The 114,085-nt window shown below is 75.6% G+C and carries 98 protein-coding genes, 1 pseudogene and 1 riboswitch (1 of these 100 cut by a window edge); of the genes and pseudogenes, 48 read left to right on the top strand and 51 right to left on the bottom strand.

What is annotated here, in order from left to right; translation table 11 throughout:
• On the bottom strand, positions 1–2,003 hold the 5' portion of the coding sequence (locus ACL02T_RS20200) for an APC family permease (RefSeq protein ID WP_412832279.1). It extends 103 nt beyond the left edge of the window; only the first 2,003 of its 2,106 coding nucleotides appear in the window; it begins with the start codon at positions 2,001–2,003; its stop codon lies off the left edge, out of view.
• A gap of 116 nt (positions 2,004–2,119) precedes the next feature.
• Between ACL02T_RS20200 and ACL02T_RS20195 the strand changes: the two genes are divergently transcribed.
• The gene (locus tag ACL02T_RS20195) at positions 2,120–2,782 is read left to right on the top strand and encodes a potassium channel family protein (RefSeq protein ID WP_412832278.1); all 663 of its coding nucleotides are present in this window, start codon (positions 2,120–2,122) and stop codon (positions 2,780–2,782) included.
• A 22-nt stretch (positions 2,783–2,804) separates the two neighbouring features.
• On the top strand, positions 2,805–3,464 hold the full coding sequence (locus tag ACL02T_RS20190; RefSeq protein ID WP_412832277.1) for a potassium channel family protein: 660 nt from the start codon (positions 2,805–2,807) through the stop codon (positions 3,462–3,464).
• 43 nt (positions 3,465–3,507) lie between these two features.
• Here ACL02T_RS20190 and ACL02T_RS20185 read toward each other — a convergent pair whose 3' ends face one another.
• From ACL02T_RS20185 to dut, 4 genes are all read right to left on the bottom strand, one after another.
• A complete protein-coding gene (locus tag ACL02T_RS20185) occupies positions 3,508–4,209 on the bottom strand; it encodes a DUF3159 domain-containing protein (protein WP_412832276.1) in 702 nt (233 codons plus the stop codon).
• 44 nt (positions 4,210–4,253) lie between these two features.
• Positions 4,254–4,634, bottom strand: a complete 381-nt coding sequence (locus ACL02T_RS20180; RefSeq protein ID WP_412832275.1) for an OB-fold nucleic acid binding domain-containing protein — start codon at positions 4,632–4,634, stop codon at positions 4,254–4,256.
• 412 nt (positions 4,635–5,046) lie between these two features.
• Positions 5,047–8,271 (bottom strand): DUF3710 domain-containing protein, encoded by a 3,225-nt coding sequence (locus tag ACL02T_RS20175; RefSeq protein ID WP_412832274.1) that lies wholly within the window; start codon positions 8,269–8,271, stop codon positions 5,047–5,049.
• A complete protein-coding gene (gene dut / locus ACL02T_RS20170) occupies positions 8,268–8,744 on the bottom strand; it encodes a dUTP diphosphatase (RefSeq protein ID WP_412832345.1) in 477 nt (158 codons plus the stop codon). Before dut ends, ACL02T_RS20175 begins: the two co-directional genes overlap by 4 nt.
• A 125-nt stretch (positions 8,745–8,869) precedes the next feature.
• On the opposite strand from dut, the gene ACL02T_RS20165 reads away from it, so the two are divergent.
• Positions 8,870–9,295, top strand: a complete 426-nt coding sequence (locus ACL02T_RS20165) for a DUF3093 domain-containing protein (RefSeq protein ID WP_412832273.1) — start codon at positions 8,870–8,872, stop codon at positions 9,293–9,295.
• Positions 9,296–9,415: 120 nt separating this feature from the next.
• On the opposite strand, the gene ACL02T_RS20160 is transcribed toward ACL02T_RS20165, so the two are convergent.
• Positions 9,416–9,718 (bottom strand): DUF4193 domain-containing protein, encoded by a 303-nt coding sequence (locus ACL02T_RS20160; protein ID WP_232872866.1) that lies wholly within the window; start codon positions 9,716–9,718, stop codon positions 9,416–9,418.
• A 331-nt stretch (positions 9,719–10,049) separates the two neighbouring features.
• Between ACL02T_RS20160 and cei the strand changes: the two genes are divergently transcribed.
• Complete coding sequence (gene cei, locus ACL02T_RS20155; RefSeq protein WP_412832272.1) at positions 10,050–10,691, top strand: envelope integrity protein Cei; 642 nt, start codon at positions 10,050–10,052, stop codon at positions 10,689–10,691.
• Positions 10,692–10,707: 16 nt separating this feature from the next.
• Here cei and ACL02T_RS20150 read toward each other — a convergent pair whose 3' ends face one another.
• Entirely contained in the window at positions 10,708–11,589 is an 882-nt protein-coding gene (locus ACL02T_RS20150; protein ID WP_412832271.1) for an inositol monophosphatase family protein, read from the bottom strand.
• A 323-nt stretch (positions 11,590–11,912) separates the two neighbouring features.
• Here ACL02T_RS20150 and ACL02T_RS20145 point away from each other — a divergent pair, with 323 nt between their 5' ends.
• The 5 genes from ACL02T_RS20145 to ACL02T_RS20125 all read left to right on the top strand — a co-directional run bounded on the left by ACL02T_RS20145 (position 11,913) and on the right by ACL02T_RS20125 (position 20,537).
• Entirely contained in the window at positions 11,913–13,310 is a 1,398-nt protein-coding gene (locus tag ACL02T_RS20145) for an RNA polymerase sigma factor (RefSeq protein WP_412832270.1), read from the top strand.
• A gap of 293 nt (positions 13,311–13,603) precedes the next feature.
• Positions 13,604–14,485, top strand: coding sequence for a class I SAM-dependent methyltransferase (locus ACL02T_RS20140; RefSeq protein WP_412832269.1), 882 nt, complete (start codon positions 13,604–13,606; stop codon positions 14,483–14,485).
• 252 nt (positions 14,486–14,737) lie between these two features.
• Positions 14,738–17,479: an AAA family ATPase gene (locus ACL02T_RS20135; protein ID WP_412832268.1), complete on the top strand. Its 2,742-nt coding sequence runs from the start codon at positions 14,738–14,740 to the stop codon at positions 17,477–17,479.
• A gap of 44 nt (positions 17,480–17,523) precedes the next feature.
• The gene (locus ACL02T_RS20130; RefSeq protein WP_412832267.1) at positions 17,524–19,134 is read left to right on the top strand and encodes an FAD-dependent monooxygenase; all 1,611 of its coding nucleotides are present in this window, start codon (positions 17,524–17,526) and stop codon (positions 19,132–19,134) included.
• Between the two features lie 50 nt (positions 19,135–19,184).
• Entirely contained in the window at positions 19,185–20,537 is a 1,353-nt protein-coding gene (locus tag ACL02T_RS20125) for an MFS transporter (protein WP_412832266.1), read from the top strand.
• Here the strand turns inward: ACL02T_RS20125 and ACL02T_RS20120 are convergent.
• The 5 genes and pseudogenes from ACL02T_RS20120 to ACL02T_RS20100 form a co-directional block, all read right to left on the bottom strand.
• Positions 20,476–20,628: pseudogene (locus tag ACL02T_RS20120) on the bottom strand (ferredoxin); the annotation flags it as partial. The gene ACL02T_RS20125 and the pseudogene ACL02T_RS20120 overlap by 62 nt on opposite strands.
• Positions 20,628–21,962 carry an NADH-ubiquinone oxidoreductase-F iron-sulfur binding region domain-containing protein gene (locus tag ACL02T_RS20115; RefSeq protein ID WP_412832265.1) on the bottom strand — a complete coding sequence of 445 codons (1,335 nt, stop codon included), beginning with the start codon at positions 21,960–21,962 and terminating at the stop codon, positions 20,628–20,630. The pseudogene ACL02T_RS20120 and the gene ACL02T_RS20115, both read right to left, overlap by 1 nt.
• Complete coding sequence (locus ACL02T_RS20110; protein ID WP_412832264.1) at positions 21,959–22,612, bottom strand: ferric reductase-like transmembrane domain-containing protein; 654 nt, start codon at positions 22,610–22,612, stop codon at positions 21,959–21,961. Before ACL02T_RS20110 ends, ACL02T_RS20115 begins: the two co-directional genes overlap by 4 nt.
• On the bottom strand, positions 22,612–23,547 hold the full coding sequence (locus ACL02T_RS20105; protein ID WP_412832263.1) for an FAD:protein FMN transferase: 936 nt from the start codon (positions 23,545–23,547) through the stop codon (positions 22,612–22,614). The genes ACL02T_RS20110 and ACL02T_RS20105 overlap by 1 nt, the downstream gene beginning before the upstream one ends.
• Positions 23,544–23,942: a hypothetical protein gene (locus ACL02T_RS20100; RefSeq protein WP_412832262.1), complete on the bottom strand. Its 399-nt coding sequence runs from the start codon at positions 23,940–23,942 to the stop codon at positions 23,544–23,546. The genes ACL02T_RS20105 and ACL02T_RS20100 overlap by 4 nt, the downstream gene beginning before the upstream one ends.
• A 103-nt stretch (positions 23,943–24,045) precedes the next feature.
• Here ACL02T_RS20100 and ACL02T_RS20095 point away from each other — a divergent pair, with 103 nt between their 5' ends.
• The 4 genes from ACL02T_RS20095 to ACL02T_RS20080 all read left to right on the top strand — a co-directional run bounded on the left by ACL02T_RS20095 (position 24,046) and on the right by ACL02T_RS20080 (position 27,827).
• Positions 24,046–24,756, top strand: a complete 711-nt coding sequence (locus tag ACL02T_RS20095; RefSeq protein WP_503129097.1) for a response regulator transcription factor — start codon at positions 24,046–24,048, stop codon at positions 24,754–24,756.
• Positions 24,744–26,081 carry a sensor histidine kinase gene (locus ACL02T_RS20090; RefSeq protein ID WP_412832261.1) on the top strand — a complete coding sequence of 446 codons (1,338 nt, stop codon included), beginning with the start codon at positions 24,744–24,746 and terminating at the stop codon, positions 26,079–26,081. The genes ACL02T_RS20095 and ACL02T_RS20090 overlap by 13 nt, the downstream gene beginning before the upstream one ends.
• A 54-nt stretch (positions 26,082–26,135) precedes the next feature.
• On the top strand, positions 26,136–26,702 hold the full coding sequence (locus tag ACL02T_RS20085; RefSeq protein ID WP_412832260.1) for a DUF2231 domain-containing protein: 567 nt from the start codon (positions 26,136–26,138) through the stop codon (positions 26,700–26,702).
• Positions 26,703–26,768: 66 nt separating this feature from the next.
• A complete protein-coding gene (locus ACL02T_RS20080) occupies positions 26,769–27,827 on the top strand; it encodes a tartrate dehydrogenase (protein ID WP_412832259.1) in 1,059 nt (352 codons plus the stop codon).
• Positions 27,828–27,948: 121 nt separating this feature from the next.
• On the opposite strand, the gene ACL02T_RS20075 is transcribed toward ACL02T_RS20080, so the two are convergent.
• The 6 genes from ACL02T_RS20075 to ACL02T_RS20050 all read right to left on the bottom strand — a co-directional run bounded on the left by ACL02T_RS20075 (position 27,949) and on the right by ACL02T_RS20050 (position 34,905).
• Positions 27,949–29,364, bottom strand: coding sequence for an FAD-binding oxidoreductase (locus ACL02T_RS20075; protein ID WP_412832258.1), 1,416 nt, complete (start codon positions 29,362–29,364; stop codon positions 27,949–27,951).
• 69 nt (positions 29,365–29,433) lie between these two features.
• On the bottom strand, positions 29,434–32,640 hold the full coding sequence (locus ACL02T_RS20070; protein ID WP_412832257.1) for an ATP-binding protein: 3,207 nt from the start codon (positions 32,638–32,640) through the stop codon (positions 29,434–29,436).
• A 136-nt stretch (positions 32,641–32,776) separates the two neighbouring features.
• Entirely contained in the window at positions 32,777–32,998 is a 222-nt protein-coding gene (locus tag ACL02T_RS20065; RefSeq protein ID WP_412832256.1) for a hypothetical protein, read from the bottom strand.
• On the bottom strand, positions 32,995–33,309 hold the full coding sequence (locus tag ACL02T_RS20060; protein WP_412832255.1) for an AzlD domain-containing protein: 315 nt from the start codon (positions 33,307–33,309) through the stop codon (positions 32,995–32,997). Before ACL02T_RS20060 ends, ACL02T_RS20065 begins: the two co-directional genes overlap by 4 nt.
• A complete protein-coding gene (locus tag ACL02T_RS20055; protein WP_412832254.1) occupies positions 33,302–34,075 on the bottom strand; it encodes an AzlC family ABC transporter permease in 774 nt (257 codons plus the stop codon). The genes ACL02T_RS20060 and ACL02T_RS20055 overlap by 8 nt, the downstream gene beginning before the upstream one ends.
• On the bottom strand, positions 34,072–34,905 hold the full coding sequence (locus tag ACL02T_RS20050) for a PIG-L deacetylase family protein (protein WP_412832253.1): 834 nt from the start codon (positions 34,903–34,905) through the stop codon (positions 34,072–34,074). The genes ACL02T_RS20055 and ACL02T_RS20050 overlap by 4 nt, the downstream gene beginning before the upstream one ends.
• Before the next feature lie 195 nt (positions 34,906–35,100).
• On the opposite strand from ACL02T_RS20050, the gene ACL02T_RS20045 reads away from it, so the two are divergent.
• Together ACL02T_RS20045 and ACL02T_RS20040 are read left to right on the top strand one after the other, a co-directional pair.
• Positions 35,101–36,474, top strand: a complete 1,374-nt coding sequence (locus ACL02T_RS20045) for an MFS transporter (RefSeq protein WP_412832252.1) — start codon at positions 35,101–35,103, stop codon at positions 36,472–36,474.
• 27 nt (positions 36,475–36,501) lie between these two features.
• Positions 36,502–38,139 (top strand): RecQ family ATP-dependent DNA helicase, encoded by a 1,638-nt coding sequence (locus ACL02T_RS20040; protein WP_412832251.1) that lies wholly within the window; start codon positions 36,502–36,504, stop codon positions 38,137–38,139.
• A 1-nt stretch (position 38,140) separates the two neighbouring features.
• On the opposite strand, the gene ACL02T_RS20035 is transcribed toward ACL02T_RS20040, so the two are convergent.
• From ACL02T_RS20035 to ACL02T_RS20020, 4 genes are read right to left on the bottom strand one after another with little or no spacing between them, the layout of a single operon-like run.
• Positions 38,141–39,166, bottom strand: coding sequence for an alpha/beta fold hydrolase (locus tag ACL02T_RS20035; protein WP_412832343.1), 1,026 nt, complete (start codon positions 39,164–39,166; stop codon positions 38,141–38,143).
• Positions 39,167–39,195: 29 nt separating this feature from the next.
• Complete coding sequence (gene fmdA, locus ACL02T_RS20030; protein WP_412832250.1) at positions 39,196–40,443, bottom strand: formamidase; 1,248 nt, start codon at positions 40,441–40,443, stop codon at positions 39,196–39,198.
• Between the two features lie 53 nt (positions 40,444–40,496).
• Positions 40,497–40,781, bottom strand: coding sequence for an FmdB family zinc ribbon protein (locus ACL02T_RS20025; protein WP_412832249.1), 285 nt, complete (start codon positions 40,779–40,781; stop codon positions 40,497–40,499).
• A gap of 50 nt (positions 40,782–40,831) precedes the next feature.
• A complete protein-coding gene (locus tag ACL02T_RS20020; RefSeq protein ID WP_412832248.1) occupies positions 40,832–41,905 on the bottom strand; it encodes a substrate-binding domain-containing protein in 1,074 nt (357 codons plus the stop codon).
• A gap of 152 nt (positions 41,906–42,057) precedes the next feature.
• Between ACL02T_RS20020 and ACL02T_RS20015 the strand changes: the two genes are divergently transcribed.
• Positions 42,058–42,483: a MarR family winged helix-turn-helix transcriptional regulator gene (locus tag ACL02T_RS20015; protein ID WP_412832247.1), complete on the top strand. Its 426-nt coding sequence runs from the start codon at positions 42,058–42,060 to the stop codon at positions 42,481–42,483.
• A gap of 402 nt (positions 42,484–42,885) precedes the next feature.
• Here the strand turns inward: ACL02T_RS20015 and cobN are convergent, their stop codons facing one another.
• Positions 42,886–46,659 carry a cobaltochelatase subunit CobN gene (gene cobN / locus ACL02T_RS20010; protein ID WP_412832246.1) on the bottom strand — a complete coding sequence of 1,258 codons (3,774 nt, stop codon included), beginning with the start codon at positions 46,657–46,659 and terminating at the stop codon, positions 42,886–42,888.
• Between the two features lie 41 nt (positions 46,660–46,700).
• Positions 46,701–46,892, bottom strand: a riboswitch (cobalamin riboswitch).
• A gap of 43 nt (positions 46,893–46,935) precedes the next feature.
• Between cobN and ACL02T_RS20005 the strand changes: the two genes are divergently transcribed.
• From ACL02T_RS20005 to ACL02T_RS19995, 3 genes are read left to right on the top strand one after another with little or no spacing between them, the layout of a single operon-like run.
• On the top strand, positions 46,936–48,207 hold the full coding sequence (locus ACL02T_RS20005) for a ferredoxin-like domain-containing protein (protein ID WP_412832245.1): 1,272 nt from the start codon (positions 46,936–46,938) through the stop codon (positions 48,205–48,207).
• Positions 48,204–48,833: a precorrin-8X methylmutase gene (locus ACL02T_RS20000; protein WP_412832244.1), complete on the top strand. Its 630-nt coding sequence runs from the start codon at positions 48,204–48,206 to the stop codon at positions 48,831–48,833. The genes ACL02T_RS20005 and ACL02T_RS20000 overlap by 4 nt, the downstream gene beginning before the upstream one ends.
• Complete coding sequence (locus ACL02T_RS19995; protein WP_412832243.1) at positions 48,834–50,402, top strand: precorrin-2 C(20)-methyltransferase; 1,569 nt, start codon at positions 48,834–48,836, stop codon at positions 50,400–50,402.
• A 15-nt stretch (positions 50,403–50,417) separates the two neighbouring features.
• Here ACL02T_RS19995 and ACL02T_RS19990 read toward each other — a convergent pair whose 3' ends face one another.
• The 3 genes from ACL02T_RS19990 to cbiE are packed head-to-tail and all read right to left on the bottom strand — an operon-like array spanning position 50,418 to position 53,130.
• On the bottom strand, positions 50,418–51,176 hold the full coding sequence (locus tag ACL02T_RS19990) for a cobalt-precorrin-6A reductase (protein WP_412832242.1): 759 nt from the start codon (positions 51,174–51,176) through the stop codon (positions 50,418–50,420).
• A complete protein-coding gene (gene cobM / locus ACL02T_RS19985; protein WP_412832241.1) occupies positions 51,158–51,907 on the bottom strand; it encodes a precorrin-4 C(11)-methyltransferase in 750 nt (249 codons plus the stop codon). The genes ACL02T_RS19990 and cobM overlap by 19 nt, the downstream gene beginning before the upstream one ends.
• The gene (gene cbiE / locus ACL02T_RS19980; RefSeq protein WP_412832240.1) at positions 51,904–53,130 is read right to left on the bottom strand and encodes a precorrin-6y C5,15-methyltransferase (decarboxylating) subunit CbiE; all 1,227 of its coding nucleotides are present in this window, start codon (positions 53,128–53,130) and stop codon (positions 51,904–51,906) included. The genes cobM and cbiE overlap by 4 nt, the downstream gene beginning before the upstream one ends.
• A gap of 104 nt (positions 53,131–53,234) precedes the next feature.
• Between cbiE and ACL02T_RS19975 the strand changes: the two genes are divergently transcribed.
• Both ACL02T_RS19975 and ACL02T_RS19970 read left to right on the top strand, forming a co-directional pair.
• The gene (locus ACL02T_RS19975; RefSeq protein WP_412832239.1) at positions 53,235–53,891 is read left to right on the top strand and encodes a haloacid dehalogenase type II; all 657 of its coding nucleotides are present in this window, start codon (positions 53,235–53,237) and stop codon (positions 53,889–53,891) included.
• A 380-nt stretch (positions 53,892–54,271) separates the two neighbouring features.
• Positions 54,272–55,192 carry an IniB N-terminal domain-containing protein gene (locus ACL02T_RS19970; RefSeq protein WP_412832238.1) on the top strand — a complete coding sequence of 307 codons (921 nt, stop codon included), beginning with the start codon at positions 54,272–54,274 and terminating at the stop codon, positions 55,190–55,192.
• 68 nt (positions 55,193–55,260) lie between these two features.
• Here ACL02T_RS19970 and ACL02T_RS19965 read toward each other — a convergent pair whose 3' ends face one another.
• The 4 genes from ACL02T_RS19965 to ACL02T_RS19950 all read right to left on the bottom strand — a co-directional run bounded on the left by ACL02T_RS19965 (position 55,261) and on the right by ACL02T_RS19950 (position 58,240).
• On the bottom strand, positions 55,261–55,512 hold the full coding sequence (locus tag ACL02T_RS19965; protein ID WP_412832237.1) for a hypothetical protein: 252 nt from the start codon (positions 55,510–55,512) through the stop codon (positions 55,261–55,263).
• A 60-nt stretch (positions 55,513–55,572) separates the two neighbouring features.
• Positions 55,573–56,325 (bottom strand): ABC transporter ATP-binding protein, encoded by a 753-nt coding sequence (locus ACL02T_RS19960; RefSeq protein WP_412832236.1) that lies wholly within the window; start codon positions 56,323–56,325, stop codon positions 55,573–55,575.
• Positions 56,322–57,062, bottom strand: coding sequence for an ABC transporter permease (locus ACL02T_RS19955; RefSeq protein ID WP_412832235.1), 741 nt, complete (start codon positions 57,060–57,062; stop codon positions 56,322–56,324). Before ACL02T_RS19955 ends, ACL02T_RS19960 begins: the two co-directional genes overlap by 4 nt.
• Before the next feature lie 116 nt (positions 57,063–57,178).
• On the bottom strand, positions 57,179–58,240 hold the full coding sequence (locus tag ACL02T_RS19950) for an ABC transporter substrate-binding protein (protein WP_412832234.1): 1,062 nt from the start codon (positions 58,238–58,240) through the stop codon (positions 57,179–57,181).
• 305 nt (positions 58,241–58,545) lie between these two features.
• Here ACL02T_RS19950 and ACL02T_RS19945 point away from each other — a divergent pair, with 305 nt between their 5' ends.
• Both ACL02T_RS19945 and ACL02T_RS19940 read left to right on the top strand, forming a co-directional pair.
• Positions 58,546–60,195, top strand: a complete 1,650-nt coding sequence (locus ACL02T_RS19945) for a LuxR C-terminal-related transcriptional regulator (RefSeq protein ID WP_412832233.1) — start codon at positions 58,546–58,548, stop codon at positions 60,193–60,195.
• Positions 60,196–60,314: 119 nt separating this feature from the next.
• Entirely contained in the window at positions 60,315–61,127 is an 813-nt protein-coding gene (locus ACL02T_RS19940; protein WP_412832232.1) for a class I SAM-dependent methyltransferase, read from the top strand.
• Between the two features lie 38 nt (positions 61,128–61,165).
• On the opposite strand, the gene ACL02T_RS19935 is transcribed toward ACL02T_RS19940, so the two are convergent.
• The 6 genes from ACL02T_RS19935 to ACL02T_RS19910 form a co-directional block, all read right to left on the bottom strand.
• The gene (locus tag ACL02T_RS19935; RefSeq protein WP_412832231.1) at positions 61,166–62,983 is read right to left on the bottom strand and encodes a GAF domain-containing protein; all 1,818 of its coding nucleotides are present in this window, start codon (positions 62,981–62,983) and stop codon (positions 61,166–61,168) included.
• 105 nt (positions 62,984–63,088) lie between these two features.
• Positions 63,089–64,120: an Ldh family oxidoreductase gene (locus ACL02T_RS19930; RefSeq protein WP_412832230.1), complete on the bottom strand. Its 1,032-nt coding sequence runs from the start codon at positions 64,118–64,120 to the stop codon at positions 63,089–63,091.
• Positions 64,121–64,130: 10 nt separating this feature from the next.
• A complete protein-coding gene (locus tag ACL02T_RS19925; protein ID WP_412832229.1) occupies positions 64,131–67,532 on the bottom strand; it encodes a sensor histidine kinase in 3,402 nt (1,133 codons plus the stop codon).
• Positions 67,529–68,854: a sensor histidine kinase gene (locus tag ACL02T_RS19920; protein ID WP_412832228.1), complete on the bottom strand. Its 1,326-nt coding sequence runs from the start codon at positions 68,852–68,854 to the stop codon at positions 67,529–67,531. The genes ACL02T_RS19925 and ACL02T_RS19920 overlap by 4 nt, the downstream gene beginning before the upstream one ends.
• Positions 68,855–68,863: 9 nt before the next feature.
• A complete protein-coding gene (locus ACL02T_RS19915) occupies positions 68,864–69,529 on the bottom strand; it encodes a LuxR C-terminal-related transcriptional regulator (RefSeq protein ID WP_412832227.1) in 666 nt (221 codons plus the stop codon).
• Complete coding sequence (locus ACL02T_RS19910) at positions 69,520–70,248, bottom strand: sensor histidine kinase (protein ID WP_412832226.1); 729 nt, start codon at positions 70,246–70,248, stop codon at positions 69,520–69,522. Before ACL02T_RS19910 ends, ACL02T_RS19915 begins: the two co-directional genes overlap by 10 nt.
• 195 nt (positions 70,249–70,443) lie before the next feature.
• Between ACL02T_RS19910 and ACL02T_RS19905 the strand changes: the two genes are divergently transcribed.
• On the top strand, positions 70,444–73,194 hold the full coding sequence (locus ACL02T_RS19905; RefSeq protein ID WP_412832225.1) for an Hsp70 family protein: 2,751 nt from the start codon (positions 70,444–70,446) through the stop codon (positions 73,192–73,194).
• A 585-nt stretch (positions 73,195–73,779) separates the two neighbouring features.
• The gene (locus ACL02T_RS19900) at positions 73,780–74,034 is read left to right on the top strand and encodes a hypothetical protein (protein WP_412832224.1); all 255 of its coding nucleotides are present in this window, start codon (positions 73,780–73,782) and stop codon (positions 74,032–74,034) included.
• A gap of 52 nt (positions 74,035–74,086) precedes the next feature.
• Here ACL02T_RS19900 and ACL02T_RS19895 read toward each other — a convergent pair whose 3' ends face one another.
• From ACL02T_RS19895 to ACL02T_RS19885, 3 genes are all read right to left on the bottom strand, one after another.
• Positions 74,087–74,818: a hypothetical protein gene (locus ACL02T_RS19895; RefSeq protein WP_412832223.1), complete on the bottom strand. Its 732-nt coding sequence runs from the start codon at positions 74,816–74,818 to the stop codon at positions 74,087–74,089.
• Between the two features lie 330 nt (positions 74,819–75,148).
• Positions 75,149–75,457 (bottom strand): hypothetical protein, encoded by a 309-nt coding sequence (locus tag ACL02T_RS19890; RefSeq protein WP_412832222.1) that lies wholly within the window; start codon positions 75,455–75,457, stop codon positions 75,149–75,151.
• A 358-nt stretch (positions 75,458–75,815) separates the two neighbouring features.
• Positions 75,816–76,721, bottom strand: coding sequence for an EamA family transporter (locus tag ACL02T_RS19885; RefSeq protein WP_412832221.1), 906 nt, complete (start codon positions 76,719–76,721; stop codon positions 75,816–75,818).
• Between the two features lie 289 nt (positions 76,722–77,010).
• Here ACL02T_RS19885 and ACL02T_RS19880 point away from each other — a divergent pair, with 289 nt between their 5' ends.
• The gene (locus tag ACL02T_RS19880) at positions 77,011–77,199 is read left to right on the top strand and encodes a DUF7455 domain-containing protein (protein WP_037050289.1); all 189 of its coding nucleotides are present in this window, start codon (positions 77,011–77,013) and stop codon (positions 77,197–77,199) included.
• 198 nt (positions 77,200–77,397) lie between these two features.
• Here ACL02T_RS19880 and ACL02T_RS19875 read toward each other — a convergent pair whose 3' ends face one another.
• On the bottom strand, positions 77,398–79,137 hold the full coding sequence (locus ACL02T_RS19875) for a DEAD/DEAH box helicase (protein ID WP_412832220.1): 1,740 nt from the start codon (positions 79,135–79,137) through the stop codon (positions 77,398–77,400).
• A 296-nt stretch (positions 79,138–79,433) separates the two neighbouring features.
• Here ACL02T_RS19875 and ACL02T_RS19870 point away from each other — a divergent pair, with 296 nt between their 5' ends.
• Positions 79,434–81,101: an alpha/beta fold hydrolase gene (locus ACL02T_RS19870; protein WP_412832219.1), complete on the top strand. Its 1,668-nt coding sequence runs from the start codon at positions 79,434–79,436 to the stop codon at positions 81,099–81,101.
• Positions 81,102–81,112: 11 nt separating this feature from the next.
• Here the strand turns inward: ACL02T_RS19870 and ACL02T_RS19865 are convergent, their stop codons facing one another.
• The 3 genes from ACL02T_RS19865 to ACL02T_RS19855 are packed head-to-tail and all read right to left on the bottom strand — an operon-like array spanning position 81,113 to position 83,447.
• The gene (locus tag ACL02T_RS19865) at positions 81,113–81,565 is read right to left on the bottom strand and encodes a universal stress protein (protein WP_412832218.1); all 453 of its coding nucleotides are present in this window, start codon (positions 81,563–81,565) and stop codon (positions 81,113–81,115) included.
• Entirely contained in the window at positions 81,562–82,848 is a 1,287-nt protein-coding gene (locus ACL02T_RS19860; protein WP_412832217.1) for an MFS transporter, read from the bottom strand. Before ACL02T_RS19860 ends, ACL02T_RS19865 begins: the two co-directional genes overlap by 4 nt.
• A complete protein-coding gene (locus tag ACL02T_RS19855) occupies positions 82,845–83,447 on the bottom strand; it encodes a MarR family winged helix-turn-helix transcriptional regulator (protein WP_412832216.1) in 603 nt (200 codons plus the stop codon). The genes ACL02T_RS19860 and ACL02T_RS19855 overlap by 4 nt, the downstream gene beginning before the upstream one ends.
• Before the next feature lie 117 nt (positions 83,448–83,564).
• Here ACL02T_RS19855 and ACL02T_RS19850 point away from each other — a divergent pair, with 117 nt between their 5' ends.
• From ACL02T_RS19850 to ACL02T_RS19800, 11 genes are all read left to right on the top strand, one after another.
• Positions 83,565–84,116: a DUF6319 family protein gene (locus ACL02T_RS19850; protein WP_412832215.1), complete on the top strand. Its 552-nt coding sequence runs from the start codon at positions 83,565–83,567 to the stop codon at positions 84,114–84,116.
• 74 nt (positions 84,117–84,190) lie between these two features.
• Positions 84,191–87,559, top strand: a complete 3,369-nt coding sequence (gene recC, locus ACL02T_RS19845; protein WP_412832214.1) for an exodeoxyribonuclease V subunit gamma — start codon at positions 84,191–84,193, stop codon at positions 87,557–87,559.
• A complete protein-coding gene (locus ACL02T_RS19840) occupies positions 87,556–91,635 on the top strand; it encodes a UvrD-helicase domain-containing protein (RefSeq protein ID WP_412832213.1) in 4,080 nt (1,359 codons plus the stop codon). Before recC ends, ACL02T_RS19840 begins: the two co-directional genes overlap by 4 nt.
• Positions 91,632–93,776 (top strand): exodeoxyribonuclease V subunit alpha, encoded by a 2,145-nt coding sequence (gene recD, locus ACL02T_RS19835; protein WP_412832212.1) that lies wholly within the window; start codon positions 91,632–91,634, stop codon positions 93,774–93,776. The genes ACL02T_RS19840 and recD overlap by 4 nt, the downstream gene beginning before the upstream one ends.
• Positions 93,777–93,910: 134 nt before the next feature.
• Positions 93,911–95,596, top strand: coding sequence for an NAD(P)/FAD-dependent oxidoreductase (locus ACL02T_RS19830; RefSeq protein WP_412832211.1), 1,686 nt, complete (start codon positions 93,911–93,913; stop codon positions 95,594–95,596).
• The gene (locus ACL02T_RS19825; protein ID WP_412832210.1) at positions 95,596–97,023 is read left to right on the top strand and encodes an ATP-binding protein; all 1,428 of its coding nucleotides are present in this window, start codon (positions 95,596–95,598) and stop codon (positions 97,021–97,023) included. The genes ACL02T_RS19830 and ACL02T_RS19825 overlap by 1 nt, the downstream gene beginning before the upstream one ends.
• 13 nt (positions 97,024–97,036) lie before the next feature.
• On the top strand, positions 97,037–97,375 hold the full coding sequence (locus ACL02T_RS19820; RefSeq protein WP_412832209.1) for a UBP-type zinc finger domain-containing protein: 339 nt from the start codon (positions 97,037–97,039) through the stop codon (positions 97,373–97,375).
• Between the two features lie 46 nt (positions 97,376–97,421).
• Positions 97,422–97,910 (top strand): NUDIX hydrolase, encoded by a 489-nt coding sequence (locus tag ACL02T_RS19815; RefSeq protein WP_412832342.1) that lies wholly within the window; start codon positions 97,422–97,424, stop codon positions 97,908–97,910.
• 370 nt (positions 97,911–98,280) lie between these two features.
• Entirely contained in the window at positions 98,281–100,224 is a 1,944-nt protein-coding gene (locus ACL02T_RS19810; protein ID WP_412832208.1) for an MFS transporter, read from the top strand.
• Between the two features lie 198 nt (positions 100,225–100,422).
• Complete coding sequence (locus tag ACL02T_RS19805; RefSeq protein ID WP_412832207.1) at positions 100,423–100,680, top strand: DUF7218 family protein; 258 nt, start codon at positions 100,423–100,425, stop codon at positions 100,678–100,680.
• Positions 100,681–100,821: 141 nt separating this feature from the next.
• Positions 100,822–101,535, top strand: coding sequence for a DUF4383 domain-containing protein (locus ACL02T_RS19800; RefSeq protein ID WP_412832206.1), 714 nt, complete (start codon positions 100,822–100,824; stop codon positions 101,533–101,535).
• A 98-nt stretch (positions 101,536–101,633) separates the two neighbouring features.
• On the opposite strand, the gene ACL02T_RS19795 is transcribed toward ACL02T_RS19800, so the two are convergent.
• Entirely contained in the window at positions 101,634–103,895 is a 2,262-nt protein-coding gene (locus ACL02T_RS19795) for a molybdopterin-dependent oxidoreductase (protein ID WP_412832205.1), read from the bottom strand.
• Positions 103,896–103,950: 55 nt separating this feature from the next.
• On the opposite strand from ACL02T_RS19795, the gene ACL02T_RS19790 reads away from it, so the two are divergent.
• The 3 genes from ACL02T_RS19790 (at position 103,951) to ACL02T_RS19780 (ending at position 105,599) form a co-directional block, all read left to right on the top strand.
• Entirely contained in the window at positions 103,951–104,736 is a 786-nt protein-coding gene (locus ACL02T_RS19790) for a 5-formyltetrahydrofolate cyclo-ligase (RefSeq protein WP_412832204.1), read from the top strand.
• Positions 104,733–105,236 carry an O-acetyl-ADP-ribose deacetylase gene (locus ACL02T_RS19785; protein ID WP_412832203.1) on the top strand — a complete coding sequence of 168 codons (504 nt, stop codon included), beginning with the start codon at positions 104,733–104,735 and terminating at the stop codon, positions 105,234–105,236. Before ACL02T_RS19790 ends, ACL02T_RS19785 begins: the two co-directional genes overlap by 4 nt.
• Before the next feature lie 207 nt (positions 105,237–105,443).
• Positions 105,444–105,599: a hypothetical protein gene (locus ACL02T_RS19780; RefSeq protein WP_412832202.1), complete on the top strand. Its 156-nt coding sequence runs from the start codon at positions 105,444–105,446 to the stop codon at positions 105,597–105,599.
• A gap of 137 nt (positions 105,600–105,736) precedes the next feature.
• Here the strand turns inward: ACL02T_RS19780 and ACL02T_RS19775 are convergent, their stop codons facing one another.
• Genes ACL02T_RS19775 through ACL02T_RS19760 form a run of 4 tightly spaced genes read right to left on the bottom strand, consistent with a single transcriptional unit; the run spans position 105,737 to position 108,480 of the window.
• The gene (locus ACL02T_RS19775) at positions 105,737–106,786 is read right to left on the bottom strand and encodes a phosphotransferase family protein (protein WP_412832201.1); all 1,050 of its coding nucleotides are present in this window, start codon (positions 106,784–106,786) and stop codon (positions 105,737–105,739) included.
• Positions 106,783–107,496, bottom strand: a complete 714-nt coding sequence (locus ACL02T_RS19770) for a TetR/AcrR family transcriptional regulator (RefSeq protein ID WP_412832200.1) — start codon at positions 107,494–107,496, stop codon at positions 106,783–106,785. Before ACL02T_RS19770 ends, ACL02T_RS19775 begins: the two co-directional genes overlap by 4 nt.
• Positions 107,493–108,236: an SDR family NAD(P)-dependent oxidoreductase gene (locus ACL02T_RS19765; RefSeq protein ID WP_412832199.1), complete on the bottom strand. Its 744-nt coding sequence runs from the start codon at positions 108,234–108,236 to the stop codon at positions 107,493–107,495. The genes ACL02T_RS19770 and ACL02T_RS19765 overlap by 4 nt, the downstream gene beginning before the upstream one ends.
• Before the next feature lie 49 nt (positions 108,237–108,285).
• On the bottom strand, positions 108,286–108,480 hold the full coding sequence (locus ACL02T_RS19760) for a hypothetical protein (RefSeq protein WP_412832198.1): 195 nt from the start codon (positions 108,478–108,480) through the stop codon (positions 108,286–108,288).
• Positions 108,481–108,561: 81 nt separating this feature from the next.
• Here ACL02T_RS19760 and ACL02T_RS19755 point away from each other — a divergent pair, with 81 nt between their 5' ends.
• Positions 108,562–108,939: an ArsR/SmtB family transcription factor gene (locus ACL02T_RS19755; protein ID WP_412832197.1), complete on the top strand. Its 378-nt coding sequence runs from the start codon at positions 108,562–108,564 to the stop codon at positions 108,937–108,939.
• The gene (locus tag ACL02T_RS19750) at positions 108,936–109,661 is read left to right on the top strand and encodes an SRPBCC family protein (protein WP_412832196.1); all 726 of its coding nucleotides are present in this window, start codon (positions 108,936–108,938) and stop codon (positions 109,659–109,661) included. The genes ACL02T_RS19755 and ACL02T_RS19750 overlap by 4 nt, the downstream gene beginning before the upstream one ends.
• A 15-nt stretch (positions 109,662–109,676) precedes the next feature.
• On the opposite strand, the gene ACL02T_RS19745 is transcribed toward ACL02T_RS19750, so the two are convergent.
• Positions 109,677–109,907, bottom strand: coding sequence for a hypothetical protein (locus tag ACL02T_RS19745; protein WP_412832195.1), 231 nt, complete (start codon positions 109,905–109,907; stop codon positions 109,677–109,679).
• A 177-nt stretch (positions 109,908–110,084) separates the two neighbouring features.
• On the bottom strand, positions 110,085–110,369 hold the full coding sequence (locus ACL02T_RS19740; RefSeq protein ID WP_412832194.1) for a MerR family transcriptional regulator: 285 nt from the start codon (positions 110,367–110,369) through the stop codon (positions 110,085–110,087).
• 173 nt (positions 110,370–110,542) lie between these two features.
• Here ACL02T_RS19740 and ACL02T_RS19735 point away from each other — a divergent pair, with 173 nt between their 5' ends.
• The 5 genes from ACL02T_RS19735 (at position 110,543) to ACL02T_RS19715 (ending at position 113,145) form a co-directional block, all read left to right on the top strand.
• Positions 110,543–110,746: a hypothetical protein gene (locus tag ACL02T_RS19735; protein ID WP_412832193.1), complete on the top strand. Its 204-nt coding sequence runs from the start codon at positions 110,543–110,545 to the stop codon at positions 110,744–110,746.
• Positions 110,747–110,887 (top strand): hypothetical protein, encoded by a 141-nt coding sequence (locus ACL02T_RS19730; RefSeq protein WP_412832192.1) that lies wholly within the window; start codon positions 110,747–110,749, stop codon positions 110,885–110,887.
• Positions 110,888–111,024: 137 nt separating this feature from the next.
• On the top strand, positions 111,025–111,549 hold the full coding sequence (locus ACL02T_RS19725) for a MarR family winged helix-turn-helix transcriptional regulator (RefSeq protein WP_412832191.1): 525 nt from the start codon (positions 111,025–111,027) through the stop codon (positions 111,547–111,549).
• Positions 111,546–112,358 (top strand): ABC transporter ATP-binding protein, encoded by an 813-nt coding sequence (locus tag ACL02T_RS19720; RefSeq protein ID WP_412832190.1) that lies wholly within the window; start codon positions 111,546–111,548, stop codon positions 112,356–112,358. The genes ACL02T_RS19725 and ACL02T_RS19720 overlap by 4 nt, the downstream gene beginning before the upstream one ends.
• Complete coding sequence (locus ACL02T_RS19715) at positions 112,318–113,145, top strand: ABC transporter permease (RefSeq protein WP_412832189.1); 828 nt, start codon at positions 112,318–112,320, stop codon at positions 113,143–113,145. Before ACL02T_RS19720 ends, ACL02T_RS19715 begins: the two co-directional genes overlap by 41 nt.
• A 30-nt stretch (positions 113,146–113,175) precedes the next feature.
• Here ACL02T_RS19715 and ACL02T_RS19710 read toward each other — a convergent pair whose 3' ends face one another.
• Positions 113,176–113,742 carry a TetR/AcrR family transcriptional regulator gene (locus ACL02T_RS19710; RefSeq protein WP_412832188.1) on the bottom strand — a complete coding sequence of 189 codons (567 nt, stop codon included), beginning with the start codon at positions 113,740–113,742 and terminating at the stop codon, positions 113,176–113,178.
• Positions 113,743–114,085 lie beyond the last annotated feature (343 nt).

Genomic DNA, 114,085 nt, shown 5'->3' with positions numbered 1-114,085 from the left:
TCGCCGGGCAGCTGCTCCATCGACGGGTAGCCGCGGCGCGAGGCGCCGGGCGCGAAGTGCGGCGAGAGCGGCTGGGCGGCGGCCGAGGACGCCAGCTGCCACGGCACGCTCGTGACCATCACCCCGGGCTGGAACAGCAGCCGGCTCTTGAGCCGCAGCGCGGACTGGTTGTGCAGGATCTGCTCCCACCAGTGACCGACGACGTACTCGGGGATGTACACCGTCACCACGTCCCGCGGGTTGTCCGAGCGGACGCGCTTGACGTAGTCCAGGACCGGGCGCGTGATCTCCCGGTACGGCGACTCGACGACCTTGAGCTTCACCGGGATCTTGCGCTTGCCCCAGTCCGCGACCAGCTTCTTCGTGTCGGCGTCGTCGACGTTGACCGTGACCGCCTCCAGGACGTCCGGCCGGGTGGCCCGGGCGTAGGCCAGCGCCCGCAGCGTGGGCTTGTGCAGCGTCGACACGAGGACGACGGCATGGTTGCGGCTGGGCAGCACGGCGTCGGACTCCCCCGCCTGCAGCTCCGCCGAGACCCGGTCGTAGTGCTTCTGGATCGCGACCATGAGCACGAAGAACCCGGCCATGGCCACGATCGTGATCCAGGCGCCCAGGGTGAACTTCGTGACCAGGACGGTGAGCAGCACCAGCCCGGTCATGATCGCGCCGAATCCGTTGATCGTCTGCGCGCGCCGCATCCGGGCCCGCTCGCGGGCCTCCGTCGTCGACGCGAGCTCGCGGTTCCAGTGCCGCACCATCCCGGCCTGGCTCAGCGTGAAGGACACGAACACCCCGACCGTGTACAGCGGGATGAGCCGGGTGACCTCCGCCTGGAACCCGATCACCAGCACGATCGCGAACGCCGCGAGGATCAGGATGCCGTTGGAGAAGGCCAGCCGGTCGCCGCGGGTGTGCAGCTGGCGGGGCAGGTAGCGGTCCTGGGAGAGGATCGAGCCCAGCACCGGGAAGCCGTTGAACGCGGTGTTGGCGGCCAGCACCAGGATCAGCGCCGTCATGATCACGACGAAGAAGAAGCCGGGGCGGAAGCCGTCGAACACGGCGTCGGCGAGCTGGGCCACCATCGTCTGCTGCTCGTAGCCCGGGGGCGCGTCGGGGAACTGCGTCGCCGGGTCCTCGGCGATCTTGACCCCGGTCAGCCGGCCGAGCGCGATCAGCCCCATGAACATGCTCACCGAGATGAGCCCCAGCAGCAGCAGGGTGTTCGCCGCGTTCCGGGACTTGGGCTTGCGGAAGGCGGGCACGCCGTTCGAGATCGCCTCCACCCCGGTCAGCGCCGCGGCGCCCTGGGTGAACGAGCGGAGGACGAGCAGCACCAGCGCCAGTCCCGTGAAGGTGTCGCCCTCCGCGACGAGGCGCAGGTCGGTGCTCGCGGTCTCGACGGCCTGGCCCAGGATCAGCACCCGGGTCAGACCCCAGATGATCATCGTCGCGATGCCCAGCATGAACAGGTAGACCGGGACCGCGAAGGCCACGCCGGCCTCCCGGACGCCGCGCAGGTTCACGGCCGTGAGCAGGGCGATGGCGACGACCGCGAAGGCCACCTTGTGCGTCCCGACGAACGGGATCAGCGCCCCGATGTTCGCCGCGGCCGCCGAGATCGACACCGCGACGGTGAGCGTGTAGTCGACGAGCAGCGCGCTCGCCACGGTGAGCCCGGCCTTGCGGCCGAGGTTGACCGTGGCCACCTCGTAGTCGCCGCCCCCCGACGGGTAGGCGCGCACGTTCTGCCGGTAGCTGGTGACGACGGTGAGCAGCACGACCACGACCGCGAGGCCGATCCACGGCGACAGGGCGTACGAGGTGACACCGGCGACGGACAAGGTCAGGAAGATCTCCTCGGGCGCGTAGGCGACCGAGGACATGGCGTCGGAGGCGAAGACCGGCAGCGCGAGCCGCTTGGGCAGCAACGTGCTGTGCAGGCGGTCACTGCGTTGCGGTCGGCCGACGAGGATGCGCTTGACGGCGACGCCGAGCTTGGACACGTCGGAAGCCTATGCTCTCCGCAACGGACCGACGCGATAGCGTGCGCCGTCGACGAGCCCCGACGAGCCCCGGCCCGTCGGAACGTGAGACCGAACGAGCCCGGGAGGGCCCTCCGATGTACGTCGTGATCATGGGGTGCGGCCGCGTCGGCGCGGCCCTCGCCGCCGGGCTCGAACGGCTCGGTCACGAGGTCTCCGTCATCGACCGGGACGTCCAGGCCTTCCGCCGGCTCGGCTCGGACTTCCGCGGCCGCCAGGTCGTCGGCTTCGGCTTCCACCGGGAGGTGCTCGTCGAGGCCGGGATCGAGAAGGCCGACGCGTTCGCCGCCGTCTCCTCCGGTGACAACTCCAACATCCTGTCCGCCCGGGTGGCCCGGGAGACCTTCGGCGTGGAGCGGGTCGTCGCGCGGATCTACGACGCCAAGCGCGCCGCCGTGTACGAGCGCCTCGGCATCCCGACCGTCGCCACCGTGCCGTGGACCACGGACCGGTTCATGCGGATGGTCCTGCCCGACGGCGTCGCGACGGCGTGGCGGGAGCCCGCCGGCACCGTCGCGATCCTGCCGCTGCCGCTGCACGAGGACTGGGTGGGCCGCCCGATCCGTGAACTCGAGGAGGTCACGGACTCCCGCGTCGCGTTCATCGTCCGGTTCGGCACCGGCGTGCTGCCCACCCGCGAGACCGCCGTGCAGGCCGACGACACCGTCTACGTGGCGGCGGTCTCGGGCACGGTGTCCGACGTCACGGCCGCGGCGGCCGCACCGCCCGCCGACTCCTGAGAACCCGAGAGGGCGTGAGGTCATGAGGGTCGCCATCGCGGGGGCCGGCGCCGTCGGCCGCTCCATCGCACGCGAACTGGTGGACAACCAGCACCAGGTCATGCTCATCGAGCGCGACCTCAGCCACATCGACCCCGCGGCCGTCGAGGAGGCGGAGTGGGTGCACGCCGACGCCTGCGAGCTCCAGACGCTCGAGGACGCCGGCATCGAGAGCTGCGACGTCGTGATCGCCGCGACCGGGGACGACAAGGTCAACCTGGTCGTCTCGCTGCTCGCGAAGACCGAGTTCGCGGTCCGGCGAGTGGTCGCGCGGGTCAACGACCCCCGCAACGAGTGGCTGTTCGGCGAGAACTGGGGCGTGGACGTCTCGGTGTCCACCCCGCGGCTGCTCGCGGCGCTGGTCGAGGAGGCCGTGGCCGTCGGGGACCTGGTCCGGCTGCTCACGCTGCGGCAGGGCCAGGCCAACCTGGTCGAGGTCACGCTGCCCACCCACGCCCCGCTCGCCGGGCGTCCGGTGCGCGACCTGGCGCTGCCCCCGGACTCCGCACTGGTCACGATCCTGCGCGGCGGTCGGGTGATCGTCCCGCAGGCGGACGACTCGCTCGAGCCGGGCGACGAGCTGCTGTTCGTGGCGACCGCGGCGGTCGAGGAGGAGATCCGGATGGCGGTCGTCGACGCCTGAGCGGCTCGCGCCCGGACCCGGGCCGGCTCGGCCCGGGCCCGCGTCAGCTCGTGGCGGGTGCGCGTTCGGCCCGCCGCACGGCGACGACCGTGCCGACGATCGCGAGGCCCACCAGCGGGTAGCCCATCGCCAGCCGGGCGATGCCGAGCCAGGTCTCCTCGTCGGCGTTGTACAACCAGCCCTGCACCACGAGGCGGGCGGCGAACACCAGCGCCCACAGCGCACTGGCCCAGCTGTAGGCCCGCAGCATGCGCGGGTTGCGGCGCCATTCGTGGCCGTGCCCGTTGACGGCGTGCCAGACGACACCGGCGAGCGGCCACCGGACGACGATCGACACCAGGAACGCGAGCCCGAGCACGGCGCTGTAGAGCAGCCCGGGCAGGTAGAAGCCGCGGGCCTCGCCGGTGCGGTAGGCGATGAAGGCGCACACGCCGACACCGAACAGGCCGGACACCGCCGGCTGCAGCGGCTGCCGGCGGGCGACGCGGAACACCGCCACCACCACGCCGGCCGCCACGGCGGCGATCACGGCGGGCTTCAGCTCGAACAGGACGTTGGCGACGACGAAGACGGCCACCGGGACCGTCGAGGCCACGATCCCGGGAATGCCGCCCATCTGCTCCATGAGCGTGGGCCGGCGCTCGCCCTCCGGAGCGGGCTCCAGGGACCCGGCCTCGCCCTCGTCGGCGGGGACGCGCGGGATCGGGCCCGTGTCCGAGTCGTGGTCCGCGGGTTCGCCGGCCACCCGTGGGATCCGGGTGGTCGGCCGGTCCCCCTCGGGACCCGACGTCACTGGGCCTGGCAGATCTCGTAGTACGGGTTGTACAGGACCTTCCGCCCGTCCCGTACCGAGATCCGTCCGCGGACGCGCATCGTCCGACCCGGCTCGATGCCCGGGATCCGGCGTCGACCCATCCAGACCAGCGTCACTCCCTCGGTGCCGTCGAACAGCTCCGCCTGGAGCTGCGCGCTGGTGTCGTCCTCGGCGCAGAACTCCACACTGCGGAGGCGACCCAGCATGGTCACCTCCTGACCGCATGCACACTCGCTCGCGCGCTGTGCCCCCGAACGCTCGGAATCCTCGGTCAGGTCGTCCGCGTCCAGGACGTCGACGTCGCTGGTGAGCTTCCGAAGCATGCGGCGGAACGCCCCACCGTCCGTGCTGCCCATGTCTCTCCTATGGCTGCTCGGGCGCGGGCCGTCTCCTGTGATCCGGCCGCTGCCCGTGCAAGGGTAACGCGGGAGAAACGCGCTGTGTGCCCAGAACGGGTAGATCCGTGCGGGCGGGACGGGGCCCTGATCACTCCCGTCGGCGAGCGGCGGGATCGTCGCGACGACACGCCTTCACCCGGGCGGAGGGGCCTCGCCGCGCTGTCCGATTCGCGGAGTTCCGGGCCGCCGACGGGAGCGGCCGGCCGCTCGTCGGCGCGCCCGGCGGCCGTGACGCATCTCGCAGCGGTCCGCACGCATCACGCAGCGGTCCGCGCGGCCGCCCCCGTGAGCGCAGCGCGGCACACCCGGTGGACCAGGTGTGCCGCGCTCCGCTGCCGTGTGTCGGCCGGCGCCGGGCTCGACCTGCGCCCTACTCGGGCCGGTGATGGCGACCACGGGCGTCGACGTCGCCGCCGCCGACGGGGTCGACGGGGTCGACGGGGTCGACGGGGTCGATGCGGTCGACGTCGAGGAAGGAGAGCGCGGGCTGGGTGCCCGGACCTCCGCCGTGGCGCCGGTTCCCGCCGGACGGGTCCTCCTCCGCGCCGTAGCCGCCTGCCCACGCGCGCCCGCCCTGGGGGCCGGGGGTCGACGGCCCGTACTCGCCGCCGGGGACGGCGCCGTGCTGCCCGTGGGGGTCGCCGTTCGACGAGCCGTGCCGGCCCGCAGCGCCGAGGCCGGGGGAACCGCCCGGCCCGCCCGGGGCCGCGTACCCGTCGGCAGGGGCCCACCCGCCCGCGACGGGGTGGCCGTTCGCCGCGCCGCGGCCCCCGTCGCCGGTCGACCCGTAGCCGGTCGACCCGTACGCGTTCAAGCCGTACCCGTTCGACCCGTACCCGTTCGACCCGTACCCGTTCGACCCGTACCCGTTCGACCCGTACCCGTTCGACCCGTACCCGTCGGGCCCGCCCGCGGCCGGGCCGTGGCCGTGGACGGAGCCGTCGGGACCGTGGGGGTGGTGGTGCCCGTCGACTCCCCGGCGGCCGTTCGGGCCGGAGTGGCCGTTCGGGCCGGAGTGGCCGTTCACGTACCCACCGGTCGCGCCACGGCCCGGTCCGTCGGACCCGGCGGCGCGGTCGGCGGACTCGGCCATGAGGGCGTCGAACAGACTGGTCGGGACGTCGGCGGGTGAGCCGGGACCCGTCCTGACCCCCGCGAACCCGGTCACCTCGCGGCCACCGCCGTTCGACGACCAGCCCGACGCGGCGTACCCGTACTGCGGCAGCCGGCCCGAGTCCCGGTCGACGGTCTCGTAGCCCGGCCCCGGCGGCTGGTGCACGGTCGGCGCCCAACCGTCGGGCCGGCCGTGGGCGGCGTGCCCGCCGTGCGACGGCGCGTCGTACGGGCCCGGTGTCCCGGCACGCCGCTCGATCGGGGGCTCCGGGGCGCGACGGCGACCGCCCTGCTCCGCGGCACGTTCCGGCCGCCCGGGGTTCCCGTCGCGGGAGCCGCCCGCCCACCCGGAGTGCTGCGGGCCCCCGGTGCGCTCCTCGGCCGCCCATTCCGGGTGCTGCGCACCCGTCGCGCGGCTCGCGTCCCGGGGCTCACCGGCCCAGGACGGTCGCGGCGCCTCGCCGGCACCGCCGGCCGCCGCCCCGAGGAGCCGGTCGTGACCCGGGCCTGCCGATCCACCGGACCAGCCGGAGCTCCGCGCCCCGCCGGCCCGGCCCGGCCGGGCCCCCGGCGAGGCCGCCGGATCGGCGTGCCGGCCGCCGGCCTCCCAGGCACCGCTCACCGGGTCGGCCGACGGGTCGCCGTGGCGCGGACCCGCGAGCGGATCCGCAGCACCGAGCTGCGGGCCGCGCTCGGCACGGTCCTCGGCGCCCGAGTCGGCCGGGTCCGCAGGCCGGGCGGCCCAGTCGGGGCGCCACTCCGTGGTCGCCCAGCCACCGCTGTGCGGGTCCGCGACCTGCGGAGCAGGGAACTCGTCGCGGTGTGGCCGAGACGCGTCGCGAGCCGCGCCCTGTCCCAGGACGGGCAGGGCGCGCGTCTCGCCCGCACCGCCCGAGCCGAGGGCCCCTGCGTCCGGCGCCGCCGTGCCCCGCGCCGCGACGTCCGGGGGCCACGGGGCGTCGGGGCCGCCCGGTGCGAATCCCTGCGGCGCAGATCCCGGGCTCGCGTGCGAGCCCGTGGAGTGCGCGGCGGGGGAACCGCCGAAGCGCGGCTCCGGACCGGTGCTCGCGCCGGGAGGCCCCACCGGGGGAACCGACTCGGATCCGCCTGCACGAGGAGCGGCCGCCGATGGGTACGGACCGTTGGCGGCGGTTGAACCGCCGGGGCCGGAACCGTACGGGGTGGAGCCGGAGGAGGCGGAACCGTACGGGCCGGCGCCCCCCGAGGCCTGCGGACGCTCGCCGCGACCGGCCGGACCTCCCCGGGGCGCCGGGGCCGGGCCGCCGAACCCGGGACCACCGGTCGCGGGACGCGCAGGCGGATACCCGCCGGTCGCCGCGCCGGCGGAACCGGGGGTGTCCGGCATGAGGGCGTCGCCGGTGGACCCACCGCCCGTCGGGCCACCCACGCCGGGGGCCGGACCGAAGCCCGGACCCCCCACAGGACCGCCGGACCGGGGACCACGGACCCCGTACTGCGGCGTCCCCGGCTGGGGCATCCCCGACTGGGGCATCCCCGGCTGCGGCATCCCCGGCTGCGGCATCCCCGGCTGCGGCATCCCCGACCGAGCGGGCCGGGACGCCCCGGCACCCGGCGCCCCCGCTGCGGCCGCCGGTGCCACCGGCCCGGCAGCGGGCGGCCCACCGGCGGGCGCCGTACCGCCCGGAGCACCGCCCTGCCCGGCACCCGCGGGAGACTCGGCCGCGGCACCACCGGCGGCCGTCCCCGACGACTCCCCCGCTTCCGCGGCCGGCGTGACCGACCGGGTCCGCAGGGTCAGCGTGGCCTTGGGCTGGGGCGCCTCGGCCGCGGGATCGGCGGCCTCGTCGACGGCGGACGGAAGCGTCAACGGCAGCACCGTGCGCGGCGGGTACGGGGACTTGCCGCGCACCACGATCGTGCCGCGCAGCATCCGCCGCATCTCCGCGTCGAGCCGCTCGGCCTGCTCCTCCGGGCCCGCGGCGACGCCGTAGACCATCCAGCGCTCACCGTCGATGCCGACGAACACCGACGAGGCCACCTGGGTGGTCGCCCGCAGCTCGCGGCCCCACTCGCCGGTGTAGGAGCGCACGGTCGCGCCGCCCTCGCGCAGCGACTCCGCGATCTCCCCGCAGAGGTCCTGCCACAGCCCGCCCGACCGCGGTGCGGCCAGCGCCGAGAGCGACAGCCGCCCGCCGCCCGGCATCGACACGTGCACCGCGGACAGCCGCGCGCCCTCCTCCGGCTCGACGACCGTGCCCTGCAGCGGAATCGGCACCTGGACGGCGCCGAAGTCCATGCGCGCGAGCGCGTCCGTCATCGCGGGGTCGAGCCTGGCGACGTCGAACGGGCCGAAGTCCGGACCGTCGTAGTCGCTGTCGTACTCCTCGTCGTACTCCTCGTACTCGTCGTCGTACTCGACGTCGTCGTACTCGCCGTGCCCGGGTCGTCCCCGGTCGGCGGACTCCAGGTCCTCGAGGTCCTCGCCGTAGCGGACGCTCACGGTCCGTCCCCTCCCGCCAGCCGGTGGTGGCCGCCCGTCGAGCCGTACCCGCCCGGCCCCCGGTCGGAGGCCGGGAGCTCGGGCACCTCGACGAAGCGCGCGTACTCCACCTTCTGAACGACCAACTGGGCGATCCGGTCACCCCTGCGCAGCACGATCTCCGTGCGGGGGTCGTGATTGATCAGACACACCTTGATCTCGCCGCGGTATCCGGCGTCGATCGTGCCCGGTGAGTTGACGATCGACAGGCCCGCCCGGGCGGCCAGCCCGGAGCGCGGGTGCACGAAGCCGGCGTAACCCGGGGGGAGGGCGATCGCCACCCCCGTGCCGACGACGGCGCGCTCACCTGGAGCGAGCACGACGTCCGACGTGGTCGCGAGATCGGCCCCGGCGTCGCCGGGCCGGGCGTACGCGGGCAGGGGCATGTCGGGGTCGAGGCGGGTCAGCAGCACGTCGACGAGCGGCGTGACCATCGGCTCGTGCGGGGGAGCATCGATCGGGCCGGGCACAACGGGCGACGTTACAGTGGGTCGTCGTGAGCGAGTACCCGTCCGGTGCCGGTCCTGCGACGTCCGGCCGTCCTGGGTTCGACGAGCGGTTGAGTACACCGCTCTGGTGGTTCCTGTTCGCCGGCGGCGTCGCCGTGCTGCTGGGCGCCGAGATCCACATGGGCTATCCCGGCGTACGGTCCTGGATCGGCTACGCCGTGCTGATCCCGCTGGCGCTGCTGGTCGTGTGGCGGCTGGGCAGCGTCCGTGTGCGGGTCACCGACACCGAGCTGGTCGCCGGCGACGAGCGGATCGCGCTCGAGCACGTCGGGCGCACCCAGATCGTGGCCAAGAAGGACAAGCAGCAGGCGCTGGGCCCGGAGCTGGACCCGGTGGCGCACGTGCTGCACCGCAGCTGGATCGGACCGGTGGTGCGGATCGAGACCCGGGACCCGGCGAACCCGGTCCCGTACTGGGTGGTCAGCAGCCGCCGGCCGGAGGAGCTGGTGGCCGCGCTGAGCGCCGCCCGGGCCTGACCGGCCCCGAGAACGCCGAAAGGGGCGTCCCGGCGGTCCGGGACGCCCTCGTCGGTGTCCGCGACGGATCCTCGGTCGGATCCGCGTCGTGTCGCTGCGGTCGGGCCGGCGGCGCCGTCCTCAGGCCGCGCAGTCGCGGCAGATGAACAGGTTGCCGCGGGTCTCGGCCAGCCGGCTGCGGTGGTGCACCAGGAAGCAGCTGCCACAGGTGAACTCGTCCGCCTGCTTCGGCAGGACCTTGACCGTGAGCTCCTCGCCCGAGAGGTCCGCCCCCGGGAGCTCGAAGCTCTCCGCCGTGTCCGACTCGTCGACGTCGACCACGGACGACTGGGCCTCGTTCCGACGGGCCTTGAGCTCGTCGAGCGAGTCCTCTGCCATGTCGTCGGCCTCGTTGCGCCGTGGTGCGTCGTAGTCGGTCGCCATCGTTCCCACCCTCAGTACTCTTCGTCGTCTGCCGTGCCGCTGCACAACGTCCCGGCCGCGGGCGTTTGTGCCCGGCATCGGAGTGACGCCGGTCTCACCCGTTCGCGGAAGAGCGCAGGCCTGCCGGGTCCGGGCGCGGATCCGCTGCTACGGCCCGCGACCGGACCCCGCGAACGTCGTGGCTCCCCCGTCGGCGCGCAGAGGGTAGCCGAGGCGTCAAGCTCCCGGCACCGGACCCACCCCCGTGTCGTCCGTCCACCCCGGCACCGGCGGGCGTTAGGGTTCCGGCCGTGCTGATCCGCGGGGTGTCCGGGCGTGGGGTGGGTGCGGCGTGAACGCGGGACTGCGCCCCTACCGGCGGCGGCGGACCCGCCCGGTCGCGATCACGGTCGCGGCGCTCGCCGTGGCCGCCCTGGTGACGTGGACGATCGTGTTCGTCAACGCCGCCGCCGAGTCCGGTCTCGCCTCGTGCAACACCCCGGTCGCGGGGTCCGCCGGCACGGTCCTCGACCCCGGCGCGGTGGAAGCGGCCACCCCGGTCCCGCCCGCGGACGTCCGCACGACCGTGCTCAACGCCGGGGGCCAGCGCGGGCAGGCCAACCTCGTCGCCGCCCAGCTCGGCGACCTGGGCTTCGGCGAGGCCCGCCAGCCCGACAACGACCCGCTCTACCCCCAGGGCGACCTGGAGTGCCACGGCCAGCTGCGGTTCGGGGAGAGCGGCGAGGGCGCCGCGGCCACCCTGCAGCTCGTGCTGCCCTGCCTCGAGCTGGTGCGCGACGAGCGGGGCGACGCCTCGGTCGACGTCGCCGTCGGGACCGGCTTCACCGACGTCGACCCCGTCCGCGCGGTACGGGACGCCCTGGAACAGCTCGGCGCCCCGGGGGCGGGCGAGACCGGCGAGGGCGAGCAGGTGGCCGCCCCGCAGCTCGACCCGCAGGTGCTGGCCGAGGCCCGGGACGCCGCCCGCTGCTGACGGTCGCGGGCGGGGCTCAGACCTCCGCGGCACCCGCCCCGCGCAGCAGGTCCTCGAAGGCGGCCGCGACCCCGGGGGCCGCGGCGAGCGTCACGTCCTCCCCCAGCTCCGTGCCGTCCGTACGGGCACGGCCGGGCGCGGGCCGCACGCGGACGACGGCACCTGCCTCCCGCGCGATCAGCGCCGCGGCGGCCCAGTCCCACCAGTTGATGCCGTGCTCGACGTAGGCGTCGAGCCACCCGGCCGCGAGCCCGCACAGGTCGAGCGCCGCCGAACCGGTCCGCCGCAGGTCACGGACCCGTGGCAGCACCGCCGCGACCATCGCGGCCTGCCGCTCGCGGCGCCGGGCGTCGTAGGAGAACCCGCAGGCGACCAGGGACTGCGCGAGGTCGGTCTCGGCGGTGACCCGCAACGGCACGCCGTCGCAGGTGGCACCCGCACCCGCCGCCGCGCTCCAGACGCGCCCCGAGGCGGGCTCGACGACCGCCCCCGCGAGGGACACCCCGTCCCGCACCGCTGCGACCGACACGGCGTACCAGGGCAGCCCGTAGAGGTAGTTCACGGTGCCGTCGATGGGGTCGACGACCCAGCGCGCGGCCCCCGCGTCGCCCGCGGCCTCCTCACCGAACACCGGCTCGCCGGGCCGCAGCTCGGCGAGCCGCTCGCGGACGAGGCGTTCGAGGGCCTGGTCCGAGTCCGTGACGACGTCCGTCGGCGTGCTCTTCGTGCCGACGGCGCCGGTCTCCCGGGGAGCGGGCAGGGTGCGCAGGTGGGCGGCCGCCTCCCCCGCCACCTGCTCCGCGACACGCCGGAGCCCGGCCAGCTCCGCGGCGTCCGGAAGGGTGGTCGGGTCCGTGCCGGGCACGCCGACACTGCGGGGGACGCTGCTCGGGACCATGCCACCCATCCGACCACAGCCCGCAGGTCGGGACGGGGTGCGGGCCGGCGCGCGGGCCACCGCCCGGCGCACGGGAGCGCCCGTCCGGCCCCTCCGGGCCCTCTCTGAACCGATGCGGGTGCTCTGAAGAGGGCGTGATCGGCGAGCACCGGGCCACGGCGCAGTTACAATGGCTGAGAACTTCACCCCCGGGACGCGCGCCGACCCCACGAGAACGGCGGCGACCGGCGAGGCGAAGTCACTCGAAGCCAGCCGGACCGGAGCGCCCGCCGCGTTCTCGGCAGCTCCGGCGGACCGCAAGCGCACGCAGCGAGAGGGCCTAGGTGGCAGCCGCAGACTCCGCAACCCGAACCGACTCGACTTCCCCTGACCTCGACGGGGCCGAGACGGCGGCCGCACCCGCCCGTCGTGGCCGCGGGGCGGGTACCGCGACGAAGTCCCGGCCGGCGCGCCCACGTGGGGGCGCGAAGACCGGCGCCACGCCGTCGGCGAAGACGTCGGCCAAGAAGAAGGCGACCTCGCCCGAGGGCGACGAGGAGGCCGTCGAGATCGACGAGGCCGACCTCGCCGAGGACGTCGAGCTCGAGGACGTCGAGATCGACGACGTCGAGGACGACAACGCCGAGACGGCCGACGCCGCCGACGAGGACGACGACGAGGACGACGAGGAGCCGGCCAACACCGGCGCCAACCGCCGTGCCCCGACCACCCGCTCCTCCCAGCAGAAGTCGACCGAGTTCGTCTGGGACGAGGAGGAGTCCGAGGCGCTGCGCCAGGCGCGCAAGGACGCCGAGCTCACCGCCTCGGCCGACTCGGTCCGGGCCTACCTCAAGCAGATCGGCAAGGTCGCGCTGCTCAACGCGGAGGAGGAGGTCGAGCTCGCCAAGCGGATCGAGGCCGGCCTCTACGCCGCCGAGCGGCTGCGCCGGGCGATCGAGGCCTCGGAGAAGCTCTCCCCGCAGCTGCGGCGCGACCTGCGCTGGATCGTGCGGGACGGCGAGCGGGCCAAGAACCACCTGCTCGAGGCGAACCTGCGCCTCGTCGTCTCGCTGGCCAAGCGCTACACCGGCCGCGGGATGGCGTTCCTGGACCTGATCCAGGAGGGCAACCTGGGCCTGATCCGTGCGGTCGAGAAGTTCGACTACACCAAGGGCTACAAGTTCTCGACGTACGCGACGTGGTGGATCCGGCAGGCCATCACCCGCGCGATGGCCGACCAGGCCCGCACCATCCGCATCCCGGTGCACATGGTCGAGGTCATCAACAAGCTCGGCCGCATCCAGCGCGAGCTGCTCCAGGACCTGGGCCGCGAGCCCACCCCGGAGGAGCTGGCCAAGGAGATGGACATCACCCCGGAGAAGGTGCTGGAGATCCAGCAGTACGCCCGGGAGCCCATCTCGCTGGACCAGACCATCGGCGACGAGGGCGACTCGCAGCTCGGCGACTTCATCGAGGACTCCGAGGCGGTCGTCGCGGTCGACGCGGTGAGCTTCACGCTGCTGCAGGACCAGCTGCAGTCGGTGCTGGCCACGTTGTCCGAGCGCGAGGCGGGCGTCGTCCGGCTGCGGTTCGGCCTCACGGACGGCCAGCCCCGCACGCTCGACGAGATCGGCCAGGTCTACGGCGTGACCCGTGAGCGGATCCGCCAGATCGAGTCGAAGACCATGTCGAAGCTGCGTCACCCGTCGCGGTCACAGGTCCTGCGCGACTACCTGGACTGAGTGCACCGAGCGGAGCGAGCATCCGCACCGAGTTCTCCTCCGACGCGCGGCCCCGGGCTCCGGCCCGGGGCCGTCGTCGTTTCGGACTGGGGCGCCCGCCCGGCGCCGAGGTAGGTACACACCTGCCGGCGCGGCAGCCGGTCCCCGGAGTCGACGACGGGCGTTAACGCGGCGGCTGATCCACACGTGCACGGTACGGAGGACCGACCACGCACAGGAGCAGCGCATGAGCCTCACGCGGCCTTCGAGACCGGCATGATGACCATCGAGCCGGTCGAGGTTCCGGGGCATCGGTGACCGGGCCCGGGGTGGACGGGCCCGGGGTGGACGGGCCCGGGGTGGACGGGCCCGGGGTGGACGGGTCGAACGCCGACCAGCACGCGCAGTGGGCCGGCGACCTCGGGCTGCTCTGGGCGGCCCGCGCCGCGCAGTTCGAGGCCGCCGCTGCCGGCTACGACGCGCCGCTGCTCGAGGCCGCCGCCCTCGCCCCGGGCCTGCACGTGCTCGACGTCGGCTGCGGCACCGGGTCGGTCACCCGCAAGGTGGCGGCCGCGGTCAGCCCGGGCGGCACCGCGACCGGCGTGGACATCTCCACCCCGATGCTGGCCGTCGCGCGCGACCGGAGCGCCGGGCTCCCCGGGGTCGGCTTCGTGGAGGCCGACGCGCAGGTGCACGACTTCGGCGGCGGCTACGACCGGGTGGTCAGCCGGACGGGGGTGATGTTCTTCGGCGACCCGCCCGCCGCCTTCACGAACCTGGCGCGGGCCCTGCGGCCCGGCGGGCGGCTGGCGTTCGTGGTGTGGCGCGCGCTCGCCGAGAACGCCTGGATGCACGGCCTGATGCGGGCGTTGACCGGGCACACGCCCGCGGAGCCGCCGCCCGGGCCGGGCGCCTTCGCCCTCGCCGACCCGGACCGGTCCCGGTCCCTGCTGGAGGGGGCCGGGCTCCTCGAGGTCGACGTCGCGCCGTGCGCGGCGCCGGTGGTGCTGGGCCGGGACGTCGAGGAGGCGTTCGGGCTGGTCCGCCGGATGCTGTCCGGCACGCTCGACGGGCTCGACACGGCCGAGCGGGAGCGGGCGATCGCGGCCCTGCGGGCGTTCCTGACGCAGGGGGCGGGTCCCGACGGCGTCGCGCTCGGCTCGGCGGCCTGGCTGCTGACCGCACGCTCGCCCTGAGCGGTCCCGACGCGAACACCGGACGTCGAGCCGCCGACGGTCCTCGGCCCTGATCACCGCACCGTCATCGTCGGCCCACCGTGATCGCCATGTGGGACCGTTCGCGGCCGGGAACGGCTCTCGGCGGTCCGGACCGGCGATCACAGCGGGGTTCACACGGTCCGCGCGCCGGACGGACCGGCGCGGCCGGGGCCGGGGCCGGGGCCGGGAAGCCGCTTCCCGCGCCAGGGCCGGGCGCGCTTCACTGGCCCGGTGCAGAGCGTCGCGCGCAGCCCCGTCCTCGTGGGACGGGCGGCCGAGCTGACCGAGGTGCGCCGGCTCGTCGCCGCGACGGCCGCGGGCGGCGGCGGCTCCGTGGCCGTGCTCGGCGAGGCCGGGATCGGCAAGACCCGGCTGCTCGACGAGCTCGTGACGGAGGCCACGGCCGCCGGGCTCACCGTCCTCACCGGGCGGGCGGTCCCCGGCGGCGGCGTGTTCCGGCCGCTCGCCGAGGCCGTGCTCCCCCGCCTCGACGATCCCGCCGCGACCGGCGACGCACTGCGCCCGTACCGCTCGGCTCTGGAGCGGCTGCGGTCGGGTGCGGGGCCCGGGCCCGGTCCCGGCGCCCCCGACCAGGCCGTGGTCCTGGGCGAGGGGCTGCGCCGGCTGCTGCGGGCCGTCGCCCCCGCCGGGTGTGTGGTGCGGCTGGAGGACCTGCACTGGGCGGACCGCGACACGCTCGCGACCGTCATCTCCCTGACCGCCACGAGCCCCGGGCTGCTCGTCGCGGTGTCCAGCCGACCCGGCCCGGCGGCCGCGCAGCTGGTCACGGCGCCGGACCTGCGCGTCCTGGAGCTGCGCCCGCTCGATCGGACGGGGATCGCGGCCCTCGTCGCGGCCTGCCGGGACGGTGCTCCCCCGGCCGACGACGAGGTCGCCGCCCTGCACGCCCGCTCCGGTGGACTGCCGTTCGTGGTCGAGGAGCTGCTGGTGGCGCCCGGACACGCCGTCCCACCGACCTTCGCCGCGCTCGTCGAGGGCCGGCTCGAGGCGCTCCGGCCGCCGGCCCGGCGTGCCGTGGAGGCGGCCGCGGTGCTGGGGCCAGCGCCGGACTGGCAGGTGCTCGGGCCCGTCGCCGGGCTCGGCGAGGACGAGATCGGCGAGGCCCTGCGCGGCGGGGTCCGCGAGGGCCTGCTCGTGCGGCGGACCGGGCCGGACCGGACGGAGCTGGGCTGGCCGCACGCCCTGACCCGGGAGGCGGTGCTCGCGACCCTGCTCCCGCCCGAGCGGGCCCGGCTCGCGGCCCGCGCGGCCGTGGCCCTCACCACGGCGGGCCGAACCGCCGGTGGTCCGGCGGCGGCCGCGCTGTTCGTCGACGCGGGCCGGCCCGACCGGGCGGCGGAGCTGTACCTGCGCGAGGCACGGGCCGAGGCCACCCGCGGGGCACTGCGCGCGGCCGCCGACCACCTCGCCGCGGCGGAGCGCGCCGGCTGCGGGCCGCCGCTCGCCGCCGAGGTGCTGCGGGAGCGGATCCGCGTGCTCACCCTCACCGGCCGCGCCCACGAGGCGCTGGAGCTCGGCGCGGCCCGGCTGCCCGGCCTCACCGGGGACCGGCACGCCGGGCTGTGCCTCGACCTGGCCCGCACCGCCGTCGTCGCCGGGCAGTGGGCAACGGCCGAGGGCTACGTCGAGCGCGCCGGGCGGCCGGCCGATCCCCGCTCGGCGGTCCTCCTCGCCGACGCCGCCTTCGGCGCGGGCCGGGTCGACGAGGCGGCGGACCTCGCCGCGCGGGCCGTGGCGCGAGCCGAGGCCGTCGGGGCGCCGGAGAGCCTGTGCGAGGCCCTCGGCGTGCTGGCCCGCACCCGCTGGCGCACCGACCTCGCCGGCGCCGCCGGCGCCTTCCGCCGCGCCGCGCAGGTCGCCGCCGAGCACGGCCTGGCGCCGTGGCGGGTGACCGCGCTGGCCGGCGCCGGGATGATGGAGGCCCTCGACGCCGACGAGCAACCCACCCTCGACCTGGCCCGCACGCTGGCCCGGGAGGCCGGGATGCTCGGGCAGCTGGCGTCGTCGGAGATCATCGCCGCCGACAGCGCGATGATGATCGACGGGCCCGCCGCCGGCGAGGCGTACGCGCGGCGGGCGCTCGACACCGCCGTCCGGTTGCGCCTGCCGGCGCTCGCGGACATCGCCCGGATCCAGACCGCGGTCGCCCTGTCCGGCGCCGGCGACCCGGTGCCCGCGGAGGCGCTCATCGCGACGGTCCGCGAACCGACCCCGGGGAACCGTGCCCTGATCGCGCTGGCCCGGGGCGTCGGCGCGCTGGTCGAGCACGACCTGCCCCGGGCGGCCCGCGAGTTCGACTCGGAGATCGACGTCGTGCTCGAGGACCGGGCGACGCCCCTGCTCGCCCCGGTCGGCGCCTGGCTGCTGCTCCACGTCGTGCTCGACGGCGGGGTGCGGCCCCGCGAGCGGCTCACCGCCCATCCCGCGGGGCTGTCCCGCTCGATCCGCGCCGCCCTCGCCTACGCCGACGCGGTGAGCGCCGGTCGCGCCGGCCACGCCCCCGAGGCCGCGCACGCCCGGCTCCGCGGCGACCGGTTGCTCGGGCGGCGGGCGTGGTGGCAGCGCCTGCTGCGCCCCATGGTGCTCGAGCGCGCGGTGCACGACGGCTGGGACGACCCCGTGCCCACCCTGCGCGCCGACCTCGCCGCGCACGAGGCCGCCGGTGCCGATCTGCAGGCCCGCACCTGCCGCGACCTGCTGCGTGCCGCCGGGGCCCCCACGCGGGGCCGGCACGGCACGACCGTGCCCGCCGCACTGCGGGCGAAAGGGGTGACCCGCCGCGAGTACGAGGTCCTCGTGCTGGTCGGGCGCGGTCTCACCAATCCCGAGATCGCGCAGCGGCTGGTGCTGTCCCGCCGCACCGTGGAGACCCACGTCGCCAACCTGCTGGCGAAGACGGGTGCGGCACGGCGCACGGAGCTGGCCGGGTGGGCCGGGGCCCAAACTCGGTAGTCCTCACGGATCCCGCGGGCGTCGCCGTGGCGGAGGGTTCGGGCATGCAGAACCCTCTCACCCTGACCGAGACCGACGTGCTGGTGGTCGGCGCGGGGCCCGCCGGGCTCGCCACGGCCCTGGCGGCCGTGACGCACGGGGCGCGTGCCCTCGTCGTCGAGCGGCGGCGCAGCACCTCCACCATCCCGCGCGCCACCGGCGTGAGCACCCGGACCATGGAGATCCTGCGCGAGTGGGGCCTCACCGACGCGGTCCTGGCCGGCGCGGTCGGCGACGTCCCGCCCCGGGTCGCGGCCGCCGAGACGCTCGCCGGGCCGGTGCGCGAGTACCGCGACGTGGGCTATCCCACGCGGCGTGAGGCCCTGCGGGCCAGCCCGGCGCACCCGCTGCTGTGCCCGCAGGACCACCTCGAGCCGCTGATGGTCGCGGAGCTGCGCCGACGGGGCGGCGAGGTGCGCTTCGACAGCGCCCTGATCGACCTGCGCCTGGCGGGCGGGACCGGAGTGGGAGGGACGGGCACGGGCGGGGTCGAGGCCCGGCTGGCCGACGGCGGCCGGGTCCGTGCCCGGTTCGTGGTCGGGGCGGACGGGCCGCGCAGCCGGGTGCGCGCCGCCCTCGGCATCGGTCTGCAGGACCTCGGCACCCTCGGCGACTACGCCCAGGTCCTGTTCCGGGCCGACGCCGCACCCGGCGCCGAGCCGCCCCTCGACGCGATCCTCGCCCGGGAGCCGAACGTCCTGTGGACGATCGAGCACCCCGAGGCCGCGGGTGTGCTGCTGCCGGTCGGCGGGGGCCGGTGGTGCTACGCCAGGCAGCTCGACGACGGCGGCGACCGCACCGGCGCCGAGCGGGGCGCGCGGTACACCCCGCAGCACTGGCGGTGGCTGCTGCGCCGGGCGACCGGGCTGCCGGACCTGGAGCCGCGGTTGCTGGGCACGCAGACCTTCACCATGGCGGCGGCGGTGGCGACCACGGTGCGCTCCGGCCCCGGCTTCCTCGTCGGCGACGCCGCACACCGGATGACCCCGGTGGGCGGCAACGGCATGAACACGGCGATCCACGACGGCCACGAGCTGGGTTGGCGGCTCGGCTGGGCCGTCCGCGGCTGGGCCGGCCCCGCGCTGTTCGACTCCTACGCCGAGGAACGCGAGCCGGTCGGCAGGGCGCGGGCCCTGCGCTCGCTCCGCCCCGGGGGACCCGACCCGATCGACGGCCTGACCGGCGACCTCGGGCTGGCCTACCGCTCGTGCACGGTCGCCACCGTTGCCGCCGACGGCGATCTCCACGTCGGGACGGGGACGGCGCAGCCGGGCGAGCGCGTCCCGCACGTCCGGGTCCGCGTGGCCGGCCGACGCCGGGCCCTCCTGGACCTGCTCGGACCCGGGTTCACGCTGTTCACCGGGGTGGCCGACGCCGACTGGCGCGCGGCGGCCGCACACCTGCCGGTGCCCGTCACGGTGCCCGCGGCCGACGACCGGGTCGCCCGTCGCTGCGGGCTCGGGCCGCGCTCGGCCCTGCTGGTGCGGCCCGACGGCGTGATCGCGTGGCGGCACGACGCCCGCCCGTGGGAGACCGCCGCGGACCACGCGCGGTACCTGGCCCGGGCCGTCGGATCGGCCGTCGGCCTGGAGCCCGCGGTGGCGTACGCCGCCTGACACCGTGGACGCCCGGCGGCTGCGGAAGCCGTTCCGTACTCTGCGCGGTGATGACGAGCGGCACGACCGGGGACGCCGGCGCGGCCGGACCCGGCCCGGGTCGGCCGGCTGCGGAGCCCGGGACACGCCCGCGGCCGCGGGAGCGGCGGGCACGGATCGCGGTCGCCGCGGTGTTCCTCACCAACGGCGCGGTGTTCGCGAACCTGCTGCCCCGCTACCCGGAGATCAAGGCCTCGCTCGAGCTGAGCAACGCGCAGCTGGGCGCGGCGGTCGCCGCCTTCCCGTTCGGCGCCCTGCTCGCCGGGCTCACGGCGTCGGCGCTGGTCCGGCGGTTCCGCTCGTCCCGCGTCGCGAGCTTCGGCATGGTCGTGGTGGCCGTCGGCATCCTGCTCGCCGGGCTCGTCCCGAACTGGGGGCTGCTGGCCGGGGCGCTGTTCGTGGCCGGGGCCGCCGACGCGGTGGTCGACGTCGGGCAGAACGCCCATGCCCTCAGGGTCCAGCGCCGTTACGGCCGCTCGATCCTCAACTCCTTCCACGCCACCTGGAGCGCCGGCTCGGTGCTCGGCGGCCTGACGGGGTCCGCGGCCGCCGGGCTCGCGCTTCCGCTCGGCCTGCACCTGGGCGTCTCCGCCGCGCTCTTCGTGGCGGTCGCGCTGGTCGCGTACCGGTTCCTGCTGCCCGGCCCGGAGGACTCCGAGCGCGAGCCCGCGGCATCTCCGGCGCGCGTGCGGTCCCGGGCCGGGGTCCGCGCGCTGCCGGTCCTGCTCCTCCTCGGCGTGATCGCCTCGGCCGGCGCGCTGGTCGAGGACTCGGGCGCCTCCTGGGCGGCGATCTACCTGTCCGGCAGCCTCGGCGCGGCCGCGGCGGTCGCGGGCCTCGGTTTCGTGGCGCTGCAGGCGCTGGAGTTCCTGGGCCGCGTGGTCGGTGACCGGCTGGTCGACCGGTTCGGGCAGTGGGCGGTCGCCCGCGCGGGCGCGGCGCTCGTGGTCGTCGCGATGGGCCTCGCACTGGCGTTCCCGACGGTCCCCGGCACGATCGTCGGGTTCGGGCTGGCCGGGCTCGGCGTCGCGACGCTGATCCCCGCCGCCCTGCACGCCGCCGACGAGCTGCCGGGCCTGCCCGCCGGGGCCGGCCTGACCGTCGTCAGCTGGCTGCTGCGGATCGGTTTCCTGGTGTCGCCGCCGGTCGTGGGCCTGGTGGCCGACGCGACCTCGCTGCGCGCCGGCCTGCTCGTCGTCCCCCTCGCCGGGCTGGTGATCATCGCGGCGGTGCCGTGTCGAGGCGGAGCGCGAGGGTGGGGCACGCGGCCACCGCGGCGCGGGCGAGCGGGAGCGTGCCCTCGTCGACGGGTCCGCTGGTCCGGCCGTGGTCGAGCAGGGGATAGCCCCACTCGTCGAGTCTGATGTGTTCGGGCAGCAGATCGGCGCACAGGCCGTGCCCGGCGCAGGCGATCGGGCGCACCCGTAGGCGTTGCGCCGGACGCTCCCGCCCCATCAGCGCACCGGCTGCCGGGGCAGGGCCCGGTCGGGCGGGTGGGGCAGGGGGAAGAGGGACGCCTCGGCGGCGGCGGGGCAGGGCCGGCCGGCCAGGTGATGGTGCAGGTCGCGGGCGAAGAGCCGCAGGGCGCTGCGGACGAGACGGACCGCGCCGTCCGGGTGGGCGCAGGCTCCGCGGCCGGCGACGAGGTCGAGCCGGCGGATCAGCCGCCCGTGAGCGGCGGACGCGTCCGGGTGGCTGCAGGCGAGCGCGGCGAGGTCGTCGGCCAGCGCGGGCAGGCCGAAGGTGCAGGGCCCGCACTGGCCGGCGGACTCGCCCGCGAGGTAGCGGAGCAGGTGCGCGGTCTGGGTCGGCCCGCAGGCACGCGTGGGCTGGGCGAGCAGGACGGGCACGCCCAGGGTCGCTCCCGCCGCCCGCAGGGGCTCGGGGGCCAGGGGGACGTCGAGGACGTCGAGGCCTGCCCACGTCCCGCCGTAGCCGCCGCAGAGCAGCGCCTGCACGGGTTCGGCCGGGCCACCGGCCAGGTCCAGCACCGTCCGCACCGTGGTCCCGGCCGGCACCTCGACGACGCCGCGTCGACACAGCGCGCCACCGGTGGTGACCAGGAGGGTGCCGGGCAGCTCCGGGCAGCCGACCGCCCGGAACCAGTCGGCGCCGTGGCGGGCGATCAGGGCGAGATGGGCCAGCGTCTCGACGTTGTCGACCAGGGTCGGTGCCCCGCCGACGCCCCGCTCGGCGATCCGCGGCGGGACCGACAGGGGCAGGGCCGGCCCACCGGACAGGTGCTGCACGAGGGCCGACGCCTCGCTCGCGACGTAGCGGGCCGGCACCTCCACGACGTGCACGGCGACCGGATCACGCCGGGCGGCGACCTGCGCGCGCAACCACCGGGCCCCCGGTGACCCGGCGTGCACGCACAGGTACGCCGTGCCCGCCCCGATCGCCCGGGCGGCCAGCACGATCCCGTCGAGGACCAGGTGCGGCGAGCAGTGCAGCAGGGCGGCGTCCTTGTGCGACGCGGGTTCGCCCTCGCAGCCGTTGGCGACCACGACCGGGCGGCGCCGGCCGCGCCGGCCGGATCCGGCGACGACGGCGCACATCTTGGCCGCGGTCGGGAAGCCGGCCCCGCCGCGCCCACGCAGGCCCGCCGCGTCGACCAGCGCGATCAGCTCCTCCGCCGCGGGATGCGGCAGCGGCCCGTGCCGCCGCAGGTGGGCGGGCAGGTCGTCGGGCCGGCCGTCGGCGTACCAGGGGGCGAGCAACCGGACCTCCTGCTGCGCCGGGATGTCGAACGGGTCCGTCGTGGCGTCCGTGTGCGGGGTGCACCTCATGCGGTCCACCTCGTCGTCATGGAGGTGGTCGTCGGGGAGGTGGTCGTCGCGGAGGTGGTCGTCGCGGAGGTGGTCGTCGCGGAGGTGGTCGTCGCGGAGGTGGAGGCCGAACCGGGAGGCGAGGTGGGGGCCGAGGTCCAGATCCGGACCCGCCACACCAGCCCGGCCACCACGAGCGCGACGCACCCCAGGGTCACCGCCAGGACCCAGCCGGTGGTGGAGTCGGCGCCGCCGATGCCGAGGCCGTGGACCACGGCGAGCGACCAGCAGGCGTAGGCGGTGAGGTGCACGAGGCGCCAGGTCCGCAGTCCGAGCCGGGCCCGGAGCAGGCTCGTGACGATCAGGGCGGCGAGCAGGTCCAGCGCGACCGTGCCGAGCCCGAGCCAGAACGGCTCGTACCCGGCGCCGAACGGGACGACGACGTCGAGCCAGGCGATGTCGACGTAGCCGTCGAGCACCGCGGTGAGCACGTGCGTGCCCACGAACGCGACGGCGAGGAGAGCGAGGTTGCGGTGCAGCCGGGCCAGCGCGAACCGGGGCCAGCGGTCCGTCGCGGCGCGGCCGACCCCGGAGATCCCCAGCAGCAGGGTCACGGTGAGCAGGACGAGCGAGACGAGCCCGGCCCCGCGGCTGGCGTACCAGGTCCACATCAGCGGGCACCCTCCTCGGTGGGCCAGCCGGCCACGGTGTGCACCCCGCCGTCGGTCCCGACGAACCGGGCCGGGAGACCCGCGGCCGCCAGCTCGTCGGGTGCCGCCGACCCGAGCACCAGTGCGGCCGTGGCCGCGAGGTTCGCGTCCGCGCAGGAGCCGGCGGCCACGGTGACCGTGCGCCAGGGACCGGCGACCGGCAGGCCGGTGCGCGGGTCCACGAGGTGATGGCACTCCAGGCCGCCGCGCCGCCAGCGGCGCCGCGCGGTGCCCGAGGTCGCGAGCCCGCCGGACGCGATCGTCACGATCGGGCCGGGGCCGACGACGGTGTGGTCGTCGGTCACCCGCACGCGCCACCCCTCCTCCGGCGGCGGGCCCGCGACGGCCACGTCCCCGCCCAGGCCGACCAGGACGCCGCAGCCGACGCGGGCGGCGATCCGGATCGCGGCGAGATCGGCGGCCGTCGCCTTCGCGGTGGATCCGAGGTCGAGGCGCACGCCGCGGGGCACCAGCACCGTCCGCCGCGCGGGATCCCAGCCGAGCCGCCACCAGCCGGGTGCCGGGACCGGGACGGCCGGTTCGTCGGAGTCGGCGACCTCGGCGAGGTCCCGGTCGTAGCCGAGGGCCTCGAGGCAGACGCCCACGGTGGGGTCGACCAGTCCCCCGGTCGTCTCGGCGGCCCGCAGCGCCGCGCGGAGGTGCACGGCGAGGGTCTCCCCCACCTCGACCGCGGTGCCCGGGGTGCGTTCGAGCCGGCGGACCTCGGAGTCGGGCCGGAAGCGGGAGCAGGCCCGGTCGAGCTCCGCCAGGTCCTCGCGCAGCAGCTCGACGGCCGCGTGCAGCGCCGCCCGGTCGGTCACCACCACGGTCGCGGTGGTCCCGATCGCGGGGAACGATTCGGCGGCCGGCGGCACGACGACCACGGTGCCGGTCACGACGCGCCCGAGCCGACGTGGGCGTGCCGGCCGGAAGTCGGCCGGGGAGCCGTCGCAGGCGGCTGCAGGCCGCTCCCGCCGGTGCCCACCGAACCGCTGCCCGTCGACCGGGCACCGGAGGTCCCGCCCGGGCCGAGGTGGTGTCGGACCGGTGGCGCGGTCGACGGCGCCCCCGCGGTGGTCGGCGCGGACCCGGGCACGGGCGCCGCCGTCGTCGCGGGCTGCGGCGCGGGTGCGGGGTCCTCGCTGTCGGCCGACGCAGGCGACCGGGCGAACACGAGCGCCGCGACGGCGGTGGCGGCGACGCCGCCGACCGCGGCCCAGCCCGTGGTCCGGGACGCCCGCCGCAGACCGCGGTCGCGGGCGTCGAGGCGGGAGCGCCGGAGATCGTCCATGTCCCCAGCCAACCGCGGCCGTCTTGGAGGTTCCTGGGAGCGGGCGCCGGGAGGGGCCGGAGGTCCCCCGCGGGCCGCGCGCTCCCGGCGCGATGATGGGGGGGTGACGACCGATCCCTTCGCCGACGCCGAGGCGACGGATTCCCCCGCGGCCCGCCCGCGGCTGCTCCTGGTGGAGGACGAGGCCGAGCTCGCGCGGATGCTCGCGGGGCTGCTGGCCGAGGAGGGCTACGCGGTCGACGTCGCACCCGACGGGCACAGCGGCCTGCACCACGGCCTGACCCGCGGCTACGACGTCCTCGTCCTCGATCGCGGGCTCCCGGCCGTCGAGGGCCTCGACCTGCTGACCCGGCTGCGGCGCAGCGGGGTCACGACCCCGGTGCTGGTGCTCTCCGCGCTCGGCAACCCGGCGGACCGGGTCGCGGGGCTCGACGCCGGCGCCGAGGACTACCTCGCCAAGCCCTTCGACATCGACGAGCTCCTCGCCCGCCTGCGGGCGCTGCGGCGGCGGCACCTGGACACCGCCCGCCAGTTGCCGGTCGGCGACGCCCGGCTCGACCTCGACGCCCGCGAGGTGCTCACCGCCGCCGGAACGGTGGCCCTGTCGCCACGGGAGTGCGACCTGCTGGCCACCCTCGCCGCCCGCCCCCGCCAGGTCTTCGCCCGCGACGCCCTGCTCGCCCTGGCGTTCCCCGAGGCGGAGAACCCGGTCGTGGTGGACACCTATGTCCACTACCTGCGGCGCAAGCTCGGCCGCCGCGTGGTCGACACGGTCCGCGGGCGCGGCTACCGCCTCGGCACGTGCTCGCCGTGACCGTGCCGGGGCGCGGCCGGCCGCCGGTCCGGGGTCGGGGTTCCGGCGCCGGCCGTCCGCCCGGTGAGGCCGTGCTGGTCCGCCGCGCCGCGGTCCGGTTGGGTGCGCAGGCCGCCGCGCTGGCCGCCGCGCTGGTCGTGCTGCTCACCACCGTGGCGGTCGTCGTCCTCGTCGAGGCGCAGAGATCGCAGGTCACCGCGCAGCTCGACAGCGCGATCGCCCACGCCGACGACGTCCAGGACCCGCCCGCGGGCGTCGTCCTCGTCCTGCAGACACCGGACGGACGGATCACGCAGACCCCGGGTCTGCCCCCCGGCGTGGCGGACCGGACAGCCCTCGCGGAGGCCGCGGCCGGCGGGCACCCACCGGCCGTCGAGCGCGACGTGGCCCACACGCAGTACGAGATCTCGACCGTCCGCCGCCCCGACGGCAGCACCGTGCAGGCGATCCTCGACCTGACCGCCAACCACGCCGAACGGAACCGACTGGTGCTCGTGATGCTGGTCACCGGCGTCGTCGGGCTGGTCGCCGCGGGTGCGGTCGGCACGTGGCTCGGCCACCGCGCGCTGGCGCCGCTGTCGGCGGCGCTGACGGTGCAGCGCCGGTTCGTCGCCGACGCCGGCCACGAGCTCCGCACCCCGCTCACCCTGCTCGGCACCCGGGCCCAGCTGCTGCGCCGGCGCCTGCGCCGCGACCCGGACACCGATCCCCGGCTGCTGGCCGAGACGGAGGGCGTCGTCACCGACGCCGGCCGCCTCACGGCGATCCTCGAGGACCTCCTGCTCGCCGCCGACCCGCTCGCCGAACGCCCGCGCGAGCCCGTCGAGCTGGTCGCCCTGTGCCGGGACGTGCTCGACGCCGCGGCCGCCGCCGCCGCGGCACACCAGGTGGAGCTGCAGCTCACCGCGTCCCGTCCCGTGCGGACCGAGGGCTCCGCACCGGCACTGCACCGCGCGGTGACCGCGCTGGTCGACAACGCCCTGCGGCACGCCCGCCGGCGGGCGTCGGTCACGGTCACCACCGGCGACCCGCACTCCGCGGGCGAGGCCGTCGTCGAGGTGCACGACGACGGCGAGGGCGTGGACCCCGCCCTGGCGCCGCGGCTGTTCGACCGGTTCACCACGTCCGCCCGGCGCACCGAGCCCGGACGCCGCCGCTACGGCCTCGGGCTCGCGCTCGTGGCCGAGATCGCCGCGGCCCATCACGGACGGGTGGAGCTGGTCCGGGCCGGCGAGGGGGCGACGTTCCGCCTCACCCTGCCCGCCGCCGGCGGGGCCGGAACCGACCAGGAGCCGCAGGCGGCCGGAACTCCAAGGAACCTCTGAGGAACCGCCGCGACGATCGGGCCCGACCACGTCCCTGCTGTGGAAGGCAGACCGGTGCCCACGTTCCTGTCCGGACTCCCGCTGCATCCGCTCGTCGTGCACGCCGTCGTCGTCCTCGTCCCCCTGGCGGTGATCGGTGCGGTCCTCGTCGCGGTGTGGCCGGCCGCCCGCCGCCGCTGGGGCTGGCCCGTGGTCGTGGTCACCGCGCTGGCCGCGATCTCGGTGCCACTGGCGACGAGCACCGGCGAGGGCCTCGAGCACAACCTGCCCCGCACCCCCGCGATCGCGGACCACGCCGAGCTCGGCGACCAGCTCCTGGTGTTCGTCGGCCCGCTGCTGGTGGCCGTCCTCGCGCTCGTCCTGGTCGACCACCTGCGCTGCCGCTCGACCGACCGGGAGACGGCCGTGGCCCGCGCGGAGGGTCCCGGGTCCATGGCCGCGCCCCGCATCGCCGAGCGCCCCGCCCGGCTCGCGACCGTGGTGCTCGCCGTGCTGACCGTGGTGCTCGCCGCCGTGTCCGCGGTGCAGGTCGTCCGGATCGGCGACAGCGGCGCCCGCGCGGCGTGGGGCGAGATCCACTACGCGCCGCAGCCCCGGCCCACCGGGGCCGTGGAGGACTGACGCCGACGCGTGCCGCGGCCGACGGCTGCGATGGCGACCGACCCCACGCACGGGGAAGGTGGGCGCATGGGCACGACGTACCGCATCGCACTGATCCCCGGCGACGGCATCGGGCAGGAGGTGGTCCCGCCGGCGACCGCTGTGCTCGACGCCGTGGGCCGCCGGCACGGGATCACCTTCCGCTACGACGAGTTCGACTGGTCCTGCGAGCGCTACGCCCACGAGGGCGCGATGATGCCGGCCGACGGCCTCGACCGCATCCGGTCCCACGACGCGATCCTGCTCGGCGCGGTCGGCTGGCCCGGCGTCCCGGACCACGTGTCGCTGTGGGGGCTGCTGATCCCGATCCGCCGCGCCTTCGCCCAGTACGTCAACCTGCGTCCGATCGCGGTCCTCGAGGGCGTGCCCAGCCCGCTCTCCGGCGCGAAGGCGGGCGAGGTCGACTTCGTGGTCGTGCGGGAGAACGCCGAGGGCGAGTACTCCGAGATCGGCGGCCGGATGAACCGCGGGCTGTCCTCCGAGCTGGCGGTGCAGGAGGCGGTGTTCACCCGCGCCGGGATCTCCCGGATCGCCGACCACGCCTTTGCGCTCGCCGCGAGCCGGCGCCGGCACGTCACCTCGGCGACCAAGTCCAACGGCATCGTCCACACCATGCCGTTCTGGGACGAGGTCGTGGCCGAGCGGGCGGCCGCACACCCCGAGGTCGAGCTGCGCAGCGAGCACATCGACGCGCTGGCGGCCAAGCTCGTGCTGCGCCCGGCCGACTTCGACGTGATCGTGGCCTCGAACCTGTTCGGCGACATCCTCTCCGACCTCGCCGCGGCCGTCGCCGGCTCGATCGGGATCGCGCCCTCGGGCAACCTGAACCCGGAGCGGGAGTTCCCGTCGATGTTCGAGCCCGTGCACGGCTCGGCGCCGGACATCGCCGGCACGGACCTGGCCAACCCGCTGGGCGCCATCTGGTCCGCCTCCATGATGCTCGACCACCTCGGGCACCCGGAGGCGGGCGCGGAGGTGCTCGACGCGGTGCGCGCCCAGCTCGCCGGTGGCTCGGTCCGGACCCGGGACATGGGTGGTACGGCCGGGACCGCCGAGTTCACCCGCGCGCTCCTCGAGCGTCTCTGAGGGGCACCACCGGGAGGGACGCCCGGACCGCCGGTGACCGGCGGGCGGAACCCCTCGCTCCGCCCGCCGTCCCGGTACCGCGCCGCGTGTTCGTGCGTGCCCGTGTCCCGGTGCCCGACCCTCAGCCCTCGTCCGGGGCCGGCCGCACGTTCTGGTTGAGATGGAAGACGTTGTCGGGGTCGTAGCGCCGCTTCACCCGCGCGAGCCGGTCGTAGTTGCCCCGGTAGGCCGCCCGCACGCGGTCCTGGCCCTCCTCCATGAGGAAGTTGACGTAGGCGCCGCCCGCGGAGGTGGGGTGCAGCTCCTCCCAGTAGTCGCGGGTCCATCGGGAGATCGGCTCGGCGTTGGCCGGATCCGGGTCCACACCGACGATCACCCCGGCCCACCCGCCGTCGCGGTAGGCGAACGCGGTCTCGTCGTCGGCCACCCGGGCCGCCGCGCCGTCGATCGGGTAGAGGTGCATCGTCGAGTGTCCGGTGGGCAGGAGAGCCCCGAACTTCTCGTGCACCGCGATGCCGGCGTCGGAGATCTCGTCGAAGAAGTCCGCGCGCCAGTACCACTGCAGGCCGGCCGGGTAGAGACCGTCGAACGCGCTCTGCAGGGCCGTGAACGGCATCGGCGCCACCCCGACCACCAGGGGCGAGCCGAACTCGCGGACCGGGGCCAGCACCTCGTCGGCCCGGTCGTGCGGGCCGGTGTAGCACCAGACGATGCCGCAGGCCTTGCGGCCCCACAGCTCCTCCGGGAAGGGTGGGGCGGGCGGGATGGTGAGCAGCCCGAACCAGCCGCTGAGCTCCTCGGGCAGGGAGGGCACCAGCGCGCGGTACCAGCGCAGCACCTCGGCGGTGTCGGCGATGTCGTAGAGCACCGGGCCGCCGACGACGGTCCCGTGGTCCCCGATCTCGTGGCACCGGAACGTGAACGACGTGACGATCCCGACGTTGCCGCCACCGCCGCGCAGCGCCCAGAACAGGTCGGGGTGCGAGGTGGCGCTCGCGGTCACGGCACGCCCGTCGGCGAGGACGACGTCGGCGGAGAGGATGTTGTCGACGGTGAGGCCGAACCGGCGGGTGAGGTAGCCGATGCCGCCGCCGAGCGCGAGCCCGGCGACCCCGGTCGAGGCGATGAAGCCCGACGGGGTCGCCATGCCGAACGCGACGGTCGCCTGGTCGACGTCGCCCCAGGTGCACCCGGCGTCGACGCGGACGGTACGCCGCTCGGGGTCGGCGTCGGCGGTGCGCATCGCGGAGAGGTCGACGACCAGGGCGCCGTCGCGCACCCCGAGGCCGGCGGCGTGGTGGCCGCCGCTGCGGACGGCGATCTCCAGGTCGTGGGCGCGGGCGAACCGTACGGCGGCGGCGACGTCCGCGGCGTCCCGGCAGCGGGCGATCGCGGCGGGCCGCTGGTCGATCATGGCGTTGTAGACGGCGCGGGCGCCGTCGTACCCCGGATGGTCCGGCAGGATCAGCTCGCCCCGCAGGTCGGCGGCGAGGTCGGCGAACGGCGGACTGGTGGTGCGCGAGGGCGTGGTCGTCACGCTCGCTCCTTCGGTCGGTGCGCCCGACGTGCTCGGGTGCGACGGCCACCGACGCTAGGAACGCGCCGTTCACCCGCCGTTCGGGCGGGCGGCGGGCGTTCCGGGCCGCGGCCGAACGGCGAACGTCCCGCCGGACCCGCTCGACGCGCCGGACGCCGCCTCGGGTTCGGGCCGGGACGCGCCCTCGGACGTCGCCCCGGGCACGTCCCGCGCCGCGAGATCGGCCCGGCACCGGGCCAGCAGCGCCACGCTCCCCTGCCGGGCGGCCAGCCGCGCGGCCTCCCGCAGCCGTTCGGTCCCGCGCTCGGGGTCGTCGTGGGCGGCCCGCCGACGCAGGACCTCGGGTGCCCACCACAGGTCGTCGTGCGCACGTGCCGCGGCGAGGGCCGCGTCGAGGGTCGCCGCGGCCGCGTCGGGCCGCCCGTCCCGCTCGAACCGGTCCGCCAGCAGCGACAGCCAGAACGGCATCCGGGTGTACGCGTCGTGCGCCTCCAGGCTCGCGATGCCGGCCTCGACGAGCTCGGTGCCCGACGCGTCGCCCCGGGACCAGCCGTCGAGCACCCGGGCCCAGTCCTCGTAGTAGGCGAACGAGTAGCGGTCGCACAGCCCGCGCAGCTCGGCGACGACCCGGCTCAGCTCCGCCCGGTCCTCCCGGAGCTGGTGGGTGACGGCCCCGTAGGCCAGCGCCACGGTGAGGACGTACGGGTCGCCGGTCGACCGGGCGAGCGTGATCGCCTCGGCGCTGCTGGCCAGGGCGGCCTCCGGATGCCCCAGCAACCAGTGCGCGTGCGCCGCGAACGCAAGGCCGTGCACGTCCTGGCGCGTCCCGACGCTGAGGGGATGGAACGCCGCGAAGCGCGCGGCCACGGTGAGGTGCTCGAGCGCCTCCGCGGGCCGGCCCAGGCTCAGCGCGGAGCCGCCGTAGGCGAAGTGGGCCAGCCCGCTCAGGGCGGGATCGGGGTCGGGATCTGCCTCGACGAGGGCCAGCACCCGCCCGGCGGTGCGGTGGGCCTCCGCCGTCTCGCCGTGCACGAACAGCGACGACCACAGCCCCACGAGCCCGTTGAGCAGGGAGTCGCGGCGCCCGAGCGCCTCGGCCCGGACGATCGCCCCCTCCAGGGCCTCCCGCAGCCGCGGCGAGGAGTAGCCGTACTGCGCGTTCAGGGGCGCGGCCATCGCCTCGAGCAACTCCAGCTCCCGACGGGTGCGGTCCGGCCCCTCGGGCGAGCGGCGCACGAGCGAGAGGGCCTCCCGCAGCAGCCGCACGGCCTCGCCGTGCGCGAACATGCCGGCGGCGACCTCGGCGGCGCGCCGGTAGTACCCCACGGCCCGCTCGGGGTTCCCGCCCCGGGCGTACTGCTCGGCGAGCTGCGCCGACACCGCCTCGGGGTGGTCGGCGTGCAGGGACTCCAGGGACTGGGCGATCCGGCGGTGCAGCAACCACCGCCGCGGTGGGCTGATCCGGCTGTACGCGGCCTCCAGGAGCAGGTCGTGCGAGAAGTCGTAGCCGTCGCCCGCCTCCCGCAGGATCCGGGCCCGCCAGAGCTCGTCGACGGCCCGGACGACGCCGTCGGCGTCGAGGTCCGCGGCCTCGGTGAGCTGGTCCAGGGTGAAGTCGCGGCCCACCGCCGCCCCCAGCCCGGCGACCTCCGTCGCGGCGGGGCCCATCTGCTCCAGCCGACGGACCAGTACGGCGGTGAGCCGCTCGGCCGGCACCGACGACGCGGCCAGGTCGCCCGACCGGGCGCTCTCGACGATGTACAGCGGGAAACCGCCGGTGGTGTCCTGCAACAGCGCGGCGGTGGCGGGGTCGGGCGCCCTCCCGGTGACCGCCTCGGCGAGGGTGGCGGTGTCGGCGGCGTCGAAGGGCGGGACCGGCACCTCCGTGAGCAGATCACCCGCCCGCACCCGGGTGATCCACTGGGCGAGGCCCGGCTCGTGGTCCTCCGGGTCGTCGCGCATCGTCGCGACGACCAGGATCGGGGCGTCCGCGGTGAGGCTGAGGCAGAAGGTGAGGAAGCCGAGCGTCTCGGGATCGCTCCAGTGCAGGTTGTCGATCGTCAGCAGGACCGGGCGGCCGAGGTGGAGGAGCGCCCGGGTGACTCCCTCGTAGAAGCGGTGCCGCTGCCAGGCGTCGACCATCCCGGGTGGCCCCGGCTCGGCGCGGGCCCGCAACGTGGGGACGAGCCGCTCGACCTCGGTGCGCCAGACCGGGTCCAGCCCCGTGAGCCCGGACCGGATCGCCGGGGTGCGCAGCCAGTCCGCCACCGGGGCCAGCGCGAGCCGCCCGGCCGTGCCGAAGCACCGGGCACCGGCCACCACCGCGCCGCCGCGCCGGACCTGGTCGGCGAGCTCGGTCATCAGCCGGGACTTCCCGACGCCCGCGTCGCCCCGCAGGATCAGCAGGCCGGGGCGCCCGGCGGCGGCGCGGCGCCAGCGTTCCTGCAGGAGGGCCAGCTCGCGCGCCCGGCCGACCAGCCGGGCGCCGGAGCGGGCGGTCCGCGCCGGACCGGGCCCTGCGGTCGCCGGGGCGGGGCCGGGAGCATCCCGCGCCAGCACCCGGTTCAGGGTGGCCCGCGTGGCCGGGTCGGGCGCGACACCCAGTTCCCGTTCGAGGATCGAGGCACAGTGGTGGTAGGTGGTCACCGCACCGGCCCGGTCCCCGGACCCGGCCTGCAACTCCATGAGGCGGCGGTAGCCCGGCTCCTCCAGCGGCCGCAGCTGCACGCGTCGCCGGGCGAGCTCGACGGCCTCCGCCCCGTCCCCGAGGCGTACCCACGCGGCCACCGTCCGGTCGAGCAGGTCCACGCACCGCTGCTCCAGGGCCGACCGCGCCTCCACGGCCCAGTCCTGGTCGACGCCCGGGAGGAACTCGCCGCCGTAGCGGTCCAGGGCGCCGCTCGCCTGCTCGAGAAACGCCGCCAAGTCCCCACGCCGGTCCGCGGCCAGGGCGGCGGCCCGCAGCCTCGCGAACTCCCGGACGTCGACGGGGCAGTCCGGCACGTCCTGCCAGCACAGGTCCCGGGTCGTCACGACGAGCGAGGCGCCGTCGCCGAACAGACCGCGCAGGTGGTGCAGCTCGCGCCGCAGGTTGGTCAGGGCCTGGTCGTCGGCCGAGTCGGGCCAGAACAGCGGCGCGATCCGCTGCCGGGGTTGCGGGGTGCCCGCGTGCACCACGAGGAAGGCGACGAGCAGCAGGCTCCGCGAGGTCCGGAGCCGGACCGTGCCCGCACCGTCCCGCACGACCTGCTCGCCCAACAGCGTGACCTGCAGCATCCCCGCGCCCACCTCCGCGGCGGCCGGCGCGGAGCCGGGCCGCCCCGGGCCAGCGTCCTCGCAGCCGGTACCCGATGACAGGGCCACCCGGCACGCGACCCGTGGACCGATCGGGTGAGCGACGGGTGCGCGCCGGTCAGGCGGCACACCGCCGGGCGGGGACGGGCGCGGCGAACCGGCCGGGGCCGAGCTCCCGGATCCGGACCGCGGCCGGTGCGTCGGCGGCCGGGACGTCGGTGGCGGGGACGTCGGCGGCGGGGACGTCGGCGGCGGGGACGTCGGCGGCGGGGACGTCGGCGGCGGGGACGTCGGCGGCGGGGACGTCGGCGGCCCTCGTCCTCGCGGCCTCGGCGGTCATCGGAACACCTCCGCGGTGAGCAGGGCGAGCGTGAGGGCCCCGAACAGGGCGATCGGCAGGCTGTGGAACCGCCGCCACAGGGCCCAGGCCCCGACCGCGGCCAGGAGGGCCGGCACGGTGTCGGCCGCCGTGATCGCCCCGTGCGGGGCGAGCAGGGCGGGCGCGACGATCGCGCCCAGGACCGCGGGGCCGACGTGCGGCAGCACCCGCGCGAGGGGCGCCGGCGGCTCGGGCCGGGCCACCACCAGGAACGCCGCCCGCATCCCGTAGGTCCCGACGGCGACGGCGACGAGGACCAGGAGCTCATGCATCACCGACTCCCTCCGGACGTGGCTCGGCTGCCCGGCGCCAGGAGTCGGCGGCGACACCGGCGGTGATGCCGGCCGCGGCGCCGACGACCAGACCGAGGCCCAGCGGCAGCGCGGAGACGGCCACGGCGACCGCCCCGCCGGTCACCGCTGCGGCGTACGCGGCCCGTCCGGTGAGCATGGGCAGCAGCAGGAGCAGGAAGGTCAGCGGCGCGGCGAGGTCGACGCGCAGCCACGCCGGGAGCGTCCCGGCGAGCAGCACACCTGCGCCGGTCAGCACCTGCCACGCCACGAACAACGTGGCGCCGACCGTGACGTAGTAGACGAACCGCTCACGCGGTCCCCCGCCGCGGTCGGGCCGGCGGAAGCGCCCGGTCGCCAACCCGTAGACGGGGTCGGCCAGCAGGTACGCGCCGAGCCACCGCCGACGCCGCGGCCACTCCGCCGCGTAAGGGGCGAGCGAGGCGCTGTAGAGCAGCATGCGCGCATTGGTGACGAGCGCGGCGACGACCACGAGAGCGGCCCCGGCCCCGCCGTCGAGCAGGGAGACCGCCACGAGCTGGGCCGCGCCGCCGAACAGCAGCGGCGACGAGGCCCACGCGACCCACGTCGGCAGCCGGGTCGAGGCCAGGGTGGCGCCGAGCGTCAGGCCGAACGGCACGTACGCCACGATCACCGTGGCGGAGTCGGCGAGGGCCCGCCGCAGCGGAGCCGTCCCCGGTCCCGGCGCGGTCGCGCCGGGCTCCGTCCCGGCCGGGCACGTGCTCATGCCGCCACCCGCCAGGTGCCCCACTCCCGCGCGCCGGAGCTCACGGACTCGGCGGCGACGAACGCCTCGGTGGACCACCACTGCCGGAAGCGCTCCTCGCCGACGGCGGCGATCAGCCCGCCGGTCTGCGAGGCCTGGGCGCGCAGGGCGACGATCTTGCGGTCCAGCTCGGCAGGGGTGAGCCGCAGCTCCACGGCCAGCGCGTCGGCCGGGGTGCGCAGGGGCAGCCCCTCGGCGAGGAAGACGTCGAACGCCTCCCGCGCCGGCTCCCACCGCTGCACGAACTCCTCGGTGGTGGTCGCGTACAGCAACCGCGCACGGGGGGCGGCGATCGCGCGGGCCTCGGTGGCCCACGCCGACACCGTCTGGTGGTCCTCGTGGCCGGTCATCCCCTCCGGGCCGAAGGTCACCACGGTGTCCGGGGCGACGGCGTCGACGATCCCGGCGAGGCGCCACACCGCGGCGTCGTGCGGCTGGGCGGCGCAGGTGCCGTCGACGATGTTCAGCAGGTGGTGCTCGGTCACGCCGAGGACGGCGAGCGAGGCGCGCAACTCGTGCGCGCGGACCCGGCCCAGCCGGTCGGGTGGCCAGCGTTCGGGCTCGGGCGTGCCGCGCTCGCCGAGCGTGGCGGTCACGCACACCACCCGGTTGCCGGCGGCCGTGGCCGCGGCCATCAGCCCGGCGGAGAGGAACGCCTCGTCGTCGGGGTGGGCCCAGATGCCGAGCACCGTGCCGAGGTCGGCGGCGTCGGTGATCGCCGGGCTGATCGCCGGGGTGACCGGTGCGGTGCGCGGTGCAGCGGGCCGGAGCGGGGTCGGAGAAGCGGACATCGGGGGCCTCCTGGCGGAGTGCGGGTGCGGACTCGTGATGCGGACGAGCCAACGCTAGGAAGCCGCCGTTCGAACCCCGTTCGGCCGCGGGCCGCCGTTCCTCCCCCGGCACCGAACGCCGAGCGGGCGCGGGGAACGCCACCGTCGCCGGAAACCGCTTGACCTGAACCGCGGTTCAGCGGACAGGCTCCTGGCGTGGCCGCCGTACCGACGAACCCGCCGCCCACCGTCCGCGAGGAGCTCTTCGGTCCCCGCCGCCGGGCGGTGACCGTCGGGATCGTGCTGCTGATCAGTGTCGTCGCGTTCGAGCAGATGGGTGTCGGCACCGCCATGCCCGCCGTGGTCGCCGACCTCGGCACGGTCGCGGACTACGCCTGGCCCTTCGTCGCGTTCCTCGCCACGACCGTCGTCGGGACCGTGCTCGGCGGGCGGTGGTGCGACGCGCGCGGGCCCCGGCTCGTCCTGCTGCTCGCCCCGGCGGTGTTCGGGCTCGGTCTGGTCGTGGCCGGCACGGCCGGCACCCTCGCCCAGCTCCTGGCCGGGCGGCTCCTGCAGGGCCTCGGCGCGGGCGCCCAGGGCGTGGCGGTGTACGTGCTGATCGCGCTGGTCTACTCCGCGCGCGCCCGGCCGGCCGTGTTCGGGTGGGTGTCCTCGGCCTGGGTGGTGCCCTCGCTGGTCGGGCCGCCCGTCGCCGGGCTGGTCACCGAGCACCTGTCCTGGCACTGGGTCTTCCTCGGGTTGCTCCCGCTGGTGGCGCTGGCGGTGCTGCTGGTGTTGCCGGCCGTCCGCGGGCTGGCACCGCCCGCCGGGTCCGCCCCGTCGCGGCGCGGGCTCGTGGTGGCGGCCGTGGCCGCCGCGCTGGGTGTGTCCGCGCTCAGCTGGGCCGGCCAGCACCCGACGTCCGCCGGTGCGGTGCTCGCCGTGGCCGCGCTCGCGGCGCTGGTGCCCGCCCTGCGCCGGCTGGTGCCGGCGGGGACGATCCGGGCGCGGCGCGGGATCGCCGCCGTCGTCGCCGGACGCGGACTGATCTCCGGGGCGTTCTTCACCGTGACCGCCTACCTGCCGCTCGTGCTGACGGCGACGCACGGCTGGTCGCTGTCCGCGGCCGGGCTGCCGCTGATCGTCGGGTCGCTGGGCTGGTCCGCGGCGGCCGCGTGGCAGGGCCGCCGGCCCGAGCTGCCGCGGCCGCGGCTGCTGCGCATCGGGATGCTGATGATCGCCGCGGGGACGGCCGGGCTGCTCGTCGTCGCGCCCGCGTGGGGTGTCGCCTGGGTGGCGCTGCCGCTCTGGCTGGTCGCCGGGGTCGGCATGGGCCTCGGGTTCTCCTCGCTGGCGGCGCTGCTCCTCGCCGGTTCGGCGGGGGCGGACGTCGGCTACCACTCGTCGGCCGCCCAGCTCGCCGACCAGCTCGCCCAGGCCGCCTTCGTCGGGCTCGGCGGCGCGCTGCTCGCCGTCCTGGTCACCCCGGCCGTCGCCCTGCCCGTGCTGCTGGTCGTGCTCGTCGTGCTCGCGCTGGTCGGGGCGGCGATCGCTCCCCGGACCGCGACGCCGGAAGCGCCCGGGTTGTGAGCGCGGTGCCCCGGGTATCGCCGCCCGGTGACGACAGCACGTGAGCGGTTGCGGCGGGCGGCCGCGGACCGGTTCGACTTCGCCGAGCTGCACCCCGACCAGCTCGACGGCATGGAGCACCTCCTCGAGGGTCGCGACGTCCTCGCCGTCCTGCCCACCGGTGCGGGCAAGTCCGCGATCTACCAGGTGCCGGCGGTGCTCCTGGACGGACCGACCGTCGTGGTGTCGCCGCTCATCGCGCTGCAGCACGACCAGCAGCAGGGACTCGCCGAACGCGATGTCCCCGAGGCGGTCACGGTCAACTCCGCGCAGCCGGCCGCGCGCACGACGCGCGCCTGGGAGGCGCTCGACTCGGGCGAGGCCGAGTACCTGTTCCTCGCCCCCGAGCAGCTGGACAAGGACGACGTCGTGGAGCGGCTCGTCGAGGCCGGCGTCAGCCTGTTCGTGGTCGACGAGGCGCACTGCGTGTCGGAGTGGGGGCACGACTTCCGGCCCGACTACCTGCGGGTCGGCGCGGCGATCGAGCGGCTCGGGCACCCGCCGGTGGTGGCCCTGACGGCGACCGCCGCACCCCCGGTCCGGGCGGACGTCGTCGAGCGCCTCGGCCTGCGCGAACCCCGCGAGATCGTGCGGAGCTTCGACCGGCCCGAGCTGCACCTCACCGTGCAGGTCTACGCGGACGACGACCGGCGGCACCGGGAGATCGTCGAGCGGGTCCGGGAGCTGCCGAAGCCCGGCCTGGTCTACGTGGCCACCCGGAAGGAGGCCGAGCGCTACACCGAGGCGCTCGAGACCGCGGCGCCCGAGATCCGTGCCGGGCGCTACCACGCCGGGCTGAACCGCACGCGGCGCGAGCAGGCGCACGACGGCTTCATCGCCGGCGACCTCGACGTCGTCGTCGCCACCTCGGCCTTCGGGATGGGCATCGACAAGCCCGACGTGCGCTTCGTGCTGCACGCCGCCTCGCCCGGATCGCTCGACGCCTACTACCAGCAGATCGGCCGGGCCGGCCGGGACGGCGAGCCCGCCACCGTCGAGCTGCACCACCACCACGACGACCTGCGCCTGCAGCGGTTCCTGGTGGCCCGCCGCCCCAAGCCGGACGCGCTGCGGGCGGTGCTCGCCGCGCTGCAGGAGGGCCCGGCCGGCGGCACGCAGCTCGGCGAGCGCGCCGCGCTGTCGCCGCAGCGGCGGACCAACGCGGTCAACCTGCTCGAGCAGGTCGGCGCGGTGCGGGTCGCCGAGGGCCGGATCTCCCGGGCCGACCTGTCGGCGCGGGAGGCGGTCGAGGCCGCCGTGGAGGCCGCCGAGCGGCACCGCCGGCTCGTCCGCTCCCGCATCGACCTGGTGCGCGAGTACGCCGAGACCCGCGGGTGCCGGCGCCGCTACCTGCTCGGGTACTTCGGCGAGGAGCTCGGCGGCCCGTGCGGGCACTGCGACACCTGCGAGGCGGGATCGGCCGAGGAGCACGTCCCGGCCGACCTCGGCGACGAGCGCGACGGGCTCACGCCCAGCACCCCCGTCCGGCACCCCGAGTGGGGCGACGGCGTGGTGCTCGCCACCGAGGCCGACCGGCTGACGGTGCTGTTCGACGAGCGCGGCTACACCACGCTCTCCCGAGGTGCGGTGGAGGAGAACGACCTGCTCGACGTCCGCGAGGCGTGACTCACCGGTCGAGCAGGTCCCTCACCGCCGCGTCGATGAACTCCGTGTCCACCGGGTTCGCCCCACCGCCCGCGAAGTGCCCCCACACCCCCGGGATCACCCGCAGCTCGGCGTCCCGCATGTGGGACACGGCCCACTCCTCATCCTCGGGCGGGAAGTACAGGTCCTTCTCCGCCGGCATCACGATCGCCTTCGCCCGGATCGAGCCCAGCGCCTCCTCCGTGGAGGAGAACCCCGGCGTCCTCCCGACGTCACCGCGCCACCAGGTGTCGAGCATGGTGAGCAGGTTGTTCGGGTCCCGGTCGTCGAGGAAGAAGCCTTCCCAGAACCCGACCGCGAAGTCCTCCAGGGAGGTGTGCCCCAGCTCGCGCCACACCTCGTTCCAGTAGAAGGCCTGCGAGAAGCCCCAGCCCGCGTAGATCCGGGCGAAGGCCCGCAACCCGCCGACGGGCCAGTCGTCCGGCGGGTACCAGCCGTCGTCGAACCCGACCGACGCGGTCAGCGCGGCGCGCAGCGAGTCCAGGAAGACCTTGTTGTGCGGCGCGGTCCGCGGCGACCCGCAGAAGGGCAGCATGCGCTGCACCATCTCGGGGTGGCTGACCGCCCACTGGTAGGTCTGCCCCGCCCCCATCGACCAGCCCAGCACCAGCCGCAGCGTCTCGATGCCGAAGACCTCGGTGACCAGCCGGTGCTGCGCCGCGACGTTGTCCCGGACGTCGATCCGTGGGAACCGGGCCCGGTCCCACGGCGGCGGGGTGTTCGACGGCGACGACGACAACCCGTTGCCGAGCATGTTCGGCACGATGACGAACCAGCGGCCGGGGTCGAGGGCCATCCCCTCGCCGATCAGCCACTCGTTCTCCCAGTGCCGGCCCGAGTACCAGGTCGGGTAGACGATCGCGTTGCTGCGGTCGGCGTTCAGCTCGCCGTAGGTCTGGTAGGCGATCCGCGCCGGCCGCAGCGTCGCCCCGCACTCCAGGGTGAGGTCCGGGATCTCGTGGACCTCGTAGGCGGCGTCTCGTCCCATCGCCCCGATCGACGCGCCTGCCGCCTCGCTCACGAGCTCACCGCGCAGCTCCCCCGGTCCTTGCGCGTCGGGCCGCTCGCCGACGGCCGCAGGTCGTCGTCGAAGATCGCGGTCGGCAGGTAGAGCGAGCAGCAGGCGTTCGGGATGTCGACGACTCCGGAGACGCGGCCCTCGATCGGCGCCGAGCCGAGCAGCAGGTAGGCCTGGGGGCCGGAGTAGCCGAACTTCTCCAGGTACGTGACGGCGTTGAGGCAGGCGTTGCGGTAGGCCTCGGTGGCGTCGTTGTAGAGCTGGGTGTCGGTCTCGTGCTGCACGCCGATGCCGATGAAGGTGAGGAACTCGGAGTACCGCGGCTCGACGTTGCCCGGCATCAGGATCGGGTTGGTCGTCACGCCGTAGGTCTCCATGCCGCCCTTGATCAGGTCGACGTGGAAGTCGATGAACCCGCCCATCTCGATGGCGCCGCAGAAGGTGATCTCGCCGTCGCCCTGCGAGAAGTGCAGGTCACCGCCGGAGAACAAGGCGCCCGGCACGTGCACCGGGTAGAAGACGCGGCTGCCGCGGGTGAAGTTCTTGATGTCGTGGTTGCCGCCGTTCTCGCGGGCGGGCACGGTGCGGGCGCCGTTGCGGGCGATCTCACGCAGGACGTCACCGGTGGCGCTCCCGCCCAGGGTCGCCTCCTCCAACGGCGGCAGGGCCAGCGGCGGGACGCGGTCCGGGTCGGTGGCGATGAGCGCCCGTTCCCGGGTGTTCCAGCGGTCGAGCAGCTCGTGGCTGGGCGCGGTGCCGAACAGCCCGGGGTGGGTGATGCCGGTGTACCTCACCCCCGGCAGGTGGCGGGAGGTCGCGACCTGGCCGGAGAAGTCCCAGATCGCCTTGTAGGCGTCGGGGAAGTGGTCGGTGAGGAAGCCACCGCCGTTCTGCTTGGCGAAGACGCCGGTGTAGCCCCACCCCTGGCCGGGCGCATCGCCGACCTGCTGCGGCACCGGGCCGAGGTCGAGGATGTCGACGACGAGCAGGTCCCCGGGCTCGGCGCCCTCCACCGCGATCGGTCCGGAGAGCATGTGACAGCGCGTCAGATCGACGTCCCGGACATCGTTCGCCGAGTCGTTGTTGCCGATCTGAGCGTCCGTCCACTCCCGGCACTCGACGCGGATCGACGAGTCGGGAGCGACGGTCACCGCGGGCGGGACGTCCGGGTGCCAGCGATTGTGGCCGGGCACGGCCTGCTCGCGCATGGACTTCGCCTGGTCGACGGAGAAGACGACGTCGGGCATGGCGGAACCTCCTGGTGACGGAGCGGATCGGAGCCGGACGTGCGCGGGGAGGATCAGGGGCGGGGCAGGCGGGCGTGCCGCGGGTCCCGGGTGATCGGGGTCGCCCTGCGGTTGCGGCCGGGCACCGAGGAGACGACGGCGGGTTCGTCGGCGCTGCGTTCGGAGGCGTCGAGGGCGCGGCGTATCCCGGGGTCGCCCGCGCGCAACGCCGGTGACTCGAAGACCCGGCGGGCCGCGGTGCCGCACTCGGGGCAGGTGGCGGGTGCCCCCGCCTCACGCATCGGCCGGATCACCTCGAACCCCCCGCAGTGGGGGCAGCGGAACGCGTAGGTGGGCACGGGCGCCTCCCCGATTTGCTGTCGTATGAAACTATGTCGATTGACAGCAATCAGGTCAAGCGGGCGAGCACGTCGAACTCCAGCCCGTCTGCCCGGGCCAGGTAGACGTCCTGCCGGAGGTGGTTGTGCACCAGCGCGACGTCGCCGCGCGGGCTCTCGTAGGCGATCCCCTCCCCCGCCCCCGACACGGCGTCGACGTCGAGCGAGCGGGCCCGTTCGGCCAGCCGGGCCAGCAGGGTCAGGCCCTCGAAGCAGGACTCGGCGAGCGCGCCCGGCACCGGTGCGCGGGGCCCGAACCGCTCGACGTAGCGCCGCGAGAAGTCCAGGCCCGCCGCCGTCGGGAGGCTCTCGAACCAGGCCGCGGCGGAATACAGCTCCCGCGAGGCACCGCTCGCGAGCAGCATGTTCTCCTCCATCAGCGGGCTGAACCGCACGCACCGGCGGTCCGCGCCGGCGGCGGTGAAGGCCCGGTTGAAGCGCACCGCGTCCGAGCCCACCAGGAACATCAGCACGCCCTGCGCACCGGAGCGCAGCACCCGGGCGAGCGTGTCGGTGAAGTCCTCGGTGCCGAGCGGGACGAAGACCTGGTCGAGGATCCGCACGTCGGGCGTGGTCCGGGCCCAGCTGCGGGCGGCCCGCGCCGACACGCGGGGCCACACGTAGTCGTCGCCGACGACGCACCAGGTCCGCACGCCCAGCTCGGCGGCCATCCAGCGCAGGCCCGGCAGCACCTGCCGGTCCGGGGTCTCGCCGGTGAGGAACACGCCGGGCGTGCGCTCGCCGCCCTCGTAGAGCGGGGCGTAGACGTAGGGCACGCGGCCGCTGACCCGCGGGGCGATCTCCTGCCGCACGGCCGAGATGTGCCAGCCCGACACCGCCTGCACCGCACCCGTCTCGACGAGCGCGCCCACCTCGGCCGCGACCTCGGCCGGGGCGCGACCGCCGTCGACCGGGCGGAGCCGGATCTCCCGGCCGAGCACGCCGCCGGCCGCGTTCAGCTCCGCCGCGGCCAGGGCGCCGCAGCACTCGCAGGCCGGGCCGAAGAGCCCCGCCGGGCCGCTGCGCGGCACCACGAAGGCGACCTCCACGACGTCGCCCAGGACGTCGCCCGGGCCGTCACCCACGCCACCGGGACCGCTCCCGCCCCTGCCGGCCGTGCGCATCGCGGACCTCCCCGGTCGCGTCCGCCGTCGGAGTCCTCTCCGTGCCCCGCCCGTGAGAGTCTTGACCAGAACCGCCTCCCCCGTCACCCCTCCCCGCAGGAGATGGACCCGCCGTGAGCACCGCACCACCGTCGGTCACCGGAACCGGCCTCCTCGACGCGCTCGCGGCCGCGGCGCACCGGGTGGAGCGGCGCATCGAGGCGGCACTCGGTCCGGACGGCCCGGGCCTGGACCGCTGGCGCGTGCTCGACCTGCTCGCGGCGGGCGACGGCCACCCGATGAGCGGGATCGCCGCGGCCGTGCGGGTCCCCGCCCCGACCCTGACCAAGATCATCGACCGGCTCATCGACCAGGGCCTGGTGTACCGGCGGGTCGACGAGACCGATCGCCGCCGGGTGCTGGTGCTGCTGGCCGACCGCGGCCGGGAGCTGCACGCGCGGCTGGCACCGGCCGTGCGGGAGGTCGAGACGGCGCTGCTGCAGGAGCTCGGGCCGGCCGCGGCCGACCTCCGGCAGCACCTCGGCCGGCTGGCGCGCTGACCCGACCACCCGGTGAGGGGCGACGGGTCCGGTACCCGGGGTCGGGGCGGTCGCGTCGAACACCGCCTCCGCCGCGAGCGCCGGCCCCACCGGGTCGGCCTCGGTCAGGGGGGCCGCGGCCGGTCGCGGTCAACAGGTCGCCGCAGAGCAGCGTCCCCGTGGTCTCCTCGACGAGCAGCCCCGACTCCCACCCGTGGGGCACGTGCGAGGTGTCGATCCAGCGCACCCGCCGCCCGCCGAGCTCGAGCGTCTCGCCGTCGGCGAGGGCACGGGGCGGACGGTCGGGGGGCCGAGTGTCCGACCGGCGTCCGCCGACGTCGAGACGTCGTTCCGGTACGGCCGGCAGTGCACGGCGCACGAGCGGCGCTCCCGCTCGTACCGGGTGAGCGGGCGCGCCGTTCGCTACTCGGCCTCGAGGTCGCCCTCGGTCTCCAGGTACGCCTGGCGCAGCGCGTCCAGCGTCGCCTGCTCGGGCGCCTCCCACAGCCCGCGCTCCACCGCCTCGAGCAGCCGCTCCGCCATGCCGTGCAGCGCCCAGGGGTTGGACTCGGACAGGAACTTCCGGTTGTCCGGGTCGAGGACGTAGGACTCGGTGAGCTTCTCGTACTGCCAGTCCGCCACGACGCCGGTGGTCGCGTCCCACCCGAACAGGTAGTCCACGGTCGCCGCCATCTCGAACGCACCCTTGTACCCGTGCCGGCGCATGGCCTCGATCCAACGCGGGTTCACCACGCGGGCCCGGAAGACCCGGGCCGTCTCCTCGTGCAGGGTCCGGGTCCGGACGGCGTCGGGCCGGGTCGAGTCGCCGACGTACGCCTCGGGGGCGGTGCCGGTCAGCGCGCGGACGGTGGCGACCATGCCGCCGTGGTACTGGTAGTAGTCGTCCGAGTCGGCGATGTCGTGCTCGCGGGTGTCGGTGTTCTTGGCCGCCACCGCGATCCGCCGGTAGGCCGTCTCCATGTCGTCCCGCGCCGGGGCGCCGTCGAGCCCGCGACCGTAGGCGTAGCCGCCCCAGGTCGTGTAGACCTCGGCCAGGTCGGCGTCGTCCCGCCAGTTCTTCGAGTCGACCAGCTGGAGCAGGCCCGCCCCGTAGGTACCTGGCTTCGAGCCGAAGATCCGCGTGGTGGCGCGGCGCCGGTCGCCGGTGCGCTGCTCGTCCTGCCGCACATGGGCCTTCACGAAGTTCTGCTCGGCGGGCTCGTCGAGGTCGCTCACCACCTGGACGGCGTCGTCGAGCAGGGCCAGGACGTGCGGGAACGCGTCCCGGAAGAACCCGGAGATCCGAACCGTGACGTCGATGCGCGGCCGGCCCAGCTCCTCGAGGTCGATCACCTCGAGCGTGGTGACCCGCCGCGACATCTCGTCCCACACGGGCCGGACGCCGAGCAGCGCGAAGACCTCCGCGACGTCGTCGCCGCTGGTCCGCATGGCGCTCGTGCCCCACACCGACAGGCCGACCGAGCGCGGGTACTCGCCCCCGTGGTCGCGGCGGTAGCGCTCGACGAGGGACTCCGCCATGGCCTGCCCGGTCTCCCACGCCAACCGGCTGGGGACCGCCTTGGGGTCGACCGAGTAGAAGTTGCGGCCGGTCGGCAGGACGTTGATCAGCCCGCGCAGCGGCGAGCCGGACGGGCCGGCGGGGACGAACCCGCCGTCCAGGGCGTGCAGCACCCGGTCGATCTCGTGCGCGGTCTCCGCCAGCCGCGGCACCACCTCGGTCGCCGCGAACCGCAGGATCTTCTCGACCGTCGCGTGATCCGCCCCCGTGTGAAGCCCAGAGCCGTGAAGCACAGAGCCGTGAAGCACAGAGCCGTGAAGCCCAGAGCCGTGAAGCCCAGAGCCCGACTCACCGGAGCCCACACCCCGACTCGCGGGATCGTGGGCCGAGGTTCCGCGAGTCGCGCTCTCGGCTTCGGTGAGTCGCGCTGGGAGATTCGCGGCGACGACGGCGGGGGCGGCGTCGGGGTCCCAGCCCGCGGCCTCCATGTCGGCGACGAGGGCGCGGGCGAGGGTCTCGACCCCGTCGACGGTCCCCCGGGCCTCGGTGCCGTCCTCGACCAGGCCGAGGGCCTCGCGCAGACCGGGGACGCTCTGCTCGCCGCCCCACATCTGCCGGGCGCGCAGCATCGCCAGCACCAGGTCGACCCGCGTGTCGCCCTCCGGGGCGGCGGCGAGCACGTGCAGCCCGTCCCGGATCTGGACGTCCTTGATCTCGCACAGCCAGCCGTCGACGTGCAACAGCATGTCGTCGAACTCGGCCTCGTGCGGGCGCTCCTCGAGGCCCAGGTCGTGGTCCATCCGCGCCGCGGTCATCAGCGTCCAGATCTGCTGACGGATCGCGGGCAGCTTGGCCGGGTCGAGCGCGGAGACGTTGGCGTGCTCGTCGAGCAGCTGCTCGAGCCGGGAGATGTCGCCGTAGGTCTCGGCACGGGCCATCGGCGGGATCAGGTGGTCGACGAGCGTGGCGTGCGCCCGGCGCTTGGCCTGCGTGCCCTCGCCCGGGTCGTTGACCAGGAACGGGTAGATCAGCGGCAGGTCGCCGAGCGCCGCGTCGGTCCCGCAGCTCGCGGACATGCCGAGGGTCTTGCCGGGCAGCCACTCGAGGTTGCCGTGCTTGCCGATGTGCACGACGGCGTCGGCGCCGAACCCGCCGTCGGCCGCAGGGGCGGCGAGCCACCGGTAGGCCGCGAGGTAGTGGTGCGAGGGCGGCAGGTCGGGGTCGTGGTAGATCGCGACCGGGTTCTCCCCGAAGCCGCGCGGGGGCTGCACCATGAGCGTGACGTTCCCGGAGCGCAGCGCCGCGACGACGATGTCCCCGTCCTGCACGTAGTGCTCGCCGGGCGCGGGCCCCCAGTGCTCCTCGACCCCGGCGCGGAAGTCCTCGGGCAGGGTGTCGAACCAGCGCCGGTACTGCCCGGCCGAGATCCGGACCGGGTTGCCGGCGAGCTTCTCCTCGGTGAGCCAGTCGGGGTCCTGCCCGCCGGCCTCGATGAGCGCGTGGATCAGGGCGTCGCCGTCCCCCGCCTCGACGCCGGGAAGGTCACCGACGTCGTAGCCCGCCTCGTGCATCGACTTCAGCAGCGCGACGGTGGACGCCGGCGTGTCCAGGCCGACGGCGTTGCCGATCCGTGCGTGCTTGGTCGGGTACGCCGAGAGCATGAGCACGATCTTCTTGTCCGCGTTGGGGATCCGCCGCAGGTTCGCGTGCCGCACCGCGATCCCGGCGACGCGGGCGGCGCGCTCGGGGTCCGGGACGTAGACCGACAGCCCGTCCGCGTCGACCTCCTTGAACGAGAACGGCACGGTGATCAGCCGGCCGTCGAACTCGGGCACGGCGACCTGGGTCGCGACGTCGAGCGGGGACAGCCCGTCGTCGTCGGAGTCCCAGGCGGCGCGGCTGGAGGTCAGGCAGAGCCCCTGCAGGATCGGGACGTCGAGGGCGGCCAGCTCGGCGACGTCCCACTCCTCGTCCTCGCCGCCGGCCTGGGCCGACGCGGGCTTGGTACCGCCCGCGGCGAGCACGGTGACGACCAGCGCGTCCGCGCGGGTCAGGGTCTCCAGCAGTGCGGCCGGCGCCTGCCGCAGCGAGGCGCAGTAGATCGGCAGCGGGGTCGCGCCCTTCGCCTCGATCGCCGTGCACAGCGCCTCGACGTAGGCGGTGTTCCCGGCGAGCTGCTGGGCGCGGTAGTAGAGCACCGCGACCGTGGGCCCCTGGGCGGGGACCGTGCTGTCGGTTCGGGAACGCTCCAGCACCCCCCATTCGGGCAGGGCGACCGGGGGCGCGAAACCCTCGCCGGTGAGCAGCACCGTGTCGGACAGGAAGGCGTGCAGCTGGCGCAGGTTCTCCGCCCCGCCCTGGGCGAAGTAGGTGTGCGCCTCGGCCGCGACACCCGCGGGCACCGTGGACAGCTCCATCATCTCGGCGTCGGGCGCCATCTCGCCGCCGAGCGCGACGAGCGGGGTGCCGGAAGCGCGCAGGAGGTCCAGGCCCTCCTCCCAGTACCGGTACCCGCCCAGCACCCGGACCACGACGACGGCGGCCTCGGCGACCATCGCCGGCAGCTCGTCGAGCAGCACGCGGTTGGGGTTGGCCAGGCGGAAGTCGGCGCCGGCGGCCCGGGCGGAGAGGAGGTCGGTGTCCGAGGTCGAGAGCAGCAGGATCGGGGCGGCGCTCATCGAAGGTCCTCTCCTACGGGATCCGCGTCCCGGGTCGGTGGGTCGTGCGTGGCGGGCGGGTCAGTGTCCTGGCTCCCGGATCCGCGCTCGCCCCGGCCTTCCAGGTCTCCCCGTGGCCGTCCGTGCGGGGTCTGCTCCCCGGTGACAGTGGCGGGACCGCGCCGGACTCGCACCGGTCTTCCTGGTCCCGCTCGCCGTATGCGGTTGTGTGGGCCCACTCTCCGCAACCGGATCACTCCGCGTCAAGCCGCCCGGTCCGTGTTTACAGTGCCACCCGTGCCCACCCCATCCCCGGCCGCCCGCACCCGGGCCGACGCCTGCCCCGGCGTGCTCGCCCCGCACGACGCGGCCGACGGGGCGTTGGCCCGCGTCCGCCTGCCGGGCGGGGTGGTCGCCGCCGCCCAGCTGCGGGTGCTCGCGGCGTGCGCCGAGGAGCTCGGCGACGGCGCGGTGCACCTCACCTCGCGAGGGAACCTGCAGCTCAGGGGCTTGGTCCGGGAGGACCCGCGGCTCGTCTCGCGGCTCGGCGCGGCGGGCCTGATCCCGGCCCCGTCGCACGAGCGCGTGCGCAACGTCCTGGCCTCGCCGCTGTCGGGGATCACCGGCGGGAGGGCGGACGTCCGGGGCCTGGCGCGCGCGCTCGACGAGGCCCTGTGCGCCCACCCCGCGCTCGCCGCGCTGCCCGGCCGGTTCCTGTTCGCCCTGGACGACGGGAGGGGTGACGTCGCGGCCGAGCAACCGGACCTGTGCTGGGTCGCGGAGGCGCCGGACCACGGTTCCCTGCAGGTCGCAGGGGTGCCGACGGCGCTCGCGTGCGCCCCGGGGGACGCGCCCGCCCTGCTCGTCGCCGCCGCTGAGGTGTTTCTCACCCTCCGCGAGGAGGGGCGGGCCGGCTGCGCCGGTGCCTGGCGCGCCGCCGAGGTCCCCGGCGCCCCTGCCCGGATCGCCGCCGCCCTGGCCGACGATCACGCCGGCGTCCCCGCGGGTCGGGAGCTCCGGCAGCGCAAGTCGGGAGCTCCCGCACCCGACCTTCCCGCGGGTCGGGAGCTCCGGCAGCGCGAGTCGGGAGCTCCGGTCGGCCCGATCCCCCGCGCGGACGGCGGCGTGGCCCTCGGCCTCGCCCCCGTGCTGGGCGAGCTGTCCGCCGCCCAGCTGCGCGGGCTGGCCGCCGCGGCGCCGGAGACGATCGTGACGCCCTGGCGCACGCTGGTCCTGCCCGATCCCGCGCCCGACGCCCACCAGCGCCTCCGCACCCACGGGTTCGTGCTCGCCGCCGACGCGCCGGCGCTCGCGCTCAGTGCCTGCGCCGGCCGGCCCGGCTGCGCGAAGTCGCACGCCGACGTACGGGCCGACGTCCGGGCCGTGCTGGCGCAGGCGGGCGGCGATCTCCCCCGCGTTCACGTCGTCGGGTGCGAGCGGCGGTGCGGGGCCCCGCACGAGCCGCACCTCGACGTCGTCGCCCTGGCCGACGGCTCCTACGCCGTGCACGACCGGACCGTCCCCGACCTCCGTACCGCCCTCACCCCGACCGGAGACACGACCGCATGACCAGCGACTACATCCGCGACGGCGCGGAGATCTACCGGCGCAGCTTCGCGACGATCCGGGCCGAGGCCGACCTGTCGGCCTTCCCGCCCGACGTCGCGTACGTCGTCGTGCGGATGATCCACGCGTGTGGGCAGGTCGACCTGACCTCCGACGTCGGCTTCTCCCCCGGCGTCGTGACGGCGGCCCGCAAGGCCCTGCAGGACGGCGCGCCGATCCTGTGCGACGCCATGATGGTCGCCTCCGGGATCACCCGGGCACGGCTGCCGAAGGACAACGAGGTCGTCTGCACGCTGCGCGACCCGCGGGTGCCGGACCTGGCCCGCGAGCTGGGCAACACCCGCTCGGCCGCCGCGCTGGAGCTGTGGCGCGACACGCTCGACGGCGCCGTCGTCGCCATCGGCAACGCGCCGACCGCGCTGTTCCACCTCCTCGACATGATCGACGCCGGGGCCCCCCGCCCGGCCGCGGTCCTCGGCATCCCCGTGGGCTTCATCGGTGCCGCGGAGTCCAAGGAGGCGCTCGCCGCCCGCACCGACCTCGAGTCCCTCGTGGTCCACGGCCGGCGCGGCGGCTCGGCCCTCACCGCCGCCGCGCTCAACGCCCTGGCCAACGAGCAGGAGATCTAGATGAGCGGGACCCTCTACGGCGTGGGCCTCGGCCCCGGCGACCCCGATCTCGTCACGATCAAGGCCGCCCGGCTCATCGGCTCCGCCGACGTGATCGCCTACCACTCCGCCCGGCACGGCCGCTCCATCGCACGCCGCATCGCCGAGCCGCACCTGCGCGGCGACCAGATCGAGGAGGCGCTGGTCTACCCGGTCACGACCGAGACCGTCGACCATCCCGGTGGCTACCAGGGCGCGATCGACGAGTTCTACGCCGAGGCCGCCGAGCGGCTGGCCGCGCACCTGCAGGCCGGCCGGGACGTGGTGCTGCTCGCCGAGGGCGACCCGCTCTTCTACGGCTCCTACATGCACATGCACAAGCGCCTCGCCGGCCGGTTCCGCGCCGAGGTCGTGCCCGGGGTGACCTCGGTGAGCGCCGCCGCGGCCGCGCTCGGCCAGCCGTTGGTCGAGCGCGACGAGATCCTCACGATCCTGCCCGGCACGCTGCCCCGCGAGGTGCTCGCCGAGCGGTTGCGCGCCACCGACTCCGCGGCCGTGATGAAGCTCGGGCGCACGTTCACCACCGTCCGCGACGCCTTCGCCGACGCCGCGAAGCTCGACCGGGCGGCCTTCGTCGAGCGGGCCACCATGGACGGGCAGCGCACCGGCGCCCTCGCCGACATCGACCCCGGATCGGTGCCCTACTTCTCGATCGCGGTGCTGCCCGGCGAGGTCGCCGCGAGCATCCCTGACCCCGCCGATCTCAGCGCCGAGCAGCGGGCGGAGGCCGGGGACCCCGGCGAGGTCGTGAGTGGCGACGGTCGTCATGGCGACCATCGCCACTCACAGGGGCAGGTGACCGTGGTCGGGACCGGGCCGGCGGGACGGGACTGGCTGACCCCGCAGGTCGCGGCCGCCCTCGCCGCCGCGGACGACCTCGTCGGCTACGGCCCCTACCTCGACCGGGTCCCGCCCAACCCTCGCCAGACCCGGCACGCCAGCGACAACCGCGTCGAGGCCGAGCGGGCCGCGCACGCACTGGACCTGGCCGCGTCGGGCCGCAACGTCGCCGTGGTCAGCGCGGGCGACCCCGGTGTGTTCGCGATGGCCACCGCCGTGCTCGAGGTGGCCTCGGAGCCGAAGTACCTCGAGGTCCCGGTGCGCGTGCTGCCCGGGCTGACCGCCGCCCAGGCCGTCGCCGCCGCGGTCGGCGCCCCGCTCGGCCACGACTACGCGATGATCTCGCTGTCCGACCGGCTCAAGCCGTGGGAGACCGTCGTCGACCGGCTCGTGCACGCCGCGCAGGCCGACCTCGCGATCGCGATCTACAACCCGCGGTCGAGGGCGCGACCGTGGCAGGTGGGAGCGGCGCGGGACGTCCTGCTGGAGCACCGCGCCGCGGAGACCCCGGTGGTCCTCGGGCGGGACGTCGGCGGCTCCGGTGAGCGCCTGACGATCACCACCCTCGGCGAGCTCGACCCGGAGCTCGTCGACATGCGGACGCTGCTGATCATCGGCTCGTCGACCACCCGGGTCGTGGTGCGTGACGGGCGCCCGACGGTGTTCACCCCCCGCCACTACGGCGCCTGAAGCCCAGGGCGCGACTCAGCGGAGCCCAGAGCCCGACTCGCGCAGATTCGCCGCTGCCTGCTCCGGTGTCTCCACCACGGGGACGCCGGGCGGGAGCGCGGGCCGGTCGATCATCACCACCGGCACGCCCAGGGGGCGGGCGGCCGTGAGCTTGGCCGCGGTGTCCATACCGCCCGAGTCCTTGGTCACCAGGACGTCGACGGCGTGCTCGCGCAGCAGCGCCGTCTCGCCGTCGACGGTGAACGGGCCACGCGCCAGGATCGACCGCATCCGCCGCGGCACCGGCGGGTCGGGCGGGTCGACGGACCGGACGAGGAACCACAGGTCCAGGTCGGCGAACGCCGCCAGGTCCTGCCGTCCGGTGGTCAGGAACACCCGCGCGCCCAGGCGCGGCAGTATGTCCGCCGCCTCGGCCAGGGACGCCACCCGGTGCCACCGGTCCCCCGGCTGCGCGGTCCAGCCCGGGCGGCGCAGGATCGTGAGGGGCACCCCGGTCCGCGCGCACGCCGCCGCGGCGTTCGCGGTCATCCCGGCGGCGAACGGGTGCGTGGCGTCGACGACCCGCGTGATCCCCTCGTCCCGCAGGTATGCGACCAGCCCGGCGATCCCGCCGAACCCGCCGACCCGGACCTCGCCGGGTGGCAGCCGGGGCGAGCGGACCCGCCCGGCCAGCGACGAGACGACCGAGAGCGCACGGTCGTTCGTGAGCGTCAGCAGCTCCGCCAGCGCCCGGGCGTCGGACGTCCCGCCCAGGATCAGGAGCCGGTCCGGCACCGGGTGTCCGAGTACAGGTGGCTGTCCGGGAACTGCTCGGCCGCCAGTGCGGGCCCGACGATGATGACGGCGGTGCGCCGGACGCCGGCCTCGTGCACGGCGTGGGCGATGTCGTCCAGCCGTCCGCGCAGCACGATCTCGTGTTCCCGGCTGGCGTGGGCGACCACCGCCGCCGGGCAGTCGGCGCCGTAGGCGGGCGCGAGCTCCTTGACCACCTCGTCGATGCGGTGCACGGCCAGATGCAGCACCAGCGTGCCGCCCGCGGTGCCCAGCGCCTCCAGGGACTCCCCCTCGGGCATCGGGGTGGCCCGCGCCGCGACCCGGGTCAGCGTGACGGTCTGGGCGACCGTCGGCACGGTCAGCTCGCGCCCGAGCGCGGCTGCCGCCGCGGCGTAGGCCGGCACCCCGGGCGTGACGTCGTAGGGCACGCCCGCCGCGTCCAGCCGGCGCATCTGCTCGGCCATCGCCGAGAAGACCGACGGGTCGCCGGAGGCCAGCCGCGCGACGTCGAGGCCGTGCTCGTGCGCCCGCACCATCTCGTCGACGATCTCGGCGAGCGTCATCAGGGCGGTGTCGACCGTCCGGGCCGCCGGCGGGCAGAGCTCCAGCATCTCCGGCGGCACCAGCGACCCGGCGTAGAGGCACACCGGCGAGGCCGCGATGAGGTCGCGGGCGCGGATCGTCAACAGGTCGACGGCGCCGGGCCCGGCGCCGATGAAGTGCACGGTCATACCTGAGTGCTCCAGATGGTCACGGGCATCGCGGGCTTCCAGCCGAGGAAGCCGCCCACGGGTTCGGCCCGAGCGACCTGCAGCCGCACGAGGGTGCCGCCGAACCGCTCGCGGGCGGCGGCGAGCGCGGCCTCGGACTCCACGGTCACGCCGTTGGCCACCAGCCGTCCGCCCGGGGGCAGGGCCTCCAGGCACGCGTCGAGCACGCCCGGCCGGGTGAGCCCGCCGCCGAGGAACACGGCGTCGGGCGGGGGCAGCTCGGCCAGCACGGCCGGGGCACGCCCGGTGACGACGCGCAGGGCGGGCACGCCGAGAGCCGCGGCGTTGTGCCGGACCCGCTGTGCCCGCTCGGGATGCGCCTCCACAGCGACGGCCCAGCAGGACCGGTGGGCGCGCATCCACTCGATGGCGATGCTGCCGGCACCGGCGCCGACGTCCCACAGCGTCTCGCCGGGGCGCGGGGCGAGGTGGGCGAGGGTGACCGCCCGGACCTCGCGCTTGGTGAGCTGGCCGTCGTGGGCGTACGCGTCGTCCGGCAGGCCGGGGACCTCGCCGAGCACCCGGGCGCCGGGCGCGGCGGCGCACTCCACGGCGACGACGTTGAGCGCGTCGCCCTCCGGGTGCAGCCAGTCCCGCGCGGTCCCGGAGTACCTCCGCTCGGCCGGGCCGCCCAGCTGCTCGAGCACCGTGAGCCGGCTCGGGCCGAAGCCGTCCGCGGTGAGCTGGGCGGCGAGCAGCGCCGGCGAGGCCGCGCCCGCGCTGAGCACCAGGATCCGTCGGCCGGGGCTCACGGAGCGGCGCAGCCGCTCCACCGGACGCCCGACGACACTCACCACCTCGACGTCCTCGCTCGGCCAGCCCAGCCGGGCGCAGGCCAGGGTGACCGACGACGGGTGCGGGATCACGTGCATGTGCTCGGCGCCGACCGTGCGGGCCAGCGTCGCCCCGAGGCCGAAGAACATCGGGTCGCCGGAGGCCAGCGCGCACAGCCGCTGCCCGGCGTACTTCTCCAGCAGCCCCGGCAGGGCCGGGACCAGCGGCGACGGCCACGCCACCAGCTCGGCCTCGACCTTGCCTGCCACCAGGTCCAGCTGGCGGGGGCCGCCGAGGACCACCTCGGCCATCGCGAGGGTCTCCTGCGCGGTGCCTGCCAGCCCGGACCAGCCGTCCGCCCCGATCCCGACGACGGTGACCGCCGGTCCGTCGTGCGCACCCGTGTCCACGGGTGCAGACCTTACGGGGCGACCGGGTGGTCGCCGCCCGGGTCGTGGGCCGGACCACCCTCGATCCCCGGCGGTCTCGGCCGGAGGGTGCCACCATCGTGCACATGGCTCCCGCGACGGTCGTCTTCGACGTCAACGAGACCCTCTCCGACCTGCGCCCCCTGGCGGAGCGGTTCGTGGAGCTGGGGGCGCCCGAACACCTCGCCACGCTGTGGTTCGCGAGCACGCTGCGCGAGGGGTTCGCGCTCGCCGCCGCGGGTGACTACCGGCCGTTCGCCGAGGTGGCCCGCGAGACCGCGCTCGACCTCCTGGCGCCCTACACCTCCGACGAGGACGCACCCGACCACGTGATCAGGGGGTTCCTCGACCTGCCGCTGCACCCCGACGTCGTCGAGGGGGTGCGCCGGCTGCGGGCGGCCGGCTCGCGGCTGCTCACCCTGTCCAACGGGTCGACCTCCGTCGCCGAGAAACTGCTCGGCGACGCGGGCATCCGGGGCGAGTTCGACCATGTGCTCTCGATCGACGACGCCGGCGTCTGGAAGCCGGCCCCGGGCGCCTACGAGCTCGCCGCCCGGGTGTGTCGCAAGGAACCCGGCGAACTGCTGATGGTCGCCGTGCACCCGTGGGACCTCAACGGGGCGGCGCGGGCCGGCATGCGCACGGCATGGATCGACCGCGACGGCCGCCGGTACCCGGAGCACGTGCAGGCGCCGGACCACCGGGTGCCGACCGTCGGCGCACTGGCCGAGCTCCCGGGTTGAGCCCCCCACCCGATCGGGGGGCGGAACGGGGGTTCCGGGCAAGGCCCGGTCAACGGCGGGTCGACCGTTCCCGGAACCGGGTCGGGAATTCCTCTTCCTTCGGTAAAGGCGCCGTTCGAATGGTGCGGGCGCGACCTTCTCGCCACGTTGGGACCGCACCGTCCGATTCGCGCCGAGATATGCCGTCGTCGCAGGTCGAATACGTGATCGCGACGTCCGGACGCCCCGTTGTCGGAATTGCCGTACCGTCCCCGCACGGGCGCCCCCGGAAAGGGGGATCGCGCCCGATCCCACCGGCGGTCCCCGTTTCCTAACGTCGTCGCCGAACCGCCCGTCCGGGCAGTGCACGACGATTTCGAGACGACCCCCGGGAGACCACCGTGGCCACCACGACCCTGCTCGACCTGCTGATGAACCTGCTGCAGGACCCCGCCGAGCAGCAGGCCTTCCTCGCCGACCCCACCGGCTACCTGCAGGAGTGCGGCCTGGCCGACCTCTCCGCCGAGGACATCAAGGACGCGGTCACCCTCGCCGCCGACCACCCGCAGCACGACTGGGACGGCCACGGCCACCACGAGCTGCCGCCGGCCCCGCCCGTCCACCACCACGACCACGACGACCACCACGGCGACGGTCAGACCCACGGCGACGGTCAGACCGAGGCGGCCCACTACCTGAGGACCTACCTCACCAACACCTTCGTCGACGACCGGACGACCTACGTCGACCAGTCCTTCCACCAGGACATCGACACCCACGGCGGCGACGTCGACCAGCGCATCGACCTGCACCAGACCACCGCCACCGGCGACGGCGCCGTCGCGGTCGGCGGCGACAACCGCGCGCCGGTCGCGACCGGGGACCACGCCGTGGCCGGATGGGGCAACGACGTCGTGAACGGCGACGACAACACGGTCTCGTTCGGCTCCGGTTCCGCGGTGAACCAGTCCGGCGCCTCCGCCGACCACGGCGGCGCGCTGTCCGGCACCGGCCCCGCGACCGGCTCCTTCACCGACAGCAACGACCACCTGTCGAACTTCGGCTCGGGCTCGCTGGCCGACAAGGGCGGCGACGCCACCCAGACCAACTCGCACAACGACACGTCGACCGACAGCCACGACGACAACCACACCGACTCGCACGACGACAGCCACGTCGACAGCGGCCACAACGACACGACCACCCACGTCGAGGACGACCACTCCTACACCGACGACCACACCGTCGACGACAACCACGCCAGCGACAGCCACGCCACCGACGACCACTCGATCGACCACTCCTTCGACCTGCACGTCTGAGCAGGTCTGCGCCCGGGACCCCGACCCGCCGCCGGCGGGTCGGGGTCCCGGCGACGGAGCCGTCGGGCTCAGCCCGCGCGGTACCGGTGCGCCTGCCGCAGGTGCCCGTAGTGCTTCGGCCGCAGCCGCATCGCGTGCACCACCCGCTCCCCCGCCGGCCCGTGCTCGACCACCACCTCGAGCAGGTTCCGGTCCCGGTCCGGCCCGATGCACAGCGTCCGGCCCGGGTCCTGGTCCGCCCGCCACAGCGGCGCGGCCACGACCGCCCGGATGGCGTCGGCCGGGATGCCGTGCTTCAGCGCCCCCGGCGTGATGTCCACGCCGGTCAGCCTAGGAGAGCGCGGACGGACCCGGACGTCGCGCGGTGGACCGGGTGTTCCTCAGCGGTTCCCCGGGTGCGCTCCGCCGCGCAGCGTGTCGAGCAGCTCGCCCTCGGCGGCGGCGAAGCCCGGGTCGGTGAGCACCCCGACCTCGCGCGGCCGCGGCAGGTCGATCCGCACCTCGCGGGCGACCCGCGCGGGGCGCGGCGAGAGCACCAGGACCCGGTCGGAGAGGAAGACCGCCTCCCGGATGTCGTGGGTGATCAGCAGGACCGTCCAGCCGAAGCGGCCGCGGACCTCCTCCAGCCACTCCTGCATGGCGGTGCGGGTGAGCGAGTCGAGGGCGCCGAAGGGCTCGTCGAGCAGCAGCACCTCGCGGTCCTGCACCACCGTGCGCAGCAGCGCCGCCCGTTGCCGCATCCCGCCGGAGAGCTCGGCGGGCCGCGACTTCTCGAAGCCGGCCAGGCCGAACGGCGCGAACAGCTCCCGCGCCCGCTCCCGGGCCTCCCGTCGGCGCATCCCGCCGACCTCGAGCCCGAGGGTGGTGTTGTCGAGCACCGTGCGCCACGGGAAGAGCAGGTCCTTCTGCGGCATGTAGCCGAAGGTCTGCCGGCCCGCGGGGGCTCCGTCGACCAGCACGCGGCCGCGGTCCGGCTCGACCAGCCCGGCCAGGACGCCGAACAGCGTGCTCTTGCCGCACCCGCTCGGCCCCAGGATCGAGACGAACTCGCCCGGCGCGACGTCGAAGGCCACCCCGTCGAGCACGGGCAGGTCGCCGAACGCGAGCTCGACACCGGCCACCGTGATCTTCACCGGCGTGCCCCCCGGATCCACGGCGCCACGACCCGCTCCACCAGGTACGTCAGCCCGAACAGCGCGACGCTGACCAGCGCCGTCACGCCCACCGCCGCGAGGACGAGGTCGGTGCGGAAGGAGTTCTTCTGCTGGGCCATGTAGATCCCCAGCCCGGCCCGGGCGCCGACGTACTCGGCGAAGATCGCGCCGGTGACCGCGTAGGTGATGGCGATGCGCAGGGCGGTGAAGAACGACGGCAGGGCCCCCGGCAACCGGACGTACCGGAACTCCGCCCACCGCCCGCCGCCCATGCTGCGCAACAGGTTCGCCGCCTCGGGGTCCGCGCGGGAGAAGCCCTCGATCAGCCCGACCGCGATCGGGAAGAAGGTGACCAGCGCGATCACCAGCACCTTCGGCAGCAGCCCGAAGCCGAACCAGATGATCATCAGCGGGGCGATGGCGATGATCGGCAGGGTCTGCGAGGCGACCAGCAGCGGCACCAGGGCCCGGCGCAGCCACGGCGAGAAGTCGACGACGACCGCCAGCACCCATCCGACGGCCAGCGACACCGCGAAACCCACCGCGGTGACCTGCAGCGTCGGCAGGGTGTTGGCCCACAACGCGTCGCGGAACGCCCAGCCCTGCTCGACGACCCGCACCGGCGAGGGCAGGACCTGCGGGCGGACCGCGAAGGCCGTCACCGCCCACTGCCACACCGCGAGCAGGAGCAGCACCACCACCACCGGCGGCGCCACCCGCCGCGGCAGGGCGGCCCGACCTCGGGCCGGTCGACGCGCGGGCGAGCGACCCGCGCGCCCGGGCGGTGGCGGAGGGACACCGGGCTCGACGACGGCCCGGTGGTCGGCGCGGGTCACGACGTGGCCCCGCCCGGGGCCAGGTAGTCGTTCGTGAACCAGGCCGAGAAGTCCGGCCTGGTGGTGACGGGCGCGCCGGAGGCGTCGGTGACGGCGCCGGAGTCGATCAGGAAGCCGGAGAAGCCCGCCCAGCGCTCGAGGGTCTGGGTGCCGACCGAGCCGGTGTCGTCCCTCAGGTACCGCTCCGCGAGCATGTCCTGGCTCCGGGTCACCAGCTCGGGCTCGGTGAAGGCGCCCGGGTTGGCCTCCTGCAGGTCCTTCGCCGCGCGGGCCGGGTCGTCGGCGGCCAGCCGGTAGCCGCGCTGGGCGGCCTGCACGAACGTCCTCGCCCGGTCCGGGTGGTCGCGCAGCCAGCCGGAGTTGCCGATCAGCAGGACGTTGTAGGCGTCGGGGAAGCCGTAGTCGGTGTAGGCGAAGGTCTTCAACGGCTCGTTCCGCAGCTCCGCCTCGATGCCCTCCCAGGCGACGAAGGGTTCGGTGAAGTCGACCTGTCCGGCGTAGAGCGCCTCGTACGCGCTGGTCCCGAGCGTGACGGTCCGGAACTCGCCCGTCCCGCCGGCGTCCCGGATGACCTGGCGCATCTTCGGCTCCTCGCCGGGACCGCCGAAGCCCCCGTAGATCTTGCCGTCGAGGTCCGCGGGCGAGGTGATGTCGGCGCGGTCGGCCTTCACCGCCACCGCGGTGGCCCAGTGCTGCAGGATCGCCATCACCGACGTGATGTCGGCACCCGTCGCCTTCGAGAAGGTGAACGAGTCCTGGAAGCTGATCCCGAACTCCGCGGCGCCGTTGGCGACCAGGGTGTCCGGCGAGGTGTCGCTGTACGGGAGGAACTCGACCTCCAGCCCCGCGTCGCGGAACCAGCCCTCCTGCTGGGCGACGTACAGGCCGCTGTGGTTGGTGTTCGGGGTCCAGTCCAGGGCGATCCGGATCGGCTCCGCGGAGCCCTGCTGCTCCCCGGCCGCACCACCGCAGCCGGCGAGGAGCAGGGCCAGCCCGAACACGAGCGCCGCGAGCCGGACGGGGACGCGGAACGGGGACTGCGAGACGGACGACGACATGCGCGACACGGTCCTCCCTACGCCGGTGCTAACCGGGTCAGGTGCGAACGGTCGACGGCCGGACCTGCCGCCCTCTCAGCCTCGGATCGTGAGTGCTCCCGCGGGTTCGGAACCAGACCCTACGTGCCGTCGGGCCGGGGTGCCACCACCGGGCGCGACCCTCGACGTGTGACGTGCGGCCGACGCCGGGTGTCTCGCCGCAGGGCGGGGGACTGCGGCGGCGCGCGGGTGAGCGCCGCGACGGTCCTGCACTATCGTCGACGGGTGGACCCGAGGCCGCAGCGGGGCCGAAGGACGCCGAGCCGGTGACCGGTGGCGGCGCGCTCGTCGAGGCGCGGGCCGCCTTCGGGCGGCGCGCCTGGGCCGAGGCCTACGCCCGGTTCGTCGACGCTCGCGCCCGCGTTCCCCTCGCCCCCCGGGACCTCGAGCAGCTGGCCACCGCCGCGTACCTGACCGGGCACGACGAGGAGAGCACCGACGCCTGGGCCGGCGCGCACCGGGCACGCCTCGACGGCGGCCAGACCGAGCAGGCCGTGCGCTGCGCGTTCTGGTTGGGCCTCGGCCTCCTCCTGCGCGGGGAACTGGCCCCGGGCAGCGGTTGGACGGCCCGCGCCCGGAGTCTGGTGGACCAGCACCGGCTCGACGGCGTGGAGGTCGGCTACCTCCTCGTCCCCGACGGGCTCATGGCCCTCGCGGGCGGCGACCGTCCGGCGGCCCGCGACCTCTTCGAGCGGGCCCACACCCCGGGCCGGCGCTTCGGCGACGCGGACCTGTCCGCACTCGGGTGCGTGGGTCTCGGCCAGGTCCTGCTCCGGCAGGGCCGCACGGTCGAGGGCCTCGGCCGCTTCGACGAGGCCATGGTGGCGGTGACCCTCGGCGAGCTCTCCCCGACGGTGGCGGGGCTCGTGTACTGCGCGGTGATCGACGAGTGTCAGCAGGCCTTCGACGTGCGCCGGGCCGTGGAGTGGACGGCGGCGCTCGGCCGCTGGTGCGACGCCCAGCCGGGCCTCGTGCCCTACCGGGGCCAGTGCCTGGTGCACCGCTCCCAGGTCCTGCAGCTCCGTGGGGCGTGGCGGACCGCGCTGGACGAGGCACGGCAGGCCCGGGACCGGCTGGCCCGGCCCCCGCACCCGGCCCTCGGCATGGCCCACTACCAGCTCGGCGAGCTGCACCGGCTGCGGGGCGAGGCGGCCGAGGCGCAGGTGGCGTACCGGCTGGCCGACCGGTGCGGGCGCCGGCCGCAACCGGGCCTCGCCCTGCTCCACCTGTCCCGGGGACGGGTGGACGCCGCCGCCGGCGCCGTCGAGCGGGCGCTGGCCGACGCGCGCGACCACCTCTCCAGGGTCGGCATGCTGCCGGCGACGGTGGAGATCATGCTGGCGGCCGGACGGGTCGACGCGGCCCGGGCCGCCGTCGAGGAGCTGGCCGACGTCGCCGTCGCTGCCGGCTCGTCGTTCCTGCTCGCCGCCGCCGCCCACGGCAGGGGTGCGCTCCTCCTCGCCGAGCGGCGACCCGCCGCGGCGCTGGAGGCGCTGCGGGAGGCGTGGCGCTGCTGGCAGGAGCTGCGCGTCCCCTACGAGGCCGCGCAGACACTCGTCCTCGTGGCGGTGGCGTGCCGGGCGGTCGGCGACCACGAGGGTGCCGAACAGGAGCTCAGCGCCGCCCGGCGGGCTCTGGAAGGGCTGGGGGCCGCACCCGCACTCGCTCGGTTGGCGGAGCTGGCCGGGACGGTCGGCGGTGCGGGCGGCCGCGGCGGGCGGCCGCTCGCGATCACCCCGCGCGAGCTGGAGGTGCTGCGGTTGGTGGCGGCGGGGCAGACCAACCGCACGATCGCCGACACGCTGGTGATCAGCGAGAAGACCGTGGAGCGGCATCTGAGCAACATCTTCACCCGGCTCGGGGTGCCCAACCGGGCCGCGGCCACCGCCTACGCCTACGCCCACGACCTCGTGTAGGCGGGGCACCCACGCGTGCGGGATTTCCCCACCGGGCGCAGGGGCCGGCCTGCGCGATTTCCCCGACGCGGCGGCCTCCGCTCCTCCCTACCGTCGGCAGCGACGGAGAGGAGCCCGTGATGAGCATCCAGTCCACCATCCCGAACTGGGAGAAGTACGTGGGCCACCCCGGCGAGAACTACGAACGGCACCTCGTACCCACCATCGGGGCGCCGTTCGCGCGGGCCGTGGTCGACGCCGCGGCGCTCCGGCCGGACGAGCGGGTGCTCGACGTCGCGTGCGGTACCGGCGTCGTCGCCCGCCTCGCCGCCGAGTGGATGGGGTCGACCGGCACCGTCGCGGGCGTCGACCCGGCCCCACCCATGCTGGAGGTCGCCCGCGCCACCGCGCCGGCGATCGCCTGGCACGACGGGACCGCCGAGGACCTGCCGCTGCCGGACGGGTCGGCCGACGCCGTGCTCTGCTCGCTCGGCCTTCAGTTCTTCGCGGACGAGCACCGGGCACTGCAGGAGATGCGCCGCGTCCTCGCCCCGGGCGGGCGGGTGGTGCTGGGCACGCCCGGCCCCGTACCGCCGTTGTTCACCGCTCTCGACGACGTGCTGGCCGAGCACCTCGGACCCGAGGCGTCCCGTTTCGTGCAGGCCGTGTTCTCGGTGCACGACCCCGACCGGGTCCGCCGGCTGATGACCGACGCCGGCTTCGCCGACGCCGAGGCCGAGACCCGGCCGCTGCCCCTCCGGCTGCCTGCGCCGGCCGACTTCGTGTGGCAGTACGTGTACAGCACTCCGCTCGCCGCCCTGGCCGGGGTCCGGGACGCCGCGACCAAGGCCGCCCTCGAACGCGACGTGGTGGCGCGGTGCCGACCGTTCCTCGCCGGCGAGGGTCTGGCCGTGGACCCGGGCCTCCTGATCACCCGCGCCCGCCGCGGCTGACCCGGGCCGTCGGACGAGTACCTCACCGCGGGGCGCGGTCAGGTGATGTCAGCGCGACGGTGGCGGGCTCGCGGGCCGCCGGACCCCGGGATCGGAGGGGCGCCGCCGGTCGGAGGGGCCGCCCGGCGACCCGACCCGGAGCGCTCGGCCCGCTGCCGATCACCCGGGCGTCCCTCGGGCGAGCGCCCGTCGCCGCCCTGCTCGGCCCGGCTCTGCGGTGCCGGGCCGTGCTGACCGCCGCCCCGCTGAGCACCGCCCCGTTCGGCCCGGTCCCGCTCGTCCCGACCCTGCCCACCGCCCCGCCGGCCATTCGCGCGCTGCTGCGGGACCCGCGCCGCGTCCGGCCGGTCCTCGGCCCGCCGGCGACCGCCCGAGGGCAGCGGCTCGGCTCCGTCGAGCGCCGCCTGGTCGAGGTCCCACGGGTCGCGCCCGCCCAGGGCCTCGCCCGCCTGCGGCAGCCGGTCCGCGGGCTCGCGCAGACGCCGCTTGCCGCCGCCCGACGCCGGAGCCCCCGGAGCATCCGCCCTACGGTGTGATCCGGTCCCGCTCGGCCGGCCGGTCGACGGCCCGCCCGGCGACGACCCGTCCGCCGACGCCGGATCCGCACCGTGCCGGGGCCGCGGGGCCGGGAGGGCACCCGGCGGGACCGGCCCCGGGCCCGGGGCCGACTGCTCCGGACCGCGCGACGGCCCTCCGGCGCCGTCCTGGCCAGGGGCCGACCGCGGGACGTCGGCCTGCGGTGCGCGGGGGTCCGACCGGGACCCGCGCGACCGCTCGGCAGCCGGCTGGACGGGCCGCGCGGTCGCGTGCGGGTCGGCCCGGTGGGCGCCGCCGGCGGCGGACCGGTCGTCGACGAGGCGACGGCGTCCCCCTGCCGACCGGCTGCGCTCCCCCTCCGCGCCGCGCCGCTGCGCGGGAACGGCGCCGGACGGGAGCCCCTGCCGCTCGGCCGGGGCGGCCTGCGGGTCACGGGCCCGGCGGCCACCGGGCCCGGGGCCGTCCGGCCCCGTGGCCGCGCCTGCTCGCGCACCGGAGCCCGCTGGGGGCACCACCCCGAACGCCTGGGTCGGCGCGTCCTCCCCCGCGGCGTTCTCCTCGGGCGCCCCCGCGGTGTGCTCCGCGGCCGTCTCCGTTCCCGTCGCGGCGGGCTCGTCCGTGCGGTCGAGCACCGACCGCCCGGCCGCCGCGGGGTCGACGCCCGCCTTCCGCGCCCGGCTGGCCAGGTACCGCCCGGCCTCCTCGACGTCCGTGCGGTACCGCTCCGCGAGCATGCCGGTGGCGTGCGCGACGGGCAGGGCGGCCTCGTGCTCCGCGGTCAACCGGGCCACCGTGGCGGTGAGCCGGCGCAACGCGCACACGTCCGTGATCCGTGCGGAGAGCGCCTCGGCGAGCCCCGCGACGGCGTCGACGTGCCCGTCCCCCACCGGCCGACCGGGGTGCCCGAACAGCTGGAGGCCGCCGACCGGCTCCCCGTCCACGACCAGCGGGACGACGACCGAGCAGGTCAGGCCGGTGTCCGCGGCCGCGGCGGCGAGCTCCGGCGGGCCGATGCGGGTGAGGTCGGGGGTGACCATGGGCCGCCCGGACCGCACCGCGCCCTGCACGGGTCCGGTGCCGGCCCGCACCTCCATCTCGCCGAGCCGCCCGGCCGCCGGGTCCGACGCCGAGACCCCGGCGATCCCGGCGAGCCGGCTGTCCGGCACGTCCACCAGCACGATCGCCGCGCCCGACACGCCCAGGGTCGCCGGCAGGGCCGTGCAGACCGCGGAGAGCAGCGAGCCGAGATCGGCACCGGCCACCGCCGTGCGGCCCACCTGCAGCGTCAGCCCCATGATCCCGGGGTCGTCCGGATGCATCGCCAAGCCCCCTCGGACGGTCGTGAGTGTCCGTGCTACCGCCCGTAGTCAATCATCGGCCACCCGTGCGACGACACCGGACGATCACGGGATCGGCCGAACGGCTCAGCCGGCGCGGAGCCGGCGCACCTGCGCCCACGTCGCCGCGTCGACGGGCACCCCGCGGAACCGGTTGCGGGCGCGCACGTCGCGGGCCCGGTCACCCGGCACCTGGACCCGGGCGTGCCCGGGCGCCGGGGCGAGGGTCCGCAGCTCGTCGAGGAACGCGGCGACGGCGGGCTGCGTCCGGCCCACGCCGAACCTCGCCGGCGCGAACGCGATCAGCAGGTCACCCTTCGTCACCGGGTCGGTGGTGTCGAGCGTGCCGCGGACCTCCCGGCCGAGCGCCGTGCCGGTCAACGACGCGACCAACAGCTCGAGCACCAGCGACAGCGCGTAACCCTTGGGACCGCCCACCGGGGTGATGGCGCCGTCGAGGGCGGCGGTCGCGTCCGTCGTCGGGGTGCCGTCGGCGTCGACGGCCGCGCCCTCGGGCAACGGCTCGCCGCGGGCCGCGTGGTCGAGCACCTTGCCCCGCGAGATCTGCCCCGTCGCCATGTCGAGGACGACGGGCTCGCCGCCGGTCGGGATCGCCGCGGCGATCGGGTTGGTGCCCAGCATCGCCGGGGCGGCGCCCCAGGGGTGGACGAGGGCCTCGCTCGTGGTCGTCGCGAGCCCGGCGAGCCCGGCCTCGGCCAGCCGTTCGACGTACGGCGCGAGCATGCCGAGGTGCCCGGCCCGGCGGATCGCCGCGACGGCGACGCCGGTGGCGGGCACCCGTTCGACGAGCGCCTCGACGGCCCGGTGGGCGACCGGCGGCCCCAGCCCGGCGCGGCCGTCGACGGTCAGCACCGAGTCGGTGGCCCAGCGCAGCTCGGGCTCCGCCGCGGGATCGAGGACGCCGTTGCCGATCCGTCCGACCAGCACCGGCAGCCGCCGGATGCCGTGCGACGCGTGCCCCCGCAGGTCCGCCTCGAGCAGCATCCCGGCCTGTTCCCGGGCCGCGCGCGCCGGCGCACCCAGGCCACCGAGGACCTCCGTGGTCAGCGCCAGGTGTTCGTCGACCCGAACCCGGTGCACACCGTCGGCGTCGATCATGCGCGCGACCCTACCGGCCGGCGCCCACCCCGGCGGCCCGCGTTCCCGCCTCGACCGGGGCGGCCGCCGCGGGCGCCGGCGCGGGGGCCTCGGCCAGCATCCGCTCGCACGTCCGGACCAGCACCGCGGCGACGGCGCGCTGGTCCCGCGTCGACACCGGGTGCTCGGCCCGGCGCTGCCACCGGCCGAGCTGCGCCGCCGCGGCCAGCCGGATCTCCTCGGGTCCGGCCCCCGGGTCGAGGTCGAGCCGGCGGTGCGCCGCGGTGCCCGCCGCCCCCAGCAGCAGCTCGGCCGCGGCCCGCTCGTCGGCGGGCAGGGCGGGCGTCCCGGCGCGCAGCGAGTCGACGAGGTCGAGCTCGGTCAGCTCGTGCGCGGTGGAGCGGAGGCGCTCGAGCAGGTAACGCAGGTCGCCGTCGCCGCCCGCCCGCCCGCCCGCGACGATCTCGTCCAGCTCGCGGAGGACCGCGCGGGCCCGCATGGCGTCGGCGCGGTCGGCGACGCCGCGTTCGAGCATCTCCCGCAGCCGCGGCACACCACTGCGCCGGGCCAGCTCCGCCGCCACCTCGGCCGACCCGCCACCGTTCGCGGCGAGTTCGGCGGCCAGGGCGGAGCCGGTCGTCCCGGCGGCCAGCCCGGCCGCGACGGGGACCACGGTGTGACACCGCCGCCGCACCTCCGGCTCGGCGGCGCGGCGGCGGGCCTCGCTCCACGGGTCGGCCGCGAGCTCGTCGGCCCGGGCGAGGACGCCGACGGCGGGCGGGCCGTCCGGGAGCACCCCGCCGGCGGCCGGCAGCACGAGGAGCAGCACGTCCCCCACGGTGCCCTCGACGACCTCCAGGTCGACCTCGCCGGGCGTCGCCGCCAGGGCCGCCACCAGCGTGGACACCCCCGAGCCCGGCGGTCCCGAGACCGCGACCCGCAGGGGCCGGTCCAGGTCGTCCTCGAGGGCCCGCACCCGCTCCCGCAGGCCCGCGTCGCCCAGCTCGGCGGCCGCGGCGGCGAGGGCCCGCCGCACCTGGTCGGGCAGCGACCCGTCCCCGCCGCGCTCGGGGTGCTCCGGCGCGACCGTCGGCACGGGCCGCGTCTCCACGACGAGCCCGGCGACGTCGAGCGCGGTGGTGTCGACCTCGCCGTCCGGCACCGTGTCGACGGCGGCGGGGGGCGGGCCGTCCGCCGGGGCCGGCACCGGGACCGAGCCCTCCACCGTCGTGCCCTCCCCCGGCGCGGACCGCAGGTCGACCCGTCCGCCGGCCGCGACGATCCGGGCGGCGACGTTGCGCAGCCCACGTCCCGCCGTCGCCGCCCCGGGCCCGACGACCGCCGGCTCCGGCACCACGAACCCGGGGCCGCTGTCCCGCACGGTGAAGTGCAGGCGCCCGTCCTCCTCGGCGAACCGGATCACGACGTCGGCGCCGGGCGCGTGCTTGTGCGCGTTGTTCACCGACTCCAGGCAGCAGAAGTACACGGCGGCCTCGAGCTCGGCGGGATAGCGCCGCCCGGGCGGGAGCGCCGACTCCACCCGTACCGGGGGCGGCCCGGCCAGCTCGGCCTCCAGCGCCGCCACCAGCCCCCGCTCGGCGAGCGCGATGGAGCGGACGCCGCTGGCGGTCTCGGCGAGCACGGCCTCCGCGGTGTCGAGCTGCCCGGCCAGCACCCCGAGCCGCTCCCGGGCCTGTTCGAGCCGCCCGGTCTCGACCTCGTGCTGCACGAGCCCGAGCACCAGCCGCAGCGAGACGAGCTGGTGCTGGGCACCGTCGTGCAGGTCCCGTTCGATCCGCCTGCGCTCGGCGTCCATCTCCGACACCGCCTCGCGCCGGGACACCGCGATCTCCGCCGCGTGCGCGAGCGCCGCGCGCAGCTGCCGTTCCAGCTCCACGCCGAGCCGGCTGGCGGTGACGACCACGCCCAGGCTGTCGGCGATGTCCTCCAGCAGGTGCCGCCGGTCCGCGTGCAGGCCGGCGACGGCGGCCCGGTCCACCTCGAGGGTGCCGAGGTGCTGTGCTCCCCCGCGGACCGGGACGCCGACGAGCCCGGAGCCGTCGTCGCGCCGCGTCGCCCGCCGCGACACCCACTCGTAGGTGCGGTCGCGCAGCCCCGGGCGCACCACGGTGAGCCGGCAGCGCGACGACCCCAGGGCCCGTCCGACGGCCTCGGCGACGCGCGCGAGGTCCGGCGCGTCGGACGCCTGGGTCCGGGACAGCGCCGCGACCTCGGCCAGCGCGCTGTAGGGCGTGGGCCTGCGGCCGTAGAGCAGCCGGTCGGTGAGCCCCTCCACCGCCCGGTAGACGGGCAGGAACACGACCGCCGCGAGCAACGAGGCGCCCAGCGAGGACCAGAGCGGGCCGAACCCCAGCAGCCAGCCGGTCGCCTCGAACACGATCACCCCGCCGCCGACGAGCGCGACGGCCAGCACCGCCGCCAGCACCCGGCTGAACCGGGCCTCGGCCGACCACAGCCGCTCCGCGCGCACCGCGACCAGCACCGCGACCGCGATGGCGGCGGACCCCACCCGGGAGGCCCAGAACAGCAGCGCGACCGGCTGGCCGGCCGCGCCGGACGTCGTCGGGTCGTGCGCCGTCGGGTCGTAGAGCTCCAGCCCGGGCACCCCGAGCAGCCACAGCACGATCGTGCTGATCCCCAGCACGACGATCGCCGCGAAGGCGGCGACGAGCAGGCTGAAGACCAGCCGGGCCTGGGTGCGCAGGGCCGCCGTCGCGCCGCGGCGGATCCGTCCGGGCAGCACGGCCACCCCGACCAGCGGCACCAGGAAACCGAAGAACAGCACGCAGCTGGTCGTGTGCCGCAGCAGCGCCGTCCCGAACCCGACGCCGCCGAGCAGAATCACGCCGAGCACCGCCAGCGTCACCCGGCCCGAGCGTCCCCACCAGGCCGGCCACGCGCCCTGCGGGGTCGGGAAGACGAGCAGCGCCAGGACGTAGGCCGCACAGGCGACGCCGTGCAGCATGATCTGGTGGATGGATCCCGCCGCGATCCCGGTGGCGGTCTCCACGGCGGTCGCGGCCGCGTGGGCCTGCAGGTTGAAGGCGCCGCCGGAGCCGACCATGGCCAGCGCGAGCAGCCGGGTCGGCCACCCGGAACCGCCCCGGACCAGCAGCACCACCGCGATCGCGACGGCGATCAGGCTCAGCGCGTAGTCGACGACGAGCTGGTCCAGCGGCTCGGTCGCGGGCGCGGCGGCGGCGACCGCGCGGGCCCACACGGAGTCGCCGGCCCCGAAGCCGGGCACGTACCGGGCCGCGGCGACGTACGAGCCCACGGCCAGCCAGCCGAGGGCCACCACGGTGCACAGGACGAGCACCACGACGTAGACGCCGACCGCGAGGCCGTGCAGCACGCCACGGGCCGGGCGACCGGCCGTGCCCGCCGCGTCCGTCGTCGCCACCGCGGTCACACCCGCACCTCCCGGGCGACCTCCACCGCGGGCTCCAGCCGCTCGGGCAGGCTCGCGGTGAGGACCAGCCGGCCCTCGTCGTCGGAGTCGAGGCCGGCCTCACCGCCCAGCGCGGCCAGCCGCTCGAGGTCACCGGCCAGCGCCCCGCGCAGCTCCCCCGGTGCGAACCCGGGCCGCGGGTCGACGATGCGGACGGCCAGCCGCCCGTCGGCGTGGGTCAGCTCGACCTCGAGCTCCGGTCCCGTCGACGCGGCCAACCACTGCAGCGCGGAGGCGGCGACGTAGTAGATGCCGGACTCGACCTCCCAGGGCAGCCGGTCCTCGGGTGCCCCGGCGAGCCGGACCGAGCGGTCCAGGTCCGCGGCGACCTCCTCGAGCGCACCGACCGGGCCCTGGTCGCGCAGCACCTGGGGGTAGACGCCGCGGGCGATGCGCCGGAAGCGGTCCAGCAGGTCGTCGAGCTGGGACTCGGCGCGGCGCAGCGCGGAGCCGGCCCGGGCCGGCTCCGGGGCGGCCCCGCCCAGGTCCTGGCGGGCTCCGTCCAGCACGAGGCGCAGCGTCGCGAGCCGATCGGTGGTGGCCTGCGAGAGCTCGCCGACCAGCCGGCGCCGCTCGACGTCGCGGGCCGTGGCGAGCCGCTCCCGGGACCGCTCCAGCTCGGCGGCGAGCTCGGCGGCCCGCCGGACGCGGTCCCGCAGCTCGGTGTTCATCGCGACCCCGCGCAGCAGCAGACCCGCACCGCCGGCGACGTCACGCATCAGCTGCTGGTCGGCGGGGGTGATCGCGGTCGTCTTGCGGATCGCGAGCACGGCTCGCAGCGTCTGCCCCTCGACGATCGGGACGACGTGGTCGGCCCGGCGCTCGGGGTCCTCCCCGCCCAGCAGCACCGCGAGGTTCGGCACGGTCTCGCCGGCGGCGCCCCCGCGCGGGGGATGGACCGCGGCCGTCACCAGCCGGTCGGACACCGCCAGCCAGACGCGCGCCTCCCGCGCCGCGGTGCCCTCCGCGAGCACCTCCGCGAGCCCGGGCAGGGCCGAGTCCGGCGTGCCGCTGCGGATCCGGGCGGCGGCCTCCGCCAGCGCCGAGTAGGGGGTGGTGCTCCGGGTGTGGGTCACGCGCTCGACGACCCGGTCCACCTGCGGCCGCAGCGACGCCGCCCCGACCGCGCAGACCAGCGCCGCGAGGAAGGGCAGCAGCACGCCGATCTGCCCCATCCCGGTGTCGAACAGCACCGGGGGGAGCACGACGAGGACCGCGAACACGACGAGGACCGCGCCGCCGACGAGTGCGGCGCGCAGCCCCAGCGCGGCCCACCTCTCCATACCGGGCCGTCAGTCGCCGTCCCGCTGCGAGCGGAGGTAGGTCAGCACGGCGAGGACCCGGCGGTGGCTCTCGGTCTCGTCGGTGTGCAGGCCGAGCTTCGCGAAGATGCTGGCGATGTGCTTCTCCACGGCCTTCGGGGTGACGAACAGCTGGCCCGCGATGCCGCCGTTGGACCGGCCCTCGGCCATCAGCTTGAGCACGTCGAGCTCGCGCTCGGACAACGAGGCGACCTCGTCCTTCTTCTCCCCGCGCGGGCGCTCGACCAGCCGCTTCGCCAGCACCGGCTCGATCACGATCTCGCCGTCGGCGATCCGGGTCAGGGTGTCGGTGAGCACCTCGACGCTGCCGACCTTCTCCTTGAGTCGATAGCCGATCGCGTCCGTGCCGATGTCGAGGATGCGCATCAGGTAGTGCGACTCGGCGTAGTGCGAGAGGAACAGCAGCCCCATCGTCGGCCACTTCTCGCGGATCCGCTCCGCGGTGACCAGCCCGCCGTCGGGCTCGGGGGGCATCCGGATGTCGAGGAGGGCCACGTCGCACGGGGTGGTGGCCAGCATGCCCAGCAGCTCGTCGCCGCCCGCGGCCACCGCCACCACCTCGTGGCCCGCGGCCTGCAGGAGCATCAGGAGCCCCTCGCGGAACAGGGCGCCGTCCTCGGCCAGTGCTACTCGCATGGGATCCTCGCAACGATCGTGCCGGTACCGACGGTCTCGTCCGGCGGAGCGGAAACGTCACACGGCCCGTCGCCGTGCACGGGGCCGCCGGGTACGGGCCGGTCGTGCACGGGGCCGTCCGGCCCGGGGCGGCAGACCGTGCCGCCGAGCGGGCGGGCCCGGTCCCGCAGCAGCTCCCCCAGGACCGGGCCGGCGCCGCTCACCGTGACGACGAGTTGGTCGGCGGACCCCGAGACGGTCACCGAGCGCGGGGTGTCCGGGTCCGCGGTCAGGGCGTCGGCCAGGGCGAAGTAGACCGCGCCCTCGGCCGCCGGGCCGAACCGCCGCCCGTCGTCGCGGACCCGCAACGGGGCGTCGAGCCGCTCCGCGAGCTCGCGCAGCGCCGGCCCGAGCCCGGCCTCGTCCAGCAGCGGCGGGTAGATCTGCCCCGCGACGTCGCGCAGCTCCTGGAGCACCGCGTGCAGCTCGTCCTGCAGCATCCCGATGGCCGCCCGCAGCTCGTGCTCGGTCTCGGGCACCCGGTGCCGGAACAGCCCGAGCTGCAGGACGAGCGCCGAGGCGCGCAGGGCCGCCCCGTCGTGCAGCTGGCGCTCGAGCCGACGCCTGCCCTGCCACTGCTCGCGCTCGCGGCTGCGCCGCGCCTCGGCGACCGCGGCGGCGCCGGGAACGGCCCGGGGCGTGGACGGCAGGTCCCCCGGGGGCGCGGGCTCCAGCCTCATCGGGGCATCGTCCCGCCGCGGGGCCGCCTCCGGAAGGGGGGCGACCCCCACGCGGGGTAGGGACAGCACCCGTTCGCCGAAACGGTAATGACAGCGTGACCTGGGACGAGTATCACTCGACAGCATCACGTGCTCGTACGGTCGGCAGTGCTATTGCGCGGGGCCGCCGGTCCCGCGCCTCCGAGAGGTGGCGGAGTGTCCTACAGCCTGGGCGTGGACCTCGGTACGACGTTCGTGGCCGCGGCGGTGGCGAACGCGTCCCGGGTGGAGATGTTCACCCTCGGCGACCGCAGCGTGGTGACGCCGGCCGTCGTCTACCTGCGGGAGGACGGCACCGTCGTCACCGGCGACGCGGCCGGGCGGCGGGCGGTGAGCAACCCCGATCGGGTCGGCCGGGAGTTCAAGCGCCGCCTCGGCGACCCCACGCCGGTGATGCTCGGCGGGGCTCCGCACGCGGTCACCGCGCTGCTCGCGAACCTGCTGTCCGACGTCGTCGCCCGGGTCTCGTCGACCCAGGGCGCCGCCCCGGACTCGATGGTGCTGACCCACCCGGCCAACTGGGGCCCGTTCCGCCGGGAGCTGTTCGACGAGGTCCCGCAGCTGGCCGGGGTGGCCATGCCGCGGATGGTGACCGAGCCCGAGGCCGCCGCGGCGCACTACGCGGCCTCCCGCCGGCTGGACGACGGCGAGATCGTCGCGGTCTACGACCTGGGCGGGGGCACCTTCGACGCCACGGTGCTGCGCAAGCGCTCCGAGGGCATCGAGATCCTCGGCTCGCCCGAGGGCATCGAACGCCTCGGCGGGGTCGACTTCGACGAGGCGATCCTCGCCCACGTCAACTACGCCGCGGGCGGGGCGCTGTCCGAGCTGGACATGAGCGACCCGCAGACCACGGTGGCGCTGGCCCGGCTGCGCCAGGACTGCGTGCTGGCCAAGGAGGCGCTGTCGATCGACACCGAGACCACGATCCCGGTGTTCCTGCCCAACCGGCACTTCGACGTCACGCTCACGCGCGCGGAGTTCGAGGACATGATCCGCGCGCCCATCGAGTCGACGATCGGTGCGCTCAACCGCACGCTGCGCTCGGCCGAGGTCACCCCCGACCAGCTCAGCGCGGTGCTCCTGGTCGGCGGGTCCTCGCGGATCCCGCTGGTCGCACGGATGGTCTCCGAAGAGGTCGGCCGGCCCACGGTCGTCGACGCGCACCCGAAGTACGCGGTGGCGCTCGGTGCCGCCGCCCTCGCCGGCGGGCCGGACGCGGGCAACGGCACCTCTGCGGGGACCGCGCCCGCCACCACCGCCTCGCCGCCGATGCCCGACGGCACGGGTGCGGGTGTGGCGGGGGCGGCCGCGGCGGCGAGGGCCGGTGCGGCGGCGGCACCCGCGCCCAACGCGGCCTCGGGGGCGTTCCCGGGGCCGTTCGCGCTCCCGTCGGGTTCCGGCCTGCCGACCTTCGGGTCGCCGAGCGCACCACCCGCTCCGGCACCGACCGGCGCCCCGGCCCCCGCGACCGCTCTGTCGGCACCGCCGGCCGCACCCGCACCGTCCCCGCTCGGATCGTCCCCGTCCGGATCGTCCCCGCTCGGATCGTCCCCGCTCGGATCGTCCCCGTCCGGATCGTCCCCGCTCGGATCGCTCCCGCCCGCGCCGCCGGCGCAACGGGCCGCGCCGCCCGCGCCCGGGCCGACCCGGCCCTCCGCACCGCCGCCGTACTCCGGTGGTCCCGGCGGTGGGGGCGGCTCCGGCGGTGGCGGCGGCGTCGGGGGTGGCGGCGGCACTCCCGGCGGCGGCGCACCGCCACCGGGTGCGTCCGGCGCTCCCGAACCCTCCGGTGGGGGCGGGCGCAGGACCCTGGTCGTCGGGCTCGTCGTGGCGGTCCTGCTGCTCGCCGTGGGCGGGGTCGGCTGGTTCGCCGTGAACCAGCTCGGGCTCCTCGGCGGCAGCACCTCCGCGGCCCCGCCCGTCGGGGGCGGGAGCGGCTCGGGCGAGGAGATCCCGCCGGCCGCCGATCCCACCGAACCCGAGATCGCCACCAGCGTGCCGATCCCGTCGCTGGGCGCCACCATCCCGGTGGGCAAGACCCCCGGCTACATCGTCCTGTCGCCCAACGGCCGGCTGGCCTACATCGCCAACCGCGGCGCCGGCGTCGTCACGGTCATGGACACCTCGGTCAACAAGGTGATCGCGACGATCCCGGTGGACGCCGGGCCACCGCAGTACCTGGCCTTCGCGCCCGACGGTAAGCGGGTCTACGTGTCGATCTTCAACGACCAGAAGACGATCAACGTCGTCGGCGTGCTGGACACCACCACCAACACGATCACCTCGACCATCCCGGTCGGGACCCGGCCGTTCGCCTCCGCCGTCACGCCCGACGGATCGAAGCTCTACGTGCCCAACCACGACTCCGGCACGGTCAGCGTGATCGACACGGCCAGCAGCACGCTGGTGCACGACATCACGGTCGCGCGGAACCCGCACTGGGTCGTGTTCAACTCGGACGGCTCGCGCGCCTACACCGCCAACCACGAGTCGAACCTGGTGTCGATCATCGACACCTCGAACGACAGCGTGATCGGCGAGGTGCCGGTGCAGGTCAGCCCGCACAGCCTGGAGGTCGCGCCGGACGACGCCGTGGTCGCGAACGTCAACTACGACAGCGACTCGGTGACGGCCATCGACACCGCCACCGAGAAGGTGGTCGCCACGGTGCCGGTGGGCAAGAAGCCGCAGGACATCGCGTGGGCCCCCGACGGTCGGTTCCTCTACGTCACCGCGGTCGAGGGCGACACCGTCACGGTGATCAACGCCGCGACCTGGACGGTCACCGCCACCCTGCCCACCGGCGACGCCCCGACCAGCCTCGCCGTCACACCGGACGGCAAGAAGGCCTACGTCACCAACCTCAACGGCGGCACCCTCACCGAGATCAACCTGACCGGCTGACGCCCTCCCGACCACTCCGGCTCGCGCGGCTCGCGGCTCTCCGCGAGTCGCGCTGTGAGCTCCCGCGAGTCGCGCTGTGAGCTCCCGCGAGTCGCGCCGTGAGCTTCCGCGAGTCGCGCTGTGAGCTTCCGCGAGTCGCGCCGTGAGCTTCCGCGAGTCGCGCTGTGAGCTTCCGCGAGTCGCGCTGTGAGCTTCCGCGAGTCGCGCTGTGAGCTTCCGCGAGTCGCGCTGTGAGCTTCCGCGAGTCGCGCTGTGAGCTTCCGCGAGTCGCGCTGTGAGCTCCCGCGAGTCGCGCCGTGAGCTCCCGCGAGTCGGGCACCTCCTACCGCCGGACCGCCTCCGACGGTACCGCGAGTCGTGGAATTCTCGGCGGTCAGCAGATGCTTTCGTGTTCAGATCGGCTCCGGGCGGGTAACGCTCCCACGGTTCTGGCCAACGGGGGCCAACCCCACCCCGGTCGGCGGGCGGGCCCCGCCAGGAGTGGGGCCGGCGTCATCGTCGCGCGGCCGTGGCCGGCGGGATGCTTCTTCTCGTTCGACACCGACACCGGGAAGGGCCCGGCGCCAGGACGGAAGGAGAAGCACGATGTCCGCTCAGACCGCTCAGCTCGCTCTCGTCACCGGCACCGGCACCCCGGCGCTCAGCCACCGCGACCGCGCCGTCCTGCGCGCCGTCCAGGCCGGCCGCGTCCGCCTGTCCGACGGCTCCGCGCTCGTCGTCGACGGGATGTTCCTGGCCGACCCGTTCGCCGCCCCGCGTCTCTCCGACGCCGGCCTGATCGCGGATGCCGACGGTGCCGTCGCCCTCACCGAGTCCGGGCGCGCCTTGCTCGCCGCGTGAGACCCCGCGCACCTCCGGGCGGACGATCCCCGCGGTTCACGGGCCGATACTCCTACGACCGCGCCTCACTGTCCTCCTCGACCGGCTCCACCCCGCGACGAGCCGCGAACCGCCTGGCCTGCCGTTTCCCGAGCTCCCGGATCCCCAGCCAGACGAGCGCGGCGAGCGCCAGCCCCACCCCCACGGTCCACGCCGCGGTCGCCCCCGGCGGCGCCGCGGGCAGGTCGGCCGCGACGTCCCGGGCCGCCTGGTCGTGGTCGTGGTGACCGCCGACCGGGACCGCAGGCCGCGGTGCACCGTAGGCGATCTCGAGCGAAGGGTGAGCGGGCGCCGGCCGGCCGGCCGCCACCAGGTCCGACCACTCGACGACCGCACCGGAGCGGCTCGTCTGCGCCACCCGGAACCGGACGGGACCCGCGCCGTCCGGCATCCTGCCCACGCGGAGCACGAGGTCGGCCGGCTCGGCGCCGACCGGTCCGCCGCGCCACTCGATCCCGGTCGCGGTGGTCGTCGCCCGCCACCCCGAGGGCGACGACGGCCGGGGATCGACGAGCGGGCGCCCGGTCGGCAGGTCCACCCGCAGCGCGACGACGGGGTCGGCCGGATCGTCGTTGCTCACCCGGAACGTGACGGCGACGTCCCGCGCGCCGGGCTCGGTCCGGTCCGGTGACACGATGACCTCCGCCGCTGCGTCACCGGCGGACACCACGACGAGGCCGACGAGCGTCAGGACGGACAGCAGGGCACACCGGAGCGGGACGGCGACCCGGCCACTCCCGTGCATCCCGGCCTCCCTCGTCCACTCGGCCGGGACCACGGTCCGTTCACCGGCCTCGCGCGTGACGACGACGGTCGTCGCTCCCCCCGCCCGGGTCAAGCACCCGCGACTCGGCACTCCCCGCTCGCCGAACACCACGTCTTCGTCGACGACGTAGAGGTTCAGCTCGGCAATCGATCTCCCGACGCGCGGTGCCAGAACTCCCGGCTCGCGGTGCAGGAGTTCCCGACGTGCGGTGCCGGCACTCCCGACTCGCCGAAGCCCACAGCCCGACTCACCGAAGCCCACAGCCCGACTCGCCGAAGCCCACAGCCCGACTCGCGGGAACCGGAAGCGCTACACCGCCCCCAGGGCCGGTTCGAAGGCGAGTTCGGCGGCACCGACGAGTTTCCCGTCCCGCTCCAGCGGCGAGCCGGCGACGCGGGTGCCGCCGGCGGCGCGGCTGACGAGGCTGCGGCGGTGCAGCTCGTCGCGGACGCGATCGACGAGCGCGGTCGGGAGGGCGGCGAACGGGTCGCCGGGCACCACGAGCTCCGGCGCAAGCATGGTCACCGCCGTGACCCGCCCGGTGACCAGCCACTCCCCGAACCCGGCGAGCAGGTCGTACCGGCCGGGGTGGGCCTCGAGGTCGCGCAGCTCGGCCACCAGGACACCGCGCGCTGTGTCCTCGGGCAGGCCGAGCGCCCGGCACAGCGCCGGCAGCCCTCCTCGCCGCAGAAGCAGGCCCGGCTGTATCGCCGCGGCGCCTGCCGTGTCGCCCGCTGCGCCGGGCGGGTGCGAGCCGCGCGAGTGAGACGTCTTCCCCGACGGCCGCGACCGCGTCCCCGGCTCGACCTCCCCGGAGGGCGTGCTCCGTCCGGGAGCACCACGCTCCGTGTTCACCCCGGCCGGCCGCAGCCGAGGGCCCGTCCCGATCGACGCGGCGCGAGATCGCCTCACCGGATCGGGTGGACTTCACTCGGGTGCCGCTCGCTCGGTGACGCATCGTGATCGAGACACGGGGTCACTCCGCGTGACGGGGAGGCGCCTCCCGGGGCGTGTCGGCGACCTCCGGCGGCCCGTCGCCGTCCCGGGAACGCAGGGCCGTCGCGGCGATGACGGCCGCGATCCCGACGCCCTCGGCCGGCCCCGGGAGCTGCCCCAGCACCAGGAACCCGATCACCGTGGCGGTCGCCGGCAGCAGCGCCAGGAGCACGGCGAACCGGCCCTGCCCGACCCGTTGCAGCACCACCTGGTCGAGGCCGTAGGGGATCACGCTGGACAACACCCCGACGCCGACGGCGAGCAGCAGCACGACCGGGTCGGCGAGCGGGGCGATCCCCGCGGCCCCGCCGAGGAACAGCACCGGCGAGCACACGACGGCCGCCACGGTGAATCCGACGGCCAGGTCGTCGACCCCGTTCCCGGCCGTCGCGACCCGCTTGCCGAGGAGGATGTAGGCCGCCCACATGAGCGCGGCGGCGAGCGCCCACAGCACCCCCGACGGGCTGCCCGACCAGCGCACATCCGCGATGAGCGCCACCCCGCAAGCGGCCAGCACCACGGCCCCGACGTCCCGCAAGCGCCGTGACAGCGCCGCCGCCACGGCCACCGGCCCGCAGAACTCCAGCGCGACCGCGGTGCCGAGCGGGAGCCGGGCGATGGCCTCGTAGAAGGCGGCGTTCATCAGCGCGGTCGCCAGCCCGAACGGGACCGAGCGGCGCAGCCGCTCCGCCCGCCGGGCCGCCCGGCCGGGCCGCCGCCAGGCGAGCAGCACCAGGCCCGCGCCCAAGATCCGTAACACGGCGACGGCCGCGGGCGACAACCGGTCGAAGAGCCCGACCGCGAGGGCCGCCCCGACGTACATCGAGGCGCCCCCGACGACGAAGAGCACGGGCGCCGGGACCCGGCGGATCCTGCTCGGCGTCACGACTGCGCTCCGTAGTCGCGCCGACCCGACTGTTTACACACCACGCCTTGCGGTGTCACACCGCGCACAGCATCATTCACTCGTAGTCAACTGAATCCGTGTTCGTCATCGGACCGCCACCGCCTCGACGGTCACCCGACCCCGATGGGTTGATCTGTGATTGTCGTCGCGACACGGGACGGGAACACATGCAGGGGTACATAACGTCTGCAAGAGTGGGCGCACCGCGCGAGCGGTCGTCACAGCAAGCGACACCGGGAGACCGGTGTCGAGACGGAGGGAGACCGCTATGCAGCCTGGAACCCTGACCCGGCCCGAGTTGACCCTCGCCGACCGCTGTGACCGCTGCGGAGCGGCCGCAAAGGTTCGTGCCGTCCTGCCGTCCGGCGGCGAGCTCCTGTTCTGCGGGCACCACGCGCGTGCGCACGCCGACAAGCTGCGCGAGCTCGAGGTGGACGTGCAGCAGGGTGCTGAATAGGCACGAGTGATGGGCGATCGGCGACTCCCCTCGCCGGTCATGTGAGCGTCGTCGAGAGGGCCGGCACCCGGCACGGGTGCCGGCCCTCCCGTGTGTCCGCCTTCCGTGTGTCCGCCTTCCGTGTGTCCGCCTTCCGGGTGTCCGCCGCCAGGGGCAGGCGGTGGGCGCGACGGGTGGGCGTCCGGCCGCGCGCCGCGCTCACCGCCAGGACCGGATCGTGGCGATGCGCTCCTCGAGCTGCTCGATCGTGGCCATGGCCGTGGGCGGGCCGCCGCAGGCCCGGCGCAGCTCGTTGTGGATCACGCCGTGCGGCTTCTTGGTGCGGTGGTTGTGCAGCGCGACGAGCGTGTTCAGCTCCTTGCGGAGCTTCTGGATCCGCTCGCGCACGGACATCCCCCGGGGCGGCTCCGGCGCCGGCGGCGGGGTCGCGCGGGCCGCGGCACCGGAGCGCGGCGAGCCCTTGTCCACCCACTCCTGCTGCCGCTGCTGGAGCAGCGTGCGCACCTGGTCGGCGTCGAGGAGGCCGGGCAGGCCGATGTACTCCTCCTCGTCGGCACTGAACGACGCACCGTCGAAGATCAGCTGGTCGAGCTCGGCGTCGGCGTGCAGCGCGGTGAAGGACTTCTCGTCCTCCCCCGGCTCGTCCTGCTGCCGGTTGGCGAGGGCGAGCTCCTCGTCGTCCCACTCCTCCTTGGGCCGGTGCGGCGCGCCGAGGACGTGGTCGCGCTGCGCCTCCAGCTCGCTCGCCAGGCCCAGCAGCACCGGCACGGACGGCACGAACACCGACGCGGTCTCCCCCGGCCGCCGCGACCGCACGAACCGGCCGATGGCCTGCGCGAAGTACAGCGGGGTCGAGGCCGAGGTGGCGTAGACGCCGACCGCGAGGCGCGGCACGTCGACGCCCTCGGACACCATCCGCACCGCGACCATCCACCGCTCGTCGGACTTCGCGAAGGACTCGATGCGGTCCGACGAGCCGGCCTCGTCCGAGAGGATCAGCGCGGGCATGGTGCCGGTGACCTGCTGGAGAAGGGCTGCGTAGGCCCGCGCCGCGGTCTGGTCGGTGGCGATGACCAGGCCCCCGGCGTCGGGCATCCCGCCGCCACGATGGGCGTCGAGCCGCTTGTCCGCGGCCGCGAGCACCGCCGGCATCCACTCGCCGCCGGGGTCCAGCGCGGTGCGCCAGGCCATCGCGGTCTGTTCCTTGGTGAGCGGTTCGCCGAGCCGGGCGCTGATCTCCTCGCCGGCGCTCGTGCGCCAGCTCGACGTACCGGAGTAGGCCAGGAACACCACCGGCCGGACGACGTTGTCGGCCAGCGCGTCGGCGTAGCCGTAGGAGTGGTCCGCACGGCTGCGCAGCGCACCCTCGGCGTCCCGGACGTACTCGACGAACGGGATGGGGTTGTCGTCCGACCGGAACGGCGTCCCGGTCAGCGCCAGCCGCCGCGCCGCCGGCTCGAAGGCCAGCTGGACGCCCTCGCCCCACGACTTGGCGTCGCCGGCGTGGTGGATCTCGTCGAGGATCACCAGGGTGCGCCGGTTCTCGGTGCGGGCCCGGTGGGTGTGCGGGTGCACGGCCACGCCGGCGTAGGTGACGGCGATGCCGTGGTAGTCCCGCGACGTGCCCGCGGACGCCCGGAACTCGGGGTCCAGCGCGATCCCGACCGCCGCCGCGGCCTGGGCCCACTGGAACTTGAGGTGTTCGGTCGGGGTGACGACCGTGATCGCCTCGATCGTCCGGTCCGCCAGCAGCTCGCTCGCCACCCGCAGCGCGAAGGCCGTCTTGCCCGCGCCCGGCGTCGCGACCGTCAGGAAGTCCTGGGGCCCGGCGGCCAGGTACCGGGCGAGCGCCGAGCGCTGCCAGGTACGCAGCGGGCGCGAGCTCGGAGCCGACACCGAGGAGAGTCCCTGAATCGGTACGGATTCCGTCTGCGACACACGTCTCCCTGTCCTGCCGACCTGCCCCCGGAGGGGGTGCTGGGGCCGTCGATCAGCGTATCCGGCGGTCGTCGCGGGCGACGCCGTGCCCCGATCCGGGCGTGAACGCGCACGTCACGCGGTTCCGGCCGGGGTACACCTGCAGGCGGGCCCCCTCGGCTGAGAGGATCGGGGGACGGACGGGCACCGGAGACGAACCGGGCGGGAAGGGGTTGCACGATGACCCGGGCGGGACGGGACCGGAGATCGACCGGGCGGTCGGCGACGGGATCGACGCTCCCCGGCGGGGGTCCGCGATGACCCGGCCGGAGGCCGAGGACGCCGCCCTGCCGCTCGACGTCCTGCTCACCGAGGCCGCCCGCGGCCCGCTGGCGCGGCTCGTCCCGCTCGCCCCGGCCGCGCGGCTCGCCGCCGCCGCGCTGCGCTCCCCCGCCGCCACCGCCGAGCGGGCCGCCGACCTGCTGGCGGAGCTCGGCCGCATCGGCCTGGGCGCCCGTCCGGCCGGTGGGCGCACGGACGACCCGCGGCACGCCGACCCGGCGTGGACGGACGACCCCCTGCGCTCCCGGCTGCTCCAGGCGCACCGGGCCACCCGGCGGTCCGCCCTGGAGCTGGTCGAGGACCTCGCCGCCGACGAGGCCGACGCCGACCGGCTCCGGGTCGCCGTCGCCCGGCTCGCCGACCTCCTGGCCCCCGGCGCGAACCCGGTGCTGCAGCCGCGCTGGCTGCGCGAGGCCCTCCGCTCCCGCGGCGCGAGCGCCGTCCGGGCCGCGCGGGCCGTGGCCGCGGACCTCGCGGCGCCGCCGCGGCTGCCCGACGGTGGTGCCCGCCTCGAACCCGGCGCCGAGACCGCCACCGCGCCGGGGGCGGTCGTGCTGCGCACCCCGATGGTCGAGCTGATCCACTACCTGCCCGCGACCGAGCAGGTCGCGGAGGTGCCGGTGCTCGTGGTGCCCGGCGTCGTCAACCGCTTCCACCTCGTGGACCTCGCACCGGACCGCAGCCTGGTCCGCCGGCTCGTCGCGGCCGGCCAGCAGGTGTTCGCCCTGTCCTGGCGCGATCCCGGCCCCGGGGACGCGGGGTGGGGACTCGACGCGTACGCCGGGGCCGTCGTCGAGGCGCTGGGCGCGTGCGAGCGGATCTGCCGGGTGGACCGCACCACCCTGCTGGGGTTCTCGACCGGGGGGCTGCTGGCCGCGGCCGTCACGGCGCGGCTGGAGCGACAGGAACGGGTCGCGGCGCTCGTGCTGGCCGGCACCACGCTCGACCGCGAGCGATCGCGCACCGGTCCCTCCGCCGCGCCCGTCGACGACGCCGAGGTGCGGGCCGCCGTCGCCGCCGTCGGTCGCGCCGGGCTGCTCGACGGGCGCCGGCTGGCCGAGATCCACGCCCTGCTCTGCCCGGAGGCGCTGGTCTGGCCGGCGTGGGAACGCCGGTACCTGGGCGGCACGGAGGGGCCGCCGGACGCGCTTCGCGCCTGGAACCTCGACGCGCTGCACGTGCCCGCCGCGCTGTTCCGCGACCTCGCCGGGCTGGCCCTCTCCGGCGCCCTGAGCCGGCCCGGGGCGGCGCGGGTCCTCGGCGGCCCGGTCGACCTCTCCGCGGTGGACCGGGACGTCTACCTGCTCGCCGGCGTCGCCGACCGGGTGGGGAGCTGGCAGGCCGTCTACCGGACCTCACAGGTGCTGGGCGGCAAGTCCCGCGTCGTCACCGTCCCCGGCAGCACCGCCGCGGCGGTGGGGTACGGCACGAACGCGCACCGGGTCGCCGCCGGGGCGGTGTCGGCGGGCAACCCGGCCGACGCCGAGCGGTGGCGCGGGGCCTCGCACGTCGAGCAGGGCTCGTGGTGGGAGGACCTGGTGACCTGGCTGGGCGAGCGGTCCGGGGCCGTCGTCGACGCGCCGCCGGAGCTGGGCGGACGCGGGCTGCACCCGATCCACCCGGCCCCCGGCACCTACCTCTAGGCAGGACGGGTCTACGGGACGACGGTCACGGGCCAGCGCCCGGTCCGCACCACCCGGACCGCCACCGAGCCGAACAGCCTGTGGCCCGCCTGCACGCTGGCGCCCACGAGGATCGCGTCGGCGCGCTCGCGCTCGGCGACCCGGGTCAGCGCGAGGACCGGGTCGCCGGCGACCACCTCGAAGGCCACGTCCACGCCGTACTGCGGGCCGAGCTCCTCGACCCCGGCCCGCAGCTCCTGCAGCAGCGTGTCCTGCTGCGGATCGGTGACGGCCGCGGCGGCCAGCGGCACCGCGGTGGCGAACGCGACGGACTGGATCCGGTCGGCGTGGACCGCCACCACCCGGCCGCCCTGCCGCCGGGCCTGCCCGACGGCGTAGTGCAGCGCCCGCCAGCCCGTCTCCGAGCCGTCGATGCCGACCACGACGGCCCGCGGGCCGTCGCAGCCGTACTCGAAACCGCTCACCGCCGGCGGCTCTCGTGCTCCAGCGCCTGCTCGGCGAGGATCGCCTCCTCCTCGACCGCGGGCGCCCGGCCGACGGCCTCCTCGGCGGCCGCGTCCTCGGCCGCGGCATCCTCGTCGGCGTCCTCCAGCGCGCGGTGCACCGTGCTCAGCAGCAGCGCCCCGGCGAGGACGACGACGGCGGCGATCCAGAACGGGACGTGCACGTTCAGGCCCTCGGCCAGCAGCCCGGCGACGAAGGGGGCGAGCCCGCCGCCGATGAACCGGACGAAGCCGTAGGTGGCGCTGGCGACGTTGCGCGGCACCGGGGAGATGCTCATGACCGCGGTCGTGACCAGGGTGTTGTTCAGGCCGACGAAGGCGCCCGAGAGGATCACCGCGACGATCACGGTGGGCACGGAGCCGGAGAAGGTGCCGATCACCGCGAGGATGACGGCGACGCAGACGAGGCTGCCGTAGAGCGTCCGGGCGGTGCCGAACCGGTCCTTGAGCCAGGTGGCGCCGAACACCGCGAAGATCGCGACGAGCACGCCCCAGCCGAAGAACACGGCGCCGAGCCGCAGCGCGGAGAGGTCCATGAGGAACGGCGCGTAGCCGAGCAGGGTGAAGAAGCCCCAGTTGTAGAGCAGGCCGACCAGGCTCGTGGTGCGCAGGCTGCGGTGCCGCAGGGCGGTCAACGGCTCGGACAGCGTCGACGGCTCGGCGGGCTTCGGCGTCGTGTCGACGAACACGACGGTCGCGACCAGCCCGACCAGCATCAGCACCGAGACGCCGAAGAACGGGCCGCGCCAGGAGATGGTGCCGAGCAGGCCCCCGAGCAGCGGCCCGGACGCGATGCCGACGCCCAGCGCGGTCTCGTAGAGCACGATCGCCCCGGCGAACCCGCCGCTGGCCGAGCCGACGATCACGGCGAGGCTGGTGGCGATGAACAGGGCGTTGCCGAGGCCCCAGCCGGCCCGGAAGCCGACGATCCCGCCGATGCCGCCCGCCAGCGCGGCCGCCGCGGAGAAGACGACGATCAGCGCCAGCCCGATGACGAGGGTGCGCTTGGCGCCGATCCGGCTGGACACCCAGCCGGTGACGAGCATCGCCACCGCGGTGACGACGAGGTAGCTGGTGAACAGCAGCTCGACCTGGGTGTGGCTGGCGTGCAGCTGCGTCGCGAGCGCGGGCAGGATCGGGTCGACGAGGCCGATGCCCATGAACGAGATGACGCAGGCGAAGGCCACGGCCCAGACCGCCTTGGGCTGCCGGAACGGACTTGCGGACGTGCCGTGAGAACTCACGACGGCTCCCCCTCGGTACGGGTCTCGCGGGTGGTCGGGGTGTCGGCGGCCGCGGCGCGCGGCACGGTGGGGCCGGCGGGGGTCGTCGGGGTCGGTGTGTGCTGTGCCGCTCGCGCGGTCGGGCCGGTCGGGCCGTTCGGGGCCGGGCCGTCCACAAGGGCGGCCAACGCGCGCGTCGCGTCGAGCAGCGCGCGCCGGTCGTGCGCGGACAGGGTGGTGATCCGCTCGGCGAGGAACTCCGTGCGCCGGACGTGCCGACCCGCGATGTACGCGTGGCCCGCGCCGGTGGCCGAGACCAGGGTGGCCCGCCCGTCCGACGGATCGGGGGCGCGTTCGACGAGGCCCGCCGCCTCGAGCCGGCTGACGATGCCGGTCATCCCGGGCTGCGAGGCCCGCTCCTGCGCGGCCAGCTCGGTGACGCGCCGGGGCCCGTTGCGGTCGAGCTCGTCGAGGACCGCGAGGGCGACGGCGTTCCACTCCTCGGCGCGCAGCGTGCGGCGCAACCAGCTCGCGGTGCGTTCGAGGACCTGGGCGAGCTCGGCCACCTGCGCGTCGTGGCGCACCGGGCTCGCGGGTGCCGTGGGAGTCACGAGCACCATTACATCACGAAACTATATAAGTGGTCGATGCAGTGTGGCGGGCATCCTGATCCCCGGACGGTCGAACAGGTGTTCTACGGTCACGCTGGACGTTCTGCCCAGCAGGAGAGGGAGCACGTGACCGCCGAGAACGACACCGCCTCGTCCGACACCGCCCCGACCGACACCGGCCCGACCGACACCGCCCCGATCGACACCGGCCCGTCCGACACCGGCCCGATCGACACCGGCCCGTCCGACACCGCCCCGGCCGGAGCCTCGCGCGCGACCCCGAACGCGCCTTCGGACCCCACGGCGGCGCCGGCGGCGGACGCCCCGCAGGCGAACCCCGCGGCGACCGGCGAGCCGGTCGAGCCGCCCAGGCGCAAGCGGGGCCGTCCGAAGGGCTCCACGGCGCGCACGACCCGGGTGGTGGAGCTGACCCTCACCGTGAGCGGCACGGCCGACGGCGAGTGGCAGGCCGAGCTCAAGCGCGGCACCGCCTGGCTGGCCCGGGCCCTGCCGGTGTCCGCCGGTGCGGTGCAGAAGGCCGCGGCCGAGCTGCACGCGGAGATCGCCGGGCCGATCGAGGAGATCATCGGCGAGGCGCGGGCCGCCCGCGAGGCCAAGGTCGCCGAGCTCGAGGCGCAGCTGGAGCAGGCGAAGAAGGCGCTCGCCGAGCTGGAGTGAGCCGTCCCGCCGACGGGTCCTCCCCTCGGTGCGCGGGCTGTGGACACGCCGCGGGGGGCTCGCCGGAACCGTCGGTGGACGTCGCTAACTTTGCTCATGTGTGGGTGGTGCACCGGGCCGAGCGGGCCGACCGGCTGGCCGACGCGCTCGCCGAGGTGATCGGCGGGCCGGCGGCGGACCCGTTCGAGCCCGAGATCGTCGCGGTGCCCGAGCGCGGGGTCGAGCGGTGGCTCGGGCAGCGGCTCGCCCACCGGCTGGGCACCGCCTCGGGCGCGGACGGGGTGTGTGCCAACGTCCGGTTCCCCCCTCCCGGCCAGATCCTCGCCGAGGCGGTCGACGCGGCGACCGGCACCGACCCGGAGACCGACCCGTGGCATCCGGCGCGGGCGGTGTGGCCGCTGCTGGAGGAGGTCGTCGCCGCCGTCGACGCGCCCGGTGAGGCCTTCGCCGCGCTGGCCGCACACCTGTCGCAGAGCGGCGGGAGCCGGACCTACGCCGTCGCCCGCCGCCTCGCCGACCTGTTCGCCGGCTACGCCGTCCACCGGCCGGACATGCTGCGCGCCTGGTGGGCGGGCTCACCCCGGGACGTGCCGGAGGACCTGCGCTGGCAGGTGGAGCTGTGGCGGCGGCTGCGCGCCCGGATCGGCATCCCCGGCCCGGCCGAGCGGCTGGAGCAGGCCGAGCGGGCGTTGCGCGCGGACCCGGACCTGGTGGGGCTGCCGGAGCGGCTGTCGGTGTTCGGGCCCACCCGGCTGGCCGCCGAGCACCTCGCGGTGCTGTCCGCGCTGGCCGAGCACCGTGAGGTGCACCTCTGGCTCCCGCACCCCTCCCCCGCACTGTGGGAGAAGCGGGCGCCGGCGCAGGGCGCCGCCGTCCCGCGCCGGGAGGACGACTCGGCCGGCGCGGTGGTCAACCCGCTGCTGCGGTCCCTGGGCCGGGACGTCCGGGAGCTGCAGCGGCGCCTGCCCGCCGGGATCACGGACGTGCACCATCCGGCCGCACCGGCGCCCGCCACGCTGCTCGGGCGCCTGCAGGAGGGGCTGCGCGCCGACCGGCTGCCCGCCGGCGAGCTGCCGCTGCTCGATCCGGGCGACCGCAGCGTCCAGGTGCACGCCTGCCACGGGCCGGACCGACAGGTCGAGGTGCTGCGCGAGATCGTCCTCGGCCTGCTCGCGGCCGACGGGACGCTGGAGCCGCGGGACATCATCGTGATGTGCCCGGACATCGAGGCGTTCGCGCCGCTGATCTCGGCGTCGTTCGGGCTGGCCGCCACCGATGCCGTGGGCACCGATCCCGGGGACACCCATCCCGGGCACCGGCTGCGCGTCCGGCTCGCCGACCGCGCGCTGCGCCAGGCCAACCCGCTGCTCGGCACCGTGTCGGCGCTGCTGGAGCTGGCCGACTCCCGGGTCACCGCCTCGCAGGTGCTCGACCTGGTCGGCTCCGCCCCCGTGCGCCGCCGCTTCCGCCTCGACGACGACGCGCTGGACAGGATCGGTGAGCTCGTCGTCCGCGCCGGGGTGCGGTGGGGTCTCGACGGGGAGCACCGCCGCCCGTTCAGGCTCGACGGTTTCCCCCAGAACACCTGGTCGGCCGGGCTGGACCGGATGCTGCTCGGGGTCGCCATGGCCGAGCGGCCCGGCGACCAGGGCTGGCTGGGCACCGCCCTGCCGCTCGACGACGTCGACTCCTCGGACGTCGACCTCGTCGGCTCCCTGGCCGAGATCCTCGACCGGCTGCGCATCGCGCTCGACGCGCTGGCCGGCCCGCAGCCGCTGACGGCCTGGATCGCGGCGCTGCTCGACGGGCTGTCGGCCCTCACCGCCACCACGGCGTCCGAGGCCTGGCAGGAGGCGCAGGCGCGGGCCGAGCTCGCCGAGGTCGTGCGGTCGGCCGGCCCGCAGGGCGGCACGGTCCCGCTCACCCTGTCCGACGTCCGGGGCCTGCTGGCCGACCGGCTGCGCGGCCGGCCGAGCCGGGCGAACTTCCGCACCGGCACCCTGACCGTCGCCACGCTCGTGCCGATGCGGTCCGTGCCGCACCGGGTCGTCTGCCTGCTCGGAGTGGACGACGGGGTGTTCCCCCGGACCGGTGCCCCCGACGGTGACGACGTGCTGGCGCGCGATCCCCGCGTCGGCGAGCGGGATCCGCGCAGCGAGGACCGCCAGCTCCTGCTCGACGCGATCGGCGCCGCCACCGAGCACCTGGTCGTCGTGCACTCGGGCATGAACGAGCGGACCGGCGCCGAGCGGCCGCCCGCGGTCCCGATCGGCGAGCTGCTCGACGCCGTCGACGCGACCGTGCGCGCACCCGCGGGGTCCGGGCTGGCCCGGGCCAGCGAGGCGGTCACGGTCCGGCACCCGCTGCAGCCGTTCGACCCGCGGAACTTCACCCCGGAGCTCACGGCGGGGGCCGGTCCCTTCAGCTTCGACCCGGGCGCGCTGGCCGGCGCCCGCGCGCTGCAGGGCGAGCGGCGTCCCGCGCCCCCGTTCCTCGCCGCTCCGCTCGGCCCGGCCGGGACCGGCGACACGGTGGAGCTCGACGACCTGGTGCGCTTCCTCGAGCACCCGATCAAGGCGTTCCTGCGCCAGCGGGTCGGCATGGTGCCGCGCTCCGAGGGCGAGGAGCCGGCCGACGCGCTGCCGGTGAGCCTCGGGGGGCTGGACGAGTGGGCGGTCGGGGACCGGATGCTGCGCGACCGGCTGGCCGGCGCCGCGGCCGAGCACTGCGTGCAGGCCGAGTGGCGGCGCGGCGAGCTCCCGCCCGGCGCGCTCGGCGGCGCGCTGCTGGAGAAGGTCGGTGGCGCCGTGGAACCGCTGGTCGAGGCGAGCGCGCCGCTGCGCACCGGGGAACCGGTGTCCCGGGACGTCGCGGCGGACCTGGGCGGGCTGCGGGTCGTCGGCACGGTCGCCGGCCTGTACGGGCACACGCTGGTCACCGTGGAGTACTCGCGGCTCGGCCCGAAGCACCGGCTGCGGGCCTGGGCCCGGCTGCTCGCGCTCACCGTGAACCGTCCCGAGACGCCGTGGCGGGCGGTCACCCTGGGCCGCGGGCGCGGCGGCGGGGCCATGCGCGCCGCGATCCGGCCGCTCGGCCTCGACGAGGCGAGGGCCGCGCTGGCGGACCTGGTGGCCCTGCACCGGGAGGGGCTGTGCGAGCCGCTGCCCGTGTCCACCCCCTGCACCGCGGCCTACGCGAAGGCGCGCCGGGCGGGTGCGGCGGCGCGGGACGCGGAGCTGGCCGCGGCCAAGGAGTGGACGTTCGAGAAGGAGGACGAGGCGATCGTCGCGGTGCTGGGTGCGGATCCGGAGTTCGAGCGGTTGCTGGAGCAGCGCGGGAGCGGCCACGGCAGCCGGCAGGGCGGGGTGGAGACCCGGTTCGGCGAGCTGGCCGAGCGGATCTGGCGGCCCCTGCTCGACGCGGAACAGGTGGAGCTGTTGTGACCCAGGTGCTCCCCACCCACCCGCAGTTCGAGGTCGACGGGACGCTGCCCGCCGGCACCACTGTGCTGGAGGCCAGCGCCGGCACCGGCAAGACCTTCACCATCGCGGCGCTGGCCACGCGCTACGTCGCGGAGGGGATCACCGCGCTGCCCCGGCTCATGCTGGTCACCTTCGGCCGGGAGGCCACCCAGGAGCTGCGCGAACGCGTCCGGGAACGGCTCGGCGCGACCGAGCGCGGCCTCGCCGCCGGGGTGCCGTCGGCGGACCCGGTGACCCGGCTGCTGCAGCGGGGCAGCCCGGAGGAGGTCGAGGAGCGGCGGGCGCGGCTGCGCGCCGCGCTCGCGGAGTTCGACGCGGCGACGATCGCCACCACCCACCAGTTCTGCCAGCAGATGCTCGCCGGGCTGGGGGTGGCCGGGGACAGCGACCCCGACGCGGAGTTCGTCGAGCATGTCGACGACCTGGTCACCGAGGTGGTCGACGACTTCTACGTCCGCAAGTACGCCGCCCCCGGCGCCGGGCGGCCGGACTTCTCCCGGGACGACGCGCTGAAGCTCGCCCGGCAGGCCGTCGGTGACCCGCAGGCCCGGCTCGAACCCGCCGACGCCTCGCCCGGCTCGGTCGCCGGCGTCCGTCACAACTTCGCGAAGGCCGTCCGCGGGGAGGTCGACCGGCGCAAGCGCGCGCGGCGGCTGTTCTCGTACGACGACATGCTGACCCGGCTCGCCACCGCCCTGCGCGACCCGGTGCGCGGCGGCGCCGCCCGCGAGCGGCTGCAGGCCCGCTACGACGTCGTCCTGGTCGACGAGTTCCAGGACACCGACCCGGTGCAGTGGGAGATCCTGCAGCGGGCCTTCCACGGGCAGGTCACCCTCGTCCTGATCGGCGACCCGAAGCAGGCCATCTACGCCTTCCGCGGGGCGGACGTCGTCTCCTACCTGGAGGCGGCGAAGGAGGCCGGGGAGCTGCGGACCCTGGGCACCAACTACCGCACGGACGAGGCGCTGCTCGAGGCGCTCGACGGGGTGTTCGGGGAGGTCGCGCTCGGGTCGGACCAGATCGTCGTCCGGCCCGTGGAGGCGCACCACACCGCACGCCGGCTGGCCGGCGCCCCGTCGGACGCACCGTTCCGGCTGCGGGTCGTGGACCGGGACCGGCTCGAACCGCTCACCGGGCGCCGGTTGGGCCGCGCGCAGAAGGCGCGGGAGGTCGTGGCCGAGGACGTCGCCGCCGACATCGCCGCCCTGCTCGCCTCCCGTGCCACCGTCGAGGACCGGGAGCTGCGGGCCGGCGACGTCGCGGTGCTGGTCCGCACCAACGCACAGGGCCTGCAGGTGCGCGACGCGTGTACCGCGGCCGGCGTGCCGGCGGTGCTCACCGGTACCACCAGCGTGTTCACCACGGAGGCCGCGGCGGAGTGGCTGACCCTGCTCGAGGCCGTCGAGCAACCGCAGCGCGCCACCCGGCTGCGGGCCGCCGCGCTGACCTGCTTCGTCGGGCACACCGTCGAGGAGCTCTGCGGTGAGCGCGCCGAGGAGCTGATCGACGAGCTGGGCGCCGACCTGCGGGCGTGGCACACCGTGCTGGCCGAGCGGGGTGTCGCGGCCCTGCTCGAGGCGGTGACCAGCCGCACCCGGCTGCCGTCGCGGCTGCTCGCCCTGCGCGAGGGCGACCGGCGGCTCACGGACGTGCGGCACATCGGGCAGGTGCTGCACGGGGCGTCGCGGGAGCGGCACCTCGGCCCGTCGGCACTGGTCGAGTGGCTGCGCCACCGCATGGCCGACGCCGCGCGGGACACCACCACCGAGCGGAGCCGGCGGCTGGAGTCCGACGCCGACGCCGTGCAGATCGTCACGGTGCACCGCAGCAAGGGGCTGGAGTTCCCGGTCGTCTACGTGCCGTTCGGCTGGGACCGGTGGGTCAACGACAAGGCCGAGGTCCTGCTCGTCCACGACGACACGGGCGCCCGCGTCCTCGACGTCGGCGGCCCGGTCGGGCCCTGGCGGGCGCCGCGGCTGCAGAAGCACCTCGAGGAGGAGGCCGGCGAGGACCTGCGGCTGATGTACGTCGCGCTCACCCGGGCCCGCTGCCAGGTGGTGGCGTGGTGGGCTCCGACCACCACCACCGAGTGCTCCGCCCTGCACCGCCTGCTGATCGGGCGGCCCGCCGCCGGGACCGTGCCCGAGGCCGGGTACCGGGTCCCGTCCGACGCGTCGGCGCTGGAGCTGCTGCGCGCGGTGCCGGGCGTGGCCGTCGAGACGCTGTCGGACCGCACTCCCGTTCCCGCCGCGGATCCCGACGGCGACCCGCCGGAGCTGGGCGTCGCCCGCTTCGGGCGCCGGCTCGACGCGGCCTGGCGGCGCACCTCCTACAGCGCGCTCACCGCCGAGGCGCACGGCCACCACGCGGCGGTGGAGACGCCCGAACCGCCGCCCCCGGGCGTCGGCTCCGAGCCCGAGTCGCCGGGCAAGGACGACGAGGCCGAGCTCGAGCTGCTCGAGGTCTCGTCCGAGATCGGGGCGGACCGGCCCTCGCCGATGGCAGAGCTGCCGCTGGGCACGGGCTTCGGCACGCTGGTCCACGCCGTCTTCGAGCACCTCGACACGACCGCGTCCGACCTGGCCGGCGAGCTGCGGGCGCGGGTCGAGGAGGAGCTGGCCCGGCAGCCGGCCGAGGTCGACCCGGAGGCACTCGCCGCGGCGCTGCACCCCGTCGTCGAGACGCCGCTCGGGCCGCTCGCGGGCGGGCGCGCGCTGCGCGCGATCCGGCCGGCCGACCGGCTGTCCGAGCTGGACTTCGAGATGCCGCTCGCCGGCGGCGACACCCCGTCCGGGCTGGTCACGCTGGGCGATCTGGCCCCGGTGCTCCGCCGGCACCTGCCCGCCGCCGATCCCCTCGCCGGCTACCCCGACCTGATCGCCGCCCCGGGGCTCGCCGGGCAACCGCTGCGCGGGTACCTCACCGGCTCGATCGATGCCGTCCTGCGGGTCGACGGCCGCTTCCTGGTCGTCGACTACAAGACCAACTGGCTCGGCCCCTCCGGTCCCGGCGGTCGCGAGCCGCTGACCGCCGCGCACTACGCCCCGCCGGTCCTCGCCACCGCCATGCAGGCCGCGCACTACCCGCTGCAGGCGCTGCTGTACTCCGTCGCGCTGCACCGGTTCCTGCGCTGGCGGTTGGCCGGGTACTCGCCCGAGCAGCACCTGGGCGGCGTGCTCTACCTCTTCCTCCGCGGCATGTGCGGGCCCGGCACACCCCAGGTCGACGGCACCCCGTGCGGCGTCTTCGGCTGGCAGCCGCCGCCCGCCCTGATCACGGAGCTCTCGGACGTCCTCGACGCCCGCTCCACCGAGCATGATCACTGGTCCGGACCGACCGCGGCCGCGGGTGGCGCCGAGATGTCCGAGTCGGCGATCACCACCCCCAGCCCTGTCGCATCTCCGACCCAAGATCACCAACCGGGACCACTTTCGGCCGTGAGTGGCGCCGAAGGGTCCGAGATGGCGATCACCCGCGACGCCGACTCCAGCCCTGCCACACCTCCAGCTCACGATCACCAATCGGGACCGCTCCCGGCCTCGGATGGCGCCAAAGCGTCCGAAATGGCGATCACCCCCACCACCGCCGACTCCGGCACCGCGACCGCCGCCCAAGATCACCAACCGGGACCGCTCCCGGCCGACAGCGGCGCCGAAGCGTCCGATACGGCGATCACCACCACCGCCGACTCCGCCACCACACCTCCGGCCCAAGATCACCGCCCGGGACCAGTCGCGGCCTCGGATCGCGCCGAAGGGTCCGATACGGCGATCACCACCACCGCCGACTCCGCCACCACACCCCCCATCCAAGATCACCAATCGGGACCGCTCCCGGCCGACAGCGGCGCCGAAGGGTCCGGAACGGCGATCACGAGCGGCGACGGGGAGCGGGTGGAGCTGCCGCTCGACCTGCCCGGGCCCACCGGAGCGCCGCATCCGCGCGAGCGGCACGGTCCGAGGCCGCGGAAGGCGGCCCACCCCGAGCCCGACGAACCCGGGCTCTTCGACCTCGGCGACCTCGGAGGCGGCCGATGAGCGTCACCCCCGGCGTCAACGCCACCGCCGGCCCCGACACCTCCGGCCCCGACACCTCCGACACCTCCGACACCTCCGACACCGACACCGTCGGCCCCGACACCTCCGGCACCGACACCGCCGGCCCCGACACCTCCGGTACCGATCCCGGTCCCACCGTCGAGCCTCGCCCCGGCTCCGCCGCCGCAGACCACGCCTCCGCGCCCGAGCGCGACCCCTACGACCTCCGCACCGCTCGCAGCGCAGTCGGGCTGCTCGCCGCGTTCAACCTGGCCGGGGTGCTGACGGCTGCGGACGTGCACGTCGCGACCCGGCTCGGACGGCTCGGCGGCGACGCCAGGGGCGAGCCCGAGGAGGTGCTGCTCGCCGTCGCGTTGACGGTGCGCGCCATCCGCAACGGCTCGGTCTGCGTCGATCTGGCCGAGGTCGCGCACACCGTGCTCGGCGAGGGCGAGGAATCGGTCGACGTCTCGGCACTGCCGTGGCCCGAGCCCGCGGCCTGGCGTGCGGCCGTCGAGCGGAGTCCGCTGGTCGCGGCCGGTGCCGACGCGGCGGCGGGGCGGCCGCTGCGGATGATCCCGGTCGCGGGCGGGAGGGGACTGCTCTACCTGGACCGCTACTGGGCCGAGGAGGAGCTGGTCCGCCGGGAGCTGCGGGACCGCGCCGCCGCCGAACAGCCCGAGGTCGACCCGGACCGGCTCCGCGGCGCCCTCGCCCGCCTGTTCGACGCCCCGGCAGGAGCCGACACAGGAGCCGACGCGCCGGAGGGCACCGACCTGCAGCGTCTCGCCGCCGCCGTCGCCGCCCTGCGCCGGGTCACCGTGCTCGCCGGCGGTCCGGGCACCGGCAAGACCACCACGGTCGCCCGCCTGATCGCCCTGCTCCACGACCTGCACGGGGCCATCGGCCCGCCGTCGCCGCTGCGTGTCGCGCTCGTCGCCCCGACCGGGAAGGCCGCCGCCCGGCTCGCGGAAGCGGTCGCCCAGCACAGCGCCGAGCTGCCCGAGGAGGACCGGGCCCGCGTCGGGTCCCCCTCGGCGTCGACGATCCACCGGCTGCTCGGGCGGCGTCCGGGATCGTCGAGCCGCTTCCGGCACGACCGGGCCAACCGGCTCCCGCACGACGTCGTGGTCGTCGACGAGACCTCGATGGTCTCGCTCACGCTCATGGCCCGGCTGCTCGAGGCGGTCCGGCCGGACGCCAGGCTCGTCCTGGTCGGCGATCCCGACCAGCTCGCGTCCGTCGAGGCGGGTGCGGTGCTCGGCGACCTCGCCCGCGCGGGCGGGCGGCCCGAACCCGCCCTCGAGACCCGGCTGCGCGAGATCGGCGCGCTCGAGCCCGAGGACCCGCCGGTCGTCCACGGCGTCGTCACGCTCCGGCACACCTGGCGGTTCGAGGGCGGGATCGCCGCGTTCGCCGGCGCCGTCCAGGCGGGCGAGGCCGACGCGGCGGTCGCCCTGCTCCGCGAGGGCCGCGCCGACCTGCAGTTCGTGGAGAGCGACCTGGAGGTGCGCGAGCCGGCGGGCCTCGAAGGGCTGCGGGCGGACGTCGTCGACGCGTCCGGCGCGCTGATCACCGCGGCGGTCGCGGGCCGCACCGGGGAGGCCCTCGACGCCCTCGAGCGCCACCGCCTGCTCTGCGCCCACCGCCGCGGCCCCTACGGGGTCACGCGCTGGGGGCTGGAGGTCGAGCGCTGGCTCGCGCACGCGCTCCCGGGGTTCGACGAGGTGGAGCCGGGCCGGCCGGGTCCGTGGTACCCGGGCCGCCCGTTGCTCGTCACCGCCAACGACTACGACCTGGGCCTGTACAACGGCGACACCGGTGTCGTCGTACGCCGGGACGGCGTGCTGCGCGCGGTCTTCGGGCGGCCGAACGCCCCCCAGTCCTTCGCGCCCGCCCGTCTCGGCGGGGTGCAGACCGTGCACGCGATGACGGTCCACCGCAGCCAGGGCAGCCAGTTCGCCCGGGTCACCGTGGTGCTGCCGCCGCCGGAGTCCCCGCTGCTCACGCGCGAGCTGTTGTACACCGCGGTGACCCGCGCCCGCGGCGCGGTACGGATCGTGGGCGGCGAGGAGGCGGTCCGGGCGGCCATCGCCCGCCCGGTCAGCCGCGCCAGCGGCCTGCGCGAGCGCATGAGCTGAACCGCGCCACGGGCGCGGTCACGACCTGCCCCGCACCCGCTCGTCACACACCCCGAGCAGCCGAGCGTGAACTCGCGGTCACCGTCGACGAATGTCGGTGCCCCGGCGGCCCGCGGCGGTGCAGGATGGGGCTCATGCCGGAGGCTGCCTCCTCGCTCGTCCCTGCCAAGCCCGCCCTCGTCACCGTCGACGACGATCCCAGCGTCTCCCGCGCCGTGGCCCGCGACCTGCGGCGCCGGTACGGCGAGTCGTTCCGCGTCGTGCGCGCCGAGTCCGGGCAGCAGGCCCTGGACGCGCTCAAGGAGATGGCCCTGCGCGGCAACGACGTCGCCGTCCTGCTCGCGGACTTCCGCATGCCGGGGATGAACGGGCTGGAGTTCCTCGAGCAGGCCATGGACCTGTACCCGGCGGCCCGGCGGGTCCTGCTGACCGCCTACGCCGACACCGACGCCGCCATCACCGCGATCAACGTCGTCGACCTCGACCACTACCTGCTCAAGCCCTGGGACCCCCCGGAGGAGAAGCTCTACCCCGTCGTCGACGCGATGATCGACGCCTGGCGGGCCGCTCCCCGCAAGGAGGTCTGCGAGACCCGGGTGATCGGCCACCGCTGGTCCGCCCGCTCGCACGAGGTGCGGGACTTCCTGGCCCGCAACCAGGTGCCCTACCGCTGGTACCCCGTCGACCAGCCGGAGGCGGCGCGGCTGCTGCAGGCGGCGGGCGTCGACGACTCGCACCTGCCCGTGGTGATCTCCCCGGCCGGGGAGTGCCTGGTCGCGCCGGACGAGGTGCAGCTCGCCGAGCGCGTCGGGCTGGCGACCGTCCCGGTCACGGACTTCTACGACCTCATCGTGATCGGCGGCGGCCCGGCCGGGCTCGGCGCGAGCGTGTACGGCGCGTCGGAGGGCCTGCGGACGGTCCTGGTCGAGCGCACCGCCACCGGCGGCCAGGCCGGGCAGAGCTCCCGGATCGAGAACTACCTGGGCTTCCCCGACGGCGTCTCGGGCGCCCAGCTCACCGACCGGGCCCGGCGCCAGGCCGTCCGGCTCGGCGCGGAGGTGCTGACCGCGCGGGAGGTCGTCGCGCTGGAGGCCAACGGACCGGCCCGCACGGTCCGGTTCGCCGACGGCAGCGCCATCCACGCGCACGCGGTCGTGCTCGCCACCGGGGTCAGCTACCGGGAGCTCGACGCGCCGGGCCTGGCCGACCTGACCGGCCGCGGCGTGTTCTACGGCTCGGCGCTGACCGAGGCGGCGGGCTGCGCGGGCAGCGACGTCTACATCGTCGGCGGCGCCAACTCCGCCGGTCAGGCCGCCGTCTACTTCTCCCGGCACGCCCGCAGCGTCACGATGCTGGTCCGCGGACCGGGCCTGCAGGCGTCGATGTCGCAGTACCTCATCGAGCAGATCGAGGGCATCCCGGAGATCACCGTCCGGACCTGCACGGAGGTCGTCGAGGCCACGGGCGGGGAGCACCTGGAGAAGCTCACGCTCCGCGACCGGAACACGGGCGAGACCGAGACGGTCGACGCCGGCTATCTGTTCGTCTTCATCGGCGCCACGCCGCGCACGGACTGGCTCGGCGGCCTCGTCGAACGCGACGCCGGCGGGTTCGTCCTGGCGGGCCCCGACCTCGTCGTCGAGGGCAGGCGGCCCGCGGGATGGTCCGAGGACCGGGATCCGTTGCACCTGGAGACGAGCCTGCCGGGGGTCTTCGTCGCCGGCGACGCACGGGCCGAGTCCGTGAAGCGGGTCGCGTCGGCCGTGGGCGACGGGGCGATGGCCGTGTCGCTCGTGCACCGCTACCTGGAGAGGCCCTGATGAGCGCCCCGACCGCCTGCGACCCGGACGAACTGCGCCGACTGTTCCTGTTCGAGAAGCTGCAGCCCGACCAGCTCGACGCGCTGTGCCGGCAGGGGCGGACCGAGACCTTCGAGCCCGGCCCGGTGTACCGCGAGGGCGACCCGGCGACCTGCTTCTACGTGCTGATCGACGGCACGGTCGTGCTCACCAGGCGGTCGGGCGAGGAGGACGTCGAGGTCGAGCGCACCTCCCAGCCCGGTGTCTACGCCGGCGCCTGGCACGCCTACCTCGGCGATCGCGTACCGCAGGTCTACAACAACTCCCTGCGGGTCACGGTGCCGTCGCGGTTCTACGTCCTCGACGCCGAGAAGCTCTCGACGCTGATGCGCGAGTGGTTCCCGATGGCGCTGCACCTGCTGGAGGGGCTGTTCTTCGGCATCCAGAACACCCAGCAGGCCGTCAGCCAGCGCGAACGCCTCCTCGCGCTGGGCTCGCTGTCGGCCGGGCTGACCCACGAGCTGAACAACCCCGCGGCCGCGGCCGTGCGCGCCACGTCGACGCTGCGCGAGCGGGTCGCCGGGATGCGCCACAAGCTCGGGCTGATCGCGGCGGGTCCCTACGAGCGGGCCGACCTCGAGACCCTCGTGCGACTGCAGGAGGACGCCGCCGACCGCGTCGGCAAGGCGCCGGAGCTCGGCCCCGTCGAGACCGGCGACGCCGAGGACGAGGTGGGTGAGTGGATCGCCGACCAGGGCATCGAGGGCGGCTGGGACATCGCGCCCAACTTCGTGGCCGCCGGGATCGACGTCGACTGGCTGCAGCAGGTCAAGGCCAGCGTGCCCGCGCCGGTACTGGAGAGCGCGGTCCGCTGGCTGAACTACACCGTCGAGACCGAGCTGCTGATGAACGAGATCGCGGACTCGACCACCCGGGTCTCGACGCTGGTCGGCGCGGCCAAGCAGTACTCGCAGATGGACCGGGCGCCGTACCAGACCGTGGACGTGCACGAGCTGCTGAAGTCGACGCTGATCATGCTGCAGGGCAAGTTCGGCAACGGGGTGAAGCTGGTCAAGGACTTCGACCGCACGCTGCCGAAGGTCAACGTCTACGCCGCCGAGCTCAACCAGGTGTGGACGAACCTCATCGACAACGCCGTGCAGGCCATGGCCGGGACGGGCACCCTGACCGTGCGGACCGCGCGCGAGGGCGACCGGCTGCTCGTCGAGATCGGTGACACCGGCCCGGGGATCCCGGCGGAGATCCGGTCGCGGATCTTCGAGCCGTTCTTCACCACCAAGGCCGTCGGCGAGGGCACCGGGCTCGGCCTGGACATCTCGTGGCGGATCGTGGTGAACCGGCACCACGGCGACCTGCGGGTGGTGTCGTCGCCGGGCGACACGCGGTTCCAGGTCCTGCTGCCCTTCGACGCCCTCGCCGAGTCGTGATCGTGGAGGACGCATGACGACCATCGACCCGTCGGTCCCGCCCTCGGGGACCGGATGCGTCGAGTGCGAGGCCGCCGGCGGCTGGTGGGTGCACCTGCGCCGCTGCGCGACCTGCGGGCACGTCGGCTGCTGCGACAGCTCGCCCGAACAGCACGCCACCGCCCACTTCCGCGCCACCGGGCACGCCGTCGTGCAGAGCTTCGAGCCCGCCGAGGACTGGTTCTGGGACTACGACCGCGAGGTCGCGCTGTCGGGTCCCCCGCTGGCCCCGCCGAGCGCACGCCCGGCGGACCAGCCCGTGCCCGGGCCGGCCGGTCGCGTCCCCGCCGACTGGCGGTCCCGGATCCACTGATCCCACCGGGCCGGTCCCCGCGGGTGGGCGCAGAATCGTCGGCGTGTTGACGAGTGCCGGGATCCTGCTCCACCGCGACCGCGCCGGGATCGTCGAGGTGCTCCTCGGACACATGGGCGGGCCGTTCTGGTCGCACAAGGACACCGCGGCCTGGTCCATCCCGAAGGGCGAGCTCGACGCGGGCGAGGAGGCCGCCGCCGCGGCCCGCCGCGAGTTCACCGAGGAGCTGGGGTTCCCGCCGCCCGACGGGGAGCTGCGCGAGCTCGGCTCGGTCGTCCAGTCCGGGCGGCGCAAGATCGTTCTCGGGTTCGCGCTGACCGGCGACGTGACCGATGCGCAGGTGGCCGCCGTCGCCGAGCGCCCGGACGACGGGTCGTGGATCGAGATCGAGTGGCCGCGCAACTCCGGCCGGCGCCTGCGCTTCCCGGAGATCGACCGCGCCGGATGGTTCGACCTGGCGACGGCGCGGGTCAAGCTGGTGAAGGGGCAGCTGCCCTTCCTGGACCGTCTCGAAGCCCTGCTGGCCACGGCCTGAGTCCGCCGGTCGACGGCAGGGCGTCCCGGACCGGGCGACGCTGCGGCGATACAGGCGGGCACGGTGACCAGCACCGCGGCCCCTCGAGCACGTCCTGCCGCCGCAGGCGGTCCGTCCCCCGCCGCCGACCCGGCCGGCGTCCGGACCGAGCGCTCATCTGAATCGATCGTGAGACGTCTCACCTGCGATGGAGTGGCGGGCGAAGCCCCCTCTCTGCGACCGTGGACGGTCGACGCACGCGGTCGTGCGTCTGCAACCCCGACCGCCCGTCGCACGCACCTCCCCGAGCGCGCGACCGTCACGGCGGGCCCCTCCGGATCGGCAACCGAGCGCCGCTGCGAGTGCGAGGCCCGCCCGAGGACCGACCTCCATGCCCGTCTCCCCCGCCGGGTCGCGCCGTCGCGCGCCCGACCCCCTCCGCACCCTCCGACCGTTCCGTCCTCGAACCGGCAGCTCGCACCCGGCCGCGGACCCGGGCATCCGGCTCCGTCCGTGGTCGCGGCACGACGCACCCCCGCCCGCCGGAGACCGCACCCCACCGCCGGACGCCGGCCGCGCACCGGCGTCCTTCCGCCGCCTGCGCGGCGCGGTCACCGCCCTCTTCGCCTTCGACGGCGCGGTGTTCGGCAGCTGGGCCGCCCGGATCCCGGACGTCACCACGCAGGTCGGCGCCACCCACGCCACGCTGGGCGTCGCGCTGCTGTGCGTCTCGCTGGGCGCGCTGGCCAGTATGCAGCTCACGGGCGTGCTCGCCGGCCGCTTCGGCGCCGGGCGCGTCGCGCTGGCCGGAACCGCCGGGGCCGCGCTGGTCGTCCCGCTGCCGGGGCTGGCCACGTCGATCCCGCAGCTCTCCGCCGTCCTGCTGCTGTTCGGCGCGACGACCGGCATGGTCAACGTCGCCGTGAACAGCGCCGGCGTGGTGGTCGAGGCACGGCGGCCGGGGCGTCCCCTGCTGCCGTCGCTGCACGCCGCCTTCAGCCTGGGTGGGCTGGCCGGCGCCGCGGCCGGCGGGGTCGCGTCGACCCTCGGCCCGGTACTGCCCCACCTCGCCGTGGTCGGCCTGGTCGGCCTCGGGGTCGTCGCGGCGACCCGGTCGACGCTCGCCGGCCTGCGGGACGGGTCGAGCGCTGTTCCCGAGCAGGCCGGCACCGAACAGGGCCGCACCGAACAGGGCCGCACCGAACAGGGCCGCACCGAACAGGGCGGCACCGCTCGGACCGAGGGTGAGCGCCCCGTGGCCCGGCCCGGCGCGCGCCACCAGCACGGTCGGGCCCTGGTCGTGCTGCTCGGCCTGATCGCGGGCTGCACGGCCTTCGGCGAGGGCGCGATCACCGACTGGGGCGCGCTGCACCTGCGCGACACCCTCGGCGCAGACCCCGCGCTGGCCGCCGCGGGCTACTCCTGCTTCTCGCTCGCGATGGCCTGCGGCCGGCTCACCGGCGGGGTGCTCCTGCGCCGCCTCGGCGAGACCAGGCTGCTCGGTGGCGGGGCACTGCTCGCGGCAGCGGGAATGACCGCGGCGTTGCTGACCTCGTCCCCCGAGCTGGCGCTGGCCGGTTTCGTCCTGGTCGGCCTGGGGCTGGCGAACCTCTTCCCGGTGACCATCGCCCGCGCGGGGGCGCATTCGGGCTCCCGCGGCGTGGCGCTCGCGTCGACCGTCGGCTACACGGGGCTGCTGGGCGGCCCGCCCGCCATCGGCTTCCTCGCCGAGCACGCCGGTCTCGCGACCGCGCTGTCCTCGGTGCCGCTGCTCGCGGTCGTCGCGGCCGGCCTGGCCCTCGCGGTCGCGGCCGAGAAGCCCCGGCTGCCCCGACTCTCCCTGCCAGCCCGACTCTCCCTGCCGGCCCGACTCACCCTGCCGGCCCGACTCACCCTCCCGGCCCGACTCACCCTCCCGGCCGGAAGGACCCTGGCGGCCCGCGTGCTGCCGACCCGGGCGGGGCTCTCCCGGTGGGCGCAGGCCGCGGCCCGGCCCGTCGAGCCCACCGGACTCGGGATCCTCGCCGCGCGTACCGCGACCGCGGCCGCCCGCCGGCAGCCGTTGCGCGTCGTCCGCACCGCCCGCGCACGGGTCGCGGTCACGACCCGCCCGGCGATGCTGCGCGGTGCGGCGATCGCCCACCGGGCAGCGGCGGACCTGGCCACGCTCACCGCCGAGACGGGGCCGGCCCCGACCCCGACCCCGACGAAGGGGGCCAGCCTCGACCGCGGGACCGGCACCGCCCTCAGCGCGGGACCGGGGACCGCGTCGCCGACCCGCGCACCGGGTGCCCGGATCCGCCCCTATCCCGGTCTGGAGCTCCTCGCCGCCTGACGTCAGGAGCGCCCGGGGTGAGGGCGGGAGGTGGGCACGGCGACCATCCGCGCCGACCGAAGCGTCAGCACCCCGGCCCCCGCACGCAGCGCCCGGACCACCCCTGCACCCCCGTCGTCGTCGCCGGCGCGGAACCCGAACCACGTCGAACGACACAACGCGACGCATAGCACACCCGAGTCCGGGTACCACCGCGACATGCCGAACTCGAGCATCAAGAACGAGAAGCTGTACGAGGAGCTGCGCGACCGCGGCGAGAGCAAGGAGAAGGCCGCCCGCATCGCGAACGCCTCGGCCGCCGAGGGCACGAAGAAGGTCTCGGAGCGGGGCGGGAAGGCCGGCTCCTACGAGGACATGACCAAGGACGAGCTGTACGAGCGCGCCAAGGAGATCGGGATCGAGGGACGGTCCGACATGTCGAAGGACGAGCTGGTGAAGGCCCTGCGGGACCACTGACCGGTCCGGCACGGGTCCTGACCGGCCCGAGGCGCTCGGGTGGCGCCCTCCGGCGGGACACACCATTCTGGTCGTGAACAAGGTTTGGCGCGTTCCGTCCGAGAGTGACGACGCGACCGTCCCACGTCGAGGAGGAGCACCGTGAGCACGACCGACTCGAACGACTCCGCGGGTACCGGCCGGATGGACCCGGCCGCCCGGCGGATCGACCTCCTGCACCGGACCGGATCGGTGGTGATCGGGCTCGGCCTGTGGGTGTTCGCCGTGCTGGGCTTCGTCCAGCGCCTCGACTTCTTCTCCACCCAGGGCCAGCCGGTGCTCGGCCTGTCCTCCAACGGGCTGCTGTCCACGATCTCGGTCGTCTTCGGCGGGATCCTGATCGGGGCCGGGATCCGCGGCGGGCGGCTGTCGTCGAGCGTGCAGGTCGTGGTCGGGGCGCTGTTCCTGCTCTCCGGCATCGTGAACGTGCTGGTCCTCAACACCGAGCTGAACCTGTTGGCGTTCCGGATGCCGAACGTGATCTTCAGCCTGGTCGTCGGCGGCATCCTGCTGACGATCGGGTCCTGGGGGCGGTTCACCGGCCGGCTCCGCGCGGACAGCCCGTACTCGCGCGAGCGGCAGATCGGGGCGTTCGAGGACCCGCAGCTGAGCCCCGAGCTCAGCGGGATCGACCTGGAAGGGAGCCCGGCCGAGGCCCGCGCGGCCCGCGAGCTGGCCGAGGCGGAGCGGGCGGTCGCCGAGCACCGTGCCGCACCCGAGGTCGTGGCCGAGGTCCACGCGCTGGCGGGCCTGCGCCGGCCGGAGGACCGCATCCACGCCTGGCAGGAGCGCCACACGGGCCCCGCCCCCTCCTGAGATTCCCGGCGTCGTCGCGGCCCAGCGGTACCCCGACGACGCCGGAAGCCCGCCCGCCGCCGGACGCGAGCCCTCCGACGGCGGGCGGGGCAGGATCGCTACCCGCGCGGGACGATCGGCGGCCGCCGGTGTGCCCGGACCTCCGGCGGCTCCCCCGCGTACCGCTCCACCTGCACCGTCGTGAGCTGCCCGGTGCAGGCCTGCGCCAGCCGTGACGTCCCGATGTCGCGGGTCAGCACGTTCGGGTTGCCGTGCACACAGGTCGGGTCGTCGTCGGACACGGGGGTGTACCAGGCCCCGGTCGGCAGCTGGACCACGCCCTCGCGCACCTCCTCCGTCACCCGCGCCGCGGCCAGGCAGGCGCCGCGGACGTTGTGCAGCCGGACGACCACGCCGTCCTCGATGCCCCGCCCGGCCGCGTCGACCGGGTGGATCCGCACGACCTCCCGCCCGCCGACCTTGCCCGCCGCGCTGGTCGCGCCGAAGTCCAGCTGGCTGTGCAGCCGGGTCGACGGCTGGTTGGAGACCAGCCAGAGCGGCTGCCGCGGGGTGGGCGGTTCGGTGGGCGGCAGCCACGCCGGGTGGCCGGGGCAGTCGTCGTAACCGAACGAGGCGATCCGCTCCGAGGCGAGCTGGATCCGCCCGGTCTCGGTGGGCAGCCGTGCCGTGCCGGCACGAAACGCGGCGAGCAGGCCGCCGTCGTCGGCCCCCGGCGGGAGCTCGTGCTCCCCCACCGCCCAGAACTCCTCGAAGGTCGGCGCCGGGAACCCCTTGTCCGCCAACGCCTTCTCGGTCCGCTCCCACAGGTGCGCGAGCCACTGTCGGGTGCTGCGCCCCTCGGTGAACCTCGGCCCGAACCCCAGCCGGTCGGCCAGCGCGGCGAAGATCGCGTGGTCGTCGCGGGCCTCCGCGTAGGGCCGCGCGACCGGCTTCATCGCCACGACCAGCGGATCCGTGCCGTGCGCCCCGATGTCCTCGCGCTCGAGGGTGGTCGTGGCGGGCAGGACGACGTCGGCGTGCCTGGCCGTGGCCGTCCAGACCGACTCGTGCACCACGAAGGTGTCGACCCGGCCCAGCGCCCGGCGCAGGCGGGCGAGGTCCTGGTGGTGGTGGAACGGGTTGCCGCCGCACCAGTACACGAGGCGGCTGTCGGGGTAGGTCCGCTCCTCGCCGTTGTACGAGTAGCGCCCGCCCGGGTGCAGCAGCATGTCCGCGACTCGCGCGACCGGGATGTAGCTGCACACAGGGTTGGGCCGGCGCGCGAGCGTCGGGACCGGGACGGCGTTGCGGACGCGGCCGTAGTGCCCCAACGACCCCAGGCCGTAGACGAACCCGCCGCCCGGGAGCCCGATCTGGCCGAGCATCGCCGCCAGCACCAGCCCCGCCCACACCGGCTGCTCGCCGTGCTCGGCCCGCTGCAACGACTGCGAGACGGTGATCAGCGTGCGCCCGGCGGCGAGCCGGCGGGCCAGGGCGCGGATCTCCTCGGCCGCGATCCCGCAGATGCCCGCGGCCCAGTCGGCGTCCCGCCCGTGCAGGGAGCGCTCGACCTCCGGCCACCCCGCGCAGTGCGTGGCGAGGAACTCGCGGTCGTGCAGGTCCTCGGCGAGCAGCGTGTGTGCCAGGCCGAGCATGAGTGCGGCGTCGGTGCCGGGTTCGGCGGCGAGCCACTGCGCGCCGACCTCGTCCGGCAGGTCCTGCCTCAGGGGGCCGACCAGCACGAATCGCGCCCCCCGACGGTGGGCGGCGAGCATGGCGTCGCGCTCCACGTGCCGGCTGACGCCGCCCGCGGCGACCGTCGAGTTCTTCAGTGCCATCCCGCCGAAGGCCAGCACGGTGTCGGTGTGGGCGGCGATCTGGTCCCAGGTGACCACGGAGCGGGTGACGGCGTCGAAGGGCCCGAGGACGTGCGGGAGCAGCACCTCCGCGGCCCCGCCGGAGTAGGTGTTGACCGACTGCGTGTAGCCGCCCGCCAGGGCCAGGAACCGGTGGATCTGCCCCTGCGCGTGGTGGAAGCGCCCGGCGCTGGCCCAGCCGTACGAACCGCCGTAGACGGCGGTGGGGCCGTGCTCGGCGTACACGCGCCGGAGCTCGTCGGCGAGCCGGTCGAGCACCTCGTCCCACCCGACCTCGAGGAACTCCTCGCGCCCGCGCCGGTCGCCCGGCCCGGGCCCCTGCTCCCACCAGCCGCGGCGGACCGCGGGGCGGGCCACCCGGACGGGGTTGCGGACGGCGGCGGGGACGTTCTGCAGGACCGGCGAGGGATTCGGGTCGGCCTCGTGCGGGCGGACCTGCAGCGCACCCGACCGCCACTCGGCCCGGAACACTCCCCAGTGCGCGCTGTGCGGGACCGCCGTCATGCCTCCCATCATGCGGTACGCGCCGGAGCGGACCGCCGGAGATAGGGTTCGACGCATGGCACGGACGCCCCGGCGGCACGATCACGACGCGGGCGGCGACCGCTCCCTCCTCGACGCCAAGGCGGCCCTGCGCGAGGAGGTCTGGACGGCGCTGACCGAGGCGAAGGTCGCGCGGTTCCCCGGCGCCCGGAACCGGATCTCGAACTTCACCGGCGCGGAGAAGGCCGCCGAGCTCCTGCGGTCGCTGCCGGAGTGGGAGAAGGCGCGGGCGGTGAAGTCCAACCCTGACTCGGCGCAGCTGCCCGTCCGGCAGCGTGCCCTCGAGGACGGCAAGACGCTCTACATGGCCGTGCCGAGGCTCGCCGGGGAGGATCCGTTCTTCCTCCTCGACCCCGAGCACCTGGCCGACCCGCCGCGCCGCGCGGTCTCCATCAGGAACGCCACCCGGTCGGCCCGCCGGGTGGCCGTCGACGACCTGGACCCGGTCGACCTCGTCGTGACGGGCTGCGTCGCCGCCGGCGAGGACGGGGCGCGGCTGGGCAAGGGCGGTGGGTTCGCCGACCTGGAGTTCGCGCTGGCCGGCGCGGCCGGGCTGATCTCGGACCGCACCGTCGTGGTGACCACGGTGCACGAGTTGCAGGTCCGCCCGGCCGGGGTGATCCCGACGGCGACGCACGACATCCCGGTGGACCTCGTCGTCACGCCGGAGCGGGTGATCGACTGCCGGGCGACGCGGGGTGAGCGGCCCACCGGGGAGGTCCTGTGGGAGTCGCTCACCGACGAGAAGATCGCCTCGATACCGCTGTTGCAGAAGCTCCGCGATCAGGGAGGTGGCTCGTGACCCGGATCGAGCTGGTCCAGGGGGACATCACGACCCAGGAGGTCGACGCCGTCGTCAACGCGGCGAACTCGTCGCTGCTCGGCGGCGGGGGCGTCGACGGCGCGATCCACCGCGCCGGCGGCCCCGCGATCCTCGCCGAGTGCCGGGAGCTGCGGTCCACGCGCTTCAAGGACGGACTGCCGACCGGCCGGGCCGTCGCCACCACCGCGGGGAACCTGCCCGCCCGCTGGGTGATCCACACGGTGGGACCGGTGTACGCCAAGCGGGAGGACCGCTCGCACCTGCTCGCCTCGGCGTACCGGGAGTCGCTGCGGGTCGCCGACGAGCTCGGCGCGCGGTCGGTCGCCTTCCCCGCGGTGTCGGCGGGGATCTACGGGTGGCCGCTCGACGACGCCGCCCGGATCGCCGTCACGACCGTGCGGGAGACCGGCTCGGAGGTCGCGGTGGCACGGTTCGTGCTGTTCAGCGCGGAGATCCTCCGGGCGTTCGAGAAGGCGTGAGAGGGGTTCCGTGGTCGTGCACGCCGACCCCGGCTTCCCGGTCACGATCGGCTCGGGCGTCCAGCGTGGGACACCGGGCCGTCCTGCACGGCTGCACCGTCGAGGGCGACGTGCTGATCGGGATGGGCGCCGTGGTGATCGGGATGGGCGCCGTGGCGCTGAACGGGGCGCGGATCGGGCTCCGGCACGATCGTCGCCGCCGGCGCAGTGATCACCCAGGGCGCGGAGATCCCGCCGAACTCGCTGGTCGCGGGCGTGCCGGGCAAGGTCCGCACGGAGACGGGCGAGGAGGAGCGCAAGGGCATCGCCCTCAACGCCGCCGCCTACGTCCACCTCGCCGAGGTCCACCGCAGCGCGACCTGACCCGACACCCGACCGGCGACCCGGAGCCACCGCGTGACGCAGGATGGAACCATAATGCGCCCATAGGCCGCCTGGATGCGCAGTATGGTTCCATAACGCGCCCACGGAGGTCCCGGGTGCCCGGATCCGGGCGCACCTCAGTCGAGCACCGACCACTCCCCCCGCGCGACCCGGCCGGCGAGGGTGAGCAGGCCGACGGCGTGCTCGTGCAGGCGCTGCCCGATCTCCTGCGGCGCCTTGCCCGCGCTCGCCCGCGCCCAGGTCCCCTCCAGCACGATGCCGAGCTTGAACCCGGCGAGCGCGGTGTACCAGTCGACGTGCACCGGCTCCCGGCCCCCGGTCCCGCCGTACGCGACGACGAGCTCCTTGCGCGTCGGCAGGCCGCCGAGCTGCGCCAGCGGGCCGCCGACGTCCATCGCGGTCGGCTCCTCCGGCCAGGTCACCATCAGCCAGCCCAGGTCCAGCAACGGGTCCCCGACCGTGCACATCTCCCAGTCCACGATCGCCGCCACCTCGGGTCGCGTGCGGGCGAGCAGCACGTTGTTGAGGTGGAAGTCGCCGTGCAGGACACCGGGCGGGGCGTCGGCGGGCCGGTGCTCCTCCAGCCACCGGGCGACCAGCTCGACGTCGGGCAGCCCGCCCGGCTCCCACCCCGGGAACTCGCGGTAGCCCCCGAGGTGGCGCAGCCACTGCGGGACCTGCTTCTCCAGGAAGCTGCCGGGCTTGCGCAGCACGTCGAGCCCCTGCGCGACGGGGTCGAGCGCCCCGAGCCGGGACAACGCGCGGGCCATGGCCAGGCCCTGCCCGTGGCGCAGCTCCGGGTCCGCCCGCTGCTCGGGCGTGACCTCCTCGCCGGGGTTGACGCCGTCGATCAGCTCCATCAGGTAGAAGACGACACCGAGCACCGACGTGTCCTCGCAGCCGGCGAGGAGCCGCGGGTGCGGGACGTCCGTGCCGGCCAGCCCGCGCAGCACGGTGATCTCGCGCGCGATCGTGCGGTCGCTCGTGGGCCGAGGATGCGCGGGCGGGCGGCGCAGCACGACCGGCCGGCCGTCGAGCTCGACGCGCAGCACGACGTTCTGGGTCCCGCCGGCCAGCGGCGTGACCTCGCCGATCGTCCCCTCGACGCCCTGGGTGCGCAACCAGGCGGCCAGCCGGTCGAGGTCGACGGTGTCGACGGGGCTCACCGCTCGTTCCGCTCGGCCCGCAGCCGCCGGGTCTCCTCCGAGACGCGGGCACCGAGCAGGCCCGCGGCGGAGTCGACCAGCTGGCTGATGAACAGCCGGTGGTCGCGCCGGCCGGGCGCACGGGCGCGCTGGGCCAGCTCGACGTCGACGAACCGGATCACGTGGAAGCGCCGGTGCAGCACCACGGCGTCGGGATCGAGCAGCGGCTCGAGCAGGGCGCGCCAGCGCAGGATGCTCCCGCCCTCGACGTCGTAGCCCAGCGGTTCGGTCTGCGGCTCCGGCCGGGTGAGCAGGTCGGCCACGGTGCGCAGGTACCCCGCTCCGCCGGCCCCCTGGTCGAGCTTCACCGCGCTCGGCCGCACCAGGGCGCCGGCGAGCGCGTGGATCCGGGTGGCGGCGTCGCCGGCGGAACCGTCGACCAGGCCGGCCTCGTACCCGTCGAGCAGGGCGTGCCGGGCCGCCTCGATCTCGGGCCGGTGCCGCTCGATCAGGGCCGCGAGCAGGCCGTCGCGGTCGGTGAACCAGTACTGCGCGGCGATGACGTTGCGGGCGCCCGCCGCCCGGCCGATCTCGCGCAGCGACACCGACTCGCTGCCCCGCTCGGCGAACAGTGCCTCGGCGGCGTCGAGGAGCCGGGTCCGCGTGTCGGCCTTGGCGTCGGTCCGGGCGTGGTCGGCCTTCGCATCGCTCCCGGTGGCCGTGCCGGTCATGCCGGGGCCCAGGCCATGCCGCCGTCGACCTTGAGGATCGCGCCCGTGGTGAAGCTGGAGTCGGGGCTGGTCAGGTACCGCACGGCCCCGACGATCTCGTCCGCCTCGCCGATCCGGCCCAGCGCGGCGGTCTCCCCCTTGGCGAACATCTCGTCGTCCCACGCCTTGCTGATGTCCGTGCGGAACATGCCGGGCATGACGCCGTTGACCCGCACCGTCGGGCCGAAGGCGCGGGCCAGGCCGAGGGTCATCGCGTTGAGCCCGGCCTTCGCGGTGGCGTAGGGCAGCTCGCCGGGCTGCGGCTGGACGGCGGCGATGCTGCTGACGTTGACGATCTGCCCGCCCTCGCCCTTCTGCATCGCCTCGCCCGCGCGCACCGCGAGCCGGAACGGGCCCTTGAGGTTCACGCCGATCACCTTGTCGAACAGGTCCTCCCCCACCTCGCCGAGGGAGGGGTACAGCGGGGACATGCCGGCGTTGTTCACCAGGACGTCGATCCGCCCGAGGCCGTCGAGCACCCGGTCCATCAGGGCGTCGCAGTCCGCCCACCGGCCGACGTGGCAGGCGATCCCGAGGGCCTCGACCCCGAACTCCGCACGGAGCTCGGCGGCGAGGGCCTCGCACGCGTCGGCCTTCCGGCTGGCCACGACCACCCGATGGCCGCGGCACGCGAGATCCCGGCAGATCTCGCGTCCCATGCCGCGGCTGCCGCCGGTCACGACAGCGACCTTGCTGTCCATCGGCATCCTCCGTTCATGCGCCTGCATCGAACGAAGAGCCTAGCCGTGATCAGCGCGTGGAACCCCGTTCGCGCCATTCCTCGTCCTCGCGGTCGGCCTGCTCGGTCCGCTCGCGGGCGATCTCGAGCGCCCGGGCGGCCGTCTCCTCGTCCGGGTACGGACCGAGGCGGTCCGCGGCCCGGCAGCCCTCCGGGCCCTCCACCGTGTGGTGCTTCAGGCAGTAGAACCAGTGCTGCTCGCTCATGGGTGTGAGCGTGTCAGGTCTCCGCGTCCCGCGCTCGTACATACCTTGTCAGTTATATAACCAGGGTAGTACGTTGCAGTCGTGCTGCCGTTCGCCGTCCTCGCCGAACCCGCCCGGCGCCGGATCCTCGACCTGCTGCGGGAGCGTCCCCGCCTGGTCGGGGAGCTCTCCGTCGAGCTGGGCCTGAGCCAGCCGGGCACCTCCAAGCACCTGCGGGTGCTGCGCGAGGCCGGACTGGTCGAGGTGCAGGCCGACGCGCAGCGGCGCCGGTACGTCCTGCGGGCCGAGCCGCTCGCCGAGCTCGACGCCTGGCTCGCCCCCTACCGCCGCTTCTGGGACCGCCGGCTCGACGCCCTCGAGCGGGAGCTGGACCGCATGCCCGATCCGGAGCCGGGCCCCAGGTCCGAGCGTGCGTCCGGTTCCCTACCCGACCCCGTGCCCGACGAGGAGACCCGATGACCCCGGACAGCCTGACCCTGCGCGACGGCCGCACCGTGCTCCGCGTGGAGCGCCCCCTCCCCCACCCGCCGGAGAAGGTGTGGCGGGCGTTGACCACCCCGGAGCACCTCGCGCAGTGGTTCCCGTCGACCGTGCGTCTCGACCTGCGGGAGGGCGGGGAGATCGTGTTCGACGACGGCGACACCCGCGGCGTCGTCACCGCCCTCGAGCCGCCCCGGCTGTTCGCCTTCAGCTGGGGCGACTCGGACCACCTGCGCTGGGAGGTCCACCCGGCCGACGGCGGATCGGTGCTGGTCCTGCACCACGCGTTCACCGACCGCTTCGGCGCGGCCAGCTTCGCGACGGGCTGGTCGGCCTGCGTCGAGGGGCTGTCGCAGGTGCTCGCGGGCGAGGAACCGGCCCCGACGGTCGACATGACCACCCGGCACGAGGAGTACGTGCGCGCGTTCGACCTCGACGCGCCGAGGATCGAGGGCGACACGGTCCGGATCGAACGCCAGCTCACCGCTCCCGCCGACGCGGCCCGGCCCCTGCTGGAGCCCTCCGGGATCGCCGGCGGGCCGGTGCGGTGGGACCTGGTCGAGGGCACGGGCCACGGCGCCCGGCTGGTCGCCGTCGCCACGGGCCCCTTCGACGTCCCGCTCCCCGAGGCGGCCCGACTCCTCCGCGCTCGGGTGCAGGAGATCGCCGCGACCCTGGCCGTCGCCCCCGCCCGACCCTGAGCCGACGACGACGGCTCACCTCGACGATGCGCTCGGGAAGCGGGTCTCGAAGTCCAGGATGCGCACCTGCTCGGGGGTGACCGCGATGCGCCACATCTCGACCTCGGGCGGGAACCCGCTCACCCACGCTGCACCTCGACTCGGGCCGAAATACCGCTCGACCGCCTCGGCGTACTCCGGGCAGACGCCGACGACCTCGTGCCCCCGGAGGCCGTCGCCCGGTGGCCGGTCCGCTCGGAAGAACATCCCTCCCCGAAGCGGGCCGGTCACCCCATCCGCCCGACGGACCCGAGCGCGCCGGGGACTCGCGCGCACGCGATACGGAATAGTGAGCTTCGCGTCGCTGACCCGACGGACAGAGGCTGACTCGACGCACGGTAGTGGCGGGCGGGCGGCGCAGCGCTCGGCACGTGGGGCTCCCGATCAGGCCTCGACAGCCTCCGTCCGACTCGACGTCGCCGGCCGTGCACCACGGAGCCCTCGGTCCGGCCGGGGGTCCCTGAGCCGCGGTATCTCGGCGATCTGAGCCAGCGACAGGCCCAGAGCTTGCGCCGAGCGCGCGAATCGCAGTCGCGTCACTGCGCCGTCGTCGTACTCACGCTGGCCTGCGGGGGTGCGCTCCGGGGCCGGCAGCAGCCCGGCCTGCTCGTAGAAGCGGATCCTCCGCACACGGACTCCGGTTCGCGCGGCAAGCTCCCCGATGCGCATCGTCCGAGGCCGGCCCCGACGACAGTTGACCCTCCACCGCAGTGGAGGTTCTCAGGTCGGACCGACGGCAGGACAGGGGGTTGAGTGCCGTGCCCGCCAACCCGCGCCCTCGCCCTCGCCCTCGCTGTCGGGATGCCCTCACCCGAGCGGGCACGCGCCCCTCCCCCGCTCGGGTGAGGCCCCCCGGCACCGAGGCTCCCGAGGTCACCGCAGGCCTCCATGCCCGCGACGAGCCCGACATGGACGAGTGCGGGCATCCCCGGCACCCCCCGAGCCTGCCCGCCTCGTCGGGCTGCTGCGACGTCGTCCGCGCGATCGTCTGCGACGACTGCAACGCCGAGCAGGGGCTCGCGGCGGCGCGCCGCGTCCTGGAGTAGGTGCTCGCCGAGTCCGGTCCCGCCGAGCTGATCAACGTTGCCGTGCAGCTGGCCGCACAGCTCGGGTCTGCGCTCGAGCGGATCGCCACCGACCAGGGACTGGTGGCGACGTATCTGGCCGAGGTCTGGTTCCTCGAGTGAGGCGAAGCGGCAACTGCTCGTCGGCGAGGACCTCGTCGGCGACTGAACGAGAGCGCCCGCTCGCTCACGGGCTCCACGGTTTCCGGGTCAATATTGAGCATCGCTAACAGCTCTCAATGCGAGCTATCCTCGTGGGCGTGGCCGTTCCCACCTCCGTGTTCACCTCCGCAGCCGCCTGCGTGCCCGCCTCGGCACACGCCTCCGCGTCGCCCACCACCTCGGACGACGTGCTGCGCATCGTCGTGGGGCTGCGGCGGGTGCTCCGCCGGCGGCTGCGCGCGCGGTTCGGGGAGCCACCGTTGCGCGGGGCGCAGGCGGAGCTGCTGCAGCAGGTCGAGGCCGAGCCGGGTGTCGGTGTCGCGGCCGCCGCGCGCGCCCTCCATCTGGCCGGCAACTCGGTGAGCACACTGGTGAACCAGCTCGTCGACGCGGGCCTGCTGCGCCGCGAACCCGACCCGGCCGATCGCCGGGCGGTCCGGCTCTTCCTCACCCCCGGGGCCGTCGAGCGGCTCGCGCAGCGCCGCGCCGCCCGCCGCGAGCTCCTCGACGACGGCCTCGCCCGCCTCGGCCCCGGCGAGCGGGCCGCGATCGTCGCCGCGCTCCCCGCCCTGCAGCACCTCCTCGCCGCGATCGAGGACCGCCCCGCGCAGGAGGGCCCGTGACGGTCACCGACGCCCCCGCCGTCCGGTGTGCGGGGCTGCGCCAGGCCTTCGGCGACACCGTCGCGGTCGACGGGCTCGACCTCGAGGTCCACCGCGGTGAGGTGTTCGGCCTGCTCGGCCCCAACGGCGCCGGCAAGACCACCACGATCCGGTCGATCACCACGCTCCTGCCCGCCCCGCCCGGCACGGTGACCGTGCTCGGCCGGGATGTCGCCCGGCAGAAGACCCAGGTGCGCAGGCTGATCGGCTACGTCCCGCAGCAGCTCTCCGCGGACGGCACGCTGACCGGCCGGGAGAACGTCATGCTCTTCGCGCGACTCTTCGACGTCCCGCGGCGCATCCGGAGGGCTCAGGTCGAGGGCGTGCTCGAGGCGATGGACCTCGTCGAGGCCGCGGACCGGCCCGTCAAGACCTACTCCGGCGGCATGGTGCGCCGGCTCGAACTGGCGCAGGCCCTGGTCAGCGCCCCGCGGCTGCTCGTGCTCGACGAGCCGACCGTCGGCCTGGACCCCGTCGCGCGCGACGGCGTGTGGGAGCGGATCGCCCGGACCCGGTCCGAGACCGGGATGACGGTGCTGGTCACCACGCACGCCATGCAGGAGGCCGACGAGCACTGCGAGCGGATCGCGCTGATGCACCGCGGCCGCGTGCGTGCGCTCGGCACCCCCGAGAAGCTGAAGAGCGCCATCGGGCCGGGCGCCACGCTCGACGACGTCTTCCGCCACCACACCGGGGACACCCTGGCCGAGGAGAGGGGAGGGATCCGCGATGTCCGCGCCGCCCGCCGCACCGCCGGCCGCCTGGGTTGAGGCGGAGCCGGGTCCGGTCGCGCTCGTCCGGACCGCGGTCTCGCGCGTCGCCACGATGTGCCTGGTGGAGCTGCAGAAGCTCCGCCACGACCGCACCGAGCTGCTCACCCGCGCCGTGCAACCGGCGCTGTGGCTGCTCGTCTTCGGCCAGGTCTTCAGCAACATCCACGCGATCCCGACCGGGAACACGCCCTACCTGGACTTCCTCGCCCCGGGCATCCTCGCCCAGTCCGCGCTGTTCATCGCGATCTTCTACGGCATCCAGGTCATCTGGGAACGCGACGCCGGGGTGCTGGCCAAACTGCTGGTCACGCCGACGCCGCGGATCGCCCTCGTCGCCGCCAAGGCCTTCGCCGCGGGCGTCCGGGCCGTGGCGCAGGCCGTGGTCGTGCTGCTGCTGGCACTGGTCCTCGGTGTGTCGCTGACCGCGAACCCGCTGAAGCTGCTGGGCGTGGTCGTGGCGCTGATGCTCGGCTCGGCGTTCTTCTGCTGCCTGTCGATCACGATCGCCGGGCTGGTGCTCTCCCGCGACCGGCTGATGGGCATCGGGCAGGCGATCACGATGCCGCTGTTCTTCGCGTCGAACGCGCTCTACCCGGTGGAACTGATGCCGACGTGGCTGCAGTGGGTCAACCACGTCAACCCGCTGTCCTACGAGGTGGAGGCGCTCCGCGGGCTGCTGATCGGGGCACCGGCGCGGCTGGGCCTCTGCTTCGGCGTGCTCGTCCTCGCCGCCGCCGTGATGATCACGATCGCGAGTGCCCTGCTCCCCCGCCTGACCCGCTGACCCCGTGAGTGGCGATGGTCGCCAGAGTGACTATCGCCACTCACAGACGCGGGTGACCACGATGGCCACCTGCTCGGCGATCACGTCGGCGGGGGCCAGCGGGAGCACGATGTGGCTCACCGTGAGACGGGCCGCGGTCTCGGCCGCCAGCCCGACGGCGTCGGGGTCGAGCTCGGGCCAGCGGCGCCGCAGGTAGCCCGCGGCCCGCTCGCGCGCTGCCACCACGATCGGCTCGCTGTCCGTGCCGAACAGCTCCGGCGTGCCCTCGTCGCCGGTCAACAGGGTCTTGAGCAGCGGGGTGTCCTCGGCCCGGGCCAGCGCCCCGCGCACCGCCGCCACCCAGGCCGTGTGCAGGTCGGCCTCGCCGGCCAGGGCCTGCTCGATCTCGTCGAGGAACCGCTCGGTCGACCGCAGGACCAGCGCCGACGCCACACCGCGGCGGTCGCCGAACTCGTTGTAGAGGGTCTGGCGGCTCACCCCGACGCGGGTGGCCAGGTCGCGCATCGAGAAGGCCCGGAACCCCCGGTCGACGACGAGCTCCTCGGCGACGTCGAGCGCGTCGTCGCGCGCCCGCTGGGCCATCGACCTCGGTTCCATCGCGCCAGCCTTGACGTTCCAGCCTGATCCGTCAACTGTGTGGACACATTTAGTCACAGTGTCTACCGTCGGCGCCGTACGCGAGGTCGAGGAGGACTCACATGACGGTGATGTGAAGGACACCGCGGTCGCCGGCTACCACGTGCGAGGGCCGGCTGCGCACGCTCCGCCTCGGCCTCCGGCCCGGGGCGCGCGGTGCTGGAGAAGTGGTTCCGTAGTGGGCGCTGCGGCGGCAGTTCATGTCGGTGCCGCGTTGTGGAACCACAACGCGCCGAAAGAGCCGCCGTGAACGCGTTATGGTTCCATAACGCGCCGCGGGAGCCGGTTCGAGCGCATTATGGAT

Origin of the sequence: Pseudonocardia oceanicola, from assembly GCF_047200735.1 — a bacterium.
Classification (GTDB): Bacteria; Actinomycetota; Actinomycetes; order Mycobacteriales; family Pseudonocardiaceae; genus Pseudonocardia.
This window is presented reverse-complemented; position numbering and strand designations above follow the sequence as displayed.

What these genes read in the sequence shown, in the direction of transcription:
- ACL02T_RS20195 (WP_412832278.1), top strand. Translation starts at nt 2,120, where the DNA reads ATGTACGTCGTGATCATGGGGTGCGGCCGCGTCGGCGCGGCCCTCGCC.
- ACL02T_RS20190 (WP_412832277.1), top strand. Translation starts at nt 2,805, where the DNA reads ATGAGGGTCGCCATCGCGGGGGCCGGCGCCGTCGGCCGCTCCATCGCA.
- ACL02T_RS20180 (WP_412832275.1), bottom strand. Translation starts at nt 4,634, where the DNA reads ATGGGCAGCACGGACGGTGGGGCGTTCCGCCGCATGCTTCGGAAGCTC.
- dut (WP_412832345.1), bottom strand. Translation starts at nt 8,744, where the DNA reads ATGGTCACGCCGCTCGTCGACGTGCTGCTGACCCGCCTCGACCCCGAC.
- ACL02T_RS20160 (WP_232872866.1), bottom strand. Translation starts at nt 9,718, where the DNA reads ATGGCGACCGACTACGACGCACCACGGCGCAACGAGGCCGACGACATG.
- ACL02T_RS20150 (WP_412832271.1), bottom strand. Translation starts at nt 11,589, where the DNA reads ATGGTCCCGAGCAGCGTCCCCCGCAGTGTCGGCGTGCCCGGCACGGAC.
- ACL02T_RS20130 (WP_412832267.1), top strand. Translation starts at nt 17,524, where the DNA reads ATGCAGAACCCTCTCACCCTGACCGAGACCGACGTGCTGGTGGTCGGC.
- ACL02T_RS20125 (WP_412832266.1), top strand. Translation starts at nt 19,185, where the DNA reads ATGACGAGCGGCACGACCGGGGACGCCGGCGCGGCCGGACCCGGCCCG.
- ACL02T_RS20115 (WP_412832265.1), bottom strand. Translation starts at nt 21,962, where the DNA reads ATGAGGTGCACCCCGCACACGGACGCCACGACGGACCCGTTCGACATC.
- ACL02T_RS20110 (WP_412832264.1), bottom strand. Translation starts at nt 22,612, where the DNA reads ATGTGGACCTGGTACGCCAGCCGCGGGGCCGGGCTCGTCTCGCTCGTC.
- ACL02T_RS20100 (WP_412832262.1), bottom strand. Translation starts at nt 23,942, where the DNA reads ATGGACGATCTCCGGCGCTCCCGCCTCGACGCCCGCGACCGCGGTCTG.
- ACL02T_RS20080 (WP_412832259.1), top strand. Translation starts at nt 26,769, where the DNA reads ATGGGCACGACGTACCGCATCGCACTGATCCCCGGCGACGGCATCGGG.
- ACL02T_RS20070 (WP_412832257.1), bottom strand. Translation starts at nt 32,640, where the DNA reads ATGCTGCAGGTCACGCTGTTGGGCGAGCAGGTCGTGCGGGACGGTGCG.
- ACL02T_RS20065 (WP_412832256.1), bottom strand. Translation starts at nt 32,998, where the DNA reads ATGACCGCCGAGGCCGCGAGGACGAGGGCCGCCGACGTCCCCGCCGCC.
- ACL02T_RS20060 (WP_412832255.1), bottom strand. Translation starts at nt 33,309, where the DNA reads ATGCATGAGCTCCTGGTCCTCGTCGCCGTCGCCGTCGGGACCTACGGG.
- ACL02T_RS20055 (WP_412832254.1), bottom strand. Translation starts at nt 34,075, where the DNA reads ATGAGCACGTGCCCGGCCGGGACGGAGCCCGGCGCGACCGCGCCGGGA.
- ACL02T_RS20050 (WP_412832253.1), bottom strand. Translation starts at nt 34,905, where the DNA reads ATGTCCGCTTCTCCGACCCCGCTCCGGCCCGCTGCACCGCGCACCGCA.
- ACL02T_RS20035 (WP_412832343.1), bottom strand. Translation starts at nt 39,166, where the DNA reads ATGGGACGAGACGCCGCCTACGAGGTCCACGAGATCCCGGACCTCACC.
- fmdA (WP_412832250.1), bottom strand. Translation starts at nt 40,443, where the DNA reads ATGCCCGACGTCGTCTTCTCCGTCGACCAGGCGAAGTCCATGCGCGAG.
- cobN (WP_412832246.1), bottom strand. Translation starts at nt 46,659, where the DNA reads ATGAGCGCCGCCCCGATCCTGCTGCTCTCGACCTCGGACACCGACCTC.
- ACL02T_RS20000 (WP_412832244.1), top strand. Translation starts at nt 48,204, where the DNA reads ATGACCAGCGACTACATCCGCGACGGCGCGGAGATCTACCGGCGCAGC.
- ACL02T_RS19995 (WP_412832243.1), top strand. Translation starts at nt 48,834, where the DNA reads ATGAGCGGGACCCTCTACGGCGTGGGCCTCGGCCCCGGCGACCCCGAT.
- cobM (WP_412832241.1), bottom strand. Translation starts at nt 51,907, where the DNA reads ATGACCGTGCACTTCATCGGCGCCGGGCCCGGCGCCGTCGACCTGTTG.
- ACL02T_RS19975 (WP_412832239.1), top strand. Translation starts at nt 53,235, where the DNA reads ATGGCTCCCGCGACGGTCGTCTTCGACGTCAACGAGACCCTCTCCGAC.
- ACL02T_RS19950 (WP_412832234.1), bottom strand. Translation starts at nt 58,240, where the DNA reads ATGTCGTCGTCCGTCTCGCAGTCCCCGTTCCGCGTCCCCGTCCGGCTC.
- ACL02T_RS19940 (WP_412832232.1), top strand. Translation starts at nt 60,315, where the DNA reads ATGAGCATCCAGTCCACCATCCCGAACTGGGAGAAGTACGTGGGCCAC.
- ACL02T_RS19935 (WP_412832231.1), bottom strand. Translation starts at nt 62,983, where the DNA reads ATGCATCCGGACGACCCCGGGATCATGGGGCTGACGCTGCAGGTGGGC.
- ACL02T_RS19930 (WP_412832230.1), bottom strand. Translation starts at nt 64,120, where the DNA reads ATGATCGACGCCGACGGTGTGCACCGGGTTCGGGTCGACGAACACCTG.
- ACL02T_RS19920 (WP_412832228.1), bottom strand. Translation starts at nt 68,854, where the DNA reads ATGGAGAGGTGGGCCGCGCTGGGGCTGCGCGCCGCACTCGTCGGCGGC.
- ACL02T_RS19915 (WP_412832227.1), bottom strand. Translation starts at nt 69,529, where the DNA reads ATGCGAGTAGCACTGGCCGAGGACGGCGCCCTGTTCCGCGAGGGGCTC.
- ACL02T_RS19910 (WP_412832226.1), bottom strand. Translation starts at nt 70,248, where the DNA reads ATGAGGCTGGAGCCCGCGCCCCCGGGGGACCTGCCGTCCACGCCCCGG.
- ACL02T_RS19900 (WP_412832224.1), top strand. Translation starts at nt 73,780, where the DNA reads ATGTCCGCTCAGACCGCTCAGCTCGCTCTCGTCACCGGCACCGGCACC.
- ACL02T_RS19895 (WP_412832223.1), bottom strand. Translation starts at nt 74,818, where the DNA reads ATGCACGGGAGTGGCCGGGTCGCCGTCCCGCTCCGGTGTGCCCTGCTG.
- ACL02T_RS19880 (WP_037050289.1), top strand. Translation starts at nt 77,011, where the DNA reads ATGCAGCCTGGAACCCTGACCCGGCCCGAGTTGACCCTCGCCGACCGC.
- ACL02T_RS19870 (WP_412832219.1), top strand. Translation starts at nt 79,434, where the DNA reads ATGACCCGGCCGGAGGCCGAGGACGCCGCCCTGCCGCTCGACGTCCTG.
- ACL02T_RS19855 (WP_412832216.1), bottom strand. Translation starts at nt 83,447, where the DNA reads ATGGTGCTCGTGACTCCCACGGCACCCGCGAGCCCGGTGCGCCACGAC.
- recD (WP_412832212.1), top strand. Translation starts at nt 91,632, where the DNA reads ATGAGCGTCACCCCCGGCGTCAACGCCACCGCCGGCCCCGACACCTCC.
- ACL02T_RS19830 (WP_412832211.1), top strand. Translation starts at nt 93,911, where the DNA reads ATGCCGGAGGCTGCCTCCTCGCTCGTCCCTGCCAAGCCCGCCCTCGTC.
- ACL02T_RS19825 (WP_412832210.1), top strand. Translation starts at nt 95,596, where the DNA reads ATGAGCGCCCCGACCGCCTGCGACCCGGACGAACTGCGCCGACTGTTC.
- ACL02T_RS19820 (WP_412832209.1), top strand. Translation starts at nt 97,037, where the DNA reads ATGACGACCATCGACCCGTCGGTCCCGCCCTCGGGGACCGGATGCGTC.
- ACL02T_RS19810 (WP_412832208.1), top strand. Translation starts at nt 98,281, where the DNA reads ATGCCCGTCTCCCCCGCCGGGTCGCGCCGTCGCGCGCCCGACCCCCTC.
- ACL02T_RS19805 (WP_412832207.1), top strand. Translation starts at nt 100,423, where the DNA reads ATGCCGAACTCGAGCATCAAGAACGAGAAGCTGTACGAGGAGCTGCGC.
- ACL02T_RS19795 (WP_412832205.1), bottom strand. Translation starts at nt 103,895, where the DNA reads ATGACGGCGGTCCCGCACAGCGCGCACTGGGGAGTGTTCCGGGCCGAG.
- ACL02T_RS19790 (WP_412832204.1), top strand. Translation starts at nt 103,951, where the DNA reads ATGGCACGGACGCCCCGGCGGCACGATCACGACGCGGGCGGCGACCGC.
- ACL02T_RS19770 (WP_412832200.1), bottom strand. Translation starts at nt 107,496, where the DNA reads ATGACCGGCACGGCCACCGGGAGCGATGCGAAGGCCGACCACGCCCGG.
- ACL02T_RS19765 (WP_412832199.1), bottom strand. Translation starts at nt 108,236, where the DNA reads ATGGACAGCAAGGTCGCTGTCGTGACCGGCGGCAGCCGCGGCATGGGA.
- ACL02T_RS19760 (WP_412832198.1), bottom strand. Translation starts at nt 108,480, where the DNA reads ATGAGCGAGCAGCACTGGTTCTACTGCCTGAAGCACCACACGGTGGAG.
- ACL02T_RS19750 (WP_412832196.1), top strand. Translation starts at nt 108,936, where the DNA reads ATGACCCCGGACAGCCTGACCCTGCGCGACGGCCGCACCGTGCTCCGC.
- ACL02T_RS19745 (WP_412832195.1), bottom strand. Translation starts at nt 109,907, where the DNA reads ATGTTCTTCCGAGCGGACCGGCCACCGGGCGACGGCCTCCGGGGGCAC.
- ACL02T_RS19740 (WP_412832194.1), bottom strand. Translation starts at nt 110,369, where the DNA reads ATGCGCATCGGGGAGCTTGCCGCGCGAACCGGAGTCCGTGTGCGGAGG.
- ACL02T_RS19715 (WP_412832189.1), top strand. Translation starts at nt 112,318, where the DNA reads ATGTCCGCGCCGCCCGCCGCACCGCCGGCCGCCTGGGTTGAGGCGGAG.
- ACL02T_RS19710 (WP_412832188.1), bottom strand. Translation starts at nt 113,742, where the DNA reads ATGGAACCGAGGTCGATGGCCCAGCGGGCGCGCGACGACGCGCTCGAC.